Annotated in this window: 108 protein-coding genes and 1 riboswitch (2 of these 109 running past the window's edge); of the genes, 42 read left to right on the top strand and 66 right to left on the bottom strand. The window is 68.5% G+C overall.

Annotated elements, in window-relative coordinates:
- Window positions 1–38, bottom strand: partial view of an HAD family hydrolase gene (locus EV138_RS15800; protein WP_133979687.1) — the beginning only. It extends 775 nt beyond the left edge of the window; 38 of the gene's 813 nt are visible here — the first part of the coding sequence; its start codon is at window positions 36–38; its stop codon lies off the left edge, out of view.
- A gap of 469 nt (window positions 39–507) precedes the next feature.
- Between EV138_RS15800 and EV138_RS15805 the strand changes: the two genes are divergently transcribed.
- The gene (locus tag EV138_RS15805) at window positions 508–1,149 is read left to right on the top strand and encodes a WhiB family transcriptional regulator (protein ID WP_238158159.1); all 642 of its coding nucleotides are present in this window, start codon (window positions 508–510) and stop codon (window positions 1,147–1,149) included.
- 159 nt (window positions 1,150–1,308) lie between these two features.
- On the opposite strand, the gene EV138_RS15810 is transcribed toward EV138_RS15805, so the two are convergent.
- Both EV138_RS15810 and serS read right to left on the bottom strand, forming a co-directional pair.
- Window positions 1,309–2,109, bottom strand: coding sequence for an HAD family hydrolase (locus EV138_RS15810; RefSeq protein ID WP_133979688.1), 801 nt, complete (start codon window positions 2,107–2,109; stop codon window positions 1,309–1,311).
- Window positions 2,106–3,380, bottom strand: a complete 1,275-nt coding sequence (gene serS / locus EV138_RS15815) for a serine--tRNA ligase (protein ID WP_133979689.1) — start codon at window positions 3,378–3,380, stop codon at window positions 2,106–2,108. The genes EV138_RS15810 and serS overlap by 4 nt, the downstream gene beginning before the upstream one ends.
- 105 nt (window positions 3,381–3,485) lie before the next feature.
- Here serS and EV138_RS15820 point away from each other — a divergent pair, with 105 nt between their 5' ends.
- Window positions 3,486–5,075 (top strand): bifunctional phosphatase PAP2/diacylglycerol kinase family protein, encoded by a 1,590-nt coding sequence (locus EV138_RS15820; RefSeq protein ID WP_133979690.1) that lies wholly within the window; start codon window positions 3,486–3,488, stop codon window positions 5,073–5,075.
- Here the strand turns inward: EV138_RS15820 and EV138_RS15825 are convergent.
- On the bottom strand, window positions 5,043–5,561 hold the full coding sequence (locus EV138_RS15825; protein ID WP_166678609.1) for a DUF4446 family protein: 519 nt from the start codon (window positions 5,559–5,561) through the stop codon (window positions 5,043–5,045). The genes EV138_RS15820 and EV138_RS15825 overlap by 33 nt on opposite strands.
- A 124-nt stretch (window positions 5,562–5,685) precedes the next feature.
- On the opposite strand from EV138_RS15825, the gene larB reads away from it, so the two are divergent.
- Together larB and larC are read left to right on the top strand one after the other, a co-directional pair.
- The gene (larB, locus tag EV138_RS15830; RefSeq protein ID WP_133979692.1) at window positions 5,686–6,402 is read left to right on the top strand and encodes a nickel pincer cofactor biosynthesis protein LarB; all 717 of its coding nucleotides are present in this window, start codon (window positions 5,686–5,688) and stop codon (window positions 6,400–6,402) included.
- Window positions 6,399–7,730, top strand: a complete 1,332-nt coding sequence (larC, locus tag EV138_RS15835; RefSeq protein ID WP_133979693.1) for a nickel pincer cofactor biosynthesis protein LarC — start codon at window positions 6,399–6,401, stop codon at window positions 7,728–7,730. Before larB ends, larC begins: the two co-directional genes overlap by 4 nt.
- Here the strand turns inward: larC and EV138_RS15840 are convergent.
- The 4 genes from EV138_RS15840 to EV138_RS15855 all read right to left on the bottom strand — a co-directional run bounded on the left by EV138_RS15840 (window position 7,727) and on the right by EV138_RS15855 (window position 11,139).
- Window positions 7,727–8,044: a cupin domain-containing protein gene (locus EV138_RS15840; protein ID WP_133979694.1), complete on the bottom strand. Its 318-nt coding sequence runs from the start codon at window positions 8,042–8,044 to the stop codon at window positions 7,727–7,729. The genes larC and EV138_RS15840 overlap by 4 nt on opposite strands.
- 10 nt (window positions 8,045–8,054) lie before the next feature.
- Window positions 8,055–9,614 (bottom strand): polyprenol phosphomannose-dependent alpha 1,6 mannosyltransferase MptB, encoded by a 1,560-nt coding sequence (gene mptB / locus EV138_RS15845; RefSeq protein ID WP_133979695.1) that lies wholly within the window; start codon window positions 9,612–9,614, stop codon window positions 8,055–8,057.
- A complete protein-coding gene (locus tag EV138_RS15850; RefSeq protein ID WP_133979696.1) occupies window positions 9,611–10,366 on the bottom strand; it encodes a glycosyltransferase in 756 nt (251 codons plus the stop codon). The genes mptB and EV138_RS15850 overlap by 4 nt, the downstream gene beginning before the upstream one ends.
- Before the next feature lie 170 nt (window positions 10,367–10,536).
- Window positions 10,537–11,139: a dihydrofolate reductase family protein gene (locus EV138_RS15855; protein ID WP_133979697.1), complete on the bottom strand. Its 603-nt coding sequence runs from the start codon at window positions 11,137–11,139 to the stop codon at window positions 10,537–10,539.
- A gap of 243 nt (window positions 11,140–11,382) precedes the next feature.
- Between EV138_RS15855 and EV138_RS15860 the strand changes: the two genes are divergently transcribed.
- Window positions 11,383–12,582, top strand: a complete 1,200-nt coding sequence (locus tag EV138_RS15860) for an arginine deiminase (protein ID WP_133979698.1) — start codon at window positions 11,383–11,385, stop codon at window positions 12,580–12,582.
- Between the two features lie 393 nt (window positions 12,583–12,975).
- Here EV138_RS15860 and EV138_RS15865 read toward each other — a convergent pair whose 3' ends face one another.
- The 3 genes from EV138_RS15865 to EV138_RS15875 form a co-directional block, all read right to left on the bottom strand.
- Window positions 12,976–13,944, bottom strand: coding sequence for a DUF5926 family protein (locus EV138_RS15865; protein WP_133979699.1), 969 nt, complete (start codon window positions 13,942–13,944; stop codon window positions 12,976–12,978).
- 38 nt (window positions 13,945–13,982) lie between these two features.
- Window positions 13,983–14,399, bottom strand: a complete 417-nt coding sequence (locus EV138_RS15870; RefSeq protein ID WP_133979700.1) for an ATP-binding protein — start codon at window positions 14,397–14,399, stop codon at window positions 13,983–13,985.
- Between the two features lie 225 nt (window positions 14,400–14,624).
- Window positions 14,625–15,494, bottom strand: coding sequence for a glycerophosphodiester phosphodiesterase (locus tag EV138_RS15875; RefSeq protein WP_133979701.1), 870 nt, complete (start codon window positions 15,492–15,494; stop codon window positions 14,625–14,627).
- Between the two features lie 498 nt (window positions 15,495–15,992).
- On the opposite strand from EV138_RS15875, the gene EV138_RS15880 reads away from it, so the two are divergent.
- Window positions 15,993–16,970 carry a zinc-binding dehydrogenase gene (locus EV138_RS15880; protein ID WP_202866730.1) on the top strand — a complete coding sequence of 326 codons (978 nt, stop codon included), beginning with the start codon at window positions 15,993–15,995 and terminating at the stop codon, window positions 16,968–16,970.
- A 111-nt stretch (window positions 16,971–17,081) separates the two neighbouring features.
- Here EV138_RS15880 and EV138_RS15885 read toward each other — a convergent pair whose 3' ends face one another.
- From EV138_RS15885 to EV138_RS15905, 5 genes are all read right to left on the bottom strand, one after another.
- Window positions 17,082–18,419 carry an LLM class flavin-dependent oxidoreductase gene (locus EV138_RS15885; protein WP_133979702.1) on the bottom strand — a complete coding sequence of 446 codons (1,338 nt, stop codon included), beginning with the start codon at window positions 18,417–18,419 and terminating at the stop codon, window positions 17,082–17,084.
- Window positions 18,416–19,156, bottom strand: a complete 741-nt coding sequence (locus EV138_RS15890; protein ID WP_133979703.1) for an ABC transporter ATP-binding protein — start codon at window positions 19,154–19,156, stop codon at window positions 18,416–18,418. The genes EV138_RS15885 and EV138_RS15890 overlap by 4 nt, the downstream gene beginning before the upstream one ends.
- Window positions 19,132–19,986 carry an ABC transporter permease gene (locus EV138_RS15895; protein WP_133979704.1) on the bottom strand — a complete coding sequence of 285 codons (855 nt, stop codon included), beginning with the start codon at window positions 19,984–19,986 and terminating at the stop codon, window positions 19,132–19,134. The genes EV138_RS15890 and EV138_RS15895 overlap by 25 nt, the downstream gene beginning before the upstream one ends.
- Window positions 19,983–21,065, bottom strand: a complete 1,083-nt coding sequence (locus EV138_RS15900) for an ABC transporter substrate-binding protein (RefSeq protein ID WP_133979705.1) — start codon at window positions 21,063–21,065, stop codon at window positions 19,983–19,985. Before EV138_RS15900 ends, EV138_RS15895 begins: the two co-directional genes overlap by 4 nt.
- A 79-nt stretch (window positions 21,066–21,144) precedes the next feature.
- Entirely contained in the window at window positions 21,145–21,699 is a 555-nt protein-coding gene (locus EV138_RS15905; RefSeq protein WP_133979706.1) for a flavin reductase family protein, read from the bottom strand.
- A gap of 433 nt (window positions 21,700–22,132) precedes the next feature.
- Between EV138_RS15905 and EV138_RS15910 the strand changes: the two genes are divergently transcribed.
- Together EV138_RS15910 and EV138_RS15915 are read left to right on the top strand one after the other, a co-directional pair.
- The gene (locus EV138_RS15910) at window positions 22,133–22,627 is read left to right on the top strand and encodes an RNA polymerase sigma factor (protein WP_133979707.1); all 495 of its coding nucleotides are present in this window, start codon (window positions 22,133–22,135) and stop codon (window positions 22,625–22,627) included.
- Window positions 22,620–23,189, top strand: a complete 570-nt coding sequence (locus EV138_RS15915) for a methylated-DNA--[protein]-cysteine S-methyltransferase (protein WP_133979708.1) — start codon at window positions 22,620–22,622, stop codon at window positions 23,187–23,189. Before EV138_RS15910 ends, EV138_RS15915 begins: the two co-directional genes overlap by 8 nt.
- 161 nt (window positions 23,190–23,350) lie before the next feature.
- On the opposite strand, the gene EV138_RS15920 is transcribed toward EV138_RS15915, so the two are convergent.
- From EV138_RS15920 to EV138_RS15940, 5 genes are all read right to left on the bottom strand, one after another.
- Window positions 23,351–24,031 carry a class I SAM-dependent methyltransferase gene (locus tag EV138_RS15920; protein WP_133979709.1) on the bottom strand — a complete coding sequence of 227 codons (681 nt, stop codon included), beginning with the start codon at window positions 24,029–24,031 and terminating at the stop codon, window positions 23,351–23,353.
- A 38-nt stretch (window positions 24,032–24,069) separates the two neighbouring features.
- Entirely contained in the window at window positions 24,070–25,416 is a 1,347-nt protein-coding gene (locus EV138_RS15925; protein WP_133979710.1) for a purine-cytosine permease family protein, read from the bottom strand.
- A riboswitch (TPP riboswitch) is annotated at window positions 25,410–25,525 on the bottom strand. (Overlaps the previous gene by 7 nt.)
- A 21-nt stretch (window positions 25,526–25,546) precedes the next feature.
- Entirely contained in the window at window positions 25,547–26,203 is a 657-nt protein-coding gene (locus tag EV138_RS15930) for an alpha/beta fold hydrolase (protein WP_133979711.1), read from the bottom strand.
- Window positions 26,200–27,060 carry a hypothetical protein gene (locus EV138_RS37635; RefSeq protein WP_202866731.1) on the bottom strand — a complete coding sequence of 287 codons (861 nt, stop codon included), beginning with the start codon at window positions 27,058–27,060 and terminating at the stop codon, window positions 26,200–26,202. Before EV138_RS37635 ends, EV138_RS15930 begins: the two co-directional genes overlap by 4 nt.
- 63 nt (window positions 27,061–27,123) lie before the next feature.
- Window positions 27,124–27,879 (bottom strand): DUF3152 domain-containing protein, encoded by a 756-nt coding sequence (locus EV138_RS15940; protein ID WP_133979712.1) that lies wholly within the window; start codon window positions 27,877–27,879, stop codon window positions 27,124–27,126.
- Between the two features lie 243 nt (window positions 27,880–28,122).
- On the opposite strand from EV138_RS15940, the gene EV138_RS15945 reads away from it, so the two are divergent.
- The 3 genes from EV138_RS15945 to EV138_RS15955 all read left to right on the top strand — a co-directional run bounded on the left by EV138_RS15945 (window position 28,123) and on the right by EV138_RS15955 (window position 30,880).
- Window positions 28,123–29,031 carry an aminoglycoside phosphotransferase family protein gene (locus EV138_RS15945; protein ID WP_133979713.1) on the top strand — a complete coding sequence of 303 codons (909 nt, stop codon included), beginning with the start codon at window positions 28,123–28,125 and terminating at the stop codon, window positions 29,029–29,031.
- Between the two features lie 164 nt (window positions 29,032–29,195).
- Window positions 29,196–30,005 carry a HipA family kinase gene (locus EV138_RS15950; protein WP_133979714.1) on the top strand — a complete coding sequence of 270 codons (810 nt, stop codon included), beginning with the start codon at window positions 29,196–29,198 and terminating at the stop codon, window positions 30,003–30,005.
- A complete protein-coding gene (locus tag EV138_RS15955) occupies window positions 30,002–30,880 on the top strand; it encodes a DUF3037 domain-containing protein (protein ID WP_133979715.1) in 879 nt (292 codons plus the stop codon). The genes EV138_RS15950 and EV138_RS15955 overlap by 4 nt, the downstream gene beginning before the upstream one ends.
- A gap of 327 nt (window positions 30,881–31,207) precedes the next feature.
- Here EV138_RS15955 and EV138_RS15960 read toward each other — a convergent pair whose 3' ends face one another.
- Entirely contained in the window at window positions 31,208–32,401 is a 1,194-nt protein-coding gene (locus tag EV138_RS15960) for an ATP-binding protein (RefSeq protein WP_133979716.1), read from the bottom strand.
- A 154-nt stretch (window positions 32,402–32,555) separates the two neighbouring features.
- Here EV138_RS15960 and EV138_RS15965 point away from each other — a divergent pair, with 154 nt between their 5' ends.
- Window positions 32,556–33,584 (top strand): GTP pyrophosphokinase, encoded by a 1,029-nt coding sequence (locus tag EV138_RS15965; protein ID WP_133979717.1) that lies wholly within the window; start codon window positions 32,556–32,558, stop codon window positions 33,582–33,584.
- A 25-nt stretch (window positions 33,585–33,609) separates the two neighbouring features.
- Here EV138_RS15965 and EV138_RS15970 read toward each other — a convergent pair whose 3' ends face one another.
- From EV138_RS15970 to EV138_RS15980, 3 genes are all read right to left on the bottom strand, one after another.
- Complete coding sequence (locus tag EV138_RS15970; protein ID WP_133979718.1) at window positions 33,610–34,593, bottom strand: ArsR/SmtB family transcription factor; 984 nt, start codon at window positions 34,591–34,593, stop codon at window positions 33,610–33,612.
- 121 nt (window positions 34,594–34,714) lie between these two features.
- Window positions 34,715–36,127: an MFS transporter gene (locus tag EV138_RS15975; protein WP_133979719.1), complete on the bottom strand. Its 1,413-nt coding sequence runs from the start codon at window positions 36,125–36,127 to the stop codon at window positions 34,715–34,717.
- A gap of 46 nt (window positions 36,128–36,173) precedes the next feature.
- On the bottom strand, window positions 36,174–40,079 hold the full coding sequence (locus tag EV138_RS15980; protein ID WP_133979720.1) for a S8 family peptidase: 3,906 nt from the start codon (window positions 40,077–40,079) through the stop codon (window positions 36,174–36,176).
- Between the two features lie 159 nt (window positions 40,080–40,238).
- Here EV138_RS15980 and EV138_RS15985 point away from each other — a divergent pair, with 159 nt between their 5' ends.
- The 4 genes from EV138_RS15985 (at window position 40,239) to EV138_RS16000 (ending at window position 46,652) form a co-directional block, all read left to right on the top strand.
- Window positions 40,239–41,204, top strand: a complete 966-nt coding sequence (locus tag EV138_RS15985) for a helix-turn-helix domain-containing protein (protein ID WP_133979721.1) — start codon at window positions 40,239–40,241, stop codon at window positions 41,202–41,204.
- 84 nt (window positions 41,205–41,288) lie between these two features.
- Window positions 41,289–43,052 carry an ABC transporter transmembrane domain-containing protein gene (locus tag EV138_RS15990; protein ID WP_133979722.1) on the top strand — a complete coding sequence of 588 codons (1,764 nt, stop codon included), beginning with the start codon at window positions 41,289–41,291 and terminating at the stop codon, window positions 43,050–43,052.
- Window positions 43,049–44,827, top strand: a complete 1,779-nt coding sequence (locus EV138_RS15995; protein ID WP_133979723.1) for an ABC transporter ATP-binding protein — start codon at window positions 43,049–43,051, stop codon at window positions 44,825–44,827. Before EV138_RS15990 ends, EV138_RS15995 begins: the two co-directional genes overlap by 4 nt.
- Window positions 44,828–44,852: 25 nt before the next feature.
- Window positions 44,853–46,652: a S9 family peptidase gene (locus EV138_RS16000; RefSeq protein WP_202866732.1), complete on the top strand. Its 1,800-nt coding sequence runs from the start codon at window positions 44,853–44,855 to the stop codon at window positions 46,650–46,652.
- On the opposite strand, the gene EV138_RS16005 is transcribed toward EV138_RS16000, so the two are convergent.
- The 5 genes from EV138_RS16005 to EV138_RS16025 all read right to left on the bottom strand — a co-directional run bounded on the left by EV138_RS16005 (window position 46,632) and on the right by EV138_RS16025 (window position 53,272).
- Window positions 46,632–47,543, bottom strand: coding sequence for a S66 peptidase family protein (locus tag EV138_RS16005; protein ID WP_238158160.1), 912 nt, complete (start codon window positions 47,541–47,543; stop codon window positions 46,632–46,634). The genes EV138_RS16000 and EV138_RS16005 overlap by 21 nt on opposite strands.
- 39 nt (window positions 47,544–47,582) lie before the next feature.
- Entirely contained in the window at window positions 47,583–47,789 is a 207-nt protein-coding gene (locus EV138_RS16010) for a GrpB family protein (protein WP_238158161.1), read from the bottom strand.
- 9 nt (window positions 47,790–47,798) lie between these two features.
- Complete coding sequence (locus tag EV138_RS16015; RefSeq protein WP_238158162.1) at window positions 47,799–51,254, bottom strand: phosphodiester glycosidase family protein; 3,456 nt, start codon at window positions 51,252–51,254, stop codon at window positions 47,799–47,801.
- A 170-nt stretch (window positions 51,255–51,424) separates the two neighbouring features.
- Window positions 51,425–51,748, bottom strand: a complete 324-nt coding sequence (locus EV138_RS16020) for a rhodanese-like domain-containing protein (protein ID WP_133979725.1) — start codon at window positions 51,746–51,748, stop codon at window positions 51,425–51,427.
- Window positions 51,749–51,799: 51 nt separating this feature from the next.
- Window positions 51,800–53,272, bottom strand: coding sequence for an MFS transporter (locus tag EV138_RS16025; protein WP_133979726.1), 1,473 nt, complete (start codon window positions 53,270–53,272; stop codon window positions 51,800–51,802).
- Window positions 53,273–53,369: 97 nt separating this feature from the next.
- Between EV138_RS16025 and EV138_RS16030 the strand changes: the two genes are divergently transcribed.
- Window positions 53,370–53,990, top strand: a complete 621-nt coding sequence (locus EV138_RS16030; protein ID WP_133979727.1) for a TetR/AcrR family transcriptional regulator — start codon at window positions 53,370–53,372, stop codon at window positions 53,988–53,990.
- Window positions 53,991–54,077: 87 nt separating this feature from the next.
- Here EV138_RS16030 and EV138_RS16035 read toward each other — a convergent pair whose 3' ends face one another.
- Window positions 54,078–54,935: a DNA-formamidopyrimidine glycosylase family protein gene (locus EV138_RS16035; RefSeq protein ID WP_133979728.1), complete on the bottom strand. Its 858-nt coding sequence runs from the start codon at window positions 54,933–54,935 to the stop codon at window positions 54,078–54,080.
- 128 nt (window positions 54,936–55,063) lie between these two features.
- On the opposite strand from EV138_RS16035, the gene EV138_RS37305 reads away from it, so the two are divergent.
- Window positions 55,064–55,207 carry a hypothetical protein gene (locus tag EV138_RS37305; RefSeq protein WP_166678610.1) on the top strand — a complete coding sequence of 48 codons (144 nt, stop codon included), beginning with the start codon at window positions 55,064–55,066 and terminating at the stop codon, window positions 55,205–55,207.
- A gap of 83 nt (window positions 55,208–55,290) precedes the next feature.
- Here EV138_RS37305 and EV138_RS16040 read toward each other — a convergent pair whose 3' ends face one another.
- Entirely contained in the window at window positions 55,291–55,896 is a 606-nt protein-coding gene (locus tag EV138_RS16040) for a hypothetical protein (protein ID WP_133979729.1), read from the bottom strand.
- Window positions 55,893–56,423 (bottom strand): RNA polymerase sigma factor, encoded by a 531-nt coding sequence (locus tag EV138_RS16045; RefSeq protein ID WP_133979730.1) that lies wholly within the window; start codon window positions 56,421–56,423, stop codon window positions 55,893–55,895. Before EV138_RS16045 ends, EV138_RS16040 begins: the two co-directional genes overlap by 4 nt.
- 149 nt (window positions 56,424–56,572) lie before the next feature.
- On the opposite strand from EV138_RS16045, the gene EV138_RS16050 reads away from it, so the two are divergent.
- Window positions 56,573–57,088 carry a hypothetical protein gene (locus EV138_RS16050; RefSeq protein WP_133979731.1) on the top strand — a complete coding sequence of 172 codons (516 nt, stop codon included), beginning with the start codon at window positions 56,573–56,575 and terminating at the stop codon, window positions 57,086–57,088.
- A gap of 110 nt (window positions 57,089–57,198) precedes the next feature.
- Here the strand turns inward: EV138_RS16050 and EV138_RS16055 are convergent, their stop codons facing one another.
- Window positions 57,199–57,471: a hypothetical protein gene (locus tag EV138_RS16055; protein ID WP_133979732.1), complete on the bottom strand. Its 273-nt coding sequence runs from the start codon at window positions 57,469–57,471 to the stop codon at window positions 57,199–57,201.
- An 83-nt stretch (window positions 57,472–57,554) separates the two neighbouring features.
- On the opposite strand from EV138_RS16055, the gene EV138_RS16060 reads away from it, so the two are divergent.
- Window positions 57,555–58,508, top strand: a complete 954-nt coding sequence (locus tag EV138_RS16060; RefSeq protein ID WP_133979733.1) for a GlxA family transcriptional regulator — start codon at window positions 57,555–57,557, stop codon at window positions 58,506–58,508.
- Window positions 58,508–58,948 (top strand): GNAT family N-acetyltransferase, encoded by a 441-nt coding sequence (locus EV138_RS16065; RefSeq protein ID WP_133979734.1) that lies wholly within the window; start codon window positions 58,508–58,510, stop codon window positions 58,946–58,948. The genes EV138_RS16060 and EV138_RS16065 overlap by 1 nt, the downstream gene beginning before the upstream one ends.
- 52 nt (window positions 58,949–59,000) lie before the next feature.
- On the opposite strand, the gene EV138_RS16070 is transcribed toward EV138_RS16065, so the two are convergent.
- The 5 genes from EV138_RS16070 to EV138_RS16090 all read right to left on the bottom strand — a co-directional run bounded on the left by EV138_RS16070 (window position 59,001) and on the right by EV138_RS16090 (window position 63,421).
- Window positions 59,001–59,819 (bottom strand): ABC transporter permease, encoded by an 819-nt coding sequence (locus EV138_RS16070; RefSeq protein WP_133979735.1) that lies wholly within the window; start codon window positions 59,817–59,819, stop codon window positions 59,001–59,003.
- Window positions 59,819–60,853: an ATP-binding cassette domain-containing protein gene (locus EV138_RS16075; protein ID WP_133979736.1), complete on the bottom strand. Its 1,035-nt coding sequence runs from the start codon at window positions 60,851–60,853 to the stop codon at window positions 59,819–59,821. Before EV138_RS16075 ends, EV138_RS16070 begins: the two co-directional genes overlap by 1 nt.
- Window positions 60,854–61,011: 158 nt before the next feature.
- Complete coding sequence (locus EV138_RS16080; protein ID WP_133979737.1) at window positions 61,012–61,707, bottom strand: PadR family transcriptional regulator; 696 nt, start codon at window positions 61,705–61,707, stop codon at window positions 61,012–61,014.
- 67 nt (window positions 61,708–61,774) lie between these two features.
- The gene (locus EV138_RS16085) at window positions 61,775–62,299 is read right to left on the bottom strand and encodes a GNAT family N-acetyltransferase (RefSeq protein WP_133979738.1); all 525 of its coding nucleotides are present in this window, start codon (window positions 62,297–62,299) and stop codon (window positions 61,775–61,777) included.
- 42 nt (window positions 62,300–62,341) lie between these two features.
- Complete coding sequence (locus EV138_RS16090) at window positions 62,342–63,421, bottom strand: adenosine deaminase (protein ID WP_133979739.1); 1,080 nt, start codon at window positions 63,419–63,421, stop codon at window positions 62,342–62,344.
- A gap of 92 nt (window positions 63,422–63,513) precedes the next feature.
- On the opposite strand from EV138_RS16090, the gene EV138_RS16095 reads away from it, so the two are divergent.
- Entirely contained in the window at window positions 63,514–65,325 is a 1,812-nt protein-coding gene (locus tag EV138_RS16095) for an ABC transporter ATP-binding protein (protein WP_133979740.1), read from the top strand.
- Window positions 65,312–67,099: an ABC transporter ATP-binding protein gene (locus tag EV138_RS16100; RefSeq protein WP_133979741.1), complete on the top strand. Its 1,788-nt coding sequence runs from the start codon at window positions 65,312–65,314 to the stop codon at window positions 67,097–67,099. The genes EV138_RS16095 and EV138_RS16100 overlap by 14 nt, the downstream gene beginning before the upstream one ends.
- 35 nt (window positions 67,100–67,134) lie before the next feature.
- Here the strand turns inward: EV138_RS16100 and EV138_RS16105 are convergent, their stop codons facing one another.
- Complete coding sequence (locus EV138_RS16105; RefSeq protein WP_133979742.1) at window positions 67,135–67,599, bottom strand: nitroreductase family deazaflavin-dependent oxidoreductase; 465 nt, start codon at window positions 67,597–67,599, stop codon at window positions 67,135–67,137.
- Between the two features lie 122 nt (window positions 67,600–67,721).
- On the opposite strand from EV138_RS16105, the gene EV138_RS16110 reads away from it, so the two are divergent.
- Window positions 67,722–68,417, top strand: a complete 696-nt coding sequence (locus EV138_RS16110; protein WP_133979743.1) for a TetR/AcrR family transcriptional regulator — start codon at window positions 67,722–67,724, stop codon at window positions 68,415–68,417.
- A 71-nt stretch (window positions 68,418–68,488) separates the two neighbouring features.
- Here EV138_RS16110 and aat read toward each other — a convergent pair whose 3' ends face one another.
- Window positions 68,489–69,154: a leucyl/phenylalanyl-tRNA--protein transferase gene (aat, locus tag EV138_RS16115; RefSeq protein ID WP_133979744.1), complete on the bottom strand. Its 666-nt coding sequence runs from the start codon at window positions 69,152–69,154 to the stop codon at window positions 68,489–68,491.
- Between the two features lie 97 nt (window positions 69,155–69,251).
- Here aat and EV138_RS16120 point away from each other — a divergent pair, with 97 nt between their 5' ends.
- The 6 genes from EV138_RS16120 to EV138_RS16140 all read left to right on the top strand — a co-directional run bounded on the left by EV138_RS16120 (window position 69,252) and on the right by EV138_RS16140 (window position 73,123).
- A complete protein-coding gene (locus tag EV138_RS16120) occupies window positions 69,252–70,268 on the top strand; it encodes a class I SAM-dependent methyltransferase (protein WP_133979745.1) in 1,017 nt (338 codons plus the stop codon).
- Window positions 70,265–70,771 carry a GNAT family N-acetyltransferase gene (locus tag EV138_RS16125; RefSeq protein WP_166678611.1) on the top strand — a complete coding sequence of 169 codons (507 nt, stop codon included), beginning with the start codon at window positions 70,265–70,267 and terminating at the stop codon, window positions 70,769–70,771. Before EV138_RS16120 ends, EV138_RS16125 begins: the two co-directional genes overlap by 4 nt.
- A complete protein-coding gene (locus tag EV138_RS38020) occupies window positions 70,768–71,451 on the top strand; it encodes an SGNH/GDSL hydrolase family protein (RefSeq protein WP_238158163.1) in 684 nt (227 codons plus the stop codon). Before EV138_RS16125 ends, EV138_RS38020 begins: the two co-directional genes overlap by 4 nt.
- A 5-nt stretch (window positions 71,452–71,456) precedes the next feature.
- Window positions 71,457–71,795, top strand: a complete 339-nt coding sequence (locus EV138_RS38025; protein ID WP_238158164.1) for an SGNH/GDSL hydrolase family protein — start codon at window positions 71,457–71,459, stop codon at window positions 71,793–71,795.
- 249 nt (window positions 71,796–72,044) lie between these two features.
- A complete protein-coding gene (locus EV138_RS16135) occupies window positions 72,045–72,740 on the top strand; it encodes an EcsC family protein (RefSeq protein ID WP_133979747.1) in 696 nt (231 codons plus the stop codon).
- The gene (locus tag EV138_RS16140) at window positions 72,737–73,123 is read left to right on the top strand and encodes a VOC family protein (RefSeq protein ID WP_202866733.1); all 387 of its coding nucleotides are present in this window, start codon (window positions 72,737–72,739) and stop codon (window positions 73,121–73,123) included. Before EV138_RS16135 ends, EV138_RS16140 begins: the two co-directional genes overlap by 4 nt.
- Before the next feature lie 22 nt (window positions 73,124–73,145).
- Here the strand turns inward: EV138_RS16140 and EV138_RS16145 are convergent, their stop codons facing one another.
- Together EV138_RS16145 and EV138_RS16150 are read right to left on the bottom strand one after the other, a co-directional pair.
- The gene (locus EV138_RS16145; RefSeq protein WP_133979748.1) at window positions 73,146–73,982 is read right to left on the bottom strand and encodes a helix-turn-helix transcriptional regulator; all 837 of its coding nucleotides are present in this window, start codon (window positions 73,980–73,982) and stop codon (window positions 73,146–73,148) included.
- Window positions 73,983–74,043: 61 nt separating this feature from the next.
- A complete protein-coding gene (locus tag EV138_RS16150; RefSeq protein WP_133979749.1) occupies window positions 74,044–74,970 on the bottom strand; it encodes a hydroxymethylglutaryl-CoA lyase in 927 nt (308 codons plus the stop codon).
- Between the two features lie 78 nt (window positions 74,971–75,048).
- Here EV138_RS16150 and EV138_RS16155 point away from each other — a divergent pair, with 78 nt between their 5' ends.
- A complete protein-coding gene (locus EV138_RS16155) occupies window positions 75,049–75,693 on the top strand; it encodes a GNAT family N-acetyltransferase (protein WP_133979750.1) in 645 nt (214 codons plus the stop codon).
- A 36-nt stretch (window positions 75,694–75,729) separates the two neighbouring features.
- On the opposite strand, the gene EV138_RS16160 is transcribed toward EV138_RS16155, so the two are convergent.
- The 4 genes from EV138_RS16160 to EV138_RS38030 form a co-directional block, all read right to left on the bottom strand.
- Entirely contained in the window at window positions 75,730–76,521 is a 792-nt protein-coding gene (locus tag EV138_RS16160; RefSeq protein WP_133979751.1) for a metallophosphoesterase family protein, read from the bottom strand.
- A gap of 84 nt (window positions 76,522–76,605) precedes the next feature.
- A complete protein-coding gene (locus EV138_RS16165) occupies window positions 76,606–77,031 on the bottom strand; it encodes an ester cyclase (RefSeq protein ID WP_202866734.1) in 426 nt (141 codons plus the stop codon).
- Between the two features lie 63 nt (window positions 77,032–77,094).
- Window positions 77,095–78,375 (bottom strand): TrbL/VirB6 family protein, encoded by a 1,281-nt coding sequence (locus EV138_RS16170; RefSeq protein WP_133979753.1) that lies wholly within the window; start codon window positions 78,373–78,375, stop codon window positions 77,095–77,097.
- Window positions 78,375–79,118, bottom strand: coding sequence for a DUF8175 domain-containg protein (locus EV138_RS38030; RefSeq protein ID WP_500778647.1), 744 nt, complete (start codon window positions 79,116–79,118; stop codon window positions 78,375–78,377). Before EV138_RS38030 ends, EV138_RS16170 begins: the two co-directional genes overlap by 1 nt.
- On the opposite strand from EV138_RS38030, the gene EV138_RS38035 reads away from it, so the two are divergent.
- From EV138_RS38035 to EV138_RS16185, 3 genes are all read left to right on the top strand, one after another.
- Entirely contained in the window at window positions 79,042–79,353 is a 312-nt protein-coding gene (locus EV138_RS38035) for a hypothetical protein (protein ID WP_238158166.1), read from the top strand. The two genes, EV138_RS38030 and EV138_RS38035, sit on opposite strands and share 77 nt — an antisense overlap.
- A 211-nt stretch (window positions 79,354–79,564) precedes the next feature.
- Window positions 79,565–80,113 (top strand): MarR family winged helix-turn-helix transcriptional regulator, encoded by a 549-nt coding sequence (locus tag EV138_RS16180; RefSeq protein ID WP_238158167.1) that lies wholly within the window; start codon window positions 79,565–79,567, stop codon window positions 80,111–80,113.
- A 112-nt stretch (window positions 80,114–80,225) separates the two neighbouring features.
- On the top strand, window positions 80,226–81,752 hold the full coding sequence (locus EV138_RS16185) for a molybdopterin-dependent oxidoreductase (RefSeq protein ID WP_166678612.1): 1,527 nt from the start codon (window positions 80,226–80,228) through the stop codon (window positions 81,750–81,752).
- Here EV138_RS16185 and EV138_RS16190 read toward each other — a convergent pair.
- A complete protein-coding gene (locus EV138_RS16190) occupies window positions 81,739–82,365 on the bottom strand; it encodes a TetR/AcrR family transcriptional regulator (RefSeq protein WP_133979756.1) in 627 nt (208 codons plus the stop codon). The genes EV138_RS16185 and EV138_RS16190 overlap by 14 nt on opposite strands.
- A gap of 58 nt (window positions 82,366–82,423) precedes the next feature.
- On the opposite strand from EV138_RS16190, the gene EV138_RS38040 reads away from it, so the two are divergent.
- Window positions 82,424–83,521, top strand: a complete 1,098-nt coding sequence (locus tag EV138_RS38040) for a hypothetical protein (RefSeq protein WP_238158453.1) — start codon at window positions 82,424–82,426, stop codon at window positions 83,519–83,521.
- Window positions 83,518–85,581 (top strand): YhgE/Pip domain-containing protein, encoded by a 2,064-nt coding sequence (locus tag EV138_RS16200; protein ID WP_133979757.1) that lies wholly within the window; start codon window positions 83,518–83,520, stop codon window positions 85,579–85,581. Before EV138_RS38040 ends, EV138_RS16200 begins: the two co-directional genes overlap by 4 nt.
- On the opposite strand, the gene EV138_RS16205 is transcribed toward EV138_RS16200, so the two are convergent.
- From EV138_RS16205 to EV138_RS16240, 8 genes are all read right to left on the bottom strand, one after another.
- Complete coding sequence (locus EV138_RS16205) at window positions 85,578–86,453, bottom strand: RNA polymerase sigma-70 factor (protein ID WP_133979758.1); 876 nt, start codon at window positions 86,451–86,453, stop codon at window positions 85,578–85,580. The genes EV138_RS16200 and EV138_RS16205 overlap by 4 nt on opposite strands.
- A complete protein-coding gene (locus EV138_RS16210; RefSeq protein ID WP_133979759.1) occupies window positions 86,450–87,712 on the bottom strand; it encodes a hypothetical protein in 1,263 nt (420 codons plus the stop codon). The genes EV138_RS16205 and EV138_RS16210 overlap by 4 nt, the downstream gene beginning before the upstream one ends.
- Window positions 87,709–88,614: a carbohydrate ABC transporter permease gene (locus EV138_RS16215; RefSeq protein ID WP_202866735.1), complete on the bottom strand. Its 906-nt coding sequence runs from the start codon at window positions 88,612–88,614 to the stop codon at window positions 87,709–87,711. The genes EV138_RS16210 and EV138_RS16215 overlap by 4 nt, the downstream gene beginning before the upstream one ends.
- Window positions 88,615–88,624: 10 nt before the next feature.
- The gene (locus tag EV138_RS16220; RefSeq protein ID WP_133979760.1) at window positions 88,625–89,515 is read right to left on the bottom strand and encodes a carbohydrate ABC transporter permease; all 891 of its coding nucleotides are present in this window, start codon (window positions 89,513–89,515) and stop codon (window positions 88,625–88,627) included.
- Between the two features lies 1 nt (window position 89,516).
- Window positions 89,517–90,893, bottom strand: a complete 1,377-nt coding sequence (gene ngcE / locus EV138_RS16225) for an N-acetylglucosamine/diacetylchitobiose ABC transporter substrate-binding protein (RefSeq protein WP_133979761.1) — start codon at window positions 90,891–90,893, stop codon at window positions 89,517–89,519.
- A gap of 109 nt (window positions 90,894–91,002) precedes the next feature.
- Complete coding sequence (locus tag EV138_RS16230) at window positions 91,003–91,680, bottom strand: N-acetylmannosamine-6-phosphate 2-epimerase (protein WP_238158168.1); 678 nt, start codon at window positions 91,678–91,680, stop codon at window positions 91,003–91,005.
- 11 nt (window positions 91,681–91,691) lie between these two features.
- A complete protein-coding gene (locus EV138_RS16235) occupies window positions 91,692–92,576 on the bottom strand; it encodes an N-acetylglucosamine kinase (protein ID WP_133979763.1) in 885 nt (294 codons plus the stop codon).
- The gene (locus EV138_RS16240; protein WP_133979764.1) at window positions 92,573–95,230 is read right to left on the bottom strand and encodes a hypothetical protein; all 2,658 of its coding nucleotides are present in this window, start codon (window positions 95,228–95,230) and stop codon (window positions 92,573–92,575) included. The genes EV138_RS16235 and EV138_RS16240 overlap by 4 nt, the downstream gene beginning before the upstream one ends.
- Window positions 95,231–95,405: 175 nt before the next feature.
- Here EV138_RS16240 and EV138_RS16245 point away from each other — a divergent pair, with 175 nt between their 5' ends.
- Complete coding sequence (locus EV138_RS16245) at window positions 95,406–96,488, top strand: glycoside hydrolase family 172 protein (RefSeq protein ID WP_133979765.1); 1,083 nt, start codon at window positions 95,406–95,408, stop codon at window positions 96,486–96,488.
- Between the two features lie 47 nt (window positions 96,489–96,535).
- Here the strand turns inward: EV138_RS16245 and EV138_RS16250 are convergent, their stop codons facing one another.
- A complete protein-coding gene (locus EV138_RS16250) occupies window positions 96,536–97,969 on the bottom strand; it encodes a gamma-aminobutyraldehyde dehydrogenase (RefSeq protein WP_133979766.1) in 1,434 nt (477 codons plus the stop codon).
- A gap of 197 nt (window positions 97,970–98,166) precedes the next feature.
- On the opposite strand from EV138_RS16250, the gene EV138_RS16255 reads away from it, so the two are divergent.
- Window positions 98,167–99,546, top strand: coding sequence for an aspartate aminotransferase family protein (locus EV138_RS16255; protein ID WP_133979767.1), 1,380 nt, complete (start codon window positions 98,167–98,169; stop codon window positions 99,544–99,546).
- Here EV138_RS16255 and EV138_RS16260 read toward each other — a convergent pair.
- The 5 genes from EV138_RS16260 to EV138_RS16280 are packed head-to-tail and all read right to left on the bottom strand — an operon-like array spanning window position 99,543 to window position 105,009.
- On the bottom strand, window positions 99,543–100,955 hold the full coding sequence (locus EV138_RS16260) for an NAD(P)/FAD-dependent oxidoreductase (protein ID WP_133979768.1): 1,413 nt from the start codon (window positions 100,953–100,955) through the stop codon (window positions 99,543–99,545). The two genes, EV138_RS16255 and EV138_RS16260, sit on opposite strands and share 4 nt — an antisense overlap.
- Window positions 100,945–101,754 (bottom strand): ABC transporter permease, encoded by an 810-nt coding sequence (locus tag EV138_RS16265; RefSeq protein WP_133979769.1) that lies wholly within the window; start codon window positions 101,752–101,754, stop codon window positions 100,945–100,947. Before EV138_RS16265 ends, EV138_RS16260 begins: the two co-directional genes overlap by 11 nt.
- Entirely contained in the window at window positions 101,751–102,653 is a 903-nt protein-coding gene (locus tag EV138_RS16270) for an ABC transporter permease (RefSeq protein ID WP_133979770.1), read from the bottom strand. Before EV138_RS16270 ends, EV138_RS16265 begins: the two co-directional genes overlap by 4 nt.
- Entirely contained in the window at window positions 102,653–103,819 is a 1,167-nt protein-coding gene (locus EV138_RS16275; RefSeq protein ID WP_133979771.1) for an ABC transporter ATP-binding protein, read from the bottom strand. Before EV138_RS16275 ends, EV138_RS16270 begins: the two co-directional genes overlap by 1 nt.
- 2 nt (window positions 103,820–103,821) lie before the next feature.
- Complete coding sequence (locus EV138_RS16280) at window positions 103,822–105,009, bottom strand: polyamine ABC transporter substrate-binding protein (RefSeq protein WP_133979772.1); 1,188 nt, start codon at window positions 105,007–105,009, stop codon at window positions 103,822–103,824.
- A gap of 145 nt (window positions 105,010–105,154) precedes the next feature.
- Between EV138_RS16280 and EV138_RS16285 the strand changes: the two genes are divergently transcribed.
- The 3 genes from EV138_RS16285 (at window position 105,155) to EV138_RS16295 (ending at window position 107,815) form a co-directional block, all read left to right on the top strand.
- A complete protein-coding gene (locus tag EV138_RS16285) occupies window positions 105,155–105,637 on the top strand; it encodes an Lrp/AsnC family transcriptional regulator (RefSeq protein ID WP_133979773.1) in 483 nt (160 codons plus the stop codon).
- Window positions 105,638–105,682: 45 nt separating this feature from the next.
- Window positions 105,683–107,131 carry an NAD(P)/FAD-dependent oxidoreductase gene (locus EV138_RS16290; protein ID WP_238158169.1) on the top strand — a complete coding sequence of 483 codons (1,449 nt, stop codon included), beginning with the start codon at window positions 105,683–105,685 and terminating at the stop codon, window positions 107,129–107,131.
- Between the two features lie 87 nt (window positions 107,132–107,218).
- On the top strand, window positions 107,219–107,815 hold the full coding sequence (locus EV138_RS16295) for an HD domain-containing protein (protein WP_166678613.1): 597 nt from the start codon (window positions 107,219–107,221) through the stop codon (window positions 107,813–107,815).
- 8 nt (window positions 107,816–107,823) lie between these two features.
- Here the strand turns inward: EV138_RS16295 and EV138_RS16300 are convergent, their stop codons facing one another.
- From EV138_RS16300 to EV138_RS16315, 4 genes are all read right to left on the bottom strand, one after another.
- Complete coding sequence (locus EV138_RS16300; protein ID WP_238158170.1) at window positions 107,824–108,648, bottom strand: SCO6745 family protein; 825 nt, start codon at window positions 108,646–108,648, stop codon at window positions 107,824–107,826.
- Between the two features lie 80 nt (window positions 108,649–108,728).
- On the bottom strand, window positions 108,729–109,376 hold the full coding sequence (locus tag EV138_RS16305) for a hypothetical protein (protein ID WP_133979774.1): 648 nt from the start codon (window positions 109,374–109,376) through the stop codon (window positions 108,729–108,731).
- Window positions 109,377–109,467: 91 nt separating this feature from the next.
- Window positions 109,468–110,802: a glycoside hydrolase family 36 protein gene (locus EV138_RS16310; RefSeq protein ID WP_133979775.1), complete on the bottom strand. Its 1,335-nt coding sequence runs from the start codon at window positions 110,800–110,802 to the stop codon at window positions 109,468–109,470.
- Between the two features lie 110 nt (window positions 110,803–110,912).
- Window positions 110,913–111,653: a GntR family transcriptional regulator gene (locus EV138_RS16315; protein ID WP_133979776.1), complete on the bottom strand. Its 741-nt coding sequence runs from the start codon at window positions 111,651–111,653 to the stop codon at window positions 110,913–110,915.
- Window positions 111,654–111,818: 165 nt separating this feature from the next.
- On the opposite strand from EV138_RS16315, the gene EV138_RS16320 reads away from it, so the two are divergent.
- On the top strand, window positions 111,819–112,262 hold the 5' portion of the coding sequence (locus EV138_RS16320; protein ID WP_133979777.1) for a TIGR03084 family metal-binding protein. The gene runs 345 nt beyond the window's last position; only the first 444 of its 789 coding nucleotides appear in the window; it begins with the start codon at window positions 111,819–111,821; its stop codon lies off the right edge, out of view.

Genomic DNA, 112,262 nt, shown 5'->3' on the forward strand with positions numbered 1-112,262 from the left:
ATCAGACGCGGCGGGCGGGGCGTTCTCTGCTCGGGCACCAGGCCACCGTATCCCGTCCTCGACGCGGCCCTAATACCCTCCCGGGACCTCTTTGCGCAACCATTTGGACATCGCTTTCCATGCAATCTGATTGACCGTTGAACAACGTCACCAGACCGTTACGGCAGGATGCTGCAAAGGCAGCTAGTTCCCCTGCGCAGCAGGGTTTGTGCGTGATTTCATGCGGTGGTCTAGCGGGAACCGGGGGCGATTCATCCGCGTCGTACGCCTGTTCCGGATCGCAAGATCTGGTGCAGCCCCATCCCGGCGAACAGCGTCGCGGAACTGATGCTGAATTTGGTGCAACCAAATCCACATCAGCGACGTCAACAGTAATGGATCGGTGCGTCTCGCGCCGGACGACAGGGTGGGTCGGCAACAGACGGGTCGGTCCATCAGCTAGTGGGCTCGAAGGTTCGAACGTCATTAACCGTTCGTTCACGCGAGTCCTGGAACTTGGGGAGCCACATGACTGTCAACAGCGCCACGATAGCGGGGCAAGGGAGCAGCGTCTCCCGAGCGGCTGTCGACACATCTTCCACCATGGAAGGGGCCATGACCGGCTGCGGTGCTCGGACGGACATCTTCCAGCACCGCTTGATGGAAGAGCCACCACCTGCCTCCGCCACCCGGCGGACCAGGGAGCGCTACGAGCAACTGGTCCGCGAGGCCAAGGCGCTCTGCGCATCCTGCCCGCTGTTCACCGACTGCCTGTTCAGCGCGGTCGCCGAGCACGATGTCAGCGGTTTCGTCGCCGGGACCACGGCGGCGCAGCGCAGGTCGATGCGTAACCTGCTGGACGTCGAGGTGCAGGCCGACGACTTCGACCAGCTGGCCGGCGCCCGGGGGACGCGCCGCCCGGTGAGCCACGAAGAAGTACTACGCCTGCGGACGCAGTACCCGAACGACAGCCTCGAATCCCTGGCCATGCGGCTGGGATGCTCGCTGTCGACGGTGAAGCGCCACCTGCGCAGGGCCCGGCGCGGCCAGAGCCCCGCCAGCAAGGCCCCGCGTCGCCGCCCGGAGGTCAGCGCCGTCCTGGACGCGTTCGACGCCGTGGTGGACCAGCCCTGCCAGGCGCCGCGACCCGGCACCACCCGCGTCGCCTGAGAAAACCTGAACATCGGCACCTGATACTCGGCCCGCCAGCGGACTATCAGCAGCGAAGGCCCGAATCCCCTGCGGTCGCAGGAGGTTCGGGCCTTCGGCCTGTCCGGGGGACCATTCCATCAGGATCGAACAGCTGGTCCGGTCGTGCTTTGTGCGTTACTAGAACCAGCGGTTGAGAACAGCGGCTACGCCGTCGTCCTGGACCGACTTGGTCACCTCGTCGGCGGCCACCTTCACCTCGTCGGGCGCGGAACCCATCGAGATGCCGAGCCCCGCGTAGACGAGCATCTCGATGTCGTTGCGCCCGTCGCCGATCGCCAGCAGATCGGCCGGGTCCAGGTCGTACTGCGCCAGCGCGACCTTCAGGCCGGTGCTCTTGTCCACGCCCTCGGGTGCGATGTCGAGCCAGGCCGTCCAGCCGACGAAGTAGCTGACCCCATGCAGCCCGAGCCGTCCGGCCAGGTCGACGAAGTCCGCCTCGGACGCCTCCGGATCGCGAATGATCAACCGGGTCACCGGTTCCGGCGCGAGCTCGGCGTCGCTGACCACGCGGATCGCCGCACCGGTGCCGAGATCGCCGTCCGGGAACGGCGCGGTCACCCGGTAGCCGTGGCGGCCCTCGCCGTGCTCCTCGACCGCCATCCGGGCGTTCGGAGCGTGCTCACGCACCGACGCGATCACCGTCGACGGATCGAAGGTGCGCTCGTCGACCACCTCGCCGCTGGGATAACGGACGGTCCGCGCGCCGTTGCTGGCGACAACCAATCCGTCCCGCAGGCCGAGCAACTCGGCCACCGGCTTGGTGGTCTGGTAGGCCCGGCCGGTGGCGAGGATGATCGGCACCTGGCCGGCCGCCCGGCGTACGGCGTCGATCACGGCCGACGAGATCCGCTCGTCGTGGTCGATCAACGTCCCATCGATGTCGAGGGCAACGGCCTTGGGCCGCCAGCCGTCGATCATCTGGCCACCGGTTCGAGAACGTCACGGCCACCGACGTACGGCCGCAGCGCCGCCGGCACCCGGACCGAACCGTCCGCCTGCTGGTGCGTCTCCAGGATGGCGACGAGCCAGCGGGTGGTGGCCAGCGTTCCATTCAGCGTCGCGACCGGGCGGGTCCTGCCCTCGGCGTCGCGGTGCCGGATGTTCAGCCGGCGGGCCTGGTAGTCGGTGCAGTTCGAGGTCGACGTGAGCTCGCGGTACGCGCCCTGGGTCGGCACCCACGCCTCGCAGTCGAACTTCCGGTACGCCGACGTGCCGAGGTCACCGGTCGCGGTGTCGATCACCCGGTAGGCCAGTTCCATCTTGTCCAACATCTCCTTCTCCCAGCCGAGCAGCCGCTGGTGTTCGGCTTCGGCGTCCTCGAGGCTGCAGTAGGAGAACATCTCGACCTTGTCGAACTGGTGGACACGGATGATCCCGCGGGTGTCCTTGCCGTGCGAACCGGCTTCCCGGCGGTAGCAGGACGACCACCCGGCGTACCGGACCGGACCGTCGGACACGTCGATGATCTCGTCCATGTGGTAGCCGGCCAGCGGGACCTCCGACGTACCGACCAGGTAGAGCTCGGGCTCCTCCAGGCGGTAGACGTCGTCGTGGGCGTTCAGGTAGCCGGTGCCGCCCATCACCTCGGGCTTGACCAGGGTCGGCGTGATCATCGGGGTGAAGCCGTTCTCCACCGCCTGGGCGATCGCCAACTGGAGCATGCCGAGCTGGAGCAGCGCGCCGACGCCCTTGAGGAAGTAGAAGCGCGCGCCGGAGATCTTCGCTCCGCGCTCCATGTCGATCGCGCCCAGCAGTTCACCGAGCTCGAGGTGGTCGCGGGGCTCGAAGCCCTCGGCCGCGAAGTCGCGCGGCTTGCCGATCTCCTCGATGACGACGAAGTCCTTCTCGCCGCCGACCGGGGCCTCGTCGGAGACCAGGTTCGGCAGGCCGCGGGAGAGCTCGTCGAAGCGCGCCTCGGCCTCGTTCGCCGCGGCCTCGGTCGCCTTCACCTCGGCGGACAGCGTCTTGGTCCGCTCCAGCAAGGCGGTCCGCTCGTCGCCCTTGGCCTGGGCGACCTGCTTGCCGAGCCCCTTCTGCTCGGCGCGCAACGATTCGAACGCCGCGATGGACGATCGACGATCACCGTCGGCCGCCAGCACCTGGTCGACCAGGTCGGTACTCTCGCCACGCTTGGTCAGGGCCGCACGGACGACATCGGGGTTCTCACGGAGCAATTTGGCATCGATCACACCGGAAGAGTATCGGGGCGTGTCTGAACCGGCGAAGTCTATTCGGGATGATGGGCTGGCACCAGCCGGGCAGACATGCGTTTTCGAGGGGGTTTCGAGCGGCCGATGAATCATCATCCACCCAGTCAGCTCGGCCGTGCGCTCACGGTGGTGCTGGGTGTTCTCCCGTTCACGATCATCACCTTGCTGGTCTTCGGCGACTGGCCGCCGCTGCGCCGCTGGGACCTGTCGGTCGCCGCCGAGATCGCGGAGTACGGCGCTGCGCACCAGAACGTCGTGAGGTTCTGGGAGATCGTTGCTGCGATCACTGTGCCGTGGACCGCGCGCGGGATCATCGTGGTGGTGGCGGCGTATCTGTGGCACCGCCGGGCGCGGCTGCTGGCTCTCTGGCTGGTGGTGTCAGCGGGGGCCGAGCTAGGGCTGGCGCAGGCCGTGCAGCACATCTTCGACCGGCCACGACCCGCCCAGATGCTCGTCGAGGCGGACGGCGGGTCATACGTGTCCGGCCACGCCACCGCTGCCTTCGTGCTCGCCGGCGCGCTGGGCGTGGTGCTGCCGTCCGTGCGCGGCTGGCGGCGGCGGTTTCGCCTGCTGGTCACCCTGCCGACCATTGCCGTCGTCTGGATCGTCTCGGTGGACCGCGTCGTCCTGGACGTGCAGTACGTCTCCGATGTCCTCGGCGGCTGGGCCCTCGGCCTCGCGATCCTGACCGCCACTTCCATCGGCTTCGGCCTCCGGCCCGGCCTGCGCCGCCGCAGGCGACGGACCGTCGCCGACGGCGACTGGTCCGCACCACCGCGCGCGGCGGTGATCGTCAATCCGATCAAGGTCGGCGACGGAGTCGCGTTCCGGCGAAAACTCACCCGGGCGCTGGCCCTCCGCGGGTACGACGATCCGCTCTGGCTGGAGACCCGGATCGACGACGCCGGGAACGCGATGGCCAAGCGGGCGATCGAGAACGAATCGGACCTGGTCCTGGTGGCCGGCGGCGACGGCACGGTCCGGGTGGTCTGCGCGGCACTGGCCAACACCGGCATCCCGGTCGGCGTGATCCCGGCGGGAACCGGCAATCTGCTGGCCCGCAACCTGCACATCCCGCTCGATCTGGACGACGCCCTGGAACGGATCCTGGACGGCCGGGACCGCCGGATCGACCTGGTGACGGTGCGCGGCGACGGGCTCGACACCGACCGGTTCGCGGTGATGGCCGGCCTCGGCCTGGACGCCGCGATCATCTCGGAGGCGCCGCCGCACCTGAAAGCGCAGATCGGCTGGACGGCGTACCTGGTCTCGGCGGCGAAGAACATCAACCATCCGTCTGTACAGGTGCGGATCAAGCTGGACGACGCCGAGCCGGTGGAGCGCAGGGTCCGCACCGTCGTGATCGGCAACGTGGGCATGTTGCAGGCGAACATCCCGCTGCTGCCCGACGCCCGGCCCGACGACGGCCTGATCGACGTGGTGGTGATCGCGCCGCGCCGGGTCACGCAGTGGCCGCTGGTGTTCTGGCGGGTGATGACCCGGACCAAGCGGACCGAGATGTACCTCGAACGCTTCACCGGCCGGAAGGTGGAGATCACGGCGGCAGTGGCCGTCCAGCGTCAGCTCGACGGCGACGGGATCGGCCCGGGCCGGTCGCTCACGGCCGAGGTCGAGCCGGGCTCACTGGTGGTCCGGGTCCCCAAGCGCCGGTGACGCCTCCTTGCGGAGCGTCTCGATCGCCTCTTCCTCCTCCGGCGACAGCTTCGAATCGCTCTCGAAGCCGGAGACCTCTTTGGCGTACGAGCGGGCGTCGTTGCGGCTGTTGATCGAGGTGAGGACGACGCCGTCGCCGTTGTCGTCGAGCAGCGCCATCGACCAGGACAGCCGGCCGCCCATGTCGCCGTACGCGTCGTAGCGGACGACGGCGAGGTGCTGCAGCGTCTCCCGCAGCTCGCTGCGGGCGTCCTCCAGTTCCTTGCTGAGCCTGCGCAGCTCGGACTTCACCGTGCCCGGCTTCTGCGGCTCCTGGAACTGTGGCTCGGCTTGCTGCTGCGGTGCCGGGACAGGGCTCGCAGGCAGCTTCTGCGTGGTCTTGGGAGCACCGGACTGCGCCCGGAGCGCCTGGATGGCGAACACGAGGGCCAGGACCGCCACGAACAGGGCGGCGATCCCGAAAGCACCGGCTAACGTCGAAGACACGGGTGGCAGCCTAATGGCTCACGGTGGCGCAATCAGCATCAGCGCGGGTGATCAGGCGGATGCACTGCGTGAGAACGACAGGTCCGAATCGGTGATTTCCTGCTGGGCCACGTAGATTCGCAGCGTGACTCATTTGCCTGACCCAGGTCCGCAACCAGGCGTGCACGATCTCGGCTACGCCCGGCTCGACACCGACCGGCTGGAGCGCACCGGCGACGCCGAGGTCGTCTACGGCGCCGGCAAAACGCCCACTCAGGTCGTCGAACTGCTCCGCACCCTGCACGACACCCACCCCGATCACGCCGTGCTCGCGACCCGCTTGACCGTCGAGGCACAGGAAGCCGTCGCGGCCGCCTTGCCGGAGGCGGTCGTGGATCCCGTCGGCCGTACTGCGGTGCTCGGCTCACCGCCGGTACTACGCGGCACGGTCGCCGTGGTTGCCGCTGGTACTTCGGACGCGCCGGTCGCGGCGGAGGCTGCGACTACGGTGCAGGTCTTCGGAGCCGGCGTGGACCTGATCACCGATGTCGGTGTCGCCGGGCTGCACCGGATTCTGGGAGTGCGTGAGCGACTGGACGCCGCCGACTGCCTGATCGTGGTGGCCGGGATGGAAGGTGCGCTGCCCAGCGTTGTCGGCGGGCTCGTCGGGGTGCCGCTGGTCGCAGTACCGACGTCTGTCGGGTACGGCGCTTCCTTCGGCGGGGTGGCTGCGCTGCTGGGGATGCTCAACTCGTGTGCGCCGGGAGTGACCGTGGTGAACATCGACAACGGGTTCGGGGCCGGGGTGTTCGCGGCTCGGGTCGCGCGCCGCGCGGCACCGGCGGAGGTGAAGACGCAGTGAGGGTCGCCTGGATCGACTGCTCCGCCGGGGCCTCGGGCGACATGCTCCTCGGTGCTTTCCTGAGCGCCGGCGCAGACCGTGAACTCGTGAACGCTGCAGTGCGCGCGGTAGACCCGTCCCTGTCGGTGACCGTCGAACAGACCAGCCGCCACCAGATCGCCGCCACCAAGGCATCGGTCCGAGTCGACGGCGAACTGCACCCCGAGAACTCAGCTCCTTCGTCGCCGGCCGGGGAACAGTCGCCTGCTGCCGCCGGAAGCGAGGTCGGCCACGGGCATGGGCACGACGAGGCTGGGCACGGCCACGGGCATGACCAGGTCGGGCATGGGCATGGACATGGCGGGGGTGGTGGTGGGCCGACGCGGACGTGGGCTGCGGTTCGGGAGTTGATCCAGGGTGCTGAGCTGGCGGATGCCGTGCGGGAGCGGGCCCTGGACACCTTCGCCCGGTTGGCTCGGGCCGAGGCGGCTGCGCATGGGGTCGAGCCGGATGCGGTGCATTTCCATGAGGTCGGCGCGCTCGATGCGATCGCCGACATCGTCGGGGTAGCGGCGGCATCTGTCTCGTTGGAGCTCGACCGGATCGTGGTTTCGACGATCTCGCTCGGTGGCGGGCGTCAGGTGCGCGGGCAGCACGGCGGCATCCCGGTGCCCGGCCCCGCGGTACTGCATCTGCTCGCCGAAGCGGACGCTCCGGTCGTCGGTGGCACCGCGCCGTACGAGATGACCACGCCGACCGGGGCCGCGTTGCTGTCCTCGCTGGCCGACGAGTTCGGGCTGATGCCGCCGATGCGGATCCAGCAGACCGGCGTCGGCGCGGGCGGGCGGGACCCGATCGAGGTACCGAACATCGTCCGGGTGGTGATCGGCGAGTCCGTCGAGCAGCCCGGCACCGAGGTCGTCTACGAGACCAATGTCGACGATCTGGATCCGCGGATCTGGCCGCAGGTGCTGGCGCGGCTGATGGAGGCCGGCGCGGCGGACGCGTGGCTGACCCCGATCCTGATGAAGAAGGGGCGGCCCGCGCACACCCTCTCGGTGCTGGTGAGCCGGCCGAACGCCGAGGTCGTCCGGGCGGTGATCCTCGCCGAGACGTCGGCGATCGGGCTCCGCGAGTTCGACATCCGCAAGCATGCGGCCGACCGGGAGTTCGCCAGTGTCGACGTCGACGGACAGCGGATCCACGTCAAGATCGCCCGGTACGGCGGTCAGGTGGTCAACGTGCAACCGGAGTACGACGACGTCGTCGCGGCCGCGTCGGTGCTGAAGCGCCCGGTGAAGAACGTGCTGGCCAAGGCGATCGCCGCCGGCCACGACCTCTGGAGCTAGCGGCCGGAGTACGGCGGGGCGAAGAAGACGAGCAGGGCCAGGTCCTCGGTGATGTCGACGAAGCGGTGTTCTTCCTCGGCCGGGACGAACAGCACATCACCGGGACCGACCTGCTCGGATCCGCTCGGCGTCACGAAGGTCGCCCGGCCGGTGGTGACCACGTAGATCTCGTCCTCGTGATGCGGCGCCTGGTCGTCGACCGCGCCCGCGAGCAGCGAGTACGTCCCCACCGACAGCGATTCGGTCCGCAGATGTTCCGCGAAGTGATTCGGCTCTGCCTTGTGGAAGACGCCCGCGCCTGACAGCTTCTGCATCCGGGAGATGCTAGTGCGCCGCGGCCTTCTCCGTCACGGCTTTGGCCTTGCGTTTCGGCCAGTCGTACGGCCACCAGCGGGCGCCGCCGCGGCGGGCCCAGACGATCAGGCCGATCAGTACGCCGAGCTCGATCGCGGGGCAGATCGTGTCCCGCAACCGGGCGCTGAACCACTCCAGCGAATCGGACAACGACGCCGCCACCTGGCGCGCGTTGGGATCGCGGCCCGGCACGTACGCGATCGCGAGCATCGTCGTCCGGATCACCATCAACTTGTCGACCTTGGACGCCGCCACGGCCGCCAGCGCGACCCAGGCGATCAGGTCGTACCAGGGCAGCGAGTACATCGCGGTGAGCAGCCAGGCGATGGCGTAGATCGCCGTGTACCGGATGGCGTCCGGCGTCCGGTCCTCCGGGTGCGTCTGCGGCACCAGCGACTTCGGGAACACCTGCGACAGCAGGATCGCCACCACGATCAGCCCGACCCAGGAAGCGATCGCGAGCAGCGTGCGGACCAGTGCGCCGGGGAGGAACAGGTCGAAGAGGCTCAGGATCACCTTGTGCGGCGTGCCGGTCGAGATGAACGACGTCTGCGACCGGGCCTGCTGGAACGCTTGCAGCCCCACGATCGAGTACAGGCCGGCCATCGAGACGGCGCCGCCGAGGCAGAAGAAGATCGCCCGGCGCCGATCGGCGCGCAGCGACCAGAGCATCGCGACGCCGACCAGCCCGATCGACAGCTTGGTGCAACCCGCGACGCCGAGCATGATCCCGGCCCAGAACACATGCCGCCGGAAGAGCACGAGCGCCCAGACCGCGAACATCACCGCGATCGCGTCGTTGTGCGCACCGGCCAGCACCGACCACAGCACCAGCGGGTTGGCCATGCCGACCATGACGACGCGGCGTTGGCTGACCGGATTCGAACCGACCAGCTTGAGCAGCAGCAGTCCGGTGACGATCAGGCTGATCGCCACCGACAACTGGAGCATCCACACGGTCAGCTGCATCGAGTCGCCGCCGACCCAGGAGGAGAACCACTGGATCCAGGTGGCGATCGGCCCGTACACACTCTTCGCGCCCTGCCAGGGCCGCTCGGTCGCCGCGATCACCGGGTCGTAGCCGAGCCGGATGGTGTCGGCCGGCGCGGTCGTGTACGGGTTGCCGCCGAGCGACATGATCCGCCCGTACGCCGCGTAGATCAGCACGTCGCCCGAGGCCATCGGCGGGACCAGCGTGATGGCCGCCGTCGTACCGATGCCTAGGGCAACCAATCGGCGGACGCCCGGCGCCCAGCCGGCTTTGAGCGCACGGGTCGCCAGGTACACGCCGTACCCGCCGAGCAGGATCGCGACGTAGATCATCACCGAGACGAGCCAGTCGTTCGGCTTGGTGTCGAACCAGTACGACGGGAGCCAGGCGTGCCGGTTGGTCAGGGTCAGGACCACCACGGACGGGCCGAGGAGTCCCGCGGCGACGATCAGCACCGTCGAGGCGAGGTACAAGGCGATCGCGCGGCGGCCGTCTCGCAGCGCGGCCGGCTGTTGCTCTACGACTGCGTCGGTGCTCATTGCGGCGGCTTCCGCGAAGGAAGGGCACGCCGGGCGGCGAGCGCGCGCCGTACGTGCAGGAACTGGCGAGCTCGATGCAGTTGTCCACGCCAGTCGGTGCCGGTGGCGCGATGCCGCACTTCGATCGGCACCTCGATGATGCGGAATCCCTTGCGCCCCAGGTCGACACTCAAGGCGGTCTCGACACCGAAGCCACTGGCCAGCGGAAGCGCCGCCTCGAAGGCCGTGCGGGTCATGCACCGCTGCCCGGACAGCGGCTGCTCAGGCGCCCAGCCGGTCGCCTGCTCGATCCCCGACCGGGCCAGCCGTACGACGAATCCGTGCCCGCCGGCCTTGCTGCCGTCGGCGCGGACCTGAGCGGGCAACGTCCCGATCGTCATGTCCGCGCGGCCGGCCACGACCGGCTCGATCAGTGGCTCCGCGCCGGTCGCGGAATCGGTCAGATCGGCGTCCAGGAAGAGCAGTGTCCGCGCTCGCGCGCCGTCCCGCTCCGCGACGGCCGCCGCCCCCGTCTCCATCGCCGCCGCCTTCCCCCGGTTTCGTTCGTGCCGTACGACGATCGCTCCGGCCTGCTCGGCAGCCGCCGAAGTGCCGTCGGTGGACCCGTCGTCGACCACGACGACGAGGTCCACACCGGCGATCTTCTGCACCGCGGCCACGGTCGCGGCGATCCGCTCGGCCTCGTCCTTCGCCGGGATCACGCAGGCGACAGCGCCAACGGGCTCGACGGGAGGCAGCTCAGTACCGGACACAGCACCGCAGCCTAGTTGTTCCCGAGCCGATCGCCGTCCTCAGCACCACCCGGCTGTGGATATCTCGTCCTTTCGAACGATCAGCCGGGAGGCTGTGGACAACCTCGGCCCTGCCGGCGGACTTCGGTGCATCTTCTCTGGCAGAACCGAAAGGAGCCGCCATGAACGGATCAGGAACGAGTGCGGTCGTAGAGCAGCGTGAGGGCCCCGGACTCGGTGGGCGTGGAGTCCGACAGCTGCCAGGAGGTGGCCGGGATGCCGTCCTCGAAGAGCCGGGCGCCGCCGCCGACCAGCTCGGGGGCGAGCGTGATGCTGAGCCGGTCGACCTCGTCGGCCGCGAGCAGCGCGCGGATGACGCTGCTGCTGGCGAGGACGATGATGTCGCCGCCCGGCTCCGCGCGGAGCTGCTTCACCACACCGGCCGGGTCGGCGTCGACGAACCGCGAGTTCTGCCAGGGGGATTCGGTCAGGGTGGTCGAGAAGACGACCTTCTCGACCTCGTTCAGCCACTTCGAGAAGGCGCGGTCCTGCGGGGCGGCGTTCTCGTCGTCGGCGACCGCCGGCCAGAAGCCGCCGAAGCCCTCGTAGTTCTTCCGCCCCAGCAATGCGGTGGTGGCGGTGCTGGTCACCCGCGTCATGTGGTCGCGGGCCCCTTCGGTGATCGCGTGCGGAACGATCCAGCTCATGTCGTAGTCGCCACCGGCGCCGTTGACCCGGCCGTCGAGCGAGAGCGTGATGTTCGCGGTCACCGTGCGGGTGTTCTGCTGCGTCATGTCGGTTCCTCCGGTTCGGGACCCCTTCGCGGCGTCCTCTTGACCACAATCCTGTCGGCGCCGCCGGGGCAGAACATCGGCCAGCTGGCCGATATCCCCCTGCCGGTGGCCGACCTGGCGCCCGCGAATTGGAGATCCGGAGAAATTGTCGGACAATCAGACAGAATCACGGCGTCCCGGCGGTTACGGCGGTGCTGCCGTAGCTTGGTGGGACGATCCGGTGTCGGACGAGAGGGTAGGGGCATGACTGAGGCGTATGGCATCGACAGCGAGGTCGGGCCGCTGCGGACCGTGATGCTGCACCGGCCCGGGAACGAGCTCCGGCGGCTGACCCCACGCAACAACGACAAGCTGCTGTTCGACGGCATCCCGTGGGTCGGTCGCGCGCAGGACGAGCACGACGCGTTCGCTCAGGCGCTTCGCGACCGCGACGTCGAGGTGCTCTACCTCGGCGAGCTCCTCACCGAGGCCCTCAACGACTCCGGTGCTCGCGCGGCCGCCGTCCAGGGCGCAATCGAGGACCTCCGGCTCGGCGACACCCTGCGCGAATACCTCCGTACGGCGTTGGCTTCGCTCGACCCGGCCGCACTGGCCGAGGCGCTGATGGCCGGCGTCCGGAACGACGAGGTGCGGGCCGGTGGTCTGGTCACCTCGCTGCTCGCCGACGAGGACTTCCTGATCGATCCCCTGCCGAACCTGCTCTTCACCCGGGATTCGAGCGTCTGGATCTCGGACTCGGTCGCGGTCACGTCGCTGGCCATGCCTGCGCGGGTTCGCGAGACCCAGCTGACCGAGCTGATCTACAAGTACCACCCGCGGTTCGCCGGTGCGGACAAGGTGTACGACCACACGCTCGAGCACGTCGAAGGCGGTGACGTCCTGGCCCTCGGTCCCGGCGTTCTGGCCGTCGGTGTCGGCGAGCGGACCACTCCGGCGGGTGTGGAGCGGCTGGCCCGGCGCGTCTTCGCGAAGGGGCTCGCGCACACCGTTCTCGCCGTGCCGATCGCCCAGCAGCGCGCGACCATGCACCTGGACACCGTCTGCACGATGGTCGACGTCGACGCGGTGCTGATGTATCCGAACATGGCGGAGGAGATGCGCGCACTGGCCGTCACCACCGACGGCGAGGAATTGCACGTCGCGGAGCCGGAGCCGTTCCTGGTCGCGGCGGCGAAGGCGCTCGGGATCGACACGCTCCGGCGGATCGACACCGGCCTCGACCCGGTCACCGCCGAACGCGAGCAATGGGACGACGGCAACAACACCCTCGCGCTCGCTCCCCGGGTCTGCATCGCCTACGAGCGAACCGTCGAGACCAACGCCCGCCTCGAGGAGTCCGGCATCGAGGTCATCCGCATCTCCGGCTCAGAACTGGGCTCCGGCCGAGGCGGCCCCCGCTGCATGTCCTGCCCGGTCCTCCGAGACCCCCTGACCACCCCCTGACCCCCTTCGAATCCCCAGAACCCCGAGAACCAACGAGGCCACCGCAGAACCCCGTCAGCGGAGTACCAGCTCTGACGGGGCATGCGTAGGCGGTTCTGCCAAGGCAAACACATGCCGGGTCTGACCCAGCTCGGGTACGCGGTTCTGGCTGACCGGACTGATCGACATCGCAGGCTACGCGGTACCCGGGGGCTGGAGGCGGGCGTGTGAGATCGATTTCAGGGGGCGGTGAGACGGTCGACACGCGGAGTGAAATCGGGGGTTGTCGTCGGGGCGGGTTATGAGTACTCTTCATGCCTAGGCCCAGGCCCTGTTGCTCCCCCGTCAGCAGGACTTGGGCCGTCCACGTGACAAAGGGCCCCTCGCGCGCAGCGAGGGGCCCTTTGTCTTGTTCTAACGGATCGTCAACTGCCGGCTCGCCAGCCCGGCGCGCGCGGCCCGCTCCTCGGTGCTGAGCGACGCCTCGGTCGCGAGCGCCTTGTCCAGCGCCGCCGCGAAGTCCGCGACCGGCTTCTCCAGATCGGCGGCCTCGGCGTCGGCCGGCAGTTCCCAGACCGGAGCCAGTACGCCGAGGGCGCGGAACGAACCGATCAGGCGGCTTCCCTCCACCAGCGACGACGAGCCCGCGGCGTGCAGGCGCGCCAGTGCGTCGAGCAGCGTGTCCTCCGCATGCGGCAGCACCCAGCGCAGGTACCGACGGTCGCCGATCTGCGTCCAGTACGCCGCTTCAACCGACTGCAGTCGCACGGTCGGGGCGGCAGCGGCGTTCGCCCGCTCCAGTCCGGCCGCAACCTCGCCGGTCGGGTCCTCGACGTTCTCACCGACCCAGTAGTCGAAGCCGTCGTGGACCTTGACCTCGATCGGCTTCGAGGTGTCGATCAGATCTTGCAGCCGCGGGCCGTCCTTGAGGAGGTCGCCGAGCTGGATCGGGTTCCCCGGCTCCGTTGCCAGCGCCGCGGTGATCGCGTGGCCGAGGTCGCGGCTCGGGTCGCCGGTCGAGGCGTGCGTCTGCAGGCCGATCCAGATCGTCTCGTCGTCGCGGACCAGGCCCGGCATCGCCATCGGCAGCAGGGTGACCAGGTTGACGGTGCGGCCCTTGTGCTCACCGGTCAGCGTGACCTCCGCCGTACCGGCCGGGACGATCTCGCGGAACGCGATCAGGTCACACTCGGCCGGCAGCCCCTCGAACGGGCGGACCACGAAGCTGTCCGCCGCCTGGGCCTGCTCACGCCCGTGGCACTGCTTGAACCGCTTGCCGGAGCCGCACGGGCAAGGCTCGCGCGGGCCGACGTCGACGAGGTCGGCCGGGTCCAGCGTGACGGTCGTGGTGTTCTTGGCGCGGTTGCGCGACTTCTTTCCCATGCCCGCAGTCTTGCAGGATCTCCGGCCGGGCAGTTAGTTCAGCCGGGGACGACGGCGTAGACGGTACGCCGGGTGGCCGCCGTCCGGACGCCCCATTCCGAGCTGAGCACGTCGACGATCGCCAGGCCGCGGCCGCCGATCGATTCCGGGTGCGCCTCGCTGACCCGGCGCGGCTCGGTGTCGCCGCAGCCGTCGGTGACCTCCAGATGGATGCCTGCCTTGTCGATCCACCAGGTGGCCCGGACCTCACCGGCCGGCAGCGCGGGTGCGTACCGGATGGCGTTCGAGAGCAGCTCGGACAGCACCAATTGCGCGTCGTCCAAGGCATTCCCGGCGACCCGGTACCGCTTCAGATAGCCGGCCAGACGGCGGCGGGCATCCGCTACCGCGGACACTTCGTGCGGCAGTACGACGTCCACAACACTCACGTCGGCGGGCAAGGTCGCAGAGGACAAGCAGGGTCTCCTCAGTCAATGGAACAGCACTCAGACATCTGCCCCCGATCCGGTCGGCGAAAACACCCTTTGGTATTCCGTTACACAGTGGCGCGCCAGATCACACATTTAGCGAAGAAACTGAGATATAACCACCAGAATGGAACGTCCAAATAACCGTGTGCATTCAATTGATCACACAGCCGGACCGTCAACCGCGGTGATCTCAGAACTCTCCGCAACCGGCTAGCGGCGGGCCCGAAGCCGATCCTTGAGCGTTTTGCGCTGCTCGGGCTGCGCCGAGGGGGCGTCCGCGGGATCCTCCGCGAGGACCTCCAGGGCCAGCTCCGGACGGTCGCTGATCAGGGCGTCGACGCCGATGTCGCGGCAGTGCCGGACATCCTGCTCGGTGTTCACCGTCCAGACGTGCACCTGATGACCGTGCTTGTGCGCTCGGTCGACGTACTCCGGGTGGGCGGTGACGATGTCCAGACTCGGACCCGCGTACGAGACGCCGGTCGGCAGCGAGCCGTCCCGGAACCGCAGCGGTACCCGATCCATCAGCAGCACGGTTCGTAGACCCGGCGCGAGTACCCGCATCCGGCGCAGTGACAGCCAGGAGAAGCTCATCACCCTCACCGGCGACTCCGAGCCGACCTTCGGGTGCGCCCAGCCGAACCGGTCGAGCATCTCGATCAGGCGGCGCTCCACCAGGCCGGCGTACCGGGTCGGGTGCTTGGTCTCGATCGCCAGCTCCAGCGGCCGGCCGGCGTCGTACACGGTCGCCAGCAGTTTCTCCAGCGTCAGCACCTTGGTCATGTCCGAGTCGGGCAGCTCGGCCTCGTCGTCGAGTTCGGCCCACGGGTTCTTCCACGAGCCCCAGTCGAAGCTGTCGAGCTCTTCGAGGCTCATCGTGGACAGCACGCCGCGACCGTTGGAGGTCCGGTCGATCCGGCGGTCGTGCACGCAGACCAGATGACCGTCGGCCGTCAGCCGGATGTCGCACTCGAGCCCGTCCGCCCCGGCCTCCACCGCCCGACGGTACGCCGCCAGCGTGTGCTCGGGACTGACTTCACTCGCGCCACGATGGGCCACCACTGCTGGGCGTCTCCCCATACCGAGAACTCTGGCACGCCGCCGCCCACCACGAATACAGCCACGCCTCTTTTTGGGAAACCGATTACACCAACAACACACCCGAGTACGCCATGCGCTCGCGAGACCAAGCCCCGGTCTTGGGCAACGGCTACACCAGCGGGGCGAGCAGCAGCTGATGGGCTTGACCTTCCAGAGCGGGATGTCGCAGCGGAGGTGTGTGCGCTGGGTCGGGGGGCGTGGTGGGCCGCGGGCGGCGTGGTGGGGCGGGGGCGGCGCGGTGGGCCGGGGGCTGGTGGGTCGGGGGGGACGTGGTGGATCGGGGGACGTGGTGGGCCGGGGGCTGGTGGGTCGGGGGGGGACGTGGTGGATCGGGGGACGTGGTGGGCCGGGGGCTGGTGGGTCGGGGGGGACGTGGTGGATCGGGGGACGTGGTGGGCCGGGGGCTGGTGGGTCGGGGGGACGTGGTGGGTCGGGGGACGTGGCGGGTCTGGGGGCGTGGTGGGTGACGATGTGGGGATGGAGATGCGGGCGGTGGTGCTGGACGGGCCGGTGGCGGCTGGGGAGTTGCGGGTTTCGCGGGTGGAGGTGCCGGAGCCGGAGGTCGGGTGGGTGCGGATCAAGGTGGAGGCGTTCGGGCTGAACCGGTCCGAGTACCACCTGCGGGCCGGGCTGGCGACCGGGGCGAAGTTTCCGATCATTCCGGGGATCGAGGCGGCCGGGACAGTGGATCTGGCGCCGGGTGGCGAATTCTCGCCCGGGCAGCAGGTGGTCGCCATGATGGGCGGAATGGGCCGGCAGTTCGACGGCGGCTATGCGGAGTACACCGTGGTGCCGGCCGGCTCGGTGATCCCGGTGCAGACCGACCTCGACTGGGCCACGCTCGGCGCCCTGCCGGAGATGCTGCAGACAGCTCACGGATCGCTGCACACCGGGCTGGGGATCGAGCCAGGGCAAACGTTTTTGGTGCGTGGCGGCACCTCGTCTGTGGGTGTCGCGGCGGCGGTTCTCGCCAAGGACTTCGGGCTGACCGTCCTCTCGACCACCCGTAACCCCGACCGGCTGGACCTGCTGCGGGACCTCGGCGTCGACCATCCGCTGCTCGACGACGGAAACATCGCGGAAAACGTGCGGAAAATCGTTCCCGACGGCGTACACGCGGCGCTCGAACTCGTCGGCACGAACGTCCTGCCGGACACCCTGAGGGCAACCGCCGTCCACGGCACGGTCTGCTTCACCGGCATGCTGAGCGACGCGTGGACGATTCCGGACTTCTATCCGATCGGCTATCTCCCCAACGGCGTGCGCCTGACCGCGTACGGCGGCGAGAGCAGCGACCTGCCGGCGGAGGCATTCCAGCGGTACGTCGACCTCGTCGCCGCCGGCCGGCTGCCGATTCGCATCGACCGCGTCTTCGCGATGGAGGAGATCGCCGAAGCCCACCAGGTCATGGAAACCGGCCAAGCCGTCGGCAAACTCGTCGTCCGCATCAACTGACCCGTACTGCGCTAGGCGATCAGGTACTCCTCCCGCCCCGGCCGACCGCCAGCGGCCGGGGCGGGAAGACGCAACGATTGCAGCTCTCTAACCCGGGGTGGAGTGGGTCGGTCAGGCTGTTGCTTGGTGCAACAAGTTGGTGCGGGCGGGTGGGCGGGGGAGGTTGTAGTGGTCGCGGAGGGTAGTGCCGGTGTACTCGGTGCGGAAGAGGCCGCGGTGCTGGAGGATCGGGACGACGTGGTCGGTGAAGGCCTCCAGGCCGGAAGGGAGGACGGCGGGCATGATGTTGAACCCGTCGGCCGCGCCGGCGTCGAACCACTCCTGGATCGCGTCGGCCACCTGTTCCGGCGTACCGCTGAAGGTGCGGTGGCCGCGGCCACCGCCGAGCCGACCGATCAGCTCGCGAACGGTCAGCTTCTCCCGGCGGGCGAGCGTGACGATCAAGGTGTAGCGGCTCTTCGCCCCTTCGATCTCGTCCTCGTCCGGTAGGTCGGCCGGCAACTGCTGGTCCAGCGGCAGGTCTTCGGCCTTCAGCTTGAGCGTCTTGGCCAATTGGTCGCGGGCGTACTCCGGCCGGATCAGCTCGTCCAGCTCGCGTTCGGACCGCAACGCCTCCTCGACCGTGCCGCCGATCACCGGCACGATGCCCGGCAGGATCTTGATCCCGTCCGGGTCCCGCCCGACCGCCGCGGTACGCGCCTTCAGATCGGCGTAGAACTCCTGCGCATCCGCAAGCGTTTGCTGTGCGGTGAACACCGCCTCGGCATACCGCGCCGCCAGCCCCTTGCCGTCCTCGGACGAGCCGGCCTGGACGATCAGCGGGTGGCCCTGCGGGGAGCGCGGCAGGTTCAGCGGACCGCGGACCTGGAAATGCCGGCCGACATGGTCGATCGGGTGCACCTTGTCGTTGTCGCCCCAGACGCCGGACTCCTTGTCGGCCAGCGTCGCGTCGTCCTCCCAGGAGTCCCAGAGCTTGAACGCGACCTCGAGGAACTCCGCCGCCCGGTCGTACCGTTCGGCGTGCGCCGGCTGGTCGGCCAGGTTGAAGTTCTTCGCCGCCTCGGGTCCTGCTGTGGTGACCACATTCCAGCCGGCCCGTCCGCCGCTGACGTGATCCACACTCGCGAAACGCCTGGCCAGGTTGAAGGGATCGTTGTACGTCGTGGAGGCCGTCGCGATCACCCCGAGCTTCGAGGTCACCGCGGCGATTGCCGTCAGCAACACCGTCGGTTCCAGCGATCCCGCCGGACGCCGGCCGACATTCCCGAACAGCACCGGCGAGTCGGCAAAGAAGATCGAGTCGAACTTTCCGCGCTCCGCGATCCGGGCCAGGTTCTGGTAGTGCGTCACGTCCGTGTTCGCGAGCGGGTTGCTCTCCGGCAGCCGCCACGACGCCTCGTGGTGCCCGGTACTCATCAGAAACGCGTTCAGGTGCAACTGCCGGGTCATAGCGACACTCCCAGGGCATCGAGTAGGCGGGAACGGACAGCGGCGAATCCGGGATCCGCCGGCGAGCGAGGCGTGGACAACTCGATCGTCTCGGTCGCGACGATGCGGCCCTCGTCGAGCACGATCACGCGATCGGCAAGCACGATCGACTCGTCGACGTCGTGAGTGACGAGCAGTACCGCGGGTTGGTGCGCGGCGCAGAGCTTGCGCAGCAACGCGTGCATCTTCAACCTGGTAAGGGCATCCAGCGCACCGAACGGCTCGTCCGCGAGCAACAACTCGGGCTCACGGACAAGCGATCGCGCCAAGGCGACTCGCTGCTGCTCGCCACCGGACAGCTCACTCGGCCAAGCGTTCTCGCGCCCTGCGAGCCCAACTTCGGCAAGACTTTTCCGCCCCCGTTCCTCAGCGCCGGACAACCCGAGTACCACATTGTCGAGAACACGGGCCCACGGCAACAACCGTGAATCCTGGAAAACCACAGAAACGTTTTCCGGTACGACGAGGTCGCCGCTGCCCGCCACGCCATGGTCCAGCCCGGCCAGCGCCCTGAGCAACGTGCTCTTGCCGGAGCCGCTCTTTCCCAACAGGGCAACGAATTCACCGGGCTTGATGGCGAGGTCGAGTTCGTCGAGCACCACCCGGTCGGCGTACCGGCGTACCAGGCTTGTCACTTCGACCGCGACGGTGGTGTCGCGGGTCAGCGTTGTCGTCAGTCCGCCAGTGTGCGTCGCCATGTCAGCGCCCTCCTCTGAATCAACCGGACGGCACCGTCGGAGAGCAGACCGAGCACCCCGTAGAGCACCAGCCCGACGATGATGATGTCGGTCTGTCCGTAGGTGCGGGCCAGTTCCATCATGTAGCCGATTCCGCTGGTGGAGTTGATCTGTTCGACCACCACGAGCGACAGCCAGGCAGCCGTCACCGCGAACCGGAGTCCGAGCAGAAAACCCGGCAAGGCACCCGGCAACACCACTTTCCGCACGAACTCCGGGCGGGACAGGCCGACAGTTTGCGCGAGTTCGACGTACCGGCTGTCGATCGTGCGGAGGCCGTTGTGGGTGTGGAGGTAGATCGGCACGAAGACGCCGAGCGTGATGGTGGTGATCTTCATCGATTCGCCGATGCCGAGCCAGAGGATCAGCAGCGGCAGCAGCGCGAGGGACGGGATCGCCCGCTTGATCTGGATCGGGCCGTCGAGGATCGCTTCACCGATCCGGCTGAGGCCGGACAGCAGCGCCAGGACGACGCCGAGCGCGATGCCAAGCCCCAGACCGGCGGCTGCGCGCTGGGCCGACGTCAGCAGGTTCGACTGGAGCCGGCCGTCGGCAATCAGGTCGCCGGTCGTGGTGACGACCGTCCAGGGCGCGGACAGCACCCGCGGATCGAGCCAGTCGACGGCGGACCCGATGCTCCAGATCGCCAGCAACAGAACAGGGCCGATGGCCGCGCCGAATCTGATCGGCTTCCCCGGACCGAGCCGGCGCCGACGGCGTACGGGGCGGGTGGCAGCCGACGCGCGCTCTTCGGCCCGTACGCCGGTCAGCGTCGCCAACTGGCCGCTCATCGGCCGGCTCCGGCGGCCTTGATGGCATCGGCGGCCACCGACTGGAAGCGCAGGTCGTACAGGTCGGCGGCCTTGATCACCGGCTTGCCGAGTTCGGCCGCCAGCAGGTCGATCGTCTCCTGGTGCCGAGTGATCGCGTCGCTCCAATTGGCGCTGATGTCCGGGCGGCCGGCGTTGTCGACGAGCCACTGCCCATCGGCGGCGGAGAGGCCCTGGTCCTTCACGTAGTACCCCGCGATCCATTCCTTCGGGTGCTTGTCGATCCAGTCCTGCGCGACACCCCAGGCGGCGACGTACGCCCGGATCGCTGCCGCCTTGCCGGCGTCCTCCAGCGACTCGGTCTGCACGTACAGGTGTCCGGCGTCGTCCCGCAGGCCGTGCGGAATCGTGGTCGCCCCGTCCTTGCCGTACTTCGTCAGGTACCGCTTGATCTGTACGCCGCCGATCGGGGCGACCTCGACCTGCTTGGCCGCCAGCGCATTCGTGTACACGTCGCCGGTGCTGGGCAACTCGATGAGCTTGACGTCGTCCTTGGTCAGGCCGGCCTTCTTCAGCACCTTGAGCACCAAGGCGCCCTGGGCCTGGCCGGGACTGAAAGCGATCTTCTTGCCGCGGAGATCGGTCAGCGTCTGCACGTTCGCGCCGGGCGCCACACCCAGTTCGTAGATCGGGTGCTTGATCGGGTCCTGCCGGAACTTGGAGGCGACGATCTTCACGTGCAGCCCGGTCCACGTCGCGTGGATGGACGGGATCTCGGCGACCGAGCCGACGTCGAGCGCGTGCGCCCGGAAGGCCTCGATCGTCTGCGGACCACCGCTGAGGTTGGCGAACTGGACGAAGGACGAGACCTTGTCCAGTTGGCCGGACAGCTCGAGCGCCTTCTGGGTGGTGGGATCGCCGACGACGATCTTGGCGCCCGCGGGCACGGTGGTCGGCAGGGCGGCGTCGAGGGCGAGCTTGGGGCCGGTACCGGCCTTGGCGTCGCCACCGCAGCCGGCGAGCACCAGGGCGGCGGCTGCGGCGACCGCCGCGATCGCGCCGGCGCGCAGTCTTCTGCGGGTATTTCGGGTGGTGGACATGACGGAGTCCCTCTCAGATCAGGGCTGACAGAAGGTCGAGGTGAGGTCGGCCGACCGACGCGGTGTGGTCGGCGCGAAGTCAGGCTGGGCGGTTGGTGGTGGCGTAGCGGCCGTCGTGGTAGAGCAACGGGTCGTGTTCGCGGCGTTCGGCGTGGGTGGCGAGGCGGGCCACGACGATGTGGTGGTCGCCGACCGCGAACCGGTGCTCGACGAGGGCGCGCAGGTAGCTCGGAGCGTCGTCCAGGACGGGCTCGCCGGTCCGCAGCCGCGACCAGCGGGTCGGTTCGGCGAACCGGTCGATGCCGCTGGTCGCGAACCGGCCGGCTATGTCGTGCTGGTCGGCGTCGAGGAAGTGGATCACCAGGCTGGTCGCCTTGCTGACCGTCGGCCAACTCGATGCCGTGGTGGCGATCGAGAAGGACACCAGCGGCGGCAACAGGCTGACGGACACCAGCGAGGTCGCCGTGAATCCGACCGGACCGTGACCTGAGTCGGCGGTGATCACCACGACGCCGGCGGCGTGCCGACGGAAGACAGAACGGAAAACGTTTGCGTCGACGGCCTTCTCGTCGAGGCGGTCGGGCACCACGGAAAGCCGGGTGTTCTGGGCAGGATCGAGCGCGTGGACGGACATGTCTCTCCCTCGGACAGGGCAGGGACGACCGGCAGCGGACAGGCAGGGACACCGCGACCGGGCGAAGGGATGTCAGCTGGCCGGAACGGGCCGCTGTACGGCGTACGGTCTGGCGCGGGAGGCTCGGAAGCGGCCCGGTCCAGGAGGCGTCAGCGACAGGTGGCGCTGGAGGTGCGCATCTGGTCGATGACGCGGCGGCGGGTGAGCAGACAACTGACCAGCACCGGCAGCGGAGCGCCGCCGTGAACCCGGGCCGAAGTCGTCGTCATGTCAGCAACTGTCTCATCAAAGTCGACTGGACAACTAGACAATCTCGCCATCCGGGACACCCGCCCACAATCGCCCGCTTCATGGGACACGGCGACGACTGGGCGCGCGGCGGAGGTGAGGGTCGGGCTCACAGGATTCGGTAGTGGTGCGTTCTACTGGCGTGATGGTTTCGGAGCAGGTGCAGCTGCCGCCCTTTCAGGCGCTCATCGACGAGCACTGGCGGGACGTGATCCGGCTTGCCCGCGCGCTGGCGGGAGCGGTCGACGGCGACGACGTCGCGCAACGCGCCTGGGAGAAGGCGTTCGCGGCGTACCCGGGGCTGACCTCGGCGCGGAATCTGCGCAGCTGGCTGCTCACGATCACGGCCCGCTGCGCCACCGACGTGCACCGCGCCCGCAAACCGCAGACCCCACTCGATGACGCGCCGCCGATCGCCGTAGCCGGACCCGATGCCGCCGAGTGGCCCGATCCCGATCTCTGGCGAGCCGTGAACGAACTGCCCGAACGACAACGGCTCGCTGTCACGTTGAAGTACGTCGGCGACCTGGACCACCACGGCGTGGCCGCCGCTCTGGACACCACGCCCGCCGCATCCCGCCGACTCGTCAGCGATGCGCTCACCACCTTGCGCGACAAACTCGGAGTACACCATGTCTGATCTCGAGAGCCGGCTCAGCCGCCTCGCCGTACCTGCCACCGCCCGGCCGCCCGTCCTGCCCACCGCCGACGTCGCCTACGCCTTGCACGACACCCCGATCGGCAGGCTGCTGCTGGCCGTCGCAGGCGGCCGCGTCGTCGCCAGCTCGTTCGGTGACGAAGAGACCGTGACGACCCGGCTGGCCCGGGCGATCTCCCCCCGCGTACTACGTCAGCCTGGCGCCCTGGACGACGTACGCCGCCAGCTGGACGAATATCTCGACGGTCGGCGGCACTCCTTCGACCTGGAAGTGGACCTGACGCTGGCCAGCCCGTTCCAGCGACTCGTCCTGAGCGACCTGCCGCTGCACACCAGCTACGGCCACACCACGACGTACGGACAGCTCGCGGGCGAGATCCACAAGCCGAAGGCAGCTCGGGCAGTCGGTACGGCGCTCGGCGCGAACCCGCTGTGTGTCGTGCTGCCCTGCCACCGGGTGATCGGCGCCAACGGAAACCTGACCGGATACGCCGGCGGCCTGGAAGCGAAACGTTTTCTGCTGAATCTTGAATCGAAAAGCTGAGTTTTCCTTCGCCGCCCGCGCGGCATTTACACTCGTCGGACAAGAAGAGGCAGGCCCCCAGTGTGGAGTGGGGACCTGCCTCTTCTTGACTGCTTCATTTTCCCTGCCTGGTCAGGGGTTCTCGCGCCCTGGGCCGACCGGTTCGACGGTGCCGAAAGATATCAATTGTTGGCGGGTTGGTGGATTTCCAGAATGAGCCGGCGGCGGCCGCCCCAGTCGCGTTTGTAGACCTTGAAGTCCTCGATGCCGGCCGCGGCGCAGAGGCGGCCGTAGCTGGCTTCGTCGTGGATGAAGTGGACGCTGCTGGTGCCGAAGTGTTCGGTGGTGACGATGCGGTGTTCGGGGCCCTGGCGGATGCCGTTGGCGATCTCGGAGGCGGTGGCGGGTCCCCAGATCGGGCCCTCGATGACGGCGAGGCCGCCGGGCCGGAGTACGCGGCAGATCTCCCAGATCGTGGACATCTGCTCGTCCTCGGCGAACAGCTCGTGGAACGCCGTCCACAGGCAGATCACCGCGTCGAAGGAGTCCGACTTGTAGGGCAGGTCCGTCATCGAGCCGATCGCCCAGTCGATCGAGAGCTCCTCCTCGGCGGCTTTCGCCCGGCCGGCCTCGATCAGGTTCGGGGAGATGTCGAGGGCGCGGACCACCTTGCCGGCGCGACGCAGCGGCAGGCTGACGCGGCCGTAGCCGCAGCACAGGTCCAGCACCGACTCGCGGCCGTCGAGGAGCTCCTCGACGGCCTTGACGACGGCGGCGTCACGTTCGGGCGTGGTGCGACTGGCTAGCCCCTCGACCCCGAGTTCTTCGTACTCGGCCCGGCTGCGCAGTGCAGAGTTCAGCATTGCGTAAGTATCCCGGCACTGCTGGGTCACTGTCAGTATCAGGTGCCAGATCGAGACCCGACCGCTTCCTTGCGACCCACCCGGCCGAACACGACGGCGGCCAGCATCGACACGACGATGGACGTGTACGTCGCGCCGAGCCAGCCCGGAACCGCGTGTCCGTTGAAGATCTCGCCCTGCAGGTCCAGCCAGAACGGCGACCAGCCGTCGACCGTGCCGGGGTTCACCAGCTGATAGGCGACGAAGCCGAACACCCAGGCCACCGTGGGTTGCCAACGGAACCGGGCCGTGTCGGAGACGTCCCACCGCATCTTGCTGACCACGAAGAAGTCGGCGATAGCGACCGCGAACAAGGGGATGAAGACGGACCCGATCAAGTAGAGGAACTGCGTGTAGTTGCCCAGGTCAACCAACAGCGCGAGACCCGTGGCCAGGACGCCGATGGCGACCGAGATCCAGCGGCGGTCGATGTGCCCGATGAGGTTGTGGGCAGCCATCGTGGTGGAGTACACGTTCGCGTACGCCTCGTCGACCTCGTCCACCAGCAGGACGAACAACGCGATCGCGCCGGCCGGCAAGGTGACCAGCGCTGTGATGACGTCGGTGCTGTTGGTCTGCAGAGTAGCGACGGCGAGCACACCCAACGCGTAGTACACGATTGCCGCGAGACCGTAGCCGAGTGCGGAACCGCCGAAGGCCGCCTTGTTCGTGCGCGAGTGGCGCGTGTAATCGGCGGCGAGCGGTGCGAACGAGACGACCCCGGCCGCCGCGAGGTCGACGGCAGGCCAGAAGCCGAACACCTCGTCCTGCGGCAAGGAGTGCACCGGCTTGCTGAGTACGGCGACGAACAGGTAGATCGACGCGATCAGCACCAGCCAGACCATGAACTTCCGCAGCAGTTTCACGCTGCCCAGCGGGCGAACCGCCATCACCGTGGCGATCGCGCCGGCCAGCAGCACGAACACCCAGCGCCAGCGTTCGCTGGTCACCGCGACCGCGGCCTGTGAGATCACGATGATCTCCATCGTGGCCCAGCCGACGTTCTGCGCGATGTTGAGCACCGTCGGCGCCATCGAGCCGCGCCGGCCGAACAGCCCGCGCAGGCAGGTCATCGCCGGCGCACCCGTCTGCGAACCGAAGACGGCCGCACCACCGAGCACCAGGGCGCCGATCCCGCAGCCGACCACGACGGCCAGCAGGCCCTTGACGAGCGAGCCTGTGTACGCCGCGACGAGGGCCCCCGTCACCGGTCCGAACAGCGAGATCCCGAAGTTGCCCCAGAGCGTGAACTGGTCGAGGAAGCCCAGCGTGCGCGGGGCATCGGTGGTGAGGACGAGCGGCGCCTCGGTCTTGCTCTGGGCATCACGAACGGCAGTTGTGGTCATCGTGACCTGCTCCCTACGCCGGCATTACCCGGTCAGGTTCATGCGGTCGGCGACCCTGCTTGTCGCCCTCTCAGCCCGCAATACGGTGCGAGCTCCCGCGGAGGTTTGTTACCGCGTCAACGATAACGCGTCATTCGCCTTGGCTACACCTGCGGATGTACGCGGCCAGCTCCCGCCCGTTGGTGAGCACCGGCAGATGTGACCCACTTGGCAGCGTCCAGGCCTCGCCATGCGCCTCGTCTGCCACCTGCTGCACCCACTGCGGCGGCGCGAGTCGGTCATGTTTGGACCGTACGACGATGATCGGTGCGCGCAACTCCGATAGCGCGGCGGCCATGTCGTAGTGCTGCGCCGCCGCTATCGCTCGTGCCATCGATGGGAAGCCGGTGCGGAAGTACTGCCGTGCGAGCGTCGGCACGAGGCGCGGCGGGTCCCAGATGGCCGACGCTGTCCAGCGGGCGGCCAGGGTCGCCCAGCCCGCGGTGTTGCGATCTCCACTCGGTCCGACAAGCACCAGCGCTTTCGCTAGCTCAGGGTGAGCTATGGCCGCGGCTACTACGATCTGGCAGCTCGCCGAGTGACCTACTAGGACGGCTGGACTCTCTTTGATCCGTACTACGAGGCGCTCGGCCAGCGCGGAGGTGCTCAGATCAACACCCCGCGGCGCGCGTTCGCCGTACCCGGGCAGTGTGACTACCTCGTACTGCGTGTCGAGGTACTCCACAGTCGGCGCGTAGGACTCAGGACCGAGTCCCAGTCCGGGCACCAGGACTACGGGAGTCGTCATTCCCAGGGTGGGCGGTCTGGAGCCGCTTGCACGACTGGGTTCGGCACTGCCGGCTTCAGCTCGCGGTACCCGAGTGCGAAGCCGACTGCCAGCATCAGCAGCCCAGTGCCACCCCAGCCGTACGCCGTGGGTAGGCGGTCCAGTGAGTCGTCCACGGACCCCATCCCGGTCGACAGCACCATCACGAACCACACCAGCAGGGGAATGAGCGAGACAGCGACCAGGCCGAGACCGATCAGCTCTATCGGGTCGGGCTCGCGGCCGGCCTTGCGGCGGTTCAGGAAGTCCCGCAGCCACATACCGAGTGCGGCCAGGCCCACCACGACGATCAGTAGCTGGCCGATGGTGTCGATGACATCTGTGCGCAGTGGGTGGTTCAGTGGTGAGCCGGGAAGCTGAGCGATCTCCCGGATCGACACGCGCTGCACCGAGATGACCAGGAGTCCGTAGACGGCCGCGATCACAGCGGCTAACAGGACGACCCGGGCCGCGCGAGGATCACGCCGTACTGCAGGCTGCTGGTCACGGCCGTACGTCGGTAGCTCGCGCGGCTGTGGGTGCGCGGGTGAACCGTACGGACTGCCGGGACGGTAGCCGGGCGGCTGGGAGTAGCCGGGGGCGACGGGAGGCTGTTCGCCGTACGGGGTGGGCGCGTACTGGCCGCCTGGGTATTGCTGGCCTGGGTACTGCTGGCCCGGGTACGGCTGCTGGCCTGGGTACTGCGGGGGTGGTTGCTGGCCGGGCGGGGCGGAGTACGGGCTGTTGCCGCCGTACGGGACCGGGTCGGCGTAGTGCTTCTGCTCGGGCTCGTCGTGGTCGTCGCCGCGCCCGTAGGTGGGGAACTCCGGTGACGACATCGCTGCTCCCTCGGCTCGGCCCTCGGTGGTGGCTGCTGCTCTCAGGTTCTCACGGCGGGGGCGTCAGGTCGCTTTGATGGTCGGCCAGGCGTTCGGGAGGCAGCCGGCCAGGCCCTTGGTCTGCTGCAGCATCACCGGCGCCGGCGTGTTCTTCTGCGCGCAGGTGGAGTGGCCGTGGCCGAGCGCGTGGCCGACCTCGTGGTTGACCAGGTAGCTGCGGTAGAGGTCGACTTGGCCGGCATATGCGGGTACGGCGTACATCCAGCGCTTGGCGTTCAGCACCACGCGGTCCTCGACCCGGCACGAGACCTCGCCGCCGGTGACGAGCGGCAGGCAGAGCTTGTCGGTCAGCGTCGGCGTGGCGAGGATGATCCGCAGGTCGGCGTCGGGCTTGTCGGTCCGCTCGAAGCTGACCGGATGGATCGCCTGCCAGCCGCGCGGATCCGTCAACGTCCGGTGGATCGCGGCCGCGACCGCCGCCCCGTTGACCGACAGGCCTTCCTCGATCTCGACGCGATAGGTCAACTTCTCCCGTACGCCGTTCGCCTTGCTGAACCCGGCGACCACGGCGAGCCGCCCGGTCGATACGGTGACGTTCGGCTTCGACCCCTTCGGCGCCCTGGTCAAGGTCGGTGCCGGCCGCAACGGCGTCGTGAACGTTGCCGTCGGCACCTGAGTGGGCGTCACCGCCGGCGCGTCGGCCGGCGCGCTCGCGACCACCCGCCGATCCTCCGCCCCGAACTGCGACGCCAGATTCTGCTGCCGCCCGGTCTCCGGATGCACCACCATCACTACTCCGAGCACAGCCAACGCAGTCACCGAGAACCACTGCGCCCGATAAGACTTCCGCCGACAGTGCCGCCCCCCGCGCACACCACCCCCACGACGCTGCCCTCTCCGCCCGGTGCCCACGCTCAGACCCTATCCACTCCAAACCGTTACCTAAACCCCAGAGTCTTCTCGCCTGACTGGACGTTGCCTGTGCGCCGCCACGGCCTGGGCTGCTCGTAGTACGAAGGAACTCGCCGTACGGGGTCCGGGGGCGGCTCTACGCTCGGGTGGATGACCTCGTCTGTGCCGCTGCGGATCGATCGGATCGGGCGATGGTTGAGGGTTAGCGACGTTGCCGTCGTGCGGCGAGCTGCGTTGGTGGGTGGGCGGACGTCGCCTCGGGTCGAGCGGGTGACACTCCGGTACTCCGGTGGTCGGGCTGAGGTGGTCGCAAAGCGGGCGACGCCGGGTGAGGTGATGGCTCTTCGGAGTCTGGACGTCGACGATCCGGTCTTTCCTGAGTTGATCGATTCCGGGATCGACAGTGGCGGCCCTTGGATTGTCACGCCGTTCGAGTCCGGCGGAGCGATCGGGTGGGCGTCCGAGCCGCCGGCAGCCGTGTACGCCGCTTTGGCGCGCCTGCATCTGCGGCACCTCGGTCGTACCGATGAACTGCCGCCGGAGATTCCTCGGGTGGACGATGCTTTCCTTCGCTCAGCCTTCACCAGCTACGCCCCGAGTTGCATAGCCCGCGCCGCCCGCCAGGCGCCCCATCCGGTTCACGCTCGAGCGCTGGACCTCCTCCGACGCTTCACCGACGACGAGGGGCTACGGATCGGCCTGCAACTCCTCCCCCCGACCTTGATCCACGGCGACGTCTACGGCGACAACGTGATCGCATCCCCCGAGTCACCGAAACTGATCGACTGGGGCAGCGCCCGAATCGGCCCGGCAATGCTCGACGTAACGATGGCGTCGAGACAAGCCGGCATCACGACGTACCGACAAACCTGGAAGGCACTGACCGGCACGCCAATGGACGAGTGGGAATCATCCATCAGCCAAGCTTGGGCGACCGCAGTAAACAACGCCATCTTCATCGGCGCCGCCGCGGAACGCTCGGCAGATCTGGCCGAGCTGATGCTCATCGACGCGGAGGACTCAATAGAACGCCTCGGCAACCATCTGTCGCACCGCTGACGAAGCCCCCACGGACGACTTCGCATGAAGCGCATATTCGCCTGCGCGATGGACCTCCGTGCAGGCACTAGGCTCAGAGCCGAACGAAACTGGCCGGAGCAGCAGCCGCGGGCCACACAGCGACGTGCGGATGCAGCTTCGGTCGAAGGCTTCTTGGGGGATGAATGGCAGCCGGACAGGCCGAGTCGAACGGCATCCTGGCGGCTGCTCTCCGCAAGGCAGACCGCGCGGCACCGCAGGCATCCGCACAATTGTTCGTCCGTGACGCTTCAACCGGTGCGAAGCCAGTTCTAGCCGTCGCGGACAACGGCAAGAGCTATTGGCTCAAGTGGCCGGGCAATCCGCACGGCAACCTGTCTCTGGCTCACGAACTGATCGTTGCACGCATAGGTCAACTGATCGGGGCACCAGTTCGCCCGACTCCTCTCGTTTACGTGGATCGGGCATTGGTCGAGTCCTATTTCATCGACGGCCAACGGTTGCCCAGTGGCCTGTACGTCGGCTCCGAACTCCTGCCCGACGTCGAAGAGCACACCTCGATCACCCGAGTAGCAAGGGATGGAAACGCTCAGCGTTTCGCGCACTATCTGGCTCTCTGGGACCTCTGCCTGGGCACCGATCTCCAACTTCTCTATCACCTGCCGGAGCATGACCAGGTGTGGTCGATCGATCATGGCCTCTGGTTCGACAGTCTCGAAGGAGACTGGACACAAACCCTGCTATCGGGACGGATCAACGAGCCGTGGCCTTGGCCGGATGAGGTTCTGCCCAGAGGGCTCGACCGAAAGGCCCTCACGGCAGCAGCAAGCGCGGTGGCCGCCCTGACGATCGGAGATCTAGCCGGTGCCATCGGATCCGTGCCGCTAGAGTGGGGCATATCTGACCACGCTCTGTGCACCTTGGCCTTGTTCGTTCACGCTCGGCGTTCAACGGTGGCGAACAGGCTTCGGAATGCTGCGGAGCTGATGACATGAGAGGGGTCCGGGTGCGCTACGACTACTGGGTTGTCCGATATGTGCCGGACCCCGTTCGGGGCGAGTTCGTCAACATCGGCATCATCGCCGGCAAGGGTGACGACTGGTCCTTCCGTCGGGTGGGCAGTCTCAGTCGCGCCTCCCGGCTGGGTGGCGCCGCAAGTCACACCGACTCGTTCGTGAAGCGGATCGAGGATGCCATCGCATCGCGCCTGGACGCGGTCCAGGCGTTGATTCCCGGTACGCCTTCTCCCTCTTTCGGTCGCGGAGAAATCGAAGATCTCCGGGTCCGGATGAACAATCTGGTCCAACTGTCGGACTCGAAGCCGGTGCTGGCGAATACGGCGCGAGAGGCCGCTGACCTGGCATTCGAGTTGATGATCGTCGACTCGGACACCGACGTTCAGCATCGATCGCGAACTCGCGTCGTCCAGAAGCTTCGGCACGCATTCGAATTGCGACCTGAGCTCGTTGACCATGTGGCGCGATTCCATGTCGCGGCGGTGGGGCCGCAAGAAACCGGCATCGACTTCGCCGTCAGAGACGGTGTGGTTCACCAGCTGTCGCAGGTGTGGGCGTTCGACGTCAAGGACACGCGGCACCTGCAGACCCAGATTCGTGCGTGGAACTACCTGATCGGTCTCCTCCGGATCGACGGCGGTACGCTCGCGAAGAAGGGGCGTCCCGGGGTCGAGATACCGTCCCGCGTCGAGATCAATGCGGTCTTCACCCCTCCCACTACCGCCGACGGCGAGCGAGAGTTCGAGGTTGCCCGGGACGGCTGGCGCCGCCTGGGCGTAGAGGCGATCGCCTCGTCCGACTCGGAGAGCATCGTCGACGAGGCAGCTCGATTGCTGACGGCAAGTAGTTCGTAGCAGCTTTGCGACGGGCTCGAGCTGATCCAGGTGTTCGCGCGCTTTGGCGTGAGGTGCTGTTTCGGCCGCCGACGGAGGTGGCTCTGACCTCAGCGGCACGCCGGGCATGCCTTCGCCAAGCCGCGACGGAGGAGCGGCGAACTCGGGTGGGCGGGAGCGCCGACGCAGGAGGCGCGTGGGTGCGTTCCAGCGGACCTGGCTAGCTCTGGCTTCGGTGGGTGGCCGCGAATGCATTCATTGAGCCGCGACGGAGGAGCGGCGAGCCGGGGTGGGTGGGAGCGGCGACGAAGGAGCTGCGTGGGGGATTTGCCCGCAGCACAAGGAGTTTCAGGCTGTGCGAGTGCGGAGGAATTTGCCGAAGTGGGGGACGGTGAAGGCGACGGTGCCGCGTTCGGCGGAGAAGACGAGGCCTTTTTTGATCAGGCCGTCTCGGGCGGGGGACAGCGACTGGGGTTTGCGGCCGAGGGTGGTGGCTACTTCGGCGGTCGGGACGGGGCCGTCGTCGACGCCGATGCCGAGTTCGGCCATGGCTCGCATGTATTCGCGTTCGGCGGGGGTGGCGCGTTCGTAGCGGGAGCCGAAGAAGCCGACGGTGAGTTCGCGGGATGCCTCGGGGGCTGCGACGGCGACGTCCTTGATCGTGATCGGGCTGGCGGGGGCGTGGTCCCAGGTGGCGTGGGCGAAGGCTTGGACGAAGTACGGGTAGCCGTCGGTCTGGGCATAGAGCTCGTCGAGCGCCTCTTCGTCGTACAACACGTCCTCGCTCTCGGCCGGGACCATCAGGGCACGGTCGCAGGCCTCGCGGGCGAGGCGGTCGACTCGGACGTAGCGGAAGAGGCGTTCGGAGTACGACTTCGAAGCGGACAGTACTGCGGGCAGGTGTGGCAGGCCGGCGCCGACGACGACGAGGGGCGCGCTCTGTTGGGAGATCTCGTGGCAGGCGGCGCACAAGGCGGAGAGGTCGTCGGCGCTGATGTCCTGCATCTCGTCGATGAACAGCCCGACGCCGACGGAGAGGTCGCCGGCGAGGTCGGCCGCGTCGGTGAAGAGTTCGATCAGGTCCATCTCGAGGTCGCCCGAGTCGGCGCGGCCCTTGGCGGCGGCGACGTCGACGGGTGGGTGCCAGCGGATGCCCTTGCGGTCGTTCTGGGCGGTGCGGAGCGCGAAGGCCTTCAGTACGGCGCTGAACTGGTCGACCCGGTCGTCGTCGCGGTGCCGGTGCCCGAGTTCGCGCATCGCGGTGTGCATCGCCTGCGCGATCGGCAGCCGGATGCTCTGGTCGGGGCGGGCCTCGATCTTGCCCGTGCCCCAGGCGCGTTTGATCGCCTGGCTGCGAAGGGTGTTCAGCAGCACGGTCTTGCCGACACCACGCAGGCCCGACAGCACCAGACTCCGCTCCGGTCGACCAGCGGCGACACGTTCGAGCACAACCTCGAACTGGCGTACCTCGGTATCGCGACCAGCCAGCTCAGGAGGCCGCTGACCAGCGCCGGGCGCATAGGGATTCCGGATCGGATCCATGCATTCCACTCTATGAGCGCGTCTAGCGTTTTCCTTAGATTGACCTAGCCGCCCCCAGAGCGTGTCGCTTCTCTGTCAAAGATCACCCGTCTCTAGCATTTTCACTAGATTCCCCTAGACGCGGATATCAAGCCTTAGCCGCTATGGTCTGCGCATGGGCGGGGTTGAGGTGCGGGAGTGGACCGTGCAGGCCGCTGGGCAGTACGAGCGGACGCATCAGCAGTACGTCGGTGGCGCGCGGAAGCTGGAAGCGCTGATCAACGAGCTGATCGGTGAGGAAGAGGGCATCAACTACCTCTCCGCGACCGCCCGGGCCAAGGAGCCTGAGTCGTTCCTGGCGAAGGCGTCGAAGCCGCATCCGGACGACCCGACCAGACCGAAGTACGACGATCCGCTGAACCAGATCACCGACCTGGTCGCGGCCCGGATCATCACCTTCCTGGTGGAGGCCGTGGACCGGGTCTGCGAGGTGATCGAGTCGGAGTTCGAGATCGTCGAGCACACCGACATGGGTGCGCACACCCGGGCGCAGGGCGCGTTCGGGTACGCGAGCAAGCACTACCTGGTCCGGTTGAACGCGCATCGGCGCGAGCTGCCGGAGTACGCCGTACTGAAGAACCTCACGATGGAGATCCAGGTCCGTACGGCGGTCCAGCACGCGTGGGCCGAGTTCGAGCACGACATCCGGTACAAGCTGGACATCCCGCCGGATCGCAAGCCCGAGTTCGACCGGCGGTTCCTGCTCGCGGCCGCGTTGATGGAGCTGGCGGACAACGAGTTCGCGGAGATCGACAAGCTGTACCGCGAGCTGGCGGCCGCCGAGCCCGACGCGGCGCCTATGGACCTCACCACGTCGACGCTGACGACGTACCTGACCAGGCGCTACCCGGACGCACCGCACGCCAAGACGAACCACTACGCGTGGATCCTTGGGATCCTGGCCAAGCTGGGCGTGACGACGGAGGAGCAGCTGACAGAGCTGCTCCGTGGGATCGACAGCGCGGCAGTGCAGGCAGCGATGACGCACCGGTTCCCTGCCGGCACGGTACGTCGGCTCGACGACGACCTGCTCGCGGCGAAGGGCCTGGAGTACGTGGACCTCTTCCCGGAGGAGGAGCGTCGGCAGAAGATCCTCCGCGGTCGCTACAAGGCTCTCGTCCGCAGTGGTCTGCTGGAGGGTTGAGCTGCGCCCGTACTGCGTACGTCGCTCAGCGCGGCCGTGGGTTCTGGCGTAGAAGGGCCGCTCCCAGCGGAGTCAGGACGTGCAGGAGGGTGGCCTGGTGGCGGCGACTGGCGATGAGCCCGCTGTCGCGCAGTACGGTCAGGTGATGGCTTGCCGTAGGTGCACCGATGCCGACGCGACGGGCTATCTCACCGGTCGTCAGGCCCTCACTGGTCGCTTGCAGGACCGCGGCCCTCGTCGTACCGAGCAGGGCGGCTGTTGATGGCTTGGGCGGCTCGGTCTCGTCGCTGTCGGCCTTGTTGAGCAAGGGATAGCTCAGCATCGGCGGTAGCTCGTCGTCGGCCAGTGCGACGGGGTAGTGCCAGCAGAAGTAGGACGGCGAGAGCAGCAGGCCGCGGCCGGCCAGGTGGAGCGTCCTGTCGTACGGGTACTGCACCTCGAGCACTGGGTACTGCCAGCGCATCAGGGGCCAATAGCTCTTGAGTAGCTGGTCGACGCCGCCGCGCATCAGCGCACGTGATCGCAGCGCCCGGTCGGCGGCGACCGCTGCTTGGATGCTCTCGTCGTGCGGCTCGATCACCTTGTGGTGGTAGGTGCGCAGCGCCGTGTCGAGTTCGGTTCGCATCTCGCCGGCGGCCAGCCGCTTGCCCCAGGAAGGGACGTGGTGGACGAGTGCCAGCGTCTTCAGTTCGCGGGTGACGCGCTCCGACGGCGTGGCGAGGACGGCGTCGATGCCGGCGTCGAGTCCCTCCAAGGCGGCGGGTGGAGTGAGGAAGTCGGGGAAGTAGGCCGCGCGGGGGAAGAGAGGCAGCAGGAGGTCGGTGACCATCCGTTGCAGGCTCTGATCGGTCAGGGCTTCCTGGGTGGACCGGTACCAGTGCGCGTACGCCCAGCGGCCGCGGCGGGTCTGCAGGCGGTCGAGGCTGTTGGTGATCTCCCAGAGCGGATCCGGCGTACCGGCGAGGCGAACCCGGGTCAGGTCGCGCTCGGTGAAGATGATCCGCAGCATCTCGTCCCCAGTCCTGCGCGTGTCGGCGATCCATTGCTGATCGTGCCCGCTCCAGCCGCCGGATGCACCGCCTTTCGACTCAGATCGAAGCCGCGTCCCCATCGGCCTGTCAAGGACGGGCTCAGGAGAACTCGTCGGCGACCTTGGCGGCGGTCGCTCGGGCGTAGGCGGTCGTGGTGAGCAAACCGAGCAGGAGGACCAGCAGGCCGCAGGTGGTGATGATGTACCAGCAGAGGCGGGCCGCGGGGACGAAACTGGTCTCGAAGGAACTGGTCAGGCGAGCGGTCAGGACGGTGCCGACGATCGCGACGCCGAGGGACGCGCCCACCTGGCGACTGGTGGAGGCGATCGCGGCCGCGACGCCTGCCTGGGACAGTGGCATCCCGGAGACGGCCGTGTTGGTGATCGGCGCGTTCAGCATGCCGAAGCCGAGGCCGAAGATCAGGTACCCGCCGAGCAGCACCGGGGTCGCAGTACTGTCCGTCAGCCGTGACAGCACCGGCCCGCTGACCGCCAGCATGGAACCGGCGATCACCAGCGGAATCCGCGCCCCGCGCGCTCCCACGATCCGCCCGGACAACGGCGCGAACACGACCGTCATCGCTGCCATCGGCAACGTCAGCAACCCGGCATGCAACGCCGAGAACCCGCGAACATCTTGTAAATAAAGGGAATTCAGGAACAGGAACCCGGACAGCGCAGCAAAGCCCGACACCGCGATCACCGTCGCCCCGGAGAACGGCAGGCTCCGGAAGAACCGCGGATCGAGCAACGGCTCCCGCCGGCGGTGTTCGTAGAGCACCAGCGACACCGCGGCGACCACCACAAGCCCGAAGCACCCCAGAATCAGCGGCGACGTCCAGCCCGCGGACCGCCCTTCGATGATGCCGTAGGTGAGCCCGACCAGCAGCAGGATCACCAGCACCTGGCCGACCGGGTCGATCCGGCGCGCCACGGCGGCCCGCGACTCCGGTACGAACAGCGCGGTGAGCAGTACTGCGACCAGCGCGACCGGCACGTTGATCCAGAAGATCGACCGCCAGCCCGCCGTGTCGACCAGGACACCGCCGACAACCGGCCCGACGGCCATGCTCAGCCCCACGACGCCACCCCAGATCCCGATCGCCTGGGCACGTTCCCGCGGAACCGGGAAGGTGTTGGTGATGATCGACATGGCGACCGGGTTGAGCATCGACCCGCCGATCGCCTGCAACATCCGGAACGCGATCAGCAGGTCGACGCTCGGCGCGAACCCGCAGAGCAACGAACCCAGGCCGAACATCACCAGCCCGACCTGGAACGTCCGCCGCCGGCCGACCCGGTCGGCGGTCGAACCGGACACCATCAGCAGACTGGCGATCACCAGCGTGTAGGCGTCGATGGTCCACTGCAGTTTGGCCACCGAGGCGTTCAGGTCCGAGCGGATCGACGGCAGCGCCAGGTTCACGATGGTCGAGTCGAGCCCGACGATGAACAGACTCAGACAACAGATCGCCAACACCAGCAACCGCCGCCGCCGACTCAGTTCCGGCACCCGTTCAGCCTTCCGTTCGATACGAACGTTGAAGACTGTACAACTGTTACCGGAGGCCGTAGCTGCGATAGATCGTCTGCGAGACCGTGTTGCCGTTCAGGTCGGTCGCGTCGACGTGCACGGTCAGGGCCTGGGTCGCCGCTCCCTTCAACGGCGTGAACAGCAGTACGTCGTACCCGCCGGCCGCCTTGATCCCGCGCGCGTTCACCCAGGTCACGCCGTCGTCGTAGCTGACCTTCACTCTCACCGACCTGAACGCGGCCGTCTTCGGGTGCGCGGTCGCCTCGTAGTACGGCGTGATGCGCAGCGTGCTGAACCCGCGCCGCACCTTGTTGTTCGCATCCGTGTCCGCCTTGTATCGCAGGTAGAGCAGTTGCTGCGGCGCACAAGGCCCGTCGGGCGTACCGTCGCTCCAGTTGCGCAGGCACTCGGTGTTGCCCATGTCAGCCGACGTGACCCGACCCGACGTGAAGGTCCACTCGGTGTGCTGCTTGGCTCCGTACTTGTACATCAGCGCAGAAGCGTCCGCCGCCTTGGACAGATCCCAGTCCGACACCAGCTTGTACTGCGCTGCTTCGGGCGCCAGCTCGTACGCCGTCGTGCCCTTGTACGGCGTCGGCGGGATCACCGTGCCATCCCGCGACAGCGTGATCGTGCCGTTGGTGACGACCCTCGGAGACATACTGAACGGACTGCTGCTCGTGTACGCCGGCAGCACGTTCAGCGTGTTGTCGTACCGGCAGGCGAAGCACCAGCCCAGATGAGACAGGTTGGTCGACGCGGGCGGCACCGTCGCGGGACCGATGCCTCTAGGTGCCACCAGCCAGGTCTCGGCCGGCATCCAGCCGGCGCGCAGGGTGGTGCGCAGTTCCTCGGTCTCGACCAGATCCTGGTTGACCGCCGCGCCCCGGACCCATTGCTGCCCCGGCTTGATCGGCCCGTAGAGCTCCTCCCGGCCGCCCGGCAACTGCAGCATGCCCGGGTAGAGGAACAGCTGGAACTCCCAGCTCGGATCGAACTTGGAGCCGACCTGCTCGACACCGGGCTTCGCCAGATCGGTCGGCTCGTCCGCGTGGTAGCTGGTGCTGATCCGCGCCAATTGCTTGTCGGTGAAGCGGTAGTCGAGCTTGGCCGGAATGCTGCCCTGCTCGGTCATCGCGACGTGGTAGATGTACGGCGAGACCGGCGTACCGACCACGTTCACGGTGACCGGACCGGCCGCGAGCAGTTTGCGGAGCTGGGCACCTTCGACGTTGTCGATCCCGACCACCGGCAGATACGTCATCACGCTGATCCCGGGGACTCCTTCACACAGCGGCCCGGGCTCCTCCAGTACGCCGACGGCGCCGGCCGCCCGGGCAGCCTGCAGATCCGCTTCGGGCAGTTCGCAGACCGTGCGAGTGCCGTCGCCGATGCTGCGGGTCATCAGCACCAGCTTGCCGCGCAAGGCACCGGCCTCCGACGGCTCGATCGACTCGCCGACATCGACCACCGGAAGATGCCGGTAGGTGCCGTTGAAGGTCTTCTCGCCACCGAGGAAGTGCCAGTAGTTCGCGTTGAACCTCGTACCCCGGCCGTTGCGACTGTCCACGGACAGCTCCACCGGCGTCTTCCCTCGCGTCGATTCGAACTTCAGGTACTGCGAACCGATGGTGACCGCCTTCGTCGGGCTGACGTACATCACGTCGTCGCCCCAGCCCGTGTTGGTGATCTCGGTGACCCAGTCGGAACGGTCGGCCGTCATCCGCTGGTACTTCAGGCCGCCGGCCTGCTGGCGACTGGGACGCTCCGTGCTGAACCGGATCGGCACCGCGTCCTTGTCGTCGAGGTCCAGGACGACCGGACCGTTGACGTTCACCTCGGGCTGGTAGAGCGCGACCGCCTCCCGGCGCCGCGACGCCAGCAGCCGGTTGGCGCCGGTGTTGATGCTCCAGTGACCGGGGGTGAGCTCGAGCGTGATCGTTGCCGAGTGGGCGTCGCCCGACGAGGGCATCCAGACGTCGATCAGCGGCGTACCGGGCTGGTCGAGGTTGAACGCCTGGACCCAGGCGCCGGTCTCCAGCTCGCCGGTGGACTTCAGGTTGAGCTGGACCGGGTAGGTGAACGGAGTACGCCGGAAGCCCACCGGCGTACGTAGTTGCACGTCGCCGGACGTGGCGACCACCGCACCGGAGTACAGGCCTTCTGCCAGGCCGGCCGGGTTGAGCGTGACGTCGAGTGTCGCGGAGCCGTGCGCTGGGACCGTCAACTGCGACGGCATAGTCAAGGCGCTCGCGGCGTCCACACCGATCGCACCGAGCTTGTGGCTGATGGTCAGGGTGATGTCGTTCGCGGAGTCGTTGCGGTAGGTGACCTGCTTCTTGTCCGCGTCGGTCCGGTTGTTGACCACCTTGGCGAAGTCGAGGTTGGTGGTCGTGCTGGTGACCTGCTGGCTGGTGGCGCGGACGAGGTCGACCCGGCCCGCACCCTGCTCGAACGCGTTGTACCCGTCGTCCTTGCTCGACGCCATCAGCGCCGCCTTGAGCTCGGGGCCGGTCCAGTCCGGGTGCTCCTGCGCGAGGATCGCGGCCGCTCCGGCGACGTGGGGCGTGGCCATCGACGTACCGGAGGCTGTCGTGTAGTGCTCGTCGACCGGCGTACCCATGGTCGTGCCGGCGGCACGGGCGGCCACGATGTCGGAGCCGGGCCCGGCGATGTCCGGCTTCTCGACGCGGTCGTTGTAGAGCAACGGACCACGACTCGAGTACGACGCCAGGTGGTCGGCCTTGTCGACCGACGCCACCGTCAGCGCGGCCTCGGCGACACCCGGCGAGCCGATCGTGGACTTTCCCCCGGAATTGCCCGCCGCGACGACGAACAGGGTGTTCGTGGTGGCGCTGAGCTTGTCGACGGCCAGGGCGCCAGGATCCTGCGCCTCGTCGACAGGAGCCGGACCGCCGAGGCTGAGGTTGACGACGCGCGCACCCTGGGCGGCGGCCCACTCCATCCCGGCGATCACATCGGACTCGTCGCCGAAGCCGGTGTGGTCGAGCACCTTGCCGATCAACAGCGAGACGTCGGGCGCCACGCCTTTGTACCTGCCGCCCGAGGCAGCACCCGTTCCGGTGATGATCGAGGCGACATGGGTGCCGTGGCCGAAGCCGTCGGCCACGCTCGGATCGCTGGTGAAGTTCTTCGAGACACTCACCTTGCCCTGCAGATCCGGGTGCGTCTCGTCGATGCCGGTGTCCAGGATCGCGACCTTGACTCCCTTGCCGGTGTACCCGGCGGCCCAGGCCTGCGGAGCGCCGATCATCGGCACGCTCTGGTCCAGCGTCGCCCGGACCTTCCGGTCCAGCCAGACCTTCGCCACCGACCTGCTCAGCGCTGCCTTTCGGCCGGCAGCCGGCCGAGCCCCGATCGCCGCCCAGAACGCGGCGGCCTGCGACTTCGGCAGCTTGGTCGCCGTTCCGTGCAGGCTGGTCAGGTCGTGCGTCGGTGTGACACCCGGCAACGCATCGGCAGAGCCGCGCACCTTGGCCAGTGGCACCGAACTCGCCATCTGCGTGATCAGCGGCAGCGTGCTGTCGGTCGCGTCCGCATAGCCGTTGGACGCCAGGTAGCCGACGTCGAACAAAGTCGGATCGAGTACGCCGGACGCCAGATAAGGCATCGCGTCATCCGGTACCACGAGCGAGCGGTCCTTCTGCAGCCGGATCCGCACGATCGGCGTCGACCCGTCGGACCGGGTGGCCGCGGCCACCGACATCGCCGGCTCGCCCCCGGACGGGTCCGGAGTGAGCGTCACCTTGTCGCCGGTCACCAGGGTCACCGTCGTCGGCACGAGGGTGATCCGGGTCCCGGCAGGAACGGCCGGCGGAGTGGCGGCCGACGAAGGGCTGGCAGGCAGCACCAGGGCACCGGCCAGCAGTACTGCGCCGGTCGCGAGCGGGAGGGATCTAGCACGGTTCATGGGCGGACTCCTCAGGAGTTCATCCGATCAGGGCGTGCCGGGCACGGGCAGGGGCGGATGCGTCGGCATTGCCGAGAGTCGCCGAGCGCGATCAACGCTGTAAAGACGTTCGCGGGACCGGTCTAGGCCATTGACTGCAATCGGCCATAGCCTGGCCCGATGCTGGAGAGTCTCGGGATCGGCCCCGCGGAGGAGCGGCTGTACGCCGACCTGCTCGCCCACCCCGGCAGCACGGCCGAGGAGCTGGCCGGCCGGCATCCGAAGCTCCCCGAGTTGCTGGCCTCGCTGCGGGCCGGCCGGCTGATCCGGGACGACGACGGCCTCCTCTCGGCCGTCCCGCCCGCGCTCGCACTGCAGACCACCCTGGACGCGCAGCGACTCGAACTCGAGCGGGCCGCCGCCCGGGTTCGCGAACTGGATCGGTTGCACAGGGCAACACCGGATCCGTTCCGCCGCGCACCGGTCGAGGTCGTGCCCGGCGACGAGGCGCACGAGCGGCTCGGCGTCCTGCTCGCGGCGACCCAGCACGAGTTGCGCGCGCTCGACACCCCGCCGTACGGCAAGGTGCTGGAGCCGGCGGATGCCGAGCCCGCCGTGATGTCCCTGCAGCGCGGCGTGCGGCAGCGCATCGTCTACGACCGCGCCGCCGTCGGGGAGCACGAGCTGGACACGATGCTGCCGGGACTGGCCGCGGGTGAGGAGGCGCGGGTCGTCGGCGAGGTCCCGTTGCGGCTGTCGATCTTCGACGACCGGGCGGCCGCCCTGCCGCTGCGGGTGGGCCTGGTCCAGACCGAAGGGCTGCTCCTGGTCTGGCCGAGCAGCCTGCTCGATGCGCTGATCGCGCTGTTCGAGCGGGTCTGGGACAGCGCGCTGCCGCTGATCCTGGACGAGACCACGACGGCCGGCGGGGAGGCCGACGACGACCGGACCCTGATCGCGCTGCTGGCCGCGGGGATGGGTGACCAGGCGATCGCCCGGCACCTCGGCATCAGCCTGCGGACGGTCGGCCGCCGGGTCCAGCGGGTGCAGAACGACCTGAACGCGGCGACCCGGTTCCAGGCGGGCGTCGCGGTCGGCATCCAACTGGCGGAACAGGGCCGGATCCACGGACCGAAAACGGTTTGACGGGCCCCTCGCGCCCGCGCCTAGGCTGGATGCATTCGCCTGGTCAGGTGTCTCGAAACCCCTCTATGTCTTCTTTGGGACGTCATGTCGCTGCGCCTCATTCCCTTCGCCGACCCGGGTGTACCCGATACCCGGTCCGGCCTCCGACTCATTCTCTGGCTCGAACATCAGCAGCTCCGCGGGCAGGCGGTCGCGGTCGCCTGGGGCCTGGTGTACTTCGGTGGCATCGCCGCCGCCCCGGTCTCGGTCGGCCTCGCCGTCCAGGCCGTGATCGACAGGTCCTGGCCGCGGTTGCTGCTGGCCGGTCTGCTGCTGCTCGTGATGGGCGCTGCCAAGGCCGGCGCCGACTCCTACTTCCACCGCGCCGTGGTGACCAACTGGATCGCTACGGCATCCCGCATCCAGCAGCTGATCTCGCGGAAGGCCGCCGAGCTCGGCTCGATGCTGACCCGGCGGATCGCCGCCGGTGAAGTGGTCGCCGTGAGCAGCGGCGACGTCGAGAAGATCGGCTGGTTCGTCGAGGTGCTCGGCCGGTTCACGGCCGCTCTGCTGACCTGCTTCGCCGTGGTGATCGGCCTGCTCTTCTACGAACCGCAGCTCGGCCTGATCGTCGCCGTCGCCGTCCCGGTGCTGGCTGTCTCGATCGTGCCGCTGATGGGTCCGGCCGAGCGCCGGGCCGACCAGCAGCGCGCCAAGGGCGGCCGGGCCACCGAGCTCGCCGCCGACACGGTCGCCGGCCTGCGCGTACTGCGTGGCATCGGTGGCGAGCAGCTCTTCCTCGACCGGTACCGCGAGGCTTCGCAGGAGTACCGGGCGAGCGCTGTCCGGTCGGCCCGGATGTGGTCGCTGATCGCGGCCCTGCAGGTGCTGCTGTTCGGTCTGTTCCTGGTGCTGATCGTCTGGTTCGGCATCCGGCTGGTGACCTCCGGACGGATCAGCGTCGGCGAGCTCGTCACGACGTACGGCTTCATCACCTTCATGATGGTGCCGCTGCAGACGTTCGAGGAGACGGCGAGCGCGTTCATCTTCTCGAAGGTGTCCGCACGTCGTGCCGCGCGAGTGCTCTCGTTGCGGCGTTCGGACGGCGACGCGGCGACGCTGGAAGCCCAGGTGCCGGCAGGTGACCTGTTCGACCCGATCACTGGGCTGTCCGTTCCGGCTGGGTCCTTCACTGCCGTGGTCTGCGGCAACCCGGACGCCAGTGGACGGCTGGCGGATCGCCTGGGCGGTCACAGCCCCGATGCCGAACCAGGGCAGGCCTCTGTGCTGCTCGACGGCGTAGCGCTGGACGAGCTCCCGCTCGACTCGGCGCGGACCGCAGTGCTCGTGCAGGACAAGGATCCGGTGCTGCTGTCCGGCACGGTCCGCGACCTGTTCGACGTACCGTCCAGTGGGGCCGTTTCGGTAGAAGCAGCGCTGGATGCTGCTCAGTGCGAGGACATCCTGGACGTACTGCGTCAGTCGCTGCCGTCAGGTGGTACCGATGCCACCCAGGCCGTGTTGACCGAGCGCGGCCGGTCACTGTCCGGCGGCCAGCGTCAGCGAGTCGCTCTGGCCCGCTCGCTGTACGTCGATCCGGCGCTGCTGGTGCTGGACGAGCCGACCAGTGCCGTGGACGCGCACACCGAGGCCCGGATCGCCGACAGCCTGCGGTTGCTCCGGTCCGGCCGGACCACCGTGGTGTTCACGTCCAGCCCGTTGATGCTGGACCGTGCGGACCGGGTCGTGTTCGTTCCGGACGGCCGGGTCGAGGCAGTCGGCACCCATCACGAACTCATCAACACCAACAACAGGTACCGCGCGGTCGTCACCCGTGAGGACGAGCCAACCTACGAGGAGTCGGCGTGAAGCGCCCCGAGTACGACCCGGCAGCGCCGCAGGAAGCGGCTCGCCTGCCGGTAGCTCGCACCGCAACAGTGCGGGCGTATTTGAAGACCCTGTTCAAGCGGCATCGCCGTGCCTTCGGTTGGCTGACCCTGGTCAACGCGGTGGCGGCACTGAGCGGCATGGTCGGGCCGTGGCTTCTCGGCAACGTGGTGGAGAAGCTCTCGCACGGCAAGACGGACGTGGACCTTCCGTACGTCGTACTGGGCTTCGTCTGCGCGCTTGCCGTGCAGACGGTGTTCGTCCGGCTCACCCGGCTTCGCGGTGCGGTGCTGGGCGAGGAGATGCTGGCCGACCTGCGCGAGGACTTCCTCGTCCGTGCGGTCGCGCTGCCGCCCGGCGTACTGGAGCGAGCCGGTACCGGCGACCTGCTGTCCCGGATCACCACGGACGTGGACCGTCTCTCGCACGCCATGCGCGACGCGGTTCCCCAGTTGACGATCGCGGTGATCTGGGCCGGGTTGCTGATCGGCGCCCTGGTCGTGACCGCGCCGGAGTTGGCGGTCGCCGTGGTGATCGCGGCTCCGATCCTGATCATCGGGGGTCGCTGGTACTTCCGCCGCGCACCATCGGCGTACCGGTCGGAGGCGGCCGGCTATGCGGCGGTTGCGTCGGCGCTGGCCGAGACCGTGGACGCCGGCCGGACCGTGGAGACGCACCGGCTCGGTGACCGCCGGGTCGAGCTCGGTGACACCCGGATCGGCCAGTGGGTCGCCTGGGAGCGGTACACGCTCTACCTGCGGATGATCCTGTTCCCGGTGATCAACATGACCCACACGGTCGCGCTGGCCGCGGTCCTGGTGGTCGGCGGTGGCCTGGCGATCAACGGCTGGATCACCGTCGGCGCGCTCACCACGGGTGCGCTCTTCATCCAGATGCTGGTCGAGCCGGTCAACATGATGATCCGCTGGTACGACGAGTTGCAGGTGGCCCAGGTCTCGCTGGCGCGGCTGGTCGGCGTTCGCGAGGTCGAGGCGGCCGCTATCGGCGACGACACCGAGCCGGACGGGCGGACCGTGCTCGCCGACGAGGTCCGCTTCGGCTATCTGGAAGGCCGCGACGTGCTGCACGGCGTCACGTTGACGGTCGAGCCGGGGGCTCGGGTCGCGCTCGTAGGCCCTTCTGGTGCAGGGAAATCGACTCTCGGCCGATTGCTGGCCGGGATCTACTCGCCACGGTTGGGCGACATCACCCTGGGTGGTGCCGCGCTGGACCGGATGTCGGCCGAGCAGGTCCGCAGTCACGTTGCCTTGGTCAACCAGGAGCACCACGTGTTCGTCGGGACCGTCCGCGACAACCTGCGGCTGGCTCGTCCGACCGCGAGTGACGCGGAGCTGTGGACGGCGCTGCGGTCGGTCGACGCGCACGCCTGGGTGGCCGGGTTCGAACACGGCCTCGACACCGAGGTCGGTTCGGGTGGCGTCTCACTGACTCCGGCCCAGGCCCAGCAGGTGGCGCTGGCCCGGTTGGTGCTGGCGGATCCGCACACGCTGGTCCTCGACGAGGCCACCTCGTTGATGGACCCGCGGGCCGCGCGGCATCTGGAGCGGTCGCTGGCCGGCGTACTGGAAGGCCGGACCGTGGTCGCGATCGCGCACCGGCTGCACACCGCCCACGACGCGGACGTGATCGCGGTCGTCGAGGACGGCCGGATCGTGGAGCTCGGCGGGCACGACGAACTGGTCGATGCCGAAGGCCCCTATGCGGCACTGTGGCACTCCTGGCACGGTGACCGCTGACACCCCTCCAATGGGAGAATGAGGCGTGCTGACCACGCTGCTCTCGCTGCCCACCGTCATGGCCTTCGATGTGGACAGCGAGGGTCGCCTGCTGATCGCGTACGACGGGAGTGGCATCCGTCAACTGCACGAGATCGGCCGGGACGGGAGTTGGCGGACTCTGACCGACCTCGCCGACACCGTCCGGGGCGCCCGGTACATCCCGGGCGCCCGCCGGGCCGTGATCGAGCACGACACCGACGGCAACGAGCGCGGCCAGTTGTCCCTGCTCGACCTGGAGGCGGACGGCCTTCCCGAGCTCGTCCCGCTCGTCCAGGACCCGGCGTACCTGCACCGGCTGATCGATGCCAGACCGGACCGAGTGCTGTTCTCCACCAACCGGCGCAACGACGTCGACTTCGACCTGGTCGCGCGAGACCTGGCAACCGGTGCCGACACGGTGCTGTACGACGGTGGCGGCTTCATGGGCCCGGTCGCGGTGTCACCGGACGACCGCTGGGCACTGATCCTGATGGCCGGCGGCCCTGGCAACTCGGTCCAGTTGCTCCTGGTCGAGACGACCACCCAGGCGGTCACCGAGTTGACCGCCTTCGACGCACCGAACTGTCAGGACTCGCCCAGCTGGCTGCCGGACTCGTCCGGGTTCGTGATCTCGAGCGACGCCGATCGTGACCGGATGGCCTTGCGGCGCTTCGACCTCGCGACCGGTAGCTGGAGCGATCTCCTGGTCGACGACCAGCGGGATCTGGCCGGTTGGAGCTGCCCGGACGGCGAGCACCTGCTGGTCGGCAGTACTGAGGACGGCGAAGTCTCGCTTGCCCTGCACAGCCTGGCCGACGGTGCTCTGGTAGCGCCGATAGACCTTCCAGGAGGCGGCCTCGCTGCTCGGCAGATAGGAGCGAGGGATCCGCTGTGGTCCGAGGACGGCAGTCATGCGGTGATCAACTACACCTCACCTGTGCAGCCGCCTGTGGTGGTCCGCTACACGCGCGAGACCGGCGGACTCCTGACCGTCGAGGCGCCCGACATGCCGGAGCTGCCGGCCGGTCTGGCACATCCCGAGAGCCACCGGGTGCCGAGTTCGGACGGCGAGCAGGTCCCGGTGTTCGTGTATCGCCCGGCCGACGGTGGTGACGGGTCGGCGGTCATCCACATTCACGGTGGCCCCGAGGCTGCCGCGATGCGGAGCTGGAACGCGGTGATCGCCGGGCTCGTCGCGGACGGCCACACGGTCGTGGTGCCGAACGTGCGCGGCTCGGCGGCGTACGGGAGGCGCTGGTACTCCCTCGACGACAAGCGGCTCCGGCTGGACTCGGTGGCCGACCTCGCTGCCATCCATGCCTGGCTGCCGTCGATCGGGGTGGACCAGAGCCGGGTCGCGCTCTTCGGCGGCTCGTACGGCGGCTACATGGTGCTCGCCGGACTCGCTTTTCAGCCGACGCTCTGGGCGGCCGGCGTCGACATCGTCGGAATCGCCTCGCTGGTGACGTTCCTGGAGAACACCTCCGACTACCGGCGGGCGGTCCGCGAGCGCGAGTACGGCACGCTGGCCGACGACCGGGACTTCCTGGCGGAGGCCAGCCCGCTCAACCGGGTGGACGACATCCGGGCGCCGCTGTTCGTCATCCACGGCGCCAACGACCCGCGCGTCCCGCTGTCCGAGGCGGAGCAGATCGCCGAAGCCCTGGCCAAGCGGGACATCCCCTGCCAACTGCTCGTGTACTCCGACGAGGGCCACGGCCTGGCGAAGCGCCAGAACCGCCTCGACGCCTACCCGAAGGCCTTCGCGTTCCTCGCGGAGCACCTAGCTCAAAGCGGGAAGTAGCGGAGTCAGCCTCGTGCCTTCCAGCCGGACCGGAAGGCCGAGCGGCAGGGCCAGGTTGAGTTCGGCGTGGCCGACGGCGGCGCCTTCGAGCATCGGTACGCCGAGGGGGACGAGTCGCTCGCGGATCACCTCGGCGACCAGGTCGGTGCTGTCGGACTCGGTGAAGTCGCCGATCACCAGACCGCTGACCTGGTCGAACCAGCCGGACCTGAGCAGCTGGGTGAGCAACCGGTCGATCCGGTAGCCGTCCTCGCCGACGTCCTCCAGGACGACGATCCCGGCCGGCCGCGCGAAGGTCGGCGTACCGAGGCTCGCTGCCAGGAGCGCCAGGTTGCCCCCGAGCAGGCGGCCTTCCGCAGTACCGGGGACTACGGAACGGGCGCCGGCGGGAGCGAGCAGATCCGTCACCGACTCGGGAGCGAACAGCAGGTCGCGCAGGCGATCCCGGCCTTGTTCAGAGCCGAGTTGCTCGACGGCGGCGGCCATCGGCCCGTGGATCGTCACCAGGCCACGCGCGTTCAGCACCTCGTGCAGGGCGGTGATGTCACTGAAGCCGACAAGGATCTTGTCGACAGCCGCCAGCTCCTCGACGTCGAGGTGCTGGAGCATGCGCTGTACGCCGTACCCGCCGCGTGCGCAGATCACCGCCTTGAAGTCCGGCTCCAGCCACGCCGCCCGGAAGTCCGCCGCGCGGGCCGTGTCCTCCGACGCGAGATACGGCAACTTGTCGTGCCGCCCCAGCGCCGCGGGCATCACCTCGACCTCGAGCCCCCAGTCCCGCAGGTACTTGAGCCCGATCTCCAGGCGTGCACCGTCCAACGGCCCGGCCGGAGCAACCACGGCCACTCGATCCCCGGCCGCCAACCGCGCCGGCCTCCTCACCTCGATCACCAGGCAGACGCTATCCCGGGCGGCCCTCCGCGCACGACCTCAGACCCCCAGCTTCGTCAGCACGCCGGTGATGAACGGGGCCTTGCCGGCTCGGTAGGCAGGCCGGTCCTCGTCGTCAGCCGCCGCCAGCTCCCGCTTGATCCGGGCACACTCGGCTCGGTCGGCCGGATCCCGCCGGCGCTGCTCCTCGAACAGCGCCGGCCGGCGGACGTCGTACTCGACGATTTCGATCGGATCCAGCCGCATGTCCCTGGTCTACCAGTCGACCTTCACGGTGGCTGTCTTGGTGACGCCGTTGACGGTGACTGACAGGTCGGCCGAGCCGGGGCGGAGGGCGGTGAGTTGGCCGGTGGCCGGGTCGTAGGAGGCGACGGACCAGAAGGGCGCCGTCTTGGCCGGGCCGATGTGCAGGAACGTCGAACCCGACCAGTCGGCCGAGACCGGGAAGGAGACGGGGACGCGACGGTCGTCCTGTACCACGGTCGCCGTGGCGGGCGCGGTCTGTCCGCGGCGGAGGGTCGCCGGGGCGGTCAGCTCGAGCGCGTCCACATGCGGCCGGAGTTCGACCTGGAACCAGGAGCGCTCCGGCGCCGACCAGTTCCGCTCAGCCGCGCCGGCAACCCGCGCTGCCGGGTCGATCCCGACGAGCGCCCAGCCGGTGAAACCACCCGCATCGGGCGCGGCCGCTGGGCTCTTGCCCGAGTTGCCGGTCAGCGGCAGCAGTACGCCGTCGGTCCGGGTCGCCGCGAAGGTCCCTGCGTGCCCTGCCATGTACGCCGCGCCCTTGCCGGTCGATGCCCGGAAGTCGGCGAGCCAGCGGACCAGCAACTCGGCCTCCTTGCGATCGCCGAGCTGGGAGTTCTGCGTCGGTGACGGATCGTCGATCGGGTGGTGTGCCATCACCACGACGTTGCGGATCGCCGGGTTCGCCGCCGCATCGTCGAGTTGTTTGCGCAGATCGAGGATCTGGTCGAACCCACCGGCGCGGAGCGACCCGAGCGAGGAGTCCCGCAGTACGAAGCGGGTGCCCTTGTGGTCGAAGGTGCTGGTGGGGGCGCCGAACACCTTGGTCCACTCGGACAGGTCCCCGGGGCCGTAGCTCTCGTGGTTGCCCGGGACGTAGTGCACCGGGACCTTGCCGGCGACCTCTTCGTCGATGATCTTCTTGGCCAGCGCGATGTCGTTCGCAAAACCACGGTCGACGAAGTCGCCGTTGATGACCAGGAAGTCCGGGTGCTGCGCGAGTGCTTCGCGGATCGTGCGCCGGGCCTGCTTCGCGTTCCCCGATTCGGGGTCGTCGGCGGTGAACTGCGCGTCCGACATCACGGCGAACCGCCACCGGCCGCCACCGGTGACCGTCCCGTCGGTGACGACCATCGGATCGATCACCTTGGCCGGCGGCGTCATCGTCACGGGCGGCGCACCGCGGACGGTCAGGTCGTCGATGACGATGCGGCCGGAGTACTGCCGGGTCGGCACGGTCTCGACCACGTAGATCCGCCAGAACCTCAGCGGCATCGTCAGCCCCGGCGGAATGGTCGCCTCGACGTACTTCCAGCCGGTCCAGTCGACCGCGGCCGCCAGGTTCAGCGTCTGCGCCGAGCCACCGGCGCCGTCGTACGCGTTGGCCCGCAACCACGCACCCTTGCCATCGCCGTACACCCAGGCGCCGAGCTTCTGCGGCTGTCCGGGCAACGTCTGCTGCGGCGTCTGGGACAGGTACGCCGCGCGCGTCGCCGTGCTGCCCGTCAACGAGTAGTCGAGCGCGATCGCCTGACCACCGTCGTGGCCTTCGGCAACAGACCTCGAAGCCGTCGCGGCTCCGACCGGTACGGCGTTCGCCTGCCACTTGGCGGGATCGTCGACCTCGTCCACCACCTGGCTGGTGAGGCCGGCGGTCACACTGAGCTGGGTCGTCAAGGCGCCGACCTTCGCCGTCACGACCGTGGAGACGGCATCGGCGCCGACCGCGGTCACGTCGAACCCATTGCCTCGGGCAACGAGCTTGATCAGCGCCGGGTCGTAGGTCAGCTGGACGTCGCGCGGCTCCACCCAGGTGGAGAAGCCGTCCGCGTCGAAGCCGTCGACGGTGAAGAATCCCTTGGAGGTTGCATCCGGCAACGAAACTTGGCGGGTCGACGGAGCCAGCCGGATCGGCGTACCGAGCACGGTCATCGGGAACCGGCCGCGGGCCTGACCTCGCTGGGCGGTGACGATGACGTCGCCGGCGCGGCGACCGGTGACGACCCCCTGACTGGTGACCCGGGCATTGCTGCCGACCGACCAGTACGGCGTACCGGGGGCCGGCGCGTAGGTTTCGTCGTGCCCGCGTGCTGTGAGGACCCGGCTGAGGCCGGTGAGCACGCGGGAGCTCTTGGAGATGTCGGTGTCGGGCAGCTCGGCCGCAGTACCGGCGGCTTCCACCTGGAAGCCGGTGAGGCGCCCGGATCCCTTGGTGGGAAGGAGTCCCAGGCCGTTCGGCACCAGGCGTTCGCCGCCGTCGGACGGGTTGTTGACCACCTCGGGTGCCTGCTCACCGGGCGAGCGAGCCAGCATCGTCGAAGAACCGCCGCCGTCGAGGTTCAGGACGTCGTCGGCGCCGAGGCCGACCATCAGCTGGCCCATCTCCTTGAGCGACAGTCCGCGCGAGCCGGTCGCCCGGCCGTCGACCGTCAGCAACACCATCCGGCGGCCGTTGTCGGTGAATCCCACCGCGGTGCGGGGCGCCAGGTCGGCGTCCGGGACGTCGTCGGGCACCTTGCCGTCCCGGGCGAGCTGAACGTTGCCACTGATGCCCACCGCGATATCGGCGGCGTCGGAGCGCGGACCGTACTGGACCTCCACCTTGTCGCCGACCTCGAACGCGGCGAGCGCGGTGGCTCCGGTGTCGCGGCCGATCAGAGCGAGCTCGTTCGCGGCGAGCGGCGTCGTACCGGGTGTGGTGGCCGACGAGACGACGACGCCGTCGCGGAGTAGTACCTCGCGGACCGTCGGCAGGCCGTCGACCGTGCGAGTGCGCGGGGCGTCGCCCCATTCGGGGGTGTAGAGGCCGATGCCGTTCGCGTCGACGGTCGGCGAGTTGAGGTTGGTGAGGTCGAGCTTGGTCGCGTCGTCGTCCGTCGCGGTGCCTTGCAGGAAGACCTGGGCGATCTTGCCGAGGCCGTCCTTGCCGATCACCGCGGTGTCGTTGTGGCCGGCGGCCGGCGCGTTGATCAGGCGGCCGCCGCGTTCGATCCCAACCCCGAGCGGGGCCGTGGTGTCGTTGATGTCGAAGAAGTCGCCGTTGACACCGGCGATCGCGCCCTTGCGAGCGAGCTGCTGACTGAGCGGCAGGCCACCGGAGACCTTGCCGGTGTTGACGTAGTCGACGGTGACGCCGTGCTGGTCCAGGTCCGCGACGAGGAAGTCACCTCGCAGCCAGCCACGTGCGTCGAGACGCTCGAAGGCGGTGTAGTTCACGCCGGGCGCGACCGGACTGTCCTTGCGGCTGGTGACGAGACCTTCGCCGGCCGGCGCGATGGCGACATCGGCGATGTCCGACGGCGCCGACGAATGCCTGAGGGCTTCGACGGGCGCGCGACCCGGGTCTGGGACGGGCTGGGCGAACGCGGGGGCGAAGGCGCCGGTGGCGAGCAGACCGCCGGCCAGCACGCTGACCGCCGTACGCCGGCCTGTCGTCGCCCGGTTGATCGATGGACGGAACGGTGACACGGGAGCCTCCTCGGCGTGGGCGGACGCGGCCATCCGACGCCGAGAGCCCTACCGCCACGTGAGGCGCAGGTGTACGCCGATCAACCGACCGGTGACAAAGTAACGTCTCCAGTCGGTTATCGGAAGATTTCTGTCAGGATTCGGCCTGGACCAGCCGCCGGCCGGCGGCCTCAGTCCAGCGACACCGGACGGCTCGCGGCCTCCCAGGCCTGCATCCCGCCCTCGAAGTTGACCGCGTCGCGGCCCTGGGAGGCGAGGAACTGCGTCGCCATCGACGAGCGGCCGCCGACCGCGCAGACGCAGAGCACCTTCTGGTCCAGCGGCACTTCGCCGACGCGCTCCTGCAACTGGCCGAGCGGGATGTGCGTCGCACCCTCGATGTGGCCGCGATTCCACTCGTCGGGCTCCCGGACGTCGAGAACGAACGCCTCGGCCAGCAGTTCGTCGTCAAGGTCGGCTACGCCCACGGCAGGAATCTCGGAATTCTGGAACATACCCCGATCATCGCAGCCTCCCCGGCCGGTCATCACACACGGTCCGCACGGCTACACCTCGAGGGCCTCGGCATCCGACTCACTCGGAGCGTCGGCGGCGACGCCTCGTGCGCGCAGCATCGCCCAGCCGACGAGTGCGCCGGCGATCACCGTCAGCGTGAGGCCGGCCATCGTGACCGCCTGCTCGAACTGCGAAGTCTGCTGCTCGGTCCAGTTCGAGACGGCGATGTCTCCGGCGAAGAGCGCCGCGAGGATGGTGCCCGTCACCGCCAGGCCGATGCCAGGGGTGACCTGGGTGGCGGTATCGAGCAGCGCCGCGCCGATCGTGGTCCGGTTCTTCGGCAGACCGCGGAGCACATTGAAGCCGGCAACCGTGCCGATGACCCGCATCCCCGCGGCCACGAGCACTAGGGACACGGCCACCCAGGGATAACCGAAACTACTGAACACGCCGAAGATCGCTAACCCGGACACGACCGCGGCAGAGCTGATCCAGGCGGCTCGATCGGCACCGACCCGCTCCACGAACGGACCGACGAGTCTGCCGCCGGCGATCAGGACCACAACCTGCGGGAGCATGCCGAGGGAAGCCTGCACGGGCGTCCACCCCCAGTCGAGCTGCAGTTGCAGCGTGACCATGTAGCCGAGACCCGCGACCGCCAGACCGGCTGCGGCCTTGTAGGCCAGGGCGCTCGACACCAGCGGGCGGGCGATGAGCCGCAGGTCGAGCAGCGGGTACTGCGCTGTGCGGGAGCGGACGACAAAGAGAGTCCCGGCGACGACGGCCGCGCCCGATACCGTCCACGGTGCCCACGAACCAGCGCCTTCGTTGACGAACAGGGTCGGCGCGAGCAGCGCGAGCACGATCGTCGCCGTACTCAGCAGTGCTCCGAGAACGTCCACCGGGTCGTGGTGCAACTCAGCCGGATCGTCAGCGGCAATCCCTGCCCGTACGCCGATGAGCGCGAGCGCCGCGATCGGAACGTTCACCAGCAGGAGCACCTGCCAAGGGGCGAATGCGAGCACGAAGCCACCGACCGTCGGGCCGACCGCGAGGCCGACCAGACCGACGGTCGAAATCAGGGTGATCGCCTTGACCTGGAGCTTGTCCGTGTCGAACAGCCGGAAGGCGAGCGCGATCGAACCGGGGGTGGTCATCGCCGCGGCGACACCCATCACGGCACGGACGGCGATCAGTTGTCCGGCGGAGCTGACGAAGGCGGTCGCCAGACTCGCGAGACCCAGCACCACCAGGCCGACGAGCATCGTCCGGCGCCGGCCGAATCTGTCGGCGATCGCGCCGAACAGCAGCATCAGTCCGCCGAACACGACGACGTACGCGCCGGTCACCCACTGCAGCGCGACCGTGGAAGCCCGCAGGTCGCGCCCGATCGTGGGCAGCGCGACATTGAGGATCGAGTTGTCGAGCATCTCGAACAGGAACACCGCGGACAGGCCGGCCAGGGCGACCCAGGCCTCGCGCAGGGACTGGGGAGGTGAGGTCGCCTCTCGTTCATGGCTCATGGTCACTCCAGTGCTGAGGTGAGGGTCAGGTCTAGTTTTAGAGCGTACCCCAATTTCTTGGGCACGCTCTAAATTTGTTGCTTGATACACTCCGGAGATGGCTGACAGCGGACTGCGCGAGCGGAAGAAGGCCCGCACGCGGCGGCACATCGCCGAGACCGCCGCCCGGCTGTTCGCCGAGCGCGGCTACGAGAAGGTGGCGGTCAGCGAGGTCGCGCGCGCGGCCGAGGTGGCGGAGCAGACGCTCTACAACTACTTCCCGACCAAGGAACAGCTGGTCACCGACCGCGAGGACCAGATCCAGGACCAGCTGAGCGAACTGATCCGCTCGCGGCCGGCCGGGACGAGCCCGGCCGCGGCCATCCGCGACTTCGTCCTCGAGACCGTTTCGGAGATCGGCGGCAGGCCGGCCGAAACCGCCCGCGGCAACCTCGGCTATCTGGCGGCGATCAGTCCTGCCGTCAACCGGCTGGCACTGGAGACGACCGACCGCCTCGGCACGGCGCTGGCCGCGGCCGTCCTGGAGTCGAGCACGGTCGCACCGGAGCTGGCACGCCTGCAGGGCATCGCCCTGGCCGGCGTGTTCCGCATCATCATCAGCGAGTCCGGCACCCGCACCCACAACGGCCAGACCCCGGCCGAGATCGTCGCCGACCTGCGCCCCCAGTTCGAGACCATCCTCACCGAACTGGACCGCTGGCTGACCCCCACCACCTGAACCCCGTACTGCGGGCGTCGCACGACTTCACCAGCTTCAACAGGCGTGGGTCGCGCGGCCTCAGCTGCCTCGACAGCCAGGTGCGCGCTACTTCAGCAGCTTTGACAGGCGGCGGTCGGCGAGGGGTTTGCCGCCGGTCTGGCAGGTCGCGCAGTACTGCAGGGACGAGTCGGCGAAGCTCACCTCGCGGACGATGTCGCCGCAGACCGGGCACTTCTCACCCTTGCGGCCGTGCACCCGCAGACCGCTCTTCTTCTCCGACTTGAGGTCTTGTGCCGCCAGCCCCTTGGACCGCTCGACCGCATCGGTCAGCGTGTCCCGCATCGCGTCGTAGAGCACCTTCTGCTCGTCCTCGGTCAGGTTCGAGGCGGGTTTGAACGGGCTCATCTTCGCCACGTGCAGGATCTCGTCGGAGTAGGCGTTGCCGATCCCGGCGATCACCGACTGGTTCCGCAGGACGCCCTTCAACTGGACCCGGCCCTGCTGCTTGAGGATCTCGCCGAACTGCTCCGCGGTCAGCGTGAACGGATCCGGCCCGAGGCGGGAAATCCCCGGCACCTCGGCGGGATCGCGCACGACGTACACCGCGAGCTTCTTCTGGGTGCCGGCCTCGGTCAGGTCGAAGCCGGAGCCGTCGTCGAGGGCGACCCGGAGCGCGATCGGCCCCTTGCCGGGCCGGACCAGGCCGGTCGACTGCTCCTCGCGCCAGCGCAGCCAGCCGGCCCGGGCGAGGTGGATGACGAGGTGGATGCCCTGCGCGGAGATGTCCAGGAACTTCCCGTGCCGCTGCACGTCGTCGATCAGCAGGCCCACCAGTGACGAGATCGGCGGGTCATAGGTCTTCAGCGCACTGATCGCGGTGATGTCGGCACGCACGATCGCTCGCTCGACGGCGCGTTCCCGCAGGAACCCCGTCAGCGATTCGACTTCCGGCAACTCGGGCACTCCCCCAGTGTGCCGCACCCGACGGACAACCCCGGGGAGGATTTCCCCAGGGGTACCTCGGGTGCATCACCGATACGGGCCGGTTGCGGGGACCGCTACCGTCTTAGGAAGAGAGAAGGAGGGACCTGATGGGTTTCGTGAAGACACTGGTCAAGGGCGCTGTGGTGGCGAAGTTGCTGCAGGTGGCCCAGCGCGAGCTGAGCAAGCCGGAGAACCAGCGCAAGGCCAAGGAGATGTTCCAGAAGGTCCAGCAGCGCCGCGGCGCCCACTAGACCCGGACCACCTCACCCCGGCGAGAGCCTGACGGCCCGCCGGGAAGAGGTGTGCGCGCTCATCCGGCCGGTGAGCGGTCGCTCTAGAGTCGGCGGTTGAGGGAGAACAGGCGGCCGAGGACGGGCATCAGCACGATGTTCAGCCCGTGGAGTACGCCGATCACCAGCAGGATGCCGCCGAGGCGGCCGGCTTCGAACCCCACCTGGGCCGGCAGTACCGACAGCCCCCACTGGTCGCGCGGCTCGAAGCTGATCGTGAAGAGGATGTAGGCCGCGAAGATCAGGTAGTAGACGATGTCCGTCAGCACGATGTAGCTCTTGCCGGTCTGCGGGTTGTCGTGGAAAACGTCGGCGGCATAGGCCCGCCCGAACCGTTTGATGAACGGGCCGAGCCAGAGGGCGATTCCGACCAGGAGCGCGTCGGTCGTCAATTCCAGGATCCACCAGTCCATCAGCAGGTGTCCGTTCTTCCTCGGCGTGATCAGCAGGACAAGGGCGGTCAGTACGACGATCGCGGCGGCGGCGCCCAGTACTCCACGCCGGACCCCGCGCCGCCGGACCCGGTCGTCGACGATCGTTCCGAGCGTGCGCTCGAACAGATCCGGCGAGATGCTGCGTGGCCGGTCGGGTCCCAGCGCCTCGTGCAGGCGCCGCTCGATCGGGTCGTCGGGCTGTGGAGCGGTGCTCATCGAGGTTCCTCCAGCTCTGCCTTGAGCGAGCGCAGGCCCCGCTGCAAATGGGTCTTGACCGAGTTCGGTGACAGTCCGAGCGTCTCGGCGATCTCGCCGACGGACAGTTCGAGGTAATAGCGCAGTACGACGCAGTCCCGCTGCCGGCGCGGCAGTCCCCGCAGGGCCGCGATCACCTCTCGCCGGCTCTCGTCGGCAGCGGCGAGATCCTCCGCCGACCGGTCGTCCACCTCCGCCGGCGGGCGGTGCCGCAACGACATCAAGCCCCGCCGGTTGTGGTCGCGAGCCAGGTTCACCACGATGGACCGCAGGTAGGCCGCGGCCCGGCCCGGGTCGTTGATCCGGTGCTGACTGCGGGCCAGCCGGACGAAGGCCTCCTGCACCAGGTCCTCCGCCGCCGTCCGGTCGTCGACGAACCATCGGGCCAGCTGGACCAACCGGGCCGCCTCGGCCTGGAACAGCGCGCCGATCAGGGCATCGGCATCCACCTGTATGCCGTCGCCGGACAGATCCGCGGTCGCACCCATGGCCCCCATCACCTTGACGGACGAGTGAACCGGCCGACCGGGTGACAGCGCGAAAATCTCCGTCCCGTTGTCACCCGGTGCGGCGGATGGATCCGTCTGTTGCAGTGATCCCTGCTCCCAGCATGGACCTGAAAGGGGGGAGTGTCGTGATGAACATTCCGAAGACAGCTGCCGTCGGTTTCGCTCTCGGGCTTGCCTGGGGTGCGGCGGCCCGGGTCTGGATGCGGCTGATCTCCACCGAGCCGGAGTTCAGCTGGACCGGCACCGGGCTGATCCTGGGCTTCTGCGCCGGCGGTGGCCTGATCCTCGGATTCCTGGCCGGCGCGCGGGCGGCCGGTTGGTCCCGCTGGTGGAGGATGCTCGGACTCCTGTGCCTGGTGATCTTCGCGGGCCCTGGCATGGTGTTCCTGCCGGCGTACCTTCTCGGTGGACTGCTCTTCCGCCGGCAGGTCTCACTGGTGCTGGCCGGCGCGGGCGCAGTCCTCGGCGGGGTGGCGTTTCTGTGGGTCGCCAATCAACAGGAGCCCGCTCCGGTCGACGGGCTGACGATGTACGGCGGCTTCCTGGTACTGAGCCTGGCTCTGACGATCGGATCGGCCGAGTTCTATCGGCCCCGCCGGCGCCGGACGGCGCCTCGTGAACGGCAGCTGCCGGTAGGGCTCTGACGGAGCGAACCGGCGCGAGACGCGGGCGCAACTGCTCGCCGTAGCCAGTACGGACGGCGGTTCGGACACAGCACGAATCGGCGGGAGGGCTCCCGCCGATTCGGAGTGGGTCAGGCTGCGTGGCGGCCGTGCTGGTGGGTGAAGAGCCGGGCGCGGCGGATGCTCACCACGGTGCCCGGAGTGCTGGTCGGCTTGTGGGAGAAGGGTTCGGCCATGCTGCCCAGGGCGAGCAGGTCGAGCTTGGTCCTGGCCTCGTCGCGGTCGGAAGCACCCCAGGCTCCGGCCGGGCCGTGCTCGAACCCGGTGGAGTGACGCCTGTTGCTGCTTTCCAGAGCCGCGATCAGTGCCAGCGCGAGGACTGCGAGGACGATGATTCCGGTCATGGCAGTAATTCTGCTATCGACCAGATCCAGCCACAATTGGCACTATTGACAGTCCTCCACAAATTACTGCCATACTGGCTCACATGCTGCAGAAGATCGCCGTCGTCCTGATGGAGGACGTCGCGCTGTTCGAGTTCGGCGTGCTGTCGGAGGTGTTCGGGATCGACCGGACCGACGACGGCGTGCCGGCGTTCGACTTCAAGGTGTGTTCGACCCGGCCGGGCGAACCTCTGCAAACCAGCAGCCACTCCGCCGTGATCGCGCCGTACGGGTTGGAGGAGCTGGAGGACGCGGATCTGGTCGCTCTCCCGGCGACCACCTGGCGGCACGAGTACGACGAGCGCATCCTCGACGCGCTCCGCCGGGCACACGAACGCGGCGCGATCCTGCTGACCGTGTGCTCCGGCGCCTTCGTCCTCGGCCGGGCCGGCCTGCTGGACGGCCGCAGCTGCGCGACCCACTGGCGGTACGCGAAGCTCTTCCGCGAGCAGTTCCCGGGTGCCCGGCTCGACGCGGACGTCTTGTTCGTCGACGACGGCGACATCATCACCAGCGCCGGTACGGCGGCCGGCATCGACGCCTGCCTCCACCTCGTCCGCCGCGAACTCGGCAGCGCCGTCGCCACCCGGATCGCCCGCCGGATGGTCGTCCCACCGCAGCGCGACGGCGGCCAGCGCCAGTACGTCGAGGTGCCGGTGCCCGAGTCGTCCGGCGAGAGCCTGCAGCCGGTACTCGACTGGATGGTCGACAACCTCACCATCGAGCACACCGTGCCCGAACTCGCCCGCCGGGCCCGGATGTCCGACCGCACCTTCGCCCGCCGCTTCGTCGCCGAAACCGGGACGACACCGCTCAAGTGGGTCACCACCCAGCGCGTCCTGCACGCCAGAACCCTGCTGGAGCAGACGAAACTCGGCATCGAGCAGATCGCCTCGGAGTCGGGGTTCGGCACGGCCGCGTTGTTGCGCCACCACTTCCGTAGAGTGGTCGGCGTTCCACCGCAGGACTACCGCCGAACCTTCCAGACCGCGAGCTGATGATCACCTACCGACCAGCCACCCCCGCCGAAGCCCCCGCAGTACTGTCCTTCTGGGCCACGGCAGCCGAAGACGCCGACCGCCCGCCGGACTCGCCCGACGCCGTACTGCGCCTGATCGCCCGAGACCCGGAAGCGCTGATCCTTGCCGTAGACAACAACTCTGCCGACAACGGAAGCGGCGACTTGATCGTCGGCTCCATCATCGTCGGCTGGGACGGCTGGCGCTGCCATCTCTATCGCCTCGCCGTAGCCCCGACCCACCGCCGCCGCGGCATCGGCCGCACGCTCATCTCCCTTGCAGAGCAGCGTTTCACCACCTACGGCGGCACCCGCGCCGACGCCATGGTCCTCGACACCAACACCACCGCCCATCCCACCTGGCAAACCGCCGGCTACATCCCACAACCCAACTGGTCCCGCTGGGTCAAACCCCTCTGAGCCAATCGTCCGGTGGTCTCCCGACGCGAGCCGGGAGAACACCGGACGTCGTTCACACCGAGCGTTGGTAGGTGCGGAAGGCTCGGGTGGAGAGGTAGGCGACGAAGAGGGTGAAGGCCAGCAGGTAGAGGCCGTGGCGGGTGACCGAGGACCAGTCGGGATCGGCCGAGAGGGACTGGCGGGCGGCGACCGTGGCCCAGTCGACCGGGTTGAAGCGGGCGCCGACCTCGACCCAGTGCGGGGCGAGTTTCGGGTTCATCATGATCGAGGACAGGAACGTCAGCGGGAGCGAGACGAACTGGAAGATGCCGATCAGCGCCTCCTGCTGCCGTGTGAGCAGCGCGACCGCGTTCGAGAGCGAGCCGAACGCCGTACCGACGAGCATCGATGCGACGATCGTGACGACGTACCCGAGTCCGTTCCCGTCGTAGCGTGCCCCGGCCGCCAGGCCGATCGCGAACACCAGGATCGTCTGGATCACCGTGGTGGTCGCGTTGCTGAGCAACTGCCCAGCCATCAGCGCGCCGCGGCGTACCGGCGAGGTGAGCATCCGGTCCATCACGCCGCGCTCCATGTCGGTGATGAACGTGGTGCCGGCCCAGCCGCTCGACATCAACGCCGTCATCATCACGATGCCCGGCGTCAGGAACGCGATGTACGACGAATCGGAGAACCCCGGCAGGTTCACCACACCTTTGAACAACTGCCCGAACAGCAACAGCCAGATCGCCGGCTGCACCAAAGTGAAGGCGATCAAGGCAGGAGACCTGTACTGCGCCCGCAACCAGCGACCCGTGATCATCGCGGTCTGCCCGGCCAGTCCACCCGAGCGAGCTGAGGAACGCACCGCAGTAGCTGTCATCGTGGCCATCAGGCGGCCCTCTCCTTCTCCGCATCGGAAGCCTGCTCGGCCGCCCGGAAGGTGCGGCCGGTGTAGCGCAGATAGACGTCGTCCAGCGTCGGCCGCGCGACCGTCACGGCAGCGACCGGAATCTCCTGCTCCTCAAGCACACCCAGCACAGCCGGTACGGCGGTCGCTCCGTGATCCACGCGCGCTCGCACGACGTTGCCATCGACAACGACTTCGCCGATCCCACGGAGCCCGCTGATCAAGGAGTGCACCCGGGTCGTCGAAGCGGCGTCGGCCAGTTCGACCTGGACGGAGTCGCCGTGCAGCTCGGCCTTCAGCTCCTCGGGGCTGCCCGAGGCGACGACCTTGCCGTGGTCGACGATCGCGAGTTGCGCCGCGAGCCGGTCGGCCTCCTCCAGGTAGTGAGTGGTCAGCAGGACGGTGAGTCCTTCGGCCGCGGAGAGCCGTTCGACCTCGGTCCACAGATCCGCGCGAGCCTCCGGATCGAGCCCGGTCGTCGGCTCGTCCAGGAAGAGCACCCGAGGCCGATGAACGAGTCCGAGGGCAACGTCCAACTTGCGTTGCATACCACCGGAGTACGTCCGGACCTGGCGATCAGCGGCTTCGGCGAGGCCGAAGCGCTCCAGGAGCTCGGCGGCCCGGCGTACGGAGTCGGATCTGGACAGGCCGTAGATGCGGCCGCTGAGGACGAGGTTCTCGGTGCCGGTCGCCATCGGGTCGGAACTGGACTGCTGCGGTACGTAGCCGATCGCCAGGCGGACCGCCTGCTGGTCCTTGACGACGTCGAGGCCGGCGACTCGCGCGGTACCGGAATCGGCCCGGGACAAGGTGGTCAGGATCTTCACCGCGGTGGACTTGCCGGCGCCGTTGGGCCCGAGCAGCCCCAGGACGACGCCCGCCGGCACGTCGAAGGTGAGGCCGTCGAGGGCACGGACGGGCGGCTTCTTGCGAGCCGCCGGGTAGGTCTTGACCAGGTCGGTCACCTCGATCGCGAGGTCACCGCCGCCGGTCCGGGCGTGCGTGGGTGGTGCCATGGTCGAACTCCTCAAAGGTGTGGTGAGGAGCCGATCCGGGCGAGCTGGCTATCCTGATGGTTGCGCCTTGGGTGCCAGGTCTCGCTTGCGGGATCGACTCGAGGAACTGCGGCCCTTGACCACGGCGTTGCCGCGCCCTGGTCGGGGGCCGTCCTGCGTTACAGGCCTTCCGGTGGGACCTCCTTCAACCAGGGCAGGTCCTCCCCGAAGTACTTGACCGGATCCGCCAGCACGTCCCTGGGCTTGATCCCCAGCTCGGCGACGAGTTCGTGCGTCTTGCGCCAGAAGGCGCTGCCTTCGAGTTCGTCGACCCGGATCTCCGCGGCCAGCCCCTTGGCGTAATCACGCTCGGCGGTCAGCACGGCGACCCGGAACTCCGACTCGACCCAGAAGATCCGGGGAAGCTTCTTCGACCGCATGAACTCGTGCATCCCGACCAGCTGAGCGATCTCCTCGTCCAGCGCGACGACCCGTTGCTCGAGCAGCTCGACCACCCGGTCCGGCGGGAAGGCCGGGAGATAGGCCAGCCCGGCCTCCAGTTGCCGGAACTCCTTGGCCGGCGTGCCGAGCAACTCGGTCAGCCAGTCGTCGAACTCGGCGCGGCCGGTCGAGGTGATCGCGTAGACCGTGCGCTCCGGGCGATTCCCGTCCCGCAGGGTTTCGACCGCCTCGATGAACCCGGCCTTCTCCAGCGCCGCGACGACGGAGTACAGGGAGCCGTAGTTGAGCTTGATGCTCACTTCCTTGCCGCGGCCCTTGAGCAGCGAGGAGATCTCGTACGGGTGCATGGGGCGCTCGGTGAGCGTGCCGAGCACCGCGAACGCGAGCGGGTTCGCCACCTTCCGCTTGCCCATGCTCCGCCTCCTCGATCTCAACTACTCGAAATCGAGTATTAGACTCCGGATACCCGGTGTCAAGTACTCAGGCAGGTCGCTCGAAGATCAGCTCGAGGCCGTCCTCCTCGTCCCACTGCTCCCCGTTCTGGGTGAAGCCGAACGAAGCGATGGTCGCCAGCGACGCCTCGTTGTCCGGGCTGATGGTGGCGCGAACCACCCGTACTGCGGGTTCCGCGGCCGCCCGGTCGAGCAGCGCGGCCAGGATCGCCTTCGCATAGCCGCGCCGCCGGTACTGCGGGTCGACGGTGTACCCGACCTCGACCATCCCGTCCGCGTCGGGCGGCCCGTGGAACCCCGCGTAGCCGACGACCACCTCACCTTGAACTCCGGGCGGCGTGGAGAGAACGGCCCTGGCGATCCAGTCGGCGGCCTCCGGCTGGGTCTCGAGCTGCTTGAGCCGGTAGTTCCACAACCACTTCGCGCGGTCGTCGACGAACAACTCGCCCAGCTCGACACCTGATTCGATCCGTGCGGTGTCCAGTTCGCCCGCGAGCAAAGCGGCCATGGTCTTCGGGGAAAGCTCCGCGAAGCGGAGGTGATGTGCGGTCATGCGGTCGACTCTGCGGTGTGCGGAGCCTGACCGTCCAACGGATTAGGCGAGCGCCTCGGCGTACCAGGGCTTGATCACGGTGTCGATGATCGCGAGTCGCTCGTCGAACGGGATGAAGGCCGACTTCATCGCGTTGATGGCGAACCAGCGGAAGTCGGCCAGCCCGTAGTCGAAGGCCTCGGCGAGCAGGGCCAGCTCGCGGCTCATCGACGTACCGCTCATCAACCGGTTGTCCGTGTTCACGGTGACCCGGAACTTCAGTTGGGTGAGCAGCCCGATCGGGTGCTGCGCGATCGAATCGGCCGCGCCGGTCTGCAGGTTGGAGCTCGGACACATCTCCAGCGGGATCCGCCGGTCCCGCACGTACGCCGCCAGCCGGCCGAGCTCGACCTTGCCGTCGAGGCCGGCCGACGCGTCGTACGAGATGTCGTCGATGATCCGGACGCCGTGGCCGAGCCGGTCCGCGCCGCACCACTGGATCGCCTGCCAGATCGACGGCAGGCCGAACGCCTCGCCCGCGTGGATGGTGAAGTGGGCGTTCTCGCGCTGCAGGTACTCGAACGCGTCCAGGTGCCGGGTGGGCGGGTAGCCCGCCTCGGCGCCGGCGATGTCGAAGCCGACCACCCCGGCGTCCCGGTAGGCGACCGCGAGCTGCGCGATCTCCATCGAGCGCGCCTGGTGCCGCATCGCCGTCAGCAGCTGGCGAGCCACGATCGGGCGCTCGGCTTTCGCCATACCGTCCTCGAAGCCCGCGCGGACGGCGTCCACCACCTGCTCCAGCGACAGCCCGGCCGTCAGGTGCTGCTCGGGCGCGTAGCGGATCTCGGCGTACACGACACCGTCCGCCGCCAGGTCCTGCACGCACTCGCTCGCGACCCGGGTGATCGCCTCGGCGTTCTGCATCACCGTGACGGTGTGGTCGAACGTCTCCAGGTAGCGCTCCAGCGAGCCGGAGTCCGCCGACTCGACGAACCACTGCCCGAGTTCACCGGCGTCGGTCCGCGGCAACCGGTGCCCGATGTCGGCGGCCAGCTCCACGATCGTCGCCGGCCGCAGGCCACCGTCCAGGTGGTCGTGCAACAACACCTTCGGCGCATCCGCCAACTGCCCAGCCGAGATCATGTCGCCATCCTGCCAGCCCGTACTGCGGGTCCGGTCGCCCGATCCGGCAAACGTTCAAGATTTTTGGGGGTGCCGGGTGCCATGGTGAGCAGATGGCCGGCTTGCGCAATCGTCCCGAGTGGCAGTTCTTCGCCGTACTGCCGAAGGCTGATCCTGTGCTGGCCACGGCCTGGTGGCTGCTCCTGCTGCTGCGCGGCGCGCTGCCGGCCGTGTTCGCGATCGCGATGGGCTGGCTGATCGGCGCCGTCCAGCATCATGACGAGCTGGCCGGACCGCTCACTTTGATGGGTACGACGTTCATCCTGCTGCAGGTGCTCACGCCCGTGCACCAGGCGGTCAGCGCCAATCTCGGCAGCCGGGTGGCCGCGTGGCTCAACGACGAATTGGCCCGGGCCTGCGTCGAGCCGCCGGGGATCGGGCATCTGGAAGATCCGGAGTTGATGGAGGATCTGACCGTCGCGCGCGAGTTCGACCGGGGGCAGACCGGGCCGCCGATGTACATGAACGTGGACTTCACCGCGACCAGCCTGGTGGAGATGGTCGGCGGGATCGCCGCTGCTGTGGTGTTGTTCGGGTTCAGCTGGTGGGCGCCGTTGGTGCTCGTGGTGGCCTGGAGCGCGACGCATTGGTTGCTGCGGGAGAGCGGCGTCTGGCGCGATCGGAACACCTCGGAAGTCCGTTCTGCGCAACGGCATGCGGACTACGCGTACCAGTTGGCAGTCGAGCCGGGGGCCGCGAAGGAGTTGCGGCTGTTCGGGCTGGCGGGGTGGGCTGTCGAGCGGTTCACGGAGCGGCGGCGCCGGTTGTTCGAGTTGCAGTACCAGGCGACGCGGCTGCGGGAGCGGCCGATGATCTGGAGTCTGCTGATCGTGGCGGTGGCCAATGGGGTGGTCTTCTGGGCGCTCGGGTCGGCCGCTGTCGGTGGCAGTCTGGCGCTGGATCGGCTGGTCGTGTTCGCGCAGGTCGCTGTCGGGGTGAGCTCGATCGCCTTCGGTGGCTTGAACTGGGTACTCGACGGAGCTGCCGCGCCTGTCGTCGCAGTACGGAAGCTCAAGCCCGCGATGGCGCCGGCGGGTGCGTTGTCGGACGGGGCTGGTCCGGCTTGGTCGGGCGGGGGTTCGTCGCGAGGGCCGGTGGAGATCAGGATCCGGGAGTTGAGTTTCAGTTATCCGCGGTCGGAGCGGCCGGTGTTCGACGGGCTGGACCTGACGATCCCGGCCGGATCGTCGCTGGCGGTCGTCGGCCAGAACGGGGCGGGCAAGACCACGCTGGCGAAGCTGCTGTGCCGGTTGTACGACCCGGGCTCGGGGTCGATCGAGGTCGACGGGGTGGATCTGCGGAATCTGGATGTGGACGGCTGGCGGAGCCGAGTCGCGGCGGTGTTCCAGGACTTCCTCCGCCTCGAGCTTTCGCTGCGGGACAACGTCGCCCCCGGCGGTGCGCCCGAAGCGGACATTGTTGCCGCGCTCGCAGACGCCGGTGCCGGCGACCTGGCCGACCTCGAGACCCGGCTGGCCACGGGCTACGAAGGCGGCACGGATCTGTCCGGTGGCCAGTGGCAGCGAGTCGCACTGGCGCGAGCGCTGTGCGCAGTACGGCAAGGGGCCGGGCTGGTGCTGCTCGACGAACCGACTGCGCAGCTGGATGTTCGAGGCGAGGCGGCGATCTTCGACCGGATCCTGACGGCGACGCGCGGAGTCACCACGATCCTGGTCTCCCACCGGTTCTCGACCGTCCGGCATGCCGACCGGATCTGCGTTCTGGAACACGGCCGAGTGGTCGAACTCGGCAGCCACGACGAGTTGATGGCGCTGCGCGGGCGGTACCGGACGATGTTCGACCTGCAGGCACAGCGCTTCACGGCCGAGGTCGACGAGGAGGGGATGAGCTATGACACGCTCTGACGACCTGCCGAAGGCGATCCCGGCGATGTGGCGACTCTGCAAACTCGGCTACCAGCACGAGCCCGGGCTGCTCGTCTTCGCCTTCGCGATGACCCTGCTGGCCGCACTCCCCGACGCTCTGCTCGCCTTGTGGCTGAAGGTCCTGGCCGACGGCGTACTGCGTGGCGACCGGCGGGCCGTGTTTCTCGCAGCCGCCGGGATGGCGTTGTCGGTGACCGCGACCTGGTTCCTGCGCACGCTGTCGGCGCGGATCTCTCGACGGTTCCGGGACCGGGTCACGATCATGCTGGAGGCTCATGTCGCCCGTCTGCAGGCGACCGTGGCCACTGTCGAGCATCACGAACGCCGCGATTACCTGGACCGGTTGTCGGTGCTGCGCAAGCAGGTGTTCGTGCTCGACCACATGTACATGTCGCTCTTCTCGACCTGCGGCTGGATTCTTCGGCTCGTCGTGACGATCGCGCTGCTGATGTCGATCAACCCGCTGCTGGCGTTGCTGGTGCTGTTCGCCGTGCCCACAGTGATCAGTTCCAGCTGGCGGCCGGGCGTGGAACGGCAGACCGAGGAGAAGAACGCTTCCCACCAACGCCTGGCGGATCATCTCTTCCGTACCGCGACCAGTCCGGCGCCGGGCAAGGACGTGCGCGTGACCGGCATCGGTCCGTCGCTGGTGACGGACCGACGCAGTGAGTGGGAACGGTGGTACGGACCGATCGCGCGAGTTCGGTGGACGAGTGCCGGGTGGCACGCGGCGGCTTGGGCGATCTTCGGAGCGGGGTACGTGGCGGCCGTGTTGTTCGTGGCGACCGGGCTCGACGCATCGGTGGGGGCCGTGTTGCTGATTCTCGCGGCGGGCGCGCGACTGTCGTCGTACATCGGAGCGACAGTCGGCGAGATCGGCTTCCTGCGCGGGATCTGGCTGGACGGCTCGCGGCGGCTGGTCTGGCTGGAGAACTACGCGGCGTCGTTCGACCTCGATGCCGATCTGCCGGTGCCGTCGCGACTCGTCGACGGGATCCGGCTGGAAGGCGTCTCCTTCCGGTACGCCGGCGCGGAGAAAGTTGCCCTCGACAACGTTTCTCTGCATCTTCCGGCCCGCAAGGTGATCGCGGTCGTGGGCGAGAACGGAGCCGGGAAGTCGACGCTGGTCAAGCTGATCGCGAAACTGTACGAGCCGACGAGCGGGCGCATCCTGCTGGACGGGCAGCCGCTGGCGCGGATCCCGGCCGACGCGTGGCGGGACCGGATCGCCGGGGCGTTCCAGGACTTCTTCCGGTTCGAGTTCCAGGCCCGGCACAGTGTCGGGCTGGGGGATCTGCCGCGGCTGGACGACGAGGCCGCCGTGACCGCCGCGGTCGGCCGGGCCGGCGCCGACGATGTGGTCGAGCGGCTCGAGGAAGGCCTGGACACGCAACTCGGGTCGACCTGGCCGGGCGGCGCCGAGATCAGCTTCGGCCAATGGCAGAAACTCGCACTCGCCCGCGGCTTCATGCGGGACAAACCACTTCTGCTGGTCCTCGACGAACCGACGGCCGCCCTGGACGCGGAAACCGAACACGCCCTCTTCGAACGCTACGCCGAAGCCGCCCGCTCCAGCACCGACGGCCGGATCACCGTCCTGGTCTCCCACCGCTTCTCCACCGTCCGCATGGCCGACCTCATCATCGTCCTCGACGGCGCCCACGTCATCGAAACCGGCACCCACAACTCCCTGATGACCCTGGGCGGCCACTACGCCGACCTCTACAACCTCCAAGCCACCGCCTACCGCTGACCAATTCGTGCAAGCGCCGCTTGCACAGTTGCTGATCAGGCGGCGGTGTGGATTTTGAAGACGGGGACGCCGGGGGCTATGTGCAGGAGGCGGGTGGTGGGGGAGTCGGCGCGGACGTCGTCGCCGAAGAAGGCGCCTACTTCCCAGGCCCACTTCTTCAGGTAGAGGCGGAGGACGTCGGGCTTGTCGGCGTCGGCGACCTCCTCGGCGCGGAACGGCTCGGTCTTGCGGCCGAGGCGGAGGGTGCCGTCGCCGCTGGCGCGGAGGTTGCGGACCCACTGGACGTGACCGCGCGGGGCGACCAGATAGCGCTGACCGTCGACGGTGAGCAGGTTGACCGGCGTACTGCGCCATTCGCCGGACTTGCGGCCGCGGACCGAGAGCACCCGGCTGCCCATCAGGCTGATGCCGAGATTGGTCAGGCCCGCGACCATCTTGTTGAAGACCAGCATGCTGCGCCGGCCCGAGGTCACCACTCGCTTGCTGTTGTACTCCTGCATGTCAGTCGCCTCTCAATGATCGAGAGCGGTGCTCTCTCTTGTGATCAGTGAACAGGACAGCCGACGCGCTGTCAAGAGCAGTGCTCTCGATTTAGCGCAGCGCTCGTGGCAGACTCTTCGCCATGAACGCCGGACGCACCGCACGGGACCGAGCCCGCGCCGAGTTGACCCAGGAGATCAAGGACGCCGCGCGCCGCCAGCTCGTGGCCGAAGGCGCCGAGCGGCTCTCGTTGCGAGCGGTCTCCCGCGACCTCGGCATGGTGTCGTCGGCCCTCTACAGGTACTTCCCCAGCCGCGACGACCTGCTCACCGCGCTGATCATCGACGCGTACGACGCGCTCGGCGCCGCGGCGGAGAAGGCGGGCCGGCGCGAGCAGGATCCGCGGAGCGCGTGGATCGCCGTGTGCCACGCGGTACGGGACTGGGCCAGGAGCAACCCGCAGGAGTACGCGTTGATCTATGGTTCGCCGGTCGCCGGGTATAAGGCGCCGCAGACCACGATCCAGCCTGCCAGCCGGGTGCCGATCCTGATGATCGGTCTGCTGGCGAAGGCTCAGGAGACGGGTGCTCTCGATCCGCCCGAAGGCGCACACGAGCCGTCCGGCGTACTGGCTGAGCAAGTGGCGACGATCGCGGCGTTGGCGCCTGGCGTACCGGCGAAGGTGCTGGTCCGGGCAGTGATGGCGTGGACCCAGCTGTTCGGGCTGATCAGCTTCGAGTTGTACGGGCAGTTGGTGGGGTCGATGGATCCGGCCGACGAGTTCTTCGCGGACGCCGTCGAACAGCTGGCCGACTTCGTCGGACTCCGCGCCGCCTGAGCGATCGGCGGCGGGCGGCGGGCGGCGGGCGGCGGCCCCCGGGCTACGGGCTACGGGCTACGGGCTGCGGGTCAGCTGAACGCAGCGGGCAGCGGGAAGGCCAGGGCGCGTTCGACGCGGGCGATGTACTGCTCGCGCGGGATCGCGATCGCGCCGAGGGTGGCGAGGTGGCTGGTCACCCACTGGATGTCGAGCACCCGCTCGGCGGCGTACTTGTCGTCGAGCAGTTCGACCAGCCCCGCGACGGCCGCCTTCGAGCCGTCGGTCTGGTGGTGGAACATCGACTCGCCCGCGAACAGACCACCGATCGCCACGCCGTACAGGCCGCCGGCCAGTTCGTCGCCGTCCCAGGCCTCGACCGAATGCACCCAGCCGAGTTCGTGCAGCCGCGTGTACGCCGCGATGATGTCCGCGTCGATCCAGGAACCCGGCCGGCTCGGATCCGCGCAGGCCCGGATCACCTGGTCGAACGCGGTGTTCACCCGGATCTCGAACTTGCTCCGGGCCCGGCGCAGCGACCGCGACGGCGTGAAGCTGTCGACTTCGATCACGCCGCGCTCCACCGGCGACCACCACAACAGCGGGCCGTGACTGTCCGGCATCGGGAACAGCCCCCGCCGGTACGCCGCGAGCACTGTGCCCGGCTCGAGATCTGCCCCGGCCGCGACCACATCACCGGCCCCGGCGACCCCTACCGGCGGAAAGTCCCAGACAGACGCGGGAGGTTCGATTGGCACCCCACCATCCTGACGTACACCTCTCGGCACAGGTCGGCCTGGGGCGGGCCGCAACAAATGCTGCGCGCAATCACAACAGGCAACATATGCTGCTCAGGTGAAACCAACGAGGCGGATCGTGGCGGACATCGTCGGCGCGGGCGGGATCGACGGCCTGGCCCGGGTGACGAAAGTGCTCACCGCGCTGGAAGCGGAGCGGGCTGAGCTGATCCAGCAGTTGCGCTCGCAGCGGCTGGCGAGCTGGGACGAGATCGGGCAGGCCTGCGGGATGACGCGCCAAGGCGCGAGCCGGAGGTGGTCCCAGGAGGCGCAGGCGACCTCGTTCGGCGACGCGGCAGCGGCGTACCAACAAGGGCGGCCGCCGTACCCGGCCTCGGCGGTCGACTGGCTGGTGCCTGCCAATGAGCACGGCCTGCAGGACTTCGGCGGGAGAGCGGCGAGTCGGAACCGAGTGCCGGAAGCGGTGAGTGCGGCGCAGCGGACCCGCGTGCTGGATCTGGGGGCCGGGACGGGGAAGTTGAGCCGGTTGCTGGTCGATCGAGGGTTCGAGGTGACTGCGGTCGAGCCGTTGGCGGAGATGCGCGAGCAGCTCGCCGCGAGCGTGCCGCAGGCGGTCGTGCTGGACGGTACGGCCGAGCAGATTCCCGTGGCGGATGGCAGCTTCGATGTAGTCGTAGTGGCTCAGGCCTGGCATTGGTTCGACGCGGCCAAGGCGCTGCGAGAGGCCGCCCGAGTGCTCGTTCCGGGCGGGACGCTGGGCCTGGTGTGGAACGTTCGCGATCAGAGTGAGCCGTGGGTGGCCGAGCTCGATCGCATCCTGCATCAGCACGGACCACAGGTGATGGACACCCACCCCGACCTGGGCGCGCCGTTCGAGCAAGCGGAACGGCTGGAGGTCCGCTGGGAACACCAGCTGACCCGAGCCGACCTGCTCGCCATGGTCGCGTCCCGCAGCTACGTCATCACCTTGCCCGAGACCGAGCGAACCGAGTTGCTGAACCAGGTCACCGAGCTACTCGACTCACACCTAGACCTGCGCGGACGCAAGCACCTGACGATGCCCTACCTCACCCATTGCACCCGCGCCCGCCTGTCCGAGGCGGGCGAGTCGTGATCGTCCGGCGGCTCGGGCGAGAAGACGCCGCGCAGTACCGGCAGTTTCGGTTGCGAGCGCTGCGGGATTCGCCGAGCGCGTTCACTTCGACATACGAGGAAGAGGTCGAGAAGCCGCTGCAGTTCACGATCGATCGGCTGCTCAGCAGAGGGCGGCCCAAGGACGTCACGCTCGGCGCACTCGACGAAGACGGCCAACTGCTCGGCATTGCCGGGATGACGATCGAGCCCCGGCGACAGGTGCAGCACAAGGCGACCCTGTTCGGCATGGCGGTCGCGCCGGCGGCCGCTGGGCGCGGCATCGGCAAGACGCTGGTGACCGCGATCGCCGAGCACGGCGCCACCGAAGGCCTGCTGCAGATCGGGCTGACGGTTACCGAAGGCAACGAAAGGGCCGAGCGGCTCTACCGTTCGTGCGGCTTCCAGGAGTGGGGGCGGGAGCCCCAAGCCGTGATAGTCGGAAGACAGCCGGTGGTGAAGATTCATATGCTGCGGTTCTTATGACTTTGATCAGTACGCCGATCACGGCGGAGATGGTCCGGGGCGCACTCGAGTTGGAGCCGACGGAGTACGGCGTACTGCCGCACCGGTTGCCCGCTCGGGCCCGGGCGCAGAACACCGATGGGCAACTGGCGATGTCAGAGTCCAAGCCGGCCGGCGTCCGGGTGGTCTTCCGGAGCCGCGCTACTGCGATCGAGCTGGTGACGCGCCCCACCAAGATGGTCTATGCGGGTGCGCCGCCGGTGCCGGACGGGGTGTACGACCTGGTCGTCGACGGGGTTCTCACCGCACAGGGCAGCGTTGCCGAGGGCAACATTTTGACGCACGACTGGGCTACCGGGTCCTCGGAGCTGACGCCTGGGCCGACCGGAACCCTGCGGTTCGACGGGTTGTCCGCCGATGACAAGAACATCGAGATCTGGTTGCCGCACACGGAGACGACCGAACTGGTTGCCTTGCGCACCGACGTACCGGTTGCGGCCGTGCCGGATCAGGGGCGGCGGGTCTGGTTGCATCACGGGAGTTCGATCAGCCATGGCTCGAACGCCGGTAGTCCTACCGCGACCTGGCCCGTGCTGGCTGCCACGCTCGGCGAGGTGGAGCTGATCAATCTCGGCTTCGGCGGCAGCGCGTTCTGGATCCGTTCACCGCGCGGGCGATCCGGGACACTCCGGCGGACCTGATCAGCGTGAAACTCGGCATCAACCTGGTCAACACCGACCTGATGCGCCTGCGCGCCTTCGGTCCGGCGGTGCACGGCTTTCTCGACACGATCCGCGAGGGGCATCCGACGACGCCGCTGCTCGTCATCTCATCCGTCTATTGCCGCATTCACGAGGACACTCCCGGGCCGGCCGCGCCCGACTTCAGTACCGGCAAGATGCTGTTCCAGGCGACGGGCGATCCGGCCGAGGTCGCCGCGGGGAAGCTGACGCTCACCGTGATCCGAAGCGAACTCGCCCGCCTCACCGGCGTACGGGCGGCAGAGGACCCCAACCTGTATTACCTCGACGGGCGGGAGCTGTAGGGCGAGGCGGACTACGCCGAGTTGCCGCTGCCCGACGAACTCCATCCGGACACCGCCGCGCATCGCCGGATCGGTGAGAACTTCGCGGCCCACGCCTTCGCATCCGACGGGCCGTTCGGCGGCAAGCGGTCGTAGTACGGGGCTGGTCAGGGTTTCTCCCGAGTGGCGGGTTCGGGGGCGGCACGTAGAGTTGAGGGTGCGCCCAGCCTCGAGACCAGGGGTAGGCGTCCCGAGTTCCGAAGGAGCACTGTGGCCGGAGTAGCCAGGTTCGTCGCCAGCAGTCTCGCCCCCGCGGCGCAGCGGTTCGCCCCGCAAGCGGCCGCGGGTGTCCTTCGTCAGGTGCTGGAAGTCGCCATCGACGGCTATCAGCGGTTCCCCGGCGCCGAAAAGGTCGCCGCCAAGCATCTGGAGAAGAACGGCGACGACCCCGAACTCGCCGTCGACACGGTGATCGAGCAGCACATCCGGCTGGCCGGCGTCCAGGGGTTCGTCACCAGCATCGGCGGGCTGATCACACTCCCGGTCGCGCTCCCGGCGAACCTGACCGGGATCGCGATCGTGCAGGCCCGGATGGTGGCTTCGATCGCCCACCTGCGCAACTACGACCTGGACGATCCGCGGGTCCGGACCGCGGTGATCACCTGCCTGCTCGGCGAGGACGGCGTCACCGACCGGCTGAAGAAGGAGAGCCTGGTGACCTCGCCGCTCGCGATCGCGACGGCGCCGGTGTTCGATCCGGAGCTGGATCGGCAGGTGGCCGGCGAGGTCGTCGGCGAACTGATCGCCCGGATCAGCGGCAAGCGGATGGCGCTCACGGTGACCCGGCGGGTGCCGCTGCTCGGTGGTGCCGTCGGAGCGGGGGTCGACGGCTGGTCGACGTACCGGATCGGTCAGTACGCCGACAAGAGCCTGGTCCGGCGGATTCCCCGGTCCCTCGAGCAGTGATCGCGCCGTTCTGGGGGCCGATGCTCGACTGCCCGGATCCGCAGGCACTGGCCGAGTTCTACCAGCGGATCGGCGGCGGCACGATCGCGGTGTCCTCGGAGAACTTCGTCGAACTCCGCTGCGACGGGGTCAGCCTGGGCTTCCAGCGGGACCTCAACTACCGGGCGACCACCTGGCCGGACGCGCGGGTCCCCCAGCAGTGCCACCTCGACTTCAAGACCGCCGACCTCGACACCGCCGAGGCTCAGTCGCTCGCGGCCGGCGCGACGAAGTCCGCAGTACAGCCGCACCCGTCGGCCTTCCGCGTCCTGCTCGACCCGGCCGGCCACCCTTTCTGCCTCTCCACCTGGGGCACCGAAGCAGGACCACCGCAATCCCGGTGACGTCTGCAGCTGGCCTTGCGGCTCAGAGCTCAGCCGGCTGGAGCGAGCGGCGGGAGAGGGGCAGGCGTTCGCGAGTGGCTTCGTCGGACGGGGTCTCGACGAACAGAACCAGGTCAGGGTGGGCCGGGACGGCGAACTCGGTGACGGTGAGGTGGAGTTCACCAGCGAGCGGGTGGACCACATGGCGCGGGCGCGGGGTGCAGTCGGCGACCTCGTGCCGCGCCCAGAGCTCGGCGAATTCCGGGCTCAACTTGCGCAGCCGAGCCAGGTCCTCCTCCCAGTCGGGGTCGCCGATGTGTTCGCTGTACGCCGAACGCAGGCGCGCCACCAGGTACGGAACTTCGTCGTCGTAGTTCAGCAACCGCTTGCGGGCCAGCGGTTCGGTGACGATGCACCAGAGCAGGTTCTTGTGCACGCAAGGCAGCGTGTGCCAGTCGTGGAAGAGATCTCTGAACGCCTGGTTCGGCATCACGATGTCGAAGCGGGTGTTGGTGATCACCGCGGGTAGCGGATCGAGGGCGTTCAGGATCTCCGTCAGCACCGGCTCGACGGCGCAGACGCCGCGCTTCGGCCGCACCGGCGTCGCCTCAGCGAGTCGATACAGGTGCGCGCGCTCGGGATCGGTCAGCCGCAGCGTCCCGGCGACCGCGTCGAGGACCTGGCCGCTCACGTTGATCGGGCGGCCCTGCTCGAGCCAGGTGTACCACGTCACACCGACGCCGGCGAGCTGGGCGAGCTCCTCGCGCCGGAGTCCCGGCGTACGACGTCGTCCGCCCGGGGGCAGGCCGACCTCCTCAGGGGTCACCTGCGCCCGGCGGGCCTTGAGGAAGCTGCCCAGCTCGGCGCGGCGAGTGCTCACCGGATCATCGTGACAGGCGGCACGGACACTTTCCTCCGAATTCCCTGGACCCAGCGCCGGCTCAGCCGGCGAGGGCCTGGACTACTCGGCTGGCGGACGGTTTGCCGAGTTGCTCGGCCATCCAGGTGCTGGTGCTGACGAGCTTCTCGAGGTCGACGCCGGTCTCGATGCCGAGGCCGTCGAGTTGCCAGACGAGGTCCTCGGTCGCGAGATTGCCGGTCGCGCTCTCGGCGTACGGGCAACCGCCGAGGCCACCGGCCGAGCTGTCGACTGTGGTGACGCCCTCGCGCAGAGCGGTCAGGGTGTTGGCGAGGGCCTGGCCGTAGGTGTCGTGGAAGTGCACGGCCAGCTTGTCGACGCCGACTCCTGCCTGGCCGAACGACTCGATCAGGCTGATCACCTGGCCGGGAGTGGCGACGCCGATCGTGTCGCCCAGGGAGAGTTCGTGGCAGCCGAGTTCGACGAGGCGCGCGCCGACCTTCACGACCTGGTCGACCGGTACATCGCCCTCCCACGGATCCCCGTAGCACATCGAGACGTAGCCGCGGATGCTCAATCCCGCGGCGAGCGCGCGCTCGACCGTCGGGGTGAACATCGCGAACTGGTCGTCCAGCGTGGAGTTCAGGTTCTTGGCCGCGAACGTCTCGGTGGCGCTGGCGAAGATCGCGATCTCCCGTACGCCGGCGGCCAGCGCGCGGTCGAGACCGCGTTCGTTGGGCACCAGGACAGGAGCCCGTACTGCGGCGGGCAGGTCGAGCTGGTCGAGAAGCTCCGCGGCGTCGGCGAGCTGGGGAACCCACTTGGGGTGGACGAAGCTGGTGGTCTCGACGGTGGTCAGGCCGGCCTCGACCAGCCGGCGGATGAACTCCGCCTTCACCGCGACATCCACGATCGCCGACTCGTTCTGCAGGCCGTCGCGCGGACCGACCTCGTAGATCGTCACCCGCTCGGGAAGTCCCTCGGCCCGAACCTGCTGCGGTCTGCGCACCTTCAGCCTCCGTCTCGACCCGCTTCGTGGGCGGGCACTCGCCGCCTGCGGGAGGGTTCTCCTCCAGAATGGCGGGTGATGACAACTCTGGCTGACATTCTGCGCGGGATCGAAGGTGGGACGTTCCCCACCCCCGATCTCGAGGTCGAGGTGGTACCGGCGCCGTCCGAGCGGGAGGCCTGCGTGGTCGCCTTCACCGCGCACATCGTCGTGGCCGCGGACGTGACTGCGGAGTGGGTCGCCGACCGCGTTCCGGCCGGCGATCTCTCGGCGCCGCTCAACCCGCCGTTCCTGTTCGCGCTCGAGCAACTGACCGGCCGACGGGTGAACGCGATCGACGCGATGCTGCTCGCGCCGGCGCTGGCCGACGCCGCCGAGCGAGCGATTGCTGTCGACGGCTTGACCGAGTTCACCGACCAGACGCATCCGCGGATCGAGCGCGCGTGGCGGTACCGGGACGGCGTACGGGCTTATGCCGATCCGTACGGCGGACTGGTGGTGATCGGGAACGGTCTGGCCGGACGGCTCGAGTGTGCGCTGGAGGTGCCCGAGCGAGCGCGCGGTAAGGGCCACGGTCGTCGGCTCGCCCGCGCGGCCCGGGCGCTGATCCCCGCCGACGCGCACATCTGGGCCCAGGTCAGCCCCGGCAACGCCGCCTCCCTGCGCACCTTCCTCGCCGCCGGCTACACCCCCGTAGGCTCCGAAGCCCTCCTCACCAGCTGACAATTTCCTGTACTGCGGTGAGCGCGTCGCCGGTTGTCAGCTGGTCGGGCTGCGGCGGTGGTAGGTGGGTGGGGTATTGGCGTAGAGGTCGCCTCGGTAGATGCCGTGGATGATCTCGGATTCGTAGCCGGCGAGTTCGGGCATGCCGAGGGTGCGGGCGATCTCGAGTTCGGCGGCGGCGTCGTACGGGACGCGGACGAACTGGATCGAGAAGGGTGCCTCGTCGAGGGAGTCGGGGATGCCTTCGAGGATCACGTAGACGGGGGTCGGGTCGCTCATGCTGTTGCCGACGCTGCCGGTGTTGAACAGGACCCGGCGGTCGAGGTCGGCCTCGTAGAACGGGTCGTGGGTATCGCCGTACCCGACGACCGTGGGCGTCGGGCCGTCGCCGGTGGCGGGAGTGTTCTCGAACATGCCGAGGTACTCCTGCTCGTCATGGTCGAACCGGACCCGCCGGTGGACCGAGGTGGCGGACGCGTGGAACAGGCGGATGCGGCGACCGCTCAGGACGAAGTCGTGGCTGAACGGGAGGTCGCGGAGCCACTTCCACTGGTCCTCGCGGAGCTCGTTCTTCCACCAGCGCAGGCTGTCGTTGTCGATCTCCCGGTCGGGGTCGGGCAGGAAGTCGTCCCAGTTGCCGAGGATGTTCACCTCACACAGCTCCCGGCAGCGGTCCACCACCGCTCGCCCGCGAGGTCCCTTGCCGACGTAGTCGCCGAGGTTGAAGATCCTGGTGATCCCGCGCGCCTCGATGTCGGCGAGCACCGCCTCCAAGGCCGACAGGTTCCCGTGCACATCCGAAATCAGCGCGATCCGCTCCAGCCTCATCACCCCATCATCCGTCCACGTGGTTCCACTGTGCAGCCGGCCCGTCCGCCTCTGCCACTTGTTGCAGAGGCGGACGACGGCCGGTCAGTCGGTCTGTGGCCAGGGCCAGCCGAGCTGGAAGAAGAGGCCGAGGCGGTCACTCACCGCCCGGATCTCGGAGATCTTGCCTTCGGTCAGGGTGAGGATCCAGATCGCCTCGTTCTCGAAGCTCCGGCCGGTCGGCTCGGGCATGCGAACGTGGGTCCCGCTGTGAACGCCCCGCTGGATCACCCGGGCGACCACCTGGTCGCCCTCGCCGATCAACTCCTCCACCTGGACCGTGAGGGGGTCGAACGCGGCCAACTGCAGACGGAGTCCCTCGAACGCCGCACCGGGCTCGTCTGCCTCGCCGTGAATGATCTTGTTGTGGTCCACGACGTCCTGCGCCAGGAACTGCGGCAGGTCTTCGACCCGACGGTCGCTGACCGCCTCGAAGAACCCCAGGACCGCCTTCTTGTTGTCGTCGATCACGATGCTCCCACCCCTGTCTGAGCCAATTTGCCGGCCGCAAGATTAGCTCGACCGGTGGCTCAATCAGCGGCTTCCCGTGGGGCCGGTGGGTTGGGGAGTGCTGCTGGAAGAGGACGAGCGGGTGCTGGATCGGCGGGCGCCGCCAGGGCGGCTGCCGGAGGAGTTGGTGGGGGTCGGCGAGCCGCCGCCGGATTCGCCGGCGGAGTGGGCGGCCGCGCCGGCCAGGCCGCCACCGGCCTTCTTGGCCCCTGAGATCGCGGCTCCCGCTGCGGCCGCGCCGACGCCGATCGCCCCGGTAGCCCGGCCACCGCCGCCTCCACCACCACCCCCACCACCGCCAGACCCGCCGGAGGAACCGCCCGCGCGGCCCGACGAGCGGCCGAGGTTGATGGCGCCGGTGGCGAGGTTGCCGGGATCGGCGACGCCCGCACCGGCACCTGCGCCACCGCCTGCGACAGCGGCGGTGACGGGTACGGCGAAGCGCAGCAGGGCGGGCAGCGCGAAGACCGCGAGGAGCATCATCATCAGGCCGGTCAGCGCCTGGACGACGCCGTTGCCGGACTTGCTCGTGATGCCGGCCTCGTTCATCTTCATCGCCGCCGCGTAGATCAGCGCCGCGGCCGGTTTGTAGGCGATGAAGGCCAGCGCCCACGCGCAGTACTTCTTGAACCAGGCCTTGCCTGCTTCGGTGTTGGTCGCGGCGGCGGCGATCGGGAAGGTGCCCGCCAGCAGCACCAGCATCGCCGACCGGATCAGCAGCAGAACGACCTGGATCACCGACGCGATGAAGACGGCGATGCCGAAGAACATCCCGACGATCAGCGGCACGTTCCCGAAGCCGGCGCCTTGCGTACCGCCCTGCAGCACCAGGCCGCCGAGCGCGGAGTGGAACGCCTGGTTGCGCGGTGTCGCGTGCTGCACGATGTCCATCGCGAACGTGTCGGACCAGGCGGACAGCAACTGGATCGTCGCCGTCCCCATCCCGGCGACCACCACCAGCGTCATTGTTGCCTTGAGCAACTCTCTGAGGGGTTCGGCGCGTTGTTCCCAGGCAGTTCGCATGCCCGCGATCAGGACGGCGAAAGTGAACACGCTGATGGCGAGCGCCGTCGAATAGCCGTGCAGGTAGGCGACCGGACCGCTGTCGACCCAGCGGCCCGTCTTCTGGCTCGCGAGCTCAGGGCTGTCGATCTTCATCCAGAACGTGGCGACCGCCTGCAGACCGGCACTGGCGGTCTCGCCGATCTTGGTGGCGAGATCGTTGATCATGGTGCTCGCGACGTTCGTCGCGGCCGACTGGAAGCTCTCGCGGACGTTGCACGCGACATCGAGACGGCCGCACATCAGACACCGCTCCAGGCGACGAAGCCGGACAGGTCACGCTGCTGCCCGTACGGCGCGCCGACCGACTCTCCTGGACTGGGCGGCACCACCCGCCAGTCGCCGCTGGACCAGACCAAGGTGAAGGTGGCGCTGACGAATGCTGTCTCGACGGGCATCGCCAGCATCACCGTGGCGCGGTCCGCCCCGGCGTCGAGCACCCGGTAGCCGGCGATCTGCGTCGGGTTCGAGTCTTCGTCCGCGGGGTCTTTGCGCAGGTCCGCGAGGAGGGCATCGGTGTTCGGACCGGGGAGCATCAGTTTGCCGACGGTGGTGAGGACGTGCTGCTGGTCCGCCATCGCCGCGACCGCGTGGTACGCCGCATAGAGGGCTCCCGTCGGTGAGTGGGCGAAACAGCGCCGGAAGCCGTCGGGGTCCTGCTTCAACGGCCCGTACGCCGAGGAGCGGGGCACCACGACGCGATGGTTCACCTCCCAGCCGTCGACCGCCGGTGCCTTCGCCGGAATCCCTTGATCTCCAGCCGCCACCCCACACCGGCTCCCCCCAGCCGTCGAGTCACCCGAAGCAGGCACCGCAGGACCACCAACCGAAGGCTCACAACCACCGGAGCCGCCTGAGGCGGAGACCGCCCGAGCGGAGGAGTTCGAGTCCGGGGCGCCCAAGGCGGAGGTGCCCGAGGCGGACATCGGCGGGGCAGAGGAACCGGCGACCAAGTTCCGGGACGCGGAGGTGCCCGAGGCGGACATCGGCGGGGCAGAGGAAGCGGCGACCGAGCTCCCGGACCCGGAGGTGCCCGGGGCGGCGGGGCAGGGGATGGTGGGGGTGATGTCGGTTGGGGAGGTGATCGCGACTGTGGGGCTTTGTGGGGTGCTCGGGTTGCCTGCGGTCGGCGTACTGGATGGGCCGGTGACCAGGAGGAGGAGGCCGCAGAGGAGGATGGCGGTGATGACGATGGTGGCGGCGACGAAGCCCCGGCCGTAGGGTGATTTCTCGTCCGTGGTGTTCATCCTGGTCCCCGATCCGCGGCGGCTTGGTTCCTGACTTCACCAAGCCTGGCAAAGATCGGCCGACCGCCGCGGAAGTTATCCACAGGCTGTTGTCACGCTCGGCTGTCCATCGATCGTGTCTCAACCTGTAGCTGACAGGTCACCCCGTGTAGCGAAGTGACCTAGTCAGCTAATAGAGTCCGCGCATGACCATCGCGCCATCGCTTTGCTCGCCCCTAGCGCTCGCCGATGCAGACCCCACTCACGCCGCCGAACCCTGGGAAAGCGACGTGATCACCGCGTACGGCCTGCTGCGTGAAGCAGCAGCCGAACTCGATCACCTGATGCGCCATTCCCTGAAGCGCAGTGGTCTGCAAATGGCAATGTTCGAACTGTTGCTGCGGCTCGCCCGCAGCCACGGCGAAAGACAGCGTCTCACCTCACTCGCCCGGGAGTTGACCGTCACCACCGGCGGCATCACCCGGCTGGTCGACCGTGCCGAGAACCTCGGCCTGGTGCGTCGGGAGCCCTGTCCCGACGACGCCCGCGGGTCGTTCGCGGTTCTCACGGAGGAGGGCAAGCGGCGGCTGCGCGAAGCGCTGCCGGACCACCTCCTGGAGATCGACAGCCTGTGGATGTCGCAGCTGGCCGACGAGCGCGAGCTCGTCCTCGGCAAGCTCCGCCGGGTCCGTGACAATGCCCGTCGCTGGCCGAACGGCCGGCCCACCCTGCCTCCGATCCCCGACCGGATCTGACCCGATCGCATTACCCGCTTCTAACGGATGGGGCGCCTGGCTGGCGCCGGGCGCCCCATCGAGCAATTGTTGAGTAGTGAACCAGTCCCAAGCTCCGGTCCAGCCTCGGCCGGTGACTCCATCGCCGCCTCCACCACGGCGCGCAGCGTTCCTCCGAGCCGCGATCGGCGGCGTCCTCGCCGCAGTGGCCGGCCTCGCCGCCGGCTCGGTGGCCGCTGCGATCCTCGGGACCGGCCAGACGCCGGTGGTGGCGATCGGCTCCGCGTTCATCGACCGGACGCCACCGTGGCTGAAGGACCTGGCCATCTCCCTGTTCGGCACGCACGACAAGCTCGCGCTGCGGACCGGCATCCTCATCGTCCTGCTCGCCTTCGCCGCTCTCGGCGGAGTTCTGGCCGTACTGCGGTACTCGGCGGGCGCCGCCGTCGTCGTGATCCTCGCGGGGCTGGCCGTCCTGGCGGCCCAGACCCGGCCGGACGCCGGACAGACCGGCTTCGTCCCGTCCTTCGTCGCCGGTGTCGTCGCGCTGCTCGTACTGCGGTTGTACTCCCAGCGGCTGGCCGGACTGCTGCACCACCCGGAAGACGGCGTGAGCCGCCGCGGGTTCCTCCAGTTGTCCGCCGGCGTAGCACTCGGGTCCGTCGCAGTAGGTGCCTTAGGCAACGTTATTGGCGGGCATCGCGCGGCTGTCACCGATGCCCGGGAAGCGCTGCAGCTGCCGGTCCCGCCCAGCCTCGACCCGCCGGCCGGAGTACAGGTTCCGGGCGCTCCGCCGTGGGCGACTCCGAACGACGACTTCTACCGGATCGACACCGCGTTGTCGGTGCCGCTGATCACGCCGGCCGACTGGAAGCTGCGGATCCACGGGATGGTCGACCGCGAGATCGAGCTGGACTTCGCGGCCCTGCTGAAGCGCACTGTGGTGCACAAGTGGGTCACGCTGACCTGCGTGAGCAACGAGGTCGGCGGCGACCTGATCGGCAACGCGCTCTGGTCCGGCGTACTGCTGAAGGATCTGCTCACCGAGGCCGGGGTGTCGGCCGATGCCGATGCGATCAAGTCGACGTCCAAGGACGGGTTCACCGCCGGTACGCCGTTGAGCACGTTGCTCGACGACCGCGAGTCGATGCTCGCCTTCGCGATGAACGGGAAGCCGCTGCCGCTGGAACACGGGTTCCCGGTGCGCATCGTCGTACCGGGCCTGTACGGGTACGTCTCGGCGACCAAGTGGCTCGCGGAGATCGAGGTCACCAGGTTCGACCAGTTCCAGGCGTACTGGACGCCGCGTGGGTGGTCCGAGCGTGGGCCGATCAAGCTGTCCTCGCGGATCGACGTCCCGCGGTCGAAGGCGGCGCCGGGTCAGGTCACGGTCGCCGGAGTCGCCTGGGACCAGCACGTCGGCGTCTCGAAGGTGGAGGTCCGCGTCGACGGCGGCGCCTGGCAGGCGGCGACACTGGCCACGGACGCCTCCATCGACACCTGGCGGCAGTGGCACTGGACCTGGGACGCGCCGCGCGGTCACCACGTCCTGCAGGTCCGCGCCTTCGACGCCAAGGGCAATCCCCAGATCGAGAGTCAGGCGCCGCCCGCTCCCGACGGATCGACCGGGCTGCACAGCGTCGACATCAAGGTCGGCTGACACCCTCCGTCGGTCTGCTGATCGCTTCGAGCACCATCGGCAGGAAGAGGTGCTCCAGGGACCCTGCCGGGACCTCCGTTGGCTCCAGCAGGCTCTGCGAGCGGGCACCCTCGTGCAGGGCGATGACGAGTCGCACGAACTGCTCAGGTGGCACGCTCATCCGCAGCTCACCGGCCGCGCTGATCTCCTCGACCAGGGCGGTCAGCCGCTCGCGGAACATCTTCCGCTGCTGGTTGAGCGCTTCCGCCGCCTCGGCGTGGCGGAGCGCGTGCAGCGTGAACTCGGTCGAGATGAGATGCCACTGCCGCCGATCAGGTGCGGCGTCGTCCAGTAGACCCAGTACTGCGTCCAGCAGCGTGCCGGGCTGGTCAGCGAGCCCGGGGAGCAGCGCGGCGATCTGCTCCAGCAGGCGATCGGTGGTTGCCTGGAACAGAGCGAGCACGAGCTCGTCCTTGGACGCGAAGTTGGAGTAGAACGCGCCCCGGGTGAAGCCGGCGCGCTCACAGATGTCCTCCACCGAGGCACCGTTGAAGCCGCGCTCGGCGAACACGTCGAGGGCACCTTCGAGCAGGCGGGCCCGGGTGGCGGAGCGGCGGCGCTTGGGCGTTTCCATAGCCATAGGATACAGTTCTGTATTGAATACACAATCGTATTGAACGGGGTAGCCGACGATGGAGCTCAAGGCTCACGCGATCAGCGTGCAGGGTCCGCACGCACCGATGCTGAACGCGACGTCCGTCAGCGTCGGAGATCACCAACTGGTGCTGCTCGCCGGTTACCCCGGGCCCGGCCATGTCGCCGCGTCGCTCGCTCTGTCCGGTCGGCTGCGGCCCAACGGTGGTGACGTGAAGCTCGACGGGCAGACCGACGGCGGCGTACTGCGCAGGCGGGTCGCCGTCGTCGACGCGCCCGGGATCACCGAGCCCGATGACGCGCTGCCGGTGCGGTCCGTGGTCGGTGAGGAGCTCGCGATCGCGGGGCGCAAGGCCGGCGGCAAGGCGGTGCTTGCTTGGTTGGAGGAACACGGCTGGCATGAGTACGCCGACAAGCGGTTCGAGCATCTCCCGGTCGCGGTGCGCACCAAGTTGCTCGCGGAGCTGACGGTGGCGCGGCCGGAGGTGAAGGTGGTGATCCTGACGATGCCGGATCGGCACGGCGGAGATCCGCACGAGTGGTACGGCATGGGTCGGGCGCTGGCGTCGCGCGGCTACGGCGTGATCATCACCTGCGCGGACGCCTCGGCCCGATTGCTCGCAGTACCGGCCGCGCAACTTGGTTCGCTGACGCCACCCGAGCCGGTCCAGGTCGCCGCGGTCGAGCCCGTCGAACCGACCGAGAAAACAAAGGTCGACCCGACCGCCGAGACGAAGCCGAACCCGATGGCCAAGAACCCAGAACCAGTGGTCAAGGCGGAGCCGGTGGTGGAGACGACGACAGAGCCGGGGGTCAAGGCGAAGTCGCAGCCGGGGGCAGGGACGAAGGCGGACCCGGGGGCAGAGCCGGGGACCGCGGCGGAGGGGGCGGCCGTGGGAGGCACGAAGGCGGAGCCGGGGGCAGAGCCGGGGACCGCGGCGGAGGCTGCGGTGGGAGGCACGAAACCGGTGGTCAAGGCGCAATCTGAGCCGGTGGCCGGGACGACGGTCGAGCCGGTGGGCAAGACGAAGCCGGAGCCAGTGGCGAAGCCGGTGGGAGTAGTGGCGGACGAAGACGGTGCAGAGGCGGAGTCCGTGGTACAGGGCGAGAGTGACGAGAAGAAGGCTGGGGCATGACTGCCATCCGGATGGCGATGAGTGAGTTGCGGCGGTTGACCGCTGGGCGGTTGCCGAAGCTCGCGGTGGTGGCGATGTTGTGCGTGCCGATGCTGTACGGCGGCCTGTATCTCTACGCGAACCACGATCCGTACGGCCGGCTCGACAAGGTTCCGACCGCGGTCGTGCTGGAGGACGAGGGCACGACGCTGTCCACCGGCGAGAAGCTGTCGGTCGGCCCGCAGGTCGCTGACGAACTGGTGAAGTCCAAGAGCTTCGACTGGCACCAGGTCGACCGCGCCGAAGCGACCCAAGGCGTCTCCGACGGCAAGTACGAGTTCGCCCTGGTGCTGCCGAAGTCGTTCTCGGCCGATCTCGCGTCGAGTGCGGAGTTCCAGCCGCGCCAGGCGACGCTGGAGCTGTACACGAACGACGCCAACAACTACCTCGCGCACACGATCGCGAACCAGGTGGTCGCCCAGGTCACGAAGACGGTCGCCTCGCAGGTGAGCGAGACCGCGGCGAGCAAACTGCTGGCCGGGTTCAGCACCATCCACGGCCAGATCACCAAGGCGGCGACCGGCGCCGGTCAACTGCAGAGCGGACTCACCTCGGCCAACACCGGCGTGACCCAACTCAAGACCGGCGCAACCCAGCTCAGTACTGCGCAACAGCAACTGTCCGCCGGCGCGACCAAGCTCTCCACCGGCATCGGCCAGGCCTCGAAGGGCGCCACCGATCTCGCCACCGGCGCCGGTCAGCTGAGCGCCGGACTCAACACGTTGAGCACCAAGACGGCCAGTCTTCCCAAGCAGACCAAGGATCTGGCCACCGGCGCGGACAAGGTTGCTGATGGCAACGAGAAGATCGCGGCCGTCGGCCAGCAGGTGGCGACCGCCTCCAGCACGCTGGTGACGGACCTCTCCAGCCTGGACGCGGCCCTCGCGCAACGACTCAAGGCACGCGGTTTCACCCAGGTTCAGATCAACCAGGTCCTGCAGGAAACCGCCAAGCTGCGCGGCCCTGTCGTCACGGCGAACACGAAGATCCAGTCCACCTCGAAGCAGCTCACCCAGCTCGCGACCGGCGCCCGGCAGGTGTCGAACGGAGCGTCGACGCTCGCCAACGCAACTCCCGCCTTGACGTCAGGCATCGCCAGTGCGGCCACAGGCGCCAGCAAACTCAGCACCGGTGCCACCCAATTGAAGACCGGGCTGGGCACACTCCAGACCGGCGCCTCCCAGCTCGCGACCGGCGAGCGGCAGGCCGTCACCGGGCAGACGCAACTACTCAGCGGCATCACCACGCTCGGCACCGGCATCGGCAAGCTGAAAACCGGCGCGACCGAACTCAACACCGCGCTCACGAACGGCGCGAAGCAGATCCCGGACCCGTCGCCGGAGGCGCGGAAGGCCGTCGCCGAGACGCTGGGCGCGCCGGTCGGCCTGCACAACACCTCGCAGGCAACCGCCGACAGCTACGGCGCAGGACTGGCACCGTTCTTCCTCAGCCTGTCCTGCTGGATCGGCGCGTACGTGCTGTTCCTGCTGGTCCGGCCGTTGTCGCCGCGGGCTCTGGCCGCGCTGCAGTCCCCGCTGAGGGTTGCGCTCGGTGGTTGGTTGCCGCCGGCCATCTTCGGCGCGATCCAGGCCGCGCTCGTGTTCACCGCGGTCATCTTCGGCCTCGGCATCGACACCGCGCATCCCTGGCTGACTATCGGCTTCCTGATGCTGACGTCGCTCACGTTCGTCGCGATCCTGCACGCGCTGTCGGCCTGGTTCGGCGCCGTGGGCAAGTTCCTCGGCCTGGTCCTGATGGTGATCCAGTTGGTCAGCGCCGGCGGCACGTTCCCCTGGCAGACCATCCCGCACCCGCTGTACTTCTTCCACCACGTGCTGCCGATGAGCTACGCGATCGACGGCGTCCGGCATCTGATGTACGGCGGACCGGGCGACAGCCTCGGCCGGGATCTCCTGGTCCTCGCCGCCTGGCTGCTGGCCGGGATCACGGCCTCCGCCCTGGCCGCCCGCAAACAACGCATCTGGCCCGCCAAGAAGCTCCAGCCGGAGCTCGCGCTCTAACCGGCAGCGGAGATCTTGGCGAGCTTGGCCGGGCTCATCACCCAGAGCAGACGGTCGATGCCGGCTTCGGTAGCGGTGATGGAGAGGAAGACGAGGGGCGTGCCGTCCCGGTACACCAGCGCGGCCGGGCGGCCGTTCGCCTCGATCCAGCTGACGGTGGTGTCCGGCCAGAAGCGCGGGGCGAAGGCCTTGAGGTACGCCGCCACCCGAGTCCGGCCGAGGACCGGGAACTTGCTGGCCCGGACCACGCCGCCACCGTCGGAGTAGCTGATCACATCCTCGGCGAGCAGCTCCTCCAGGACGGCCAGGTCGCCCTTGCGGGCGGCCGCGAGGAACGCCTCCAACAGCCGTCGGTGCTGGCCCTTGCCGACCGGGTCACGTCGCTCGGTCGCCAGCCGCTTGCTGCTGCGGCTGACCAGTTGCCGCACGTTCGCCTCGGACAACTGGAGTATTTCCGCGATCTCGTCGTACGGGTAGGCGAAGGCCTCGCGCAGGACGTACGCGGCTCGCTGGGTCGGGGAGAGCTTCTCCAGCAGGTGGAGCAGGGCCAGCTCGAGCGCGTCGTCGCGCTCGGCGCCGAGGGCCGGGTCGTTGGCGGTGTCGACCGGCTCGGGCAGCCACGGGCCGACGTACGCCTCGCGCCGGACGCGTGCGGACTGGGCCGCGTTGATCGCGAGTCGCGTGGTCGTGGTGGCGAGGAAGGCCGCGGGGTCGACCACCTTGGACCGGTCGTAGGCCTGCCAGCGGATCCAGGCTTCCTGCACGATGTCTTCGGCCTCGACGGCGCTGCCGAGCATCCGGTACGCGATCCCGAACAAGCGCGGCCGTACGCCGGCGAAGACCGCCGCCGCCTCGTCCAGATCGCTGGTCACCGCTCCATCGTACGAAGCAGCGCACTCGCGGCCGTCAGCAACTCCTCGGTGGTCGGCTGGTCGAAGTAGGTGATCAGCGCCTCGTAAGCACCGGCCGCCACGGCGTCGGCGTCCACCACGTAGCCGAAGTACCCGTCGGCGTACCCGATGACCCTGGTGACCGGATACTCACTGGCTGCCTGCAGGCGGAGACCGTGCCGGGCGAAGAGCTCCACCGGAAGGTTGACCCAGGCGACATCTCCGAGGGTGACCACGCTGAGCTGCAGGTCGAGCTTCGCGGGCAACGCGGCCGCGGCCATCAACGCCTGGCCGCGCGCGCCGTCCAGCCGGGTCTGGGCGATCCGGGCGGCCGGATTGTCCAGCCCGGCACCGAGGCCGACTTCGGCGGCCGCCACGATCGCAGCGGTTTCGGCGGCCGTCGGCAGATCGCGAACCTTGAGCCGGGCCGTCGTACGCCGGATGACCGGGGCCACGGAAGGCAACTCGAGGCCGGGGGTGGCGAGGGCTTCACCAACCTGCGCAGCAAGCAGCCCCCCGAGCCGCTCGACCTCGGCCGCTCCGCGACCCTGCCGTGTGAAACGGGGGCTGACATCACCCGCCGCTCCTTGCAGATAGCCCACCACCACGTCGCCGGCGCCGGCCAGCGCCCGCCGGGCAGCGCCCGGCCAGTCGGCGGACCACAGCAGGTTGTCCGGTCCGTAGGTGGTCGGGTGGCACGCGAAGTCCAGCAGGACCGCGGCGAGCGAGCCGTCGAGCGAGTGCAAGGACAGTACGCCGGCTGTGTTGTCGTGCGGACCGTCGCGTCTGTGCCGGTTCGTGCCGACACCGCTCACCGAAGTCGACCGCCAGAAGGCGCGGACCGGCGAGCGGGTCAGCGGAGCGGCCGCGACCGCCGCGATCAACGACTCGTACAGCTCGGGCTCACGCGCCGCCGGGATGACCGGATGGATCTGGCCGGTCCAGCCGGACGGCCCCGAGTGCGTGTGCGAGGCACAGACGACCACGCACGAAGGCGGGATGCCTGCTGCCGAAGCGGCAGCCGCGGACAACTCGGCGACCAGTTCCGTACCGGCGGCGACCGCATCGAGGCTCAGCCAGAGCACACCGGGCGAGTCCACGCTGCTGAGCCAGATGAGCGTCGCGCGCAGCGGGTCGGCCGTCCCGATCGCCGGCTGGGTGCGGGCGGCGTACCCGTCGAGGCGATGGCCCGGCGGCGGGGTCACGTCCAGCGAGGCGGCCGCGAGCAGCAGTGCGCTCACTTCAACGCTCCGGCCGTCATGCCGGTACTGATCTGCTTGTGGAAGACCAGGTAGACGGCGAGCACCGGCAGGATCGAGATCGTCAGGCCGGCGAACAGGCCCGAGAAGTCGCTGTGGTAGCCCTGCGTCACCGCGATGTTCGCCAGTCCCTGGGTCACGAGATACCTCTGCTCGTCGGTGTTCAGTACCAGCGGCAGCAGGTACTCGTTCCACATCCCCAGGAACTGGAAGATCCCGATGCTCACCAGCCCCGGCCGGGCCAGCGGCAGCATGATCCTGAACAGCACACCCCAATGAGAGCACCCGTCGACGAGTGCCGCCTCCGCAAGCTCTTTCGACTGGGTCCGGAAGAAGGCGGTCAGGAAGAACACCGAGAACGACATGCCGTGCGTGGCGTAGACCAGGATCAGCCCGAGGTAGGTGTTCAGCAGCCCCAGGTTCTGGACGACGAAGAACAGCGGCACCAGCGCGAGGAACCCGGGAAACACCATGCCGCCGACGAACACGTAGTACAGGATGCGGTTGCCGGGGAACTCGAATCGGGCCAGCACGTAGGCGACGGCGGAGGACAGGATCAGCGTCAGCACGACTCCGCAGCAGACCACCACGACGCTGTTGAGGAAGTACGTGCCGATGTGCGACTCGTTCCAGGCGCGCTCGAAGTTGTCCCAGTGCCAGACCGCGGGCAGTCCCCACGGGCTCTTGAAGATCTCCGGATCGGACTTGAAGGAGCTGACCAGCGCCCAGAGCAGCGGGAACACCACCATCACGCCCCAGATCAGCACGAACCCCTGACTGGTGCCGCCGAGCAGTACCGAGCCGACGGTACGGCGTACGCGCGGCTCGGGCGCCGGTTCGGGTGTGGCCGGTCGCAGCCGGGCCCGATCGATCAGTGTGGCCACTCGTTCCCCCTCAGTACTCGACCCGCTCGCGGCGGGTGAGCCGGAACGTCAGCAGGGTGAGAATCAGGTTGATCGCGAACAGGGCGACACCGATCGCGGCGGCGTAGCCGAAGTTCCCGTAGGTGAAGGCGTTCGTGTACATGTAGAGCGAGATCACCTGGGTCGCGTCGTCAGGCCCGCCCGGTCCGACCGACAGCACCTGGACCAGGGCGAACATGTCCAGCGCACCGATCACCAGGTACGCGATCGCGACCTGCACGCTGCCCCAGATCAGCGGCAACGTGAGCCGCCAGAAGGACTGCCAGGGTCCGGCGCCGTCCAGCAACGCCGCTTCGTACAGGTCTTTCGGGATCGCGCTCATCGCGGCGGTGAAGAGCACCACGTAGAAGCCGACCCCGCCCCACACGACGACCGCCATGATCGACCCGAGGGCGGTCTTGCCGTCGCCGAGCCAGATCTGTCGCAGGTCGCCCAGGCCGACGGCCTGCAGGAACCCGTTCAGCAGGCCGTTGCGTGGTTCGAAGACGAACTGCCAGAGCACCCCGACGACCGCGATCGACAGCACGCTGGGGAAGAAGTAGACGACCTTGTAGATCCTCGACCCCGGTACGCCGCCTTGGTAGTTCAGCATCGCCGAGAAGAACAGCGACAGCGACACGATCACCAACGGGATGCTGACCAGCAGGAACACGTTGTGCCGCAGCGCGGTCCAGAACACCGGGTCGTGGAACAGCTTCACGAAGTTGTCGAAGCCGATGAAATGGGACTCGGCCGTCATTCCCTGCCAGTCGGTCAGCGCGATCGAGAACGCCTGCAGGTAAGGGGAGATGACGAAGACCGCGTACAGGCCGACGGGAACCAGCAGCAGGCTGAGGACGAACCTGTACTTGCCGTGGTGCATGTCAGGCGTGGAACTTCTTGATCGACGGGTCCTTGGCCGTCTCGTCGGCGAACTTCTGCATCCGCTTGCTCCACTCGTCCGGGGTGACCTCGCGGTTCATCAGCGCGGCCATCGCCTTGTCGGAGTTGTCGAGCAGCTTCTTGTACCAAAGGCGGAACGACCAGTCGAGGAAGATGTTCGTGCCGGCCTCGTCGATCACCTTCTGCATCGACTTGTTCGCCGACGACAGTGCGACGCCGTCCGAGGCGCCCTTGACCACGCTGAGCGACTTGGTCAGCTCGGTGAAGTTGCGCATGCACTTCTTCGACGTGATGATCCGCAGCAGTTCGATGCCGCCCTGCGGGTTCTTCGCCTGGGCCGGCACGATCAGCGCACCGCCGGGTCCGCCGGTGACGGTCTCGAAGGGAGCCTTGTCGGCCGACGACAAGCCGGGCACCGGGACCATCGTCATCCCCAGGTCCTTCGGTGCGATCGCGCCGAGTTCGTTCTCCAGCCAGCCACCGCACGGGATGAACACGGCCTTGCTCTGCGCCCAGTAGGTTTGCGACTGCGTGTGCGACAGGGCCTGCGAGCCTTCCAGCAGGTAGCCCTTGCTCGCCAGTTCCTGGTAGCCCTCAGCCGCCGCGATCAGCGCCGGGTCACGCCAGGCGTTCGGCTCCAGGTTGTCGATCTTCTTCTTGAGATCCGGCCCGGCCGCCTTGTACGCCGTCATCAGCATCGGGCTGGTCAGATAGCCCGGGAACTTGCCCTGGTAGGTCCAGGGCGCGATGCCGGCCTTCTTGATCTCCGCGCACAGGGCGAGCATCTCGTCCCAGTGCTTGGGGTAGGTCCAGCCGTGCTTGTCCATCAGCGGCTGGCTGTACCAAATCCCGGCCACCCCGAAGACGTAGGGCATCTCGTACTTCACGCCGTCGTACCGGCCGGCCTCCGCGACGCCTGGCAGCAGGGTGTCCTTCACCTTCAGGCCGGGCTGGTCGTAGGCGTCCATGTCGAGCAGCGCACCGATGTCCATCAACTGCTTCTGGGAGGCGAGCGCGGCCGCGTCCAGGCCGACGTTCTCGATCAGGTCCGGCGGGTCGCCCTGGATGAACCGCGGCTGCAACTGCTGCTGCAGCTTCTGGCCGCTGGTGAGCTTCACGTCCGCCTTCGGGAACTCCTGGCGGTACAGGTCGAGCGGCAGCTGGGTCCAGGCCTTGCCGTAGCCGCCGTCGAAGTTGAAGAACTCCAGCGCCTTCGCACCGTCCACCTTGCTGCCGGCCTGCGCGGCCGGGGCAGCCTTGCTCGCCGGCTTGGCACACGACGCCAGCGCGCCCGCGGCGGGGACCGCCAGCGCGAGGCGGAGGAGGGTGCGGCGCTCGACCTTGCCGTCTGTACTCATCTTTCGCGTCCTATCTCAGGGGGAGTTGCGCCATGGTCGCGCCGCGTGCCGTGGGAGCGGAAGAGGATTCGACCGGGTTCGAGAAGATGGACTAGACCACTTGTTTGGGCTAGCGGCGGGGAATCGCGCCGACCAGCCGGGCGGTGATGTCCATCGGATTCGTGATCGCGTAGCCCACCACGACGGCGTACGCACCGGCTTCGCACACGGCGCGGACGTCTTCCGGCGTACGGATCCGGCCTTCGGCAACGACCGGGCAGTCCAGCTTGGCCGCGAGTTGGCGGACCAGCTCGACGTCTGGTCCGCCCGGGGTCCGGCCATTGGTATACCCCGACAAGGTGGTGGCGACCAGTTCGGCCCCCGCCTCCCGGGCGGCGAGACCGGCCTCGAGGCTGTCCACGTCGGCCAGTACCGGTACGCCGAGTTCGCGGTGGATCCGGTCGATCTGGTTCGCCAGCTCGGCGCCGTCCGGCCGCGGGCGCAAGGTGCCGTCCAGCGCGATCAGGTCGGCACCGGCCTCGACGATGCCCACGGCCGACTCGAACGTCGGGGTGATGAAGACGCCGCCGGGATCGCCGAGCTTGTTCAGGCCGATGATCGGCAGCCGGGTGACCGCCCTGATCGCGGCGACGTCGGCAGCTCCGTTCGCCCGGATCGCGGCCGCCCCGCCGGCTTCGGCGGCCCTGGCCATCAGCGCCATCGGTTCGGGCGAGTGGAACGGGTTGCCAGGACCGGCCTGACAGGAGACCACCAGCGAGCCGGGCCGAAGAAGATCAGAAGTGATCATGGGTTCCTGTTTCATGAGCGGTAGGTGACGATCAGGCCGGCGTACGGACCGGGTGGACCGGTCGCCAGCCGTTCCGCGCCGTCGAGGCAGCTCCCGGCCGCGGCCACCAGGTCGGCCCGCGGTGGCAGGGCGTCTCGCAGCGGCCCGAGCAGTTGCTCACCGCTGCCGCGGAACAGCCCGCCGATACAAGCCACCGGGACCTGACCGGTCCCTGCCGTGAGCCGGACTCCCGTCGCGATCGTCTCGGCGACGTCACCAGCAGCCCGTACGACGATGTCGCGCGCCACCGCATCTCCCTCGGCCGCACACCGCAGTACGGCGGGCGCGAAGCGGGCCACGTCGTCGACGAGGGTCGGCGACGGGTAGAGACTCACCGGATCGAGCGACGTCTCGGCCAGCAGCGTCTCCGGCCCGCGGCCGTCCCGGGCCCGCTGTACTGCGACCAGCCCCGCCCGGCCGATCGCGAAGGCGCTCCCGGCATCACCGAAGAGATACCCGTGGCCGTCGATCTTGTGCCACGAACCGTCCCGATCGACCGCGAGACAGACCAATCCGGTGCCTGCGGCAACGACTACGCCGTACCCGCCGGGGAGTGCGCCGGCGTGCGCCGTCACCATGTCCTGGGTGAGCCGGACTTCCTTGGCCGCAAGAGCTTTCGCGATCCCCGCGGCCAACAGGCGTGCCGCCGGCGGATCCGGCGGGAAGCCGGTCAAGCCGAGGGCGACGACTTCGGCCGGCTCGGTCACGCCCGCATCGTCCGCCGCCGTCCTGATGGCGTCGAGCATGCCCTGCACGCTGCTGGAATGCGTGTAGCCGGGTCCTGTGCCGGTCCGGCCGTCGTCGACCACTCGAAGTCTGAGTGCTGACTGACCCCCGTCGACCGCCAGCCGGATCATGCGGTGATCCAGTGCGAGTAGTCCTGCCAGGGCAGATGCCAGCGGTTCACCTTCCGGGTCCGCCGGTCCTGGCCGGCGATGTCGTTGGCGACCAGGCGCACCGTGCCGAGCTGTTCGTCGTACATCACCGCCGGTGGGCCCTGGAAATGCAGGGTGCCGACCTGTTCCCACGGGGTGTGGCCGCCGCGGACGTCGATCATCGAGCAGTGGTGGATGTGCCGGTCCTTGCCCAGCACGTAGATCTCGACGGCGTCGGCACCGGGGTTGAAGGCGACCACCGGATCGTCGGCGAGTTCGAGGTCGCCGATTCGTTGCCAACGGCCCTGACCTGTCCGGTCGTCCAGGTAGGTGTGGTGCAGGTGGTCGTCCGCGCCGCGGACGTAGATCTCGACCGACCGGGCCGGTTCGTTGCGGGCCCAGACCGGCTCGCCGGCGGCGATCAGGTCGCCGAGCACAGCTCGCGCGCTGCCCTGATCGCGGACGATCCGGCCGTCGGTCCGGCGGGAGAAGGTTGCCGACGCCGGCCGGCCCGCTGCGATCGCGTCGAAATCCGCCCGGACCGTCGCGGCCAGGTCGGACCGGCCGGCGCCGGGCTCAGGGGGCGGCGGGAAGAACGTCCCGCCGGTGAGGTGCAGCATCGCGCCGATCAGGCTGGGCGCGACCGACCAGCCTGTCTCCACGCAGTACGGGCCCCAGCCGAGGTCGGCGTTGGAGCCGAAGTACTCCCAGGCGTCGAAGTCGAAGGCGCGCTGCCACGCCCCGTCGAGTTGCTCGTCGCCGGTGTCGAGCTGGATCCGGGAGAGATAGTCCAGTACGCCGTTCGCCAGCTCGCCGAAGATCTCCTCGCCGGTGATCCGGTGCACGACCGGTAGCGCCCAAGCTGCGAACGGCGTCCCGTAGAGCTGATCGGTGACCGGGTCGCCGTTGGCCTGGAAGATGGAGGCCTCGTCGACGCCGTACGCCTCGTTGCTCGGCGGGCATTTGCCGTCCCACTCTGCGAAGCCGCCGTCCGGGCCTTGGCGGCTCTTCAGGTATTCCCCCAACGAGCGCAGCGTTTCGAGGTACAGCGGCTTCTTCGTGTAGTAGTAGGCGCCGGCGAGCGGCAGCAGGAATCGCCCTGCCTCGCAGGTGCGGCTCGTCTCCAGCCGGGCTCTCGGGTGGTGGCCCGCCATGTGGTCGAGGCCGCGGGTGGCGACGTCGAGGTAGCGCTGCTCGCCGGTGATGCCGTACGCGTACAGATAGGCACATTGGGCTGAGCTCTGCCAATGCGAGGTGAGGTCCAGGCCGTCCGGGATCGGCGAACGGGAGATCTCGTCCCAGCCTTTGACCAGGAGTGTCGACGGGGTTCGCCACGGGTCGACCTGCAGGCCGAGCTCGGCACTTGCCGTCCGGATCAGCGCCTCCACACCCCGCAGGCCGGCCTCGGTGTCACCGGAGATCAGCGCGAACAGCGAGATCCAGCCGTTGTCGTCGGCGAACAGGTTGTTGGTGCCGGTCAGGTCGGTGCGCGCACCCCGCGGCTCGAAACTGCCGAACAGAGCATTGCGATCGGTGAGCTGCTCCTCCTCGACGACCAGGCGCATCAGGTTGTCCGCGATCGTCCGGCCGCGCGGGAAGCCGGCCAGGTCGGCGTACATCCGGAACGCGTGCGCGACCTGGGTGAAGCAGTCGCCGCGCGGTACCGGCCGGAACGGCAGCTTGCCGTCCAGGCCGATCTCGTTGGAGAAACCCTCCGCGACGCCCTTCGAGCCGTCCGGCTGGTCGTAGAACATGCCGGCCCGGTCGAACCAGGCGATGCCACGGTCGACCATCCGTCGGTAGCGCTGGTCGCGGGGGCCGACCTCGACGGTGGTCTGCTCGCCGCCGGCCGCGAAGGAATGGGTGCCGTCGGCAAGGTAGTGCGGTTCGGACTCGAACCGGCCCGGCGTGGTCTCGATCAGTTCCAGGTCGGACTCCGGCTTGGTGGTCGAGCGGACCACGAGCTTGACCGGCTCTCCCGACGCGACCCAGACCCGCGGCTCGGTGAAGACCTCGACCTCGTCGGGAAGGTCGGCGCCGGTGAGCTCGGCGACGATTGCCTGCAGCAAGCGGCACCAACGGCGTACGGGCTTGTAGCTGCCTTCGATCCAGTGGCTCAGCGGGGTCGTTGCGTAGAGCAACGTGCCGTTCTGCTTCGGGATGCTCAGCAGAGCCGGGAAGGTCTTCTCGGGCGGGCCGAAGACCGCGACGTGGGTGCCGGCGACATTGCCGTAGGTGAGGAGTTCGGTTGCGTCCGGTGGCGCGCTGACCACTTGCGCGCGGGAGGAGTGTTCGTCGAGCACGCTCAGCGGTTCCAGGCCGCGGAGCGTTCCCGGGCTGAAGATGCGCTCGGTGTGCGCGATCCGGATCTCCTCGGCGGCGGGCAGGAAGCCGGTGTCGTCGGTGGCGAACTCGACATATGCCTTGCCGCCGCTTCGGGTGAAGGCTTCGATCGTCGTCGTGTCGAGCTCGGCCGGCTCGGGATAGCTCGCGGCGAGCACGATCAGCACGCCGTACTGCGTGAGGTCGGCGGCCGCGAGTTCGTCGTACCGGTCGAAGGAGACCCCGGTCTGGTCGAGCGCGGCGGTGAACGAGCCGGCCGCACCGATCAGAGCGACGGGCAGGTGAGCGGTCATCGGTACGTCGAACCTCGGCCTTCTGCGGTCTGCCTCGATGGCCCTACTGTGGCGGGCTGGATGCGGTGGGTAAAGCAAACCGAGTAGACCACTTCACGTGGTCAGCCCGTGGTTGGTCCGCGCGGGTCGCCGAGGACGGTCGATCGGCGTACCGGCCGTCATAGGGTCGCTGGGTATGGGTGACTTCAACGGACTCGACGTCCAGCTGGGCAATCTCGCGCGGCTGTCGGATGCGACGACCTGGTCGATCAGCGCGGAGAACCGGGACGGCTCGAAGGGCGGCGGCGCTCGGGCCACCGAGGGGGTGTTCTCGCGGCAGGCGCGTGAGCTCGGACCGGGGTGGAAGATGTCGCCCTGTCTGCCGCTACCGGCCGGGTCGACCACCACGCTGGCGGAGATCGAGGGCTCCGGCGCGATCACGCACATCTGGATGACGCTCAACAAGATCCACTGGCGCTCGGTGATCCTGCGGGCCTACTGGGACGACGAGGAGACGCCGTCGATCGAAGTACCGATCGGTGACTTCTTCTGCAGTGGCTGGGGCGAGCACAGTCAGGTCAGCTCGGTGCCGATCGCGGTGAACCCGTCCGGCGGCTTCAACAGCTACTGGCAGATGCCGTTCCGCGCCGGCGCCCGGATCACGGTGGAGAACCTGCTCGACGAGGACATCAGCGAACTCTTCTACCAGCTCGACTACGTCAAGACCTCCGTGCCGGACGACCTGGCGTACTTCCACGCGCAGTTCCGCCGCAGCAACCCGGTCCCCTACGGCGAGGTGCACACGTTGCTCGACGGCGTGCGGGGACAGGGCCAGTACGTCGGTACGTATCTCGCCTGGGGCTGCAACAACACCGGGTGGTGGGGAGAGGGCGAGGTGAAGTTCTATCTCGACGGGGACGAGGAGTACCCGACGATCTGCGGCACCGGCACCGAGGACTACTTCGGCGGCGCGTGGGGCTTCATCCACCAAGATGCCTACACGCCCTTCACCACGCCGTATCTGGGCATGCCGCAGGTGATCCAGCCCGACGGTCTCATGAGGAACCAGCAACGCTTCGGCCTCTACCGCTGGCACATCGCCGACACCATCCGCTTCACCCAGGACCTCCGCGTCACGGTCCAGGCCCTCGGCTGGCGCCGAGACGGCCGCCTCCTCCAACTCCAGGACGACCTCGCCTCCACGACGTACTGGTACCAAACCGAACCCCACGCCCCCTTCCCAACACTCCCCGAAAAGGACTACCTCGAAGTCATCTAGACCTCGATGTTCGATTAGGTAGCGTCGAAGAGAGTGGAGGCGGTCGTCTAGACCTCGATGTTGGACATGACGTGTTTGATGCGGGTGTAGTCCTCGAGGCCGTACATGGACAGGTCTTTGCCGTGGCCGGAGTGTTTGAAGCCGCCGTGGGGCATTTCGGCGACGATCGGGATGTGGGTGTTGATCCAGACGCAGCCGAAGTCGAGGCGGCGAGCCATTCGCATCGCGCGGCCGTGGTCGCGGGTGAAGACCGAGGAGGCGAGACCGTACTCGACGCCGTTGGCCCAGCGGAGTGCCTCGTCCTCGTCGGAGAAGCGCTGCACGGTGATGACCGGGCCGAAGATCTCGTCCTGGATCGCCTCGTCGGTCTGCCGCAAGCCGGACACGACGGTCGGGGAGTAGAAGTAGCCGCGGTCGCCGACCGCTGAACCGCCGGTCTGCAGTTCGGCGTGGTCGGGCAGGCGATCGATGAACCCGCTCACTCGGCTGAGCTGGTCGGCGTTGTTCAACGCTCCGTAGGCAACGTCGTCGTCGGGCTGCCCGGTCGTCGTCGACTTGGCCTGCTCGGTCAGCGCGGCGACGAAGTCGTCGTGGATCCGCGGGCCGGCGAGCACCCGGGTCGCGGCAGTGCAGTCCTGCCCGGCGTTGAAGTACCCTGCACCGGCGATCGCCTCGGCCGCGGCGTCCAGGTCGGCGTCGTCGAAGACCACCACCGGCGCTTTGCCGCCCAGTTCGAGATGCGTCCGCTTCAGCTTCCGGGCGGCAGCCGACGCGACCTCCATCCCGGCCCGCACCGACCCAGTGATCGCGACCAGTTGCGGGATGTCGTGGTCCACCAGCGCGCGGCCGGTGTCCCGGTCGCCGCAGACGACGTTCAGTACGCCGGGCGGCAGGAACTCGTTGCACAACTCCGCCAGCAGCACCGTCGACGCCGGCGTGGTGTCGCTCGGCTTGAGCACCACGGTGTTGCCCGCGGCAAGGGCCGGCGCGATCTTCCAGATCGCCATCATCAACGGGTAGTTCCACGGCGTCACCTGACCGACCACGCCGACCGGCTCACGCCGTACGTACGACGTATGGCCGGCCAGGTACTCACCGGCCGACCGCCCCTCCAGCAACCGGGCCGCGCCGGCGAAGAACCGCAACTGGTCCACACACGGCGGCAACTCCTCGGAAGCCGTGAGGGCCAACGGCTTGCCGGTGTTCTCGCTCTCGACCTTCGTGAACTCCTCGGACCGCGTCTCCAGCGCGTCGGCGATCTTCAGCATCATCCGCTGCCGCTCGGCGGGAGTGGTGTCCCGCCACGACTCGAAGGCACGGGCGGCGGCGGTCATCGCCTCGTCGACGTCCTCCGGTCCGGACAGCGGGGCCTGCGCGTAGACCTCACCGGTCGCCGGGTTCACCACGTCGTAGCTCGCGCCGCTCCGGGCGCCGACGGTTCTGCCGTCCACGAGGTTCGCGAAGGTCTGCTGGTCAGCCATGACGGTCCTTGTCTCTGCGCTCGGGTGCCTCGACAAAGGCCGAGCCTAGCGCCCGCCACGACGGAATCGGTAGGTCTTCGGCGTTTCAACCGTCGACATGGGCAGGCGAGGGGCCTTCTGAGTGCGAAATCACTTGTCAAGAAGCATTGCCCGGGAGAAGATGGCGGCCTACGGCCAGCCCGAGAAGAGGAACCCACATGACCTCCGACGCCGCCGACCTAGCCCGTCTGCAGGAGTCCGCCCGCAACCATCTCTGGATGCATTTCTCCCGGATGGGGAGCTACCAGACCGCCGAGATCCCGGTCATCGTCCGGGGCGACGGCGCCTACATCTGGGACGCCGGCGGCAAGCGGTACCTCGACGGTCTGGCCGGCCTGTTCGTCAGTCAGCTGGGGCACGGCCGCACCGAGCTCGCCGAGGCCGCCGCCAAGCAGGCTTCCGAGCTGGCCTTCATGCCGCTGTGGTCGTACGCGCACCCGAAGGCGATCGAGCTCGCCGAGCGGGTGGCCGGCTACGCACCGGGCGACCTGAACCGGGTCTTCTTCACCAGCGGTGGCGGCGAGGCCGTCGAGACCGCGTGGAAGCTGGCCAAGCAGTACTTCAAGCTGACCGGCAAACCCACCAAGCACAAGGTGATCAGCCGCGCGATCGCGTACCACGGAACCACGCACGGCGCGCTGTCCATCACCGGCCTGCCCGAGCTCAAGGCGCCGTTCGAGCCGTTGGTCCCGTCGACCTTCCGGGTCCCGAACACGAACTTCTACCGCGCACCCCAGCACGGCGACGACCTGGAAGCGTTCGGCCGCTGGGCCGCCGACCAGATCGCCGTCGCGATCGAGAACGAGGGCGCCGACACCGTGGCCGCCGTCTTCCTCGAGCCGGTCCAGAACGCGGGCGGCTGCTTCCCGCCACCACCCGGCTACTTCGAGCGGGTCCGCGAGATCTGCGACGAGTACGACGTACTGCTCGTCTCCGACGAGGTGATCTGCGCCTTCGGCCGGCTCGGTCACATGTTCGGCGCCGAACGGTACGGCTACCAGCCGGACATGATCACCTGCGCGAAGGGACTCACCTCCGGCTACGCACCGCTGGGCGCGATGATCGCCACGGACCGGCTGATGGAGCCGTTCCTGCAGGGCACCACCTCCTTCGCCCACGGCTACACCTTCGGGGGTCACCCCGTCTCCGCGGCCGTCGCACTCGCGAATCTCGACATCTTCGAGCGTGAGGGCATCAACCAGCACGTACGGGACACGGAGGGTGCGTTCCGTACGACGCTGGAGAAGTTGCTCGACCTCCCGCTGGTCGGCGACGTCCGTGGCGACGGGTACTTCTACGGGATCGAACTGGTCAAGGACAAGGGCACCAAGGAGACCTTCGACAACGACGAGTCCGAGCGGCTGCTGCGCGGCTTCCTGTCCAAGGCGCTGTACGACGCAGGCCTGTACTGCCGCGCCGACGACCGTGGCGACCCCGTCATCCAGCTCTCCCCGCCGCTGATCTGCGACCAGTCGCACTTCGACGAGATCGAGCAGATCCTCCGCGCGGTCCTGGTCGAGGCGGAGACCAAGCTCTAGAAGTCGAACCCGAGGCCGAGCCGGTCGAGGGTTCGCAGCCAGAGGTTGCGGTGGCCCGCGTGAGCGTCTGCGCGGGCCATCGACCATTTGGTCAGCCGGATGCCGGCGTACCGCAGCGGCTCGGGCGGGAACGGGAGCGGTCGTTCGCGGACCATCCGGAGTCGCCGGCGCTCGGAGTCCTCGTCGTACAGCAGGTCGAGCATCACGTCGGCCCCGAAGCGGGTGGCCGCGACGCCGAGTCCGGTGTAGCCGAGTGCATAGGCGACGCGGCCGGAGTACGCCGTACCGAAGAAGGCGCAGAAGCGGGTGCTGGTGTCGATCACGCCGCCCCAGCGGTGGGTGAAGCGAAGACCTTCCAACTGCGGGAACGTGGTGAAGAAGTGCTGGGCGAGCATGGTGTGGATCGGGTCGCGCTGTTCCAGCGACTCGTGGATCTTGCTGCCGAACGAGTAGAGCGGTTCGTAGCCACCCCAGAGAATCCTGTTGTCCCTGGTCAGCCGGTAGTAGTGGAAGAGGTTCGACGCGTCACCGATGCCTTGACGATGCCGCCAGCCGATCGACGCCAACTGCTCCGCAGACAAGGGCTCAGTCATCAGCACGAGGTCATAGACAGGCACGGTAAATGGCCGGAGTCTTCGCAGCAAGGAGGGAAATGCGTTGGACGCGAGGGCGATCCGGTCAGCTCGCACCTCACCGGTTGCCGTGAGCAACGACCCTGACCGCAATCCGGTCACCGGCGTGTTCTCGTAGATCCGTACGCCGAGGTCGAGGCAGACCCGCCGGAGCCCCCGGACCAGGTGAGCCGGCTCGACCAGCGCAGTACGGGATGGTGCTGCCAACGCACCCAGGTACGTCGGCGAGTCGACCTCGGCGCGTACTGCGGCTTGGCCGAGCAACTCGACCTTCTCACCAACGGCCTGCCGTACTGCGACTTCCTCGGCCAACTCGTCGAGATGATGCGGCGCGGTCGCGACTGTCAGTTCACCGGTCCGCTCCCAGTGGCAGTCGATCCCGTACTGCGTGATGGTGGCGCCGATTGCCTCCAGATTCGCCATCCCGAGTCGCTCGAGCGCGTCCAGCTCTTCGGGCCAGCGCGCCAGGCCGTTCCCGTGCCCGTGGGTCAGACTGGCATCGCAGAAGCCACCGTTGCGACCGCTGGCGGCGTGGCCGCAGGTCGAGGCTTCCAGTACGACGACGTCCAGCTCGGGGTACCGCTCCTTCGCCCGGAGCGCTGTCCACAGCCCGGTGTAGCCGCCACCGACCACGGCCAGGTCTGCCTTCTCGTCCCCGCGGAGCGGGTCGCGCGGGTCGGGGCCGGGCTCGTCGAGCCAGAAGACGGCCGGCTTCGCGTCGGCCAGCGCCTGTTCGGCGAGCGTCCGTCGAGCTCCAGCTCCAGCTTCAGCGGGCACGGGACGCCCGGCGACGACGAGTCAGCTCGCCACCGAGGACGAGGACCAGCGCGAGCAGGAACATCGCCGTACCGACCACGTTGATCTGTGGCGGGATGTCGCGCTGCGCCGATCCCCACACGAACATCGGGAAGGTCACCGTCCGACCGGCGTTCAGGTTGGTGATGATGAAGTCGTCGAACGACAGCGAGAAGCTGAGCAGCGCGGCGGCCAGGATGCCGGGGAAAACCAGTGGGAAGGTGATCCGCCAGAACGTCTGCCACTCGGTCGCGTAGAGATCCATCGCCGCCTGTTCCAGCCGGGTGTCCATCCCGGACAGCCGCGCCTTGACCGTGACGACGACGAACGACAGGCAGAACATCACGTGCGCGATCAGGATCGTCCAGAAGCCGAGCCGGCCACCGAGGCCGCCGGAGACGAACAGGGCCAGCAGGGACGACCCCAGCACGATCTCGGGCGAGGCCATCGGCAGGAAGATGAACAGGTTCGTCGCGGCCCGGCCGCGGAAGCGGTGTCGCACCATCGCGAACGCCATCAGCGTGCCGAGCGTGGTCGCGATGACAGTGGCGACCAGGCCGATCCGCAGACTCGTACTGACCGCGTCGCACAAGCCGAACGGCTGACAGGGATGCGCCCAGTTGTGCAGGGTGAAACCGTCGAAGGTGTACGACAGTTTGCTCTTCGGCGCGTTGAACGACATCAGGATCACGACGAAGATCGGCGCGAACAGGTAGAGCAGCACCAGCAGTCCGATGAAGAGGATCAGGTGCCGCCCGATCCAGCGGCCGACGGTCGTCATACCAGCTCCTCCGTCCCGGCGCGGCGCACGTAGAACAGCACCAGCACGGTGATCGCGGCCATCAGCGTCACCGAGAGCGCGGCGGCGGTCGGGTACGCCCCGGCCGCGAACAGCCGCTGGATGTCGTTGCCGATCATCCGCTGCTTCGGCGTGCCGAGCAGTTGGGCGTTGATGTAGTCACCGGCCGCTGGGATGAAGGTCAGCAGCGTCCCGGCCACGACGCCGGGCATCGCCAGCGGGAACGTCACCGTGCGGAAGGTGGTGAACGCGCTGGCGTACAGGTCGCTGCCCGCCTCGATCAGCCGGTGGTCGATCTTCTCCAGGCTGGCGTAGAGCGGCAGGACCATGAACGGCAGGAAGTTGTACGTCAGACCCGTGACCACTGCCGCTGTGGTGGCCAGCAACCGGCCGTCGGAGCCGAGGATGTGCACGGCCTTCAGGACATCGACCACGATCCCGTTGTCGCCGAGAAGCAGCTTCCACGACAGTGTGCGGATCAGGAAGCTGGTGAAGAACGGCGCGATCACCAGCGCCAGCAGTAAGTTCTTCCACCGGCCGGCCTTGAACGCGATCGCGTACGCCAGCGGGAAGCCGAGCAGGAGACAGAACGCGGTGGTGAGCAACGAGTACCAGAGCGAGCGCCCGAGCGGCAGGGCGTAGTCGGCGATCGCGTCCACGTAGTTGTGGAAGCTCCAGGTCATCCGGAAGCCGGCCTCGATCGAGCCGTTCGGGTCGTACAAACTGGCCGCGACCAACGACACCAGCGGCACGACGAAGAACAGGATCAGCCAGAGCCCACCGGGAAGCAGCAGCAGGTACGCCGTACGCCGGCGGCCGCCTTTGCGCGCCGCCACCGGTTCGGGGGTGACCGGAGTACTCAGGTGACCGAGCGCGCTCATCAGGCGTCGTCCGCGATGTCTTCGACACCGGCCAGCGCGTCCTGCGCTGCGTCCAGCACGAAGGTATGGGCCGGCTGCCAATGCAGGTCGACCGGATCGCCGACCCTGAGAGTGTCACGGGCACCCGTGTTCTGCTCGAACACCGTCAACTCCTGGCCCCAGGGCATTCGAGCCAGGTACTGCGTACTCACGCCCACGTAACTGACGTCGGTCACAGTGGCGCCGCGGAGTGCATTGCCGTTCTGCTCGGCGCCCGCCGGGGCCAGGAAGACCTTCTCGGGTCTGATCCCCATCCAGACCTCGCCTTCGGTGACGCGGCAGCGCGGGGTCGGCACGGTCACCTTGCTGCCGTGGACGTCCACCACCAGTTGCTCGTGGGCCTTGCCGATGATCGCTGCCCGGACCAGGTTCGACTGACCGAGGAAGTTGGCCACGAACGTGGTGGCCGGCAGGTCGTAGAGCTCGGCCGGAGTACCGCGTTGCTCGATCACGCCGGCGTTCATCACCGCGATCGTGTCGGCCATCGTCATGGCCTCTTCCTGGTCGTGGGTCACGTGCACGAAGGTGATGCCGACCTCGGTCTGGATCCGCTTCAGCTCGATCTGCATCTGCCGGCGCAGCTTGAGGTCGAGGGCACCGAGCGGCTCGTCGAGCAGCAGGACCTGCGGCCGGTTGATCAGCGCCCGCGCCAGCGCGACCCGTTGCTGCTGGCCACCGGACAGCTGGTTCGGCTTTCGCTTGCCGAAGGCACCTAGTTCGACCAGGTCGAGCATCTCGCCGACCTGCTGCTTGACGTCCTTGACACCACGCCGGCGCAGGCCGAAGGCGACGTTCTCGAAGATGTCGAGGTGCGGGAAGAGCGCGTAGTTCTGGAAGACCGTGTTGACCGGGCGTTTGTACGGGCGGAGCCGGGTGATGTCCTGCTCACCCAGGCTGACCGTGCCGGTGGTCGGCTCCTCCAGCCCGGCGACCATCCGCAGGGTGGTGGTCTTGCCGCAGCCGGACGGACCGAGCAGCGCGAAGAACGCGCCCTCCGGCACGGTCAGGTCGAGGTCGCGAACGGCGTGGTAGGCACCGAACTGCTTGCTCACTCCGGACAGCACGAGGTCGCTGGAAGGTGCCGGGGCCTTCGGGGTCGCCGCTGTCGCTGAGGTCGTCGAGGTCATCGTCAGCCGCCGATCGCGAGGTTGAAGTCGGTTTCGTAGAGCTTCGCCTTGGCCGTGTCCAGGGCCATGAACCCGGTGGACTTCTCCAGCGTCGCGGAGTCCGGGAAGATCAGCGGGCTCTCGACCAGGTCGGGGTCGATCTTCTCCATCGCCTGCTGCGCACCCTCGACAGGGCAGATGTAGTTGACCCAGGCAGCCAGCGTGGCCGCGACCTCCGGGTCGTAGTAGTAGTTCATCAGCGCCTCGGCGTTCGCCTTGTGGCTCGCCTTGTTCGGCACCAGCATGTTGTCCGACCAGATCGCCAGCCCCTCTTCGGGGACGACGAACTTGATGTCCGGATTGTCCGCCTGCAGCGCCAGCACGTCACCGGACCAGGCTTCGCAGGCGACGATGTTGCCCGCGTTCAGGTCCTGCACGTAGTCGTTGCCGGTGAACCGCCGGATGTGTCCGGTGCCGACGTAGCCCTGCAGCTTCTCCAGCGCCTTGCTCCACTCGGCGTCGCTGAACTTCGCCGGGTCGGCGCCGGTCAGCTTGAGCATGAACGACATCGTGTCCGGCATCTCCGAGAGCAAGGTGACCTTGCCCTTCAGGTCCGGCCGGCTGAGCAGATCGGCGAAGCTGCCGACCTGTTTGGTGAACTTCGCGTTGTAGGCGATCCCGGTCAGGCCGGTCTGCCAGGGCACGCTGTAGTCGCGGTTCGGATCCCAGCCGGGCGCCCGGAGTTGTTTGAGCAGGTGCTTGTCGACGTTCGCGATCTTGCTGTGGTCGAGCTTCTGGATCCAGCCCAGGCCGACGGTCCGGGCAGCCATCCAGTCGGTCAGCACGATGATGTCCCGGCCGCACGGCTGGCAGGCGCCCAACTGGTCGCGGATCTTCGCGTAGAACTCGGCGTTGTCGTTGATGTCCGGCGTGTAGGTGACCTTGATGCCACTGCGCTTCTCGAACTCGACCAGCGTCGGCAGCACGGTCTGCCCGTTCACCTTCTCGTCCGACTCGTCCATGTAACTGGGCCAGTTCGAGAAGATCAGTGTCTTCTGCTCGGCCGACTGGTCGGTACTCAGGCAACTGTCCGCCGACTGCTTGGCGGCAGGGATGCCGCAGCCGGCCAGCGTCCCACCCGCGGTCAGCCCCAGCGCGGACATGCCCAGGCCGCGCAGAACGGTCCGGCGTTTGACGGGCTGGGTGCGCATCGGGCCTCCTGCTGAGCAGCTTCGCGGGCGATACTGTCAAAGGGACTGCCCGAAGACAAGGGATTCCGTAGCCGAGGCCGTAGTTCGCAACGGAATCCGGTACCACAGGTTGCTTACGCCCCGTGACGCTGACAGGATCGACGCTGTGACCGGACGCAACCCCACGCCCGACAGGTCCCAGGGCCTGCTCGACGACACCGCGAAGGCGATCATCCGCGAGCTCCAGGTGGACGGCCGCAAGTCGTACGCCGCGATCGGCAAGGCGGTCGGGCTGTCCGAGGCCGCCGTCCGGCAACGCGTCCAGCGGCTCACCGATGCCGGCGTGATGCAGGTGGTCGCGGTCACCGATCCGCTCGAGCTGGGCTTCGCCCGGCAGGCGATGATCGGGATCAAGGCCGAGGGCGCGCTGGAGCCGATCGCCGACAAGCTCGCCGCGATGGACGAGATCGAGTACGTCGTGATCACCGCCGGCTCCTTCGACCTGCTCGCCGAGGTGCTCTGCGAGAGCGACGAACACCTGCTCCGGGTGCTGTCCGACCGGATCCGGCAGATCGACGGCGTCAAGGTGACCGAAACCTTCGTGTACCTCAAACTGGTGAAACAGACCTACTCATGGGGTGTGCGCTGAGATGAAACCCGCTGAAGCATGCGCTGAGCTGAACTGCGGTTGCTCGTGGGGCGTGCGCTGAGCCGGCGTGGAACTGCCGCCGGTGTCCCGCTCTGGGCCGCCGGCGATCCTGCTGTCGAACGACCGATCCTTGCCTCCGGCGCCTTCGGTCACGCCGTCCCCGGCGCGGGATTGGACCGGGCCGCGCTACCGGGAGACCGGACCGCCGACATCGCGATCGTCGGCGCCGGCTACACCGGCCTGTGGACGGCCTACTACCTGTTGAAGGCCGATCCGAAGTTGCGGATCGTGGTCCTGGAAGCGGAGACAGCCGGGTTCGGTGCTTCCGGACGTAACGGCGGCTGGTGCTCGGCGCTGTTCCCGGTGTCGACAAAACGCCTTGCCTCGTTGCCCGGATCCAGCCGTGAGGCTGCCCGGGCGATGCACTGGGCGATGCAGGCGACCGTCAACGAGATCGGCCTGGTCACCGCTGCGGAGCACATCGACTGCGACTACCACAAGGGCGGCACGATCGTCCTCGCGCGAACCCCGGCCCAGCTGGCTCGCGCCCGCGCCGAAGTGGCCGAAGCCCACGAGTGGGGGCCGGGCGACCTGCGCTTTCTCGAACCGGACGAGGTCGCCACCCAGGTCCGCGCGAAAAAGGTGCTCGGGGCAACATTCACACCGCACTGCGCCGCGATCCACCCCGGCCGGCTGGTCCGCGGCCTCGCGGCGACCGTCGAGCGACTCGGTGGCGTGATCCACGAGCACACGCCGGTGACCGCGATCGAGCCGGGCCGCGCAATCACGCAGTACGGCGTGGTGCGGGCTGAGGTGGTCGTCCGGGCGACCGAGGGTTTCACGCCGCTGCTGGCCGGCCAGGTGCGGACCGTCGCACCGGTGTACTCACTGATGGTGGCGACCGAGCCGTTGTCCGACGTCGTCTGGGAGCGGATCGGGCTGGCCGGGCGGCCGACGTTCAGCGATCACCGGCACCTGATCATCTACGGCCAGCGCACGGCCGACGGTCGCCTCGCCTTCGGGGGTCGCGGAGCGCCGTACCACTTCCGGTCGCGCATCCGGCCGTCGTACGACGACGCGCCGCGGGTGTTCGCCGGATTGCGGGCCACGCTGCGGGACATGTTCGACGGGCTGGACGGCGTGGAGTTCACGCACGCCTGGGGCGGGCCGCTCGGCGTACCGCGGGATTGGTGCGCGTCGGTCGGTCTCGATCGCGGTAACGGGCTCGCGTGGGCCGGCGGCTATGTCGGCGATGGTGTCGCGACCACGAACCTGGCCGGTCGCACGCTGACCGATCTGATTCTTCGCCGCGACACCGACCTCACCCGGCTTCCCTGGGTGGGCCACCGCTCGCGTCCCTGGGAGCCGGAACCGCTTCGCTGGCTGGGGATAAACGCTGGTCTGCGCGCGATGACACTGGCCGACACCGAAGAACGACTGACCGGCCGCGAAAGCCGCATCGCCCGCTGGATGAGGCCTCTGCTCGGCGGCTGATCAGTCGTTCTTCGGTGGAGAGTGGCCCACGATCGAGGTGCTGGAATGGACCAACGGAGGGTGCCTGCCGCGCCGTACCGTCGAAGCATGATCGCTTTGGACGACCTCGTGATGCCCAGCAGTGCTGCCGCCGCCGCTGCGCTGGAAGTGGCCACCGCCTACCAGTCGCCCGCCTTGCTGAGCCACTCGCGCCGGGTCTACGTCTGGGCAGCAGCCTTCGCGCGAGAGCACGGCATCCGGTACGACGACGAGCTGCTGTTCGTGGCGGCGATGTTCCACGACATCAGCCTGGTACCGGAGTTCGACAGCCACACCGTCTCCTTCGAGGAGGCCGGCGGTCATGTCGCCCGGGTCTTCGCCGCCGGCGCGGGCTGGCCGGCCGACCGCCGCGACCGCCTCGCCGAAGTCATCGTTCGGCACATGTGGCCCGACGTCGACCCCGCCGACGACCCCGAAGGTCACCTCCTGTCGCGCGCCGCGGCACTGGACATCGTCGGGAAGAACCTCGACGACTTCACCCCGGCCTTCCGCGCCGAAGTCCTCCGGCAACACCCACGCCTCGGCCTCGCCGACGAGTTCCTCACCTGCTTCCAGTCCCAGTCCGACCGCAAACCCGACAGCTCGGCCGCCCGCGCGATTCGGACCGGTCTGCCGGCCAGAATGGCCGCCAACCCCCTCGACTAGTTCGACGCTCAGCGGTCGGCGGCGTCTATCGCGCTGACGATCGGGTCGAGGCCGGCGATGAGTTCGTCGAGCTCGGCCGCGCTCAGTACGTCGTACGCGGGTGCCGCCAGTTCATCGGTGAGGGTCTCGATCCGCTCCCGGAGCTCCCGGCCGGCGTCCGTGAACCCACCGTCGGCATTCACGAGACCGCGGTCGCGCAGCCCGTCGATGACAGCGGCCAACTGCGCCTTCGGGAGATGGTGGATCCGGCCGAACTTCTCCGCCTCCATTCCGAGGACGAGAGCCATCAGGACGTGAGACTCCGTGCCGCCGATACCGTGGGCGACGAGGACGGCGTTGTGGCCGTCACCGCGGTGCTCCCGCAACAACGTCGCCGCGTGCCAGATCTTGGCGACCGGATCCTCGGGGATGTCGAGTGTCCGCAGCCCGGCGTACAGCACCCTGCCTTCCATCGGCGCGCTGACGGCGGCCCGGGTGGCGAGGTCGGCGATCCGCGCCAGACCGGGTGAGTCGGCGAGCTCCCCGATCCGCTGCCGCACAGCGGCGGCGCTCCCTCGCTCGCGGACCGCGATCGCTTCGGCCGGGGTGATCTTCCCCCACACCCACGGAATGTGCCGCGCGACCTCGCCGTCGGCGAAGTTGTAGAAGACCGCATGCACCACCTCAGCCGGCGCCAACCCGAGCGGCGCGGCCCGGCCCGCGAAGTACCCGTCCCAGTAGTTCCGCATCCCCACCGCAAGAAACGCCTCATTCGGCACCTCGGAAAAGGTGACGGTCCCGATCGACTCGACCAACTCGAACATCCGGTGAACCTTGCCCTGCGGATGCACCATCGCCGGCACTCCCCTCACTCAGCCCGCCCTCGTGGCGGCTCTCACCCTAACCACGCACAGCCCTACCCGGATCCGACATTTCAGCCCAGGTAGGAGGGAAGTGGGGTGTTGGTGGTTGGGCAGAGGGGTTGGAGGAGGGTGGCCAGGGGTGGGCCGGTGAGGGGGATGGTGGGGTGGGGCCAGGTGGTGGGGGTGGGGGTGGCGGTGGTCAGTTCGGTGTGGGTGAGGTCGTAGAGGTTGGCGGGGTTGCCGGTCTGGGTGACGATCTGTTCGAGGAGGCGGGTGGTCTGCTCGACCCAGAGAAGGTTGTCGGGGGCAACTTCGTCGGGGCGGACCAGGAGGAGGTCGATGTCGCTGTCGAGGTCGCCGTCGGCGCGGGCGATCGGGCCGAAGAGGCTGGCGTGCAGCGGGGCGATCGTCCAGGTCGCGAACTCGGCGGCCAGGTTGGCGGCGAAGGTGGCGCGGAGGTCGGCGAGCAGCTCGACGGCCTGGGCGGCCAGGTGTTTGCGGTTCAGGGAGTAGAGCAGCGAGTTGCCGGACTCGTGGACGTGGACGAGACCCGTCGTCGCCAGGCGTTGCAGGACGAGGCGTACGCCGGCGACGCTGCCCGAGCCGGCCAGGCTGTGGATCTGGCGGCCCGACAGTTCGCGGTCCGCTGCCGCGAGGACTTGCAGGACCGGTCCGTCGAGCGAGGGGATGACGGTGCTGATCGGCCGGCTGAGATCCATCCGGAAAAAATAGTAGCCAAGGGCAAACAATTCTAATCAGCGTGATCGATCAACTACAAGGCGTCACAAAGGCCCGTGAAGGAGAAGTGGTCTAGCCGGCCGGTCCCTCGAAGGGAGTTGGTGGCGGCGCGGTGGACAGCAAGGTGCGGGTGGTGTGCAGGCCCCACTCGTCGAGGGCGGCGATGCGGTCGGAACTGCAGCGCAGGCCGCCGGAGGTCGCGACGGTGGCGGCCCAGGATTCGCGTTGTTCGACCTCGGGGCGGGCGAGGATGCAGTCGGGGTCGTTGACCCAGAAGCGCCCGTGCTGCCAGGCGCGACCGACGGTGGAGAGCGTGGCGGCCCGTTGCGAGTACGCCGACAAGTCGTCGGTCAGCGGCTCGTAGTGCGGAGCGATGTCGGGGCCCACCCGCATCGCGTCGACCAGGCCGACGCTCGGGAGGATCGGGGCGCCGCAGCCGAGCAGGTAGGAGTCGCCGATGGTCGCGCGGATCTCGGCCAGCGTCTCGCGGTACAGCGGCAGACCGGACAAGGCGCCGGCGAAGAGGTAGTCGAGCTTGAAGTAGTCGAAGTACTCCGTGAGCTCGGTGAACACCTCGACCAGGTAGCCCCGCGCGGCCGGTTTCGTCAGGTCGAGCGCGTAGAACTCCTGGTTCCAGCCGGGACCGAGAGACCGCCCGGCCCAGTCGGGGTGGCGGCGGATCTGGTCGCTGTCGGAGCCGAGGATGAAGGGCGCGACCCAGACCCCCGGCCGCCGCCCGGCGGAGCGGATCGCGCCGGTGATCGCGGCCAGGCCGTCCAGCGGTCGCCTCGGCCGGTGGCCGTGCAGGTTGAACGATCCGTACGGATCGAAGCGGGACGAGACGCTGAGCCAGTCGCCGACTCCGGCTTGCCAGCCGTCGTCGAGTTGGATCACATCGACGGGGAGTTCGTGCTTGCCGATGGCCTCGAGGTTCTCGCGCACGTCCGACTCCGCGACGGCGGCGTAGTACTGGTACCACGAACACCAACCGGTGGGCGCTGGGCGGATCTCCTTCGGGGCTGGAGCGAAGGTCGACGCCCAGTCGCCGAGGGCGGCGTACAAGGACTTGCCGGTGACGTGCTGATCGACCTGGCCGTCCGCCTCGATGACGAGCGTGGTCCCCGTGAGCGTGGCCCGGATGGACGGTACGACGTCCGGGCCGGGCGCCGCGAAGACGTGGGTCGGCTCACCGGGAGCGGGTGAGACTGCGAGCAGTCCTTCGCCCTGGAAACCGGCGGCGGGAAGTTCGGCGTCGGGGCGGTAGCCCATCAGCTGGGATTCGGGCGAAGCCGGCCGATGACCGGTGCCCGCGACCGGGTGATCGGTGCTCGGGCTCCAGCTCTGCCAGCCGTGCTCGTAGACGCGCCCCTGCTCGGGGTCGACCTCGATCTCCGCGATCCGCTCCATGCACCGGCACGGTAGCCGGAAGCGCAGTTCCGGTCTAGACCGGGATCAGGATGTGAGAGTGGTCAATTGAAGGCCGCGTTCCTGGACGTGGTCGAGTATCGACGCCGGCACTAGAGCCCCTTCGAGTCGGCCTTGAGCGTGGGGGTCATCCGGAGTTCCGCGGTGAAGGCGTAGCGGTCGCCGCGGTAGACGCCGGTGGTGTACTCGAAGACGCGCTCGCGGCGGTCGAAGCTGACGCCGTGCAGAGCAAGGCAGGGTTGGGTGGCCGGGATGCTGAGCCACTCGGCGGTCTTGGCGTCGGGCATCACCGGTTCGAGTTTCGAGGTACCGCTGACGAGCTCGATGCCGTAGCGGTTCCACAACAGTTCGTACAGCGAGCCGTTGAGGTCCTCCGCCTCCAGCCCGGGGACATAGCTGCCGGGCAACGTGGTGCGCTCGACCACCATCGGGAGTTCGTCGGCGAGACGGACGCGGGTGAAGGTGAGCACCGGGTCGCCGACCGGGATGCGCAGCCGCCGAGCCGCCGCGCGCTCGGCCTTCTGCCGGCGGAACTCCAGGATCTTGCTGCCCGGCTGCATCCCGCGGCGGCGGATGTCCTCGGTGAAACCCATCATGCCCAGCCACTTCGACACCTTCGGGCGGGCCGTGTACGTACCACTGCCGTGCCGGCGGACCAGCAGTTCCTCGATCACGAGCTCGTCCACGGCCCGTCGCAGCGTCATCCTGGCGACGTTCCAGCGCGCGGCGAGTTCGCGCTCGGGCGGCAGCGCGGCACCTTCGGCCAAGGTGTCGATCAGATTGAGCAGCAGTGCCCGGATCTCGGCAGCCTTGCCGGGCAATGAGCTGTGCATCCGTCCTGCCTAGCACCAGGTGCGGGTCCGCGGGAAGCCTTTCGACGTGGGTGCAAACACAACGGTGTAGACCACTTCACCGCACCCCGGGAAAAACAAGCAGGCTTGATTCTTTTTGCCCGGAGTGGGACGCTCGGCTGACGATCTGCCGCAGGGGAGTCCCGAGTGCAACTGGACGATGTGCTTGCTGACCTGAGTGCCGAGAACGCCGACCTGGACCTGCTCGTCGGCGGCCTGCCGGCCGACGGCTGGGCGACACCGACGCCGGCTGAGGGGTGGACGATCGCCCATCAGATCGCGCATCTCGCCTGGACCGACGAGGCGGCGCGACTGGCCGCCACCGAGCCCGGCGAGTTCAAGGTCGAGCTGGAGAAGGCGATGGCCGATCCGGCTGGATTCGTGGAGGCCGGGGCGGCCGAGCTCGTCTCGCTGCCGCCGGGCGAGCTGCTGACGTACTGGCGGCAGACCCGCGGCGACCTGCCGGGCGCGCTCCGGGCGGTGCCGGCCGGCGAGAAGGTGCTGTGGTTCGGGCCGCCGATGAGCCCGACATCGATGGCGACCGCACGGTTGATGGAGACCTGGGCGCACGGGCAGGACGTGGCCGACGCG

This window comes from Kribbella voronezhensis, from assembly GCF_004365175.1.
Classification (GTDB): domain Bacteria; phylum Actinomycetota; class Actinomycetes; order Propionibacteriales; family Kribbellaceae; genus Kribbella; species Kribbella voronezhensis.

What these genes read in the sequence shown, in the direction of transcription:
- EV138_RS37635 (WP_202866731.1), bottom strand. Translation starts at nt 27,060, where the DNA reads ATGTCGTCACCGGAGTTCCCCACCTACGGGCGCGGCGACGACCACGAC.
- EV138_RS15880 (WP_202866730.1), top strand. Translation starts at nt 15,993, where the DNA reads ATGGAGATGCGGGCGGTGGTGCTGGACGGGCCGGTGGCGGCTGGGGAG.
- EV138_RS16060 (WP_133979733.1), top strand. Translation starts at nt 57,555, where the DNA reads ATGCTGCAGAAGATCGCCGTCGTCCTGATGGAGGACGTCGCGCTGTTC.
- EV138_RS15810 (WP_133979688.1), bottom strand. Translation starts at nt 2,109, where the DNA reads ATGATCGACGGCTGGCGGCCCAAGGCCGTTGCCCTCGACATCGATGGG.
- EV138_RS16100 (WP_133979741.1), top strand. Translation starts at nt 65,312, where the DNA reads ATGACACGCTCTGACGACCTGCCGAAGGCGATCCCGGCGATGTGGCGA.
- EV138_RS16075 (WP_133979736.1), bottom strand. Translation starts at nt 60,853, where the DNA reads ATGGCACCACCCACGCACGCCCGGACCGGCGGCGGTGACCTCGCGATC.
- EV138_RS16010 (WP_238158161.1), bottom strand. Translation starts at nt 47,789, where the DNA reads ATGCGGCTGGATCCGATCGAAATCGTCGAGTACGACGTCCGCCGGCCG.
- EV138_RS16235 (WP_133979763.1), bottom strand. Translation starts at nt 92,576, where the DNA reads ATGATCCGGCTGGCGGTCGACGGGGGTCAGTCAGCACTCAGACTTCGA.
- EV138_RS15920 (WP_133979709.1), bottom strand. Translation starts at nt 24,031, where the DNA reads ATGCTGAACTCTGCACTGCGCAGCCGGGCCGAGTACGAAGAACTCGGG.
- EV138_RS16255 (WP_133979767.1), top strand. Translation starts at nt 98,167, where the DNA reads ATGACCTCCGACGCCGCCGACCTAGCCCGTCTGCAGGAGTCCGCCCGC.
- EV138_RS16245 (WP_133979765.1), top strand. Translation starts at nt 95,406, where the DNA reads ATGGGTGACTTCAACGGACTCGACGTCCAGCTGGGCAATCTCGCGCGG.
- EV138_RS15945 (WP_133979713.1), top strand. Translation starts at nt 28,123, where the DNA reads ATGACCTCGTCTGTGCCGCTGCGGATCGATCGGATCGGGCGATGGTTG.
- EV138_RS15915 (WP_133979708.1), top strand. Translation starts at nt 22,620, where the DNA reads ATGTCTGATCTCGAGAGCCGGCTCAGCCGCCTCGCCGTACCTGCCACC.
- EV138_RS16160 (WP_133979751.1), bottom strand. Translation starts at nt 76,521, where the DNA reads ATGAGGCTGGAGCGGATCGCGCTGATTTCGGATGTGCACGGGAACCTG.
- EV138_RS16250 (WP_133979766.1), bottom strand. Translation starts at nt 97,969, where the DNA reads ATGGCTGACCAGCAGACCTTCGCGAACCTCGTGGACGGCAGAACCGTC.
- EV138_RS15865 (WP_133979699.1), bottom strand. Translation starts at nt 13,944, where the DNA reads ATGGGAAAGAAGTCGCGCAACCGCGCCAAGAACACCACGACCGTCACG.
- EV138_RS16080 (WP_133979737.1), bottom strand. Translation starts at nt 61,707, where the DNA reads ATGGGCAAGCGGAAGGTGGCGAACCCGCTCGCGTTCGCGGTGCTCGGC.
- EV138_RS15895 (WP_133979704.1), bottom strand. Translation starts at nt 19,986, where the DNA reads ATGAGCGGCCAGTTGGCGACGCTGACCGGCGTACGGGCCGAAGAGCGC.
- EV138_RS16315 (WP_133979776.1), bottom strand. Translation starts at nt 111,653, where the DNA reads ATGCACAGCTCATTGCCCGGCAAGGCTGCCGAGATCCGGGCACTGCTG.
- EV138_RS16300 (WP_238158170.1), bottom strand. Translation starts at nt 108,648, where the DNA reads ATGGTGCATCCGCAGGGCAAGGTTCACCGGATGTTCGAGTTGGTCGAG.
- EV138_RS15875 (WP_133979701.1), bottom strand. Translation starts at nt 15,494, where the DNA reads ATGGGGAGACGCCCAGCAGTGGTGGCCCATCGTGGCGCGAGTGAAGTC.
- EV138_RS16190 (WP_133979756.1), bottom strand. Translation starts at nt 82,365, where the DNA reads ATGGAAACGCCCAAGCGCCGCCGCTCCGCCACCCGGGCCCGCCTGCTC.
- EV138_RS15925 (WP_133979710.1), bottom strand. Translation starts at nt 25,416, where the DNA reads ATGACCACAACTGCCGTTCGTGATGCCCAGAGCAAGACCGAGGCGCCG.
- EV138_RS15905 (WP_133979706.1), bottom strand. Translation starts at nt 21,699, where the DNA reads ATGTCCGTCCACGCGCTCGATCCTGCCCAGAACACCCGGCTTTCCGTG.
- EV138_RS16295 (WP_166678613.1), top strand. Translation starts at nt 107,219, where the DNA reads ATGATCGCTTTGGACGACCTCGTGATGCCCAGCAGTGCTGCCGCCGCC.
- EV138_RS16305 (WP_133979774.1), bottom strand. Translation starts at nt 109,376, where the DNA reads ATGGATCTCAGCCGGCCGATCAGCACCGTCATCCCCTCGCTCGACGGA.
- EV138_RS15900 (WP_133979705.1), bottom strand. Translation starts at nt 21,065, where the DNA reads ATGTCCACCACCCGAAATACCCGCAGAAGACTGCGCGCCGGCGCGATC.
- EV138_RS16020 (WP_133979725.1), bottom strand. Translation starts at nt 51,748, where the DNA reads ATGTTCCAGAATTCCGAGATTCCTGCCGTGGGCGTAGCCGACCTTGAC.
- EV138_RS16040 (WP_133979729.1), bottom strand. Translation starts at nt 55,896, where the DNA reads ATGAGCACCGCTCCACAGCCCGACGACCCGATCGAGCGGCGCCTGCAC.
- EV138_RS16055 (WP_133979732.1), bottom strand. Translation starts at nt 57,471, where the DNA reads ATGACCGGAATCATCGTCCTCGCAGTCCTCGCGCTGGCACTGATCGCG.
- ngcE (WP_133979761.1), bottom strand. Translation starts at nt 90,893, where the DNA reads ATGAGTACAGACGGCAAGGTCGAGCGCCGCACCCTCCTCCGCCTCGCG.
- EV138_RS16180 (WP_238158167.1), top strand. Translation starts at nt 79,565, where the DNA reads ATGACCATCGCGCCATCGCTTTGCTCGCCCCTAGCGCTCGCCGATGCA.
- EV138_RS15960 (WP_133979716.1), bottom strand. Translation starts at nt 32,401, where the DNA reads ATGGATCCGATCCGGAATCCCTATGCGCCCGGCGCTGGTCAGCGGCCT.
- EV138_RS16240 (WP_133979764.1), bottom strand. Translation starts at nt 95,230, where the DNA reads ATGACCGCTCACCTGCCCGTCGCTCTGATCGGTGCGGCCGGCTCGTTC.
- EV138_RS16090 (WP_133979739.1), bottom strand. Translation starts at nt 63,421, where the DNA reads ATGATCTCGGCTGGGCAGTTGGCGGATGCGCCGAAGGTGTTGTTGCAC.
- EV138_RS16270 (WP_133979770.1), bottom strand. Translation starts at nt 102,653, where the DNA reads ATGAGCGCGCTCGGTCACCTGAGTACTCCGGTCACCCCCGAACCGGTG.
- EV138_RS16310 (WP_133979775.1), bottom strand. Translation starts at nt 110,802, where the DNA reads ATGGAGCGGATCGCGGAGATCGAGGTCGACCCCGAGCAGGGGCGCGTC.
- EV138_RS16155 (WP_133979750.1), top strand. Translation starts at nt 75,049, where the DNA reads ATGACAACTCTGGCTGACATTCTGCGCGGGATCGAAGGTGGGACGTTC.
- EV138_RS15980 (WP_133979720.1), bottom strand. Translation starts at nt 40,079, where the DNA reads ATGAACCGTGCTAGATCCCTCCCGCTCGCGACCGGCGCAGTACTGCTG.
- EV138_RS15930 (WP_133979711.1), bottom strand. Translation starts at nt 26,203, where the DNA reads ATGACGACTCCCGTAGTCCTGGTGCCCGGACTGGGACTCGGTCCTGAG.
- EV138_RS16095 (WP_133979740.1), top strand. Translation starts at nt 63,514, where the DNA reads ATGGCCGGCTTGCGCAATCGTCCCGAGTGGCAGTTCTTCGCCGTACTG.
- EV138_RS16220 (WP_133979760.1), bottom strand. Translation starts at nt 89,515, where the DNA reads ATGCACCACGGCAAGTACAGGTTCGTCCTCAGCCTGCTGCTGGTTCCC.
- EV138_RS38030 (WP_500778647.1), bottom strand. Translation starts at nt 79,118, where the DNA reads ATGTCCGCCTCGGGCACCTCCGCGTCCCGGAACTTGGTCGCCGGTTCC.
- EV138_RS16065 (WP_133979734.1), top strand. Translation starts at nt 58,508, where the DNA reads ATGATCACCTACCGACCAGCCACCCCCGCCGAAGCCCCCGCAGTACTG.
- EV138_RS15970 (WP_133979718.1), bottom strand. Translation starts at nt 34,593, where the DNA reads ATGCTGCGGATCATCTTCACCGAGCGCGACCTGACCCGGGTTCGCCTC.
- EV138_RS15860 (WP_133979698.1), top strand. Translation starts at nt 11,383, where the DNA reads ATGACTGAGGCGTATGGCATCGACAGCGAGGTCGGGCCGCTGCGGACC.
- EV138_RS16230 (WP_238158168.1), bottom strand. Translation starts at nt 91,680, where the DNA reads ATGATCACTTCTGATCTTCTTCGGCCCGGCTCGCTGGTGGTCTCCTGT.
- EV138_RS15840 (WP_133979694.1), bottom strand. Translation starts at nt 8,044, where the DNA reads ATGCAGAAGCTGTCAGGCGCGGGCGTCTTCCACAAGGCAGAGCCGAAT.
- EV138_RS16265 (WP_133979769.1), bottom strand. Translation starts at nt 101,754, where the DNA reads ATGACGACCGTCGGCCGCTGGATCGGGCGGCACCTGATCCTCTTCATC.
- EV138_RS15965 (WP_133979717.1), top strand. Translation starts at nt 32,556, where the DNA reads ATGGGCGGGGTTGAGGTGCGGGAGTGGACCGTGCAGGCCGCTGGGCAG.
- mptB (WP_133979695.1), bottom strand. Translation starts at nt 9,614, where the DNA reads ATGAGCACCGACGCAGTCGTAGAGCAACAGCCGGCCGCGCTGCGAGAC.
- EV138_RS16280 (WP_133979772.1), bottom strand. Translation starts at nt 105,009, where the DNA reads ATGCGCACCCAGCCCGTCAAACGCCGGACCGTTCTGCGCGGCCTGGGC.
- EV138_RS15890 (WP_133979703.1), bottom strand. Translation starts at nt 19,156, where the DNA reads ATGGCGACGCACACTGGCGGACTGACGACAACGCTGACCCGCGACACC.
- EV138_RS16030 (WP_133979727.1), top strand. Translation starts at nt 53,370, where the DNA reads ATGGCTGACAGCGGACTGCGCGAGCGGAAGAAGGCCCGCACGCGGCGG.
- EV138_RS16050 (WP_133979731.1), top strand. Translation starts at nt 56,573, where the DNA reads ATGAACATTCCGAAGACAGCTGCCGTCGGTTTCGCTCTCGGGCTTGCC.
- EV138_RS15950 (WP_133979714.1), top strand. Translation starts at nt 29,196, where the DNA reads ATGGCAGCCGGACAGGCCGAGTCGAACGGCATCCTGGCGGCTGCTCTC.
- EV138_RS16105 (WP_133979742.1), bottom strand. Translation starts at nt 67,599, where the DNA reads ATGCAGGAGTACAACAGCAAGCGAGTGGTGACCTCGGGCCGGCGCAGC.
- EV138_RS16170 (WP_133979753.1), bottom strand. Translation starts at nt 78,375, where the DNA reads ATGTGCGGCCGTCTCGATGTCGCGTGCAACGTCCGCGAGAGCTTCCAG.
- EV138_RS15910 (WP_133979707.1), top strand. Translation starts at nt 22,133, where the DNA reads ATGGTTTCGGAGCAGGTGCAGCTGCCGCCCTTTCAGGCGCTCATCGAC.
- EV138_RS37305 (WP_166678610.1), top strand. Translation starts at nt 55,064, where the DNA reads ATGGGTTTCGTGAAGACACTGGTCAAGGGCGCTGTGGTGGCGAAGTTG.
- EV138_RS16110 (WP_133979743.1), top strand. Translation starts at nt 67,722, where the DNA reads ATGAACGCCGGACGCACCGCACGGGACCGAGCCCGCGCCGAGTTGACC.
- EV138_RS15885 (WP_133979702.1), bottom strand. Translation starts at nt 18,419, where the DNA reads ATGACCCGGCAGTTGCACCTGAACGCGTTTCTGATGAGTACCGGGCAC.
- EV138_RS15990 (WP_133979722.1), top strand. Translation starts at nt 41,289, where the DNA reads ATGTCGCTGCGCCTCATTCCCTTCGCCGACCCGGGTGTACCCGATACC.
- EV138_RS15985 (WP_133979721.1), top strand. Translation starts at nt 40,239, where the DNA reads ATGCTGGAGAGTCTCGGGATCGGCCCCGCGGAGGAGCGGCTGTACGCC.
- EV138_RS16200 (WP_133979757.1), top strand. Translation starts at nt 83,518, where the DNA reads ATGACTGCCATCCGGATGGCGATGAGTGAGTTGCGGCGGTTGACCGCT.
- EV138_RS16275 (WP_133979771.1), bottom strand. Translation starts at nt 103,819, where the DNA reads ATGACCTCGACGACCTCAGCGACAGCGGCGACCCCGAAGGCCCCGGCA.
- EV138_RS16025 (WP_133979726.1), bottom strand. Translation starts at nt 53,272, where the DNA reads ATGAGCCATGAACGAGAGGCGACCTCACCTCCCCAGTCCCTGCGCGAG.
- EV138_RS15855 (WP_133979697.1), bottom strand. Translation starts at nt 11,139, where the DNA reads ATGACGCAGCAGAACACCCGCACGGTGACCGCGAACATCACGCTCTCG.
- EV138_RS38040 (WP_238158453.1), top strand. Translation starts at nt 82,424, where the DNA reads ATGGAGCTCAAGGCTCACGCGATCAGCGTGCAGGGTCCGCACGCACCG.
- EV138_RS38020 (WP_238158163.1), top strand. Translation starts at nt 70,768, where the DNA reads ATGACTTTGATCAGTACGCCGATCACGGCGGAGATGGTCCGGGGCGCA.
- EV138_RS16045 (WP_133979730.1), bottom strand. Translation starts at nt 56,423, where the DNA reads ATGGGTGCGACCGCGGATCTGTCCGGCGACGGCATACAGGTGGATGCC.
- EV138_RS15955 (WP_133979715.1), top strand. Translation starts at nt 30,002, where the DNA reads ATGAGAGGGGTCCGGGTGCGCTACGACTACTGGGTTGTCCGATATGTG.
- EV138_RS15805 (WP_238158159.1), top strand. Translation starts at nt 508, where the DNA reads ATGACTGTCAACAGCGCCACGATAGCGGGGCAAGGGAGCAGCGTCTCC.
- EV138_RS16085 (WP_133979738.1), bottom strand. Translation starts at nt 62,299, where the DNA reads ATGACCGCACATCACCTCCGCTTCGCGGAGCTTTCCCCGAAGACCATG.
- EV138_RS15820 (WP_133979690.1), top strand. Translation starts at nt 3,486, where the DNA reads ATGAATCATCATCCACCCAGTCAGCTCGGCCGTGCGCTCACGGTGGTG.
- EV138_RS16070 (WP_133979735.1), bottom strand. Translation starts at nt 59,819, where the DNA reads ATGGCCACGATGACAGCTACTGCGGTGCGTTCCTCAGCTCGCTCGGGT.